We start from the raw sequence: 83,121 nt of genomic DNA, 5'->3' as shown, positions 1-83,121 counted from the left end.
ACTGCCCAAGAATATTTTATATGCAGTTTGATTTGGGGGCTCCATATTCACTTTTATATAAGAATAAAATTGAAGCGATTCGAAGAAAATATCCAAAATCAATTCCTCCAAGTGAAGTAGACGGGAAATTGCAAAATTTCCCATTTAAGGCGGGTCGAACAGCTATTCTAGCCAAAGAAATTATAGTAAAACAGTTTGACAGTACAGCAGTCGATTGGAAAGATAAAAATAATATCGAAATCATTGGAACCATTGGGGCTGACCTAATAGACGATAAAGTCGCAATTATTGATTACCCGCATGGTAAGCTTACAATTTCAAAGCGTATTCCTGAGAAAATAATAGCACACATCTCATTAACCAAATTTATATATTCAAACAGAAGCGTATTATTCCCTGCAAAAGTAATGGGCAAACAAACCATCCTTTATTTTGATACAGGCGCTAGCATGTTTGAATTGCTGACTAACAAAGAAACTTGTAATCAACTCGCCAAACCCAATGCAGAACTTATTCAATATACAGTAAAGTCATGGGATAAATTTATGACAGCCAATACTCTTGCATCCAATGGCACTGTAGAGCTTGCCAACACCACAATCCCCCTGCGTTTCACTACTTTTATGGAAGGAATAAGCGACACTCAAATTGAGCATATGTCAAAAATGGGAATAAGTGGTATGGTTGGAAATAAGCTCTTTCTAAACCATATTTTAGTTATAGATACAAAGAACCAAAAGTTTGGGCTCACTACGCCATTTTAACTATATTATATACTATAACCAGCGGATGAGGTTCTGTATCAATATCAATTGCATCTATAGCGTCTTTTTTGATGCAAGATTTATGATCACAAATTAAATATAGCCCTTAAAATTCCCGTCCTACCTCTGATTTCATAGCGACTGACATAGTACTGGTTTGATGAAAGGTTAAAGACCTCATAATTTTTGTGTATTATTATTTAATCTACCCTGGAATCCATGACATTGAACTCCAGGGCTACAGATTGTAATAACTATATGAAACGCAGTAAGAAAATCTCAATCATCGTTGGTTGTATTGTAATTTTATCCAATGTGCCTCCATTTACCGGACTATTAAAAACATTTGTTGATGAAAGACATTATCGCTACAGTACCTACAATGGAAGCTTCACCTTTTACGAATTCATGAGTCGTAAATTTGAGATGATGAATGATATACATAAAAGCTGTTTATTAAGTCAACCTGATTTAAAGGATAAGCAGATTTATCGTGTATTCACAAAAAATCCGTTGGCCTTTTGGCGCTGGGGATTATATTTTTTTGATGAAAGGTATAAGCTTCCGTATAAAGATTGGGAGGGTATAAAAAAAATAAGAGGAATGGAAAAAGTAAAAGGTATAACCAGTTGTTACACGGAATTCTAAATTCGAAGGATGTTTAATGTTTTTACGAAGCATCCATCGCCTTTTTTACCAGTTCTTTTAAGGCCTCGGGATCATTCGATTTCATTGCTTTATTTCCGAAAGCAACTGCATTGAGTGCATAGTTTTGGCATTAGCACAATTATCCTGATTTTTCTACTCATAAAAATGCCCTCAAAAAGTGTCTGACTTTTTGAGGGCATTGGACTTACTGAAAGTGGCACTTTTTCTATTTGATATACCTGCTTACAATCCGAAGTTATACCCCAGACGGATGCCTACAAACCTGATTGGCTCAGTATCTTCGGAGCCCTCTGAACTTTGGTATCTGACACTAAGTTCAATATCTTTGTATTGGTAACCGGCACTTAATGCCCAACCAAAAGCAGTTTGGTTGGCACTAGCTGAGCTCCCGGAACCTGAAGCTGCAACACGGTTAAAAGAAACCCCTGCCTGAGATTCCACGATCACACCGCTAAGGTTTGCACGATACCCTCCATAAACAGGAATTGCAGAATAGTTCGCTGAAGCACCTGAGGGAACATTTTTCACACCAAACCGATTGTAGCCGGCTTCCACCGTTAAGGACTGAGGGCTCTTGCCGATCCCATACATGCCTTTAACAGCACCGCCAAAGCCAGTTTTTACCACATCGGAGAATTCGCCGGTAGGAATAGCAGCCTGACCTGATACTTGAATGGCATTTTTTCCTTTCTGAGAAAAGGCTGCAAATGGCAGGATAGCAAAGATTGCGAACGTAAAGAAGATTCTTTTCATAAAAATGTATTTCTATTTGTTATTATTCTGTTTGATTATTTTCTGTAAAGCGGACATCTCTTGAGCAGGTATTCCAGCGGGGCATTATATGAACCATCGGTATTGCTTAAGAATGCCTTATGGCTCTGGTTGTAAATACTGGCATTATTATCCATATAAATATGCAAGCTAACTGAAACATCATAGCGTTGAACTGCGTTTGAGTTGGAAGATCCGTAAGTAGAGACACCTTTGATATCTTTATCCCCGTCACGTTTTACTTTTGTGTTAGAAATGTCCGATGAAGAACTGGTCTGATATCCTTTATTTTGCGTGACCGAACCGTCAATTACATACTCGACGCCAAGAATATCACAGATTTCTTTCATGGTGAAATTCATCATTTTTTCTTTAGTAACACCAGCTTTAGCGAGCAGAGAGTTGGTTGTCCTGGAATCAAGCAACGTATATCCCGCTGAATGTTGTGATAGAAAAGAGTAGGTGTCTTCCTGAGCCTTTATACCGATGGCATCTGCTCCAGGCTGGTTATCCATCAGGAAAGTGAAAGGTAAGATCGCAATTTTGTTATGGTGGTCGGCAGGAGAGGCAGACATGCTGACCTTATCATTCTGACGGACCTGTGCAGGCGTGCCGGCTTGACTAAAACTCTCTGTCCTGCCACTGGCATGTACGATTTTTGCAATATCAGATTTTTTAACCGTATACTCTGCGGTCTCGCCCGTATAGATGAAAGTTACTTCACTATCTGTAACTTTCGTAATTCGGCCTTTCATTTCTTCTCCGTTTACTTTTTGAATAAGGTCTTCCTTAGTTTTTGACACCTGCGCAAAGGTGCAAATTGATAACAGGCACATAGCCATAAAAAGGTGAAGTTTTTTCATTTTTAGTAATTGTTGGTTTAAACAAAGATAATTGATCACATATTATTTTTATGTGTCATTTTAAAACTTCTTTAAAATCGAAAATTCAGAAAACATGATATTGCATTGGGAAAATTATGTTTACTGATAACTACCACAAATTCCTTATCATTTACCCCTGGTTTAAACCAAGTAACCACTTTTATTTTTCCTACCCTGATGAAATCAAGTTCAGATTGTATTCATCATTTATACTATGTATTCATCACAAAATTTAACCCTTTCGTCACATTTGTTTTAACAAGGGCGTTTTTTCATATATCCTTGCAAATAAGTCTGACTACTAAAGCACTACACATGATGAAAAAATATCTAACCTCTCTGCTCATTTTATCTATAACAGCTTTAAGTTTCACTTTGAAAAAGGAAAAGACTTGTCAGATCACAGGTACTGTTCTTAATTCGGAAACTAAATCAATTTTACTGGTGAAACCGAACCAGAACATGACCTTTGATAAGATCATTGAAATTCCTGTTGTTAACGGAAAGTTTCATTTTGAAACCAAACTCAAAAATCCTGAAACAGTTAATCTATTTCTTGGAGAAGCGAAAGACAATGGTGGAGGGAGATATATGCGTTTATTCCTGGAGAATGAAAAAATTGTTCTGACAATATATCCGGAAAATGATTTTGATAAAAATATTATACAAGGTGGTAGATTGAATGCTGAGTATTCAAAGTATAACCAAGCTATAGATCTTAAATTTAGAGATCGTTACAAGCTATTAAATGATAGTGTAAAAAAACTTCACGAAAACAAACAGTACAATAGCATTCAAATGAATGAAGTTTTAGCAGAGTTGGACAAATCCAAATCCCAGGATGAAAATATTATCCTCTACAAAAAAATGGATGATCTAAGGAAGAAAGGGTTAGATAAAATGCCCCAGGCAAGGATATTAAGTGATAAACTGGAAACTTTACGAAGGGAAGTAAAGCTATATGAACAAAGCTATATTTTACAAAATCCTACTATAGTTTCGTATGCTATCATTTTAAACAACCTTATCTTCGATAAAGAAAATGTTGATATTGATTTAGCGAGAGATAATTGCAAAAAACTCTCTAAAGCAAATCCCGGCCACCCTTATAATGTCCTTACTTTAGATCTTATCAATGCAATTGACAACATAAAAATTGGAAAGAACTTTAAAGATTTTTCTGCCCCGGATTTAAAGGGAAACATAATAAGGTTATCTGATCAAATAAAAGGTAAGGTAGCTTTATTAGACCTATGGGCTACTTGGTGTGGGCCTTGCATTGCTAGAAGCAAAACTATGCTTTCTGTTTATGACAAATACAAAGACAAAGGCTTTACGATTATAGGGGTTGCCGGTGAATTTAAAAATACAACCAACTTAACTAAGTTTCTGGAAAGGGAAAAATGGCCTTGGCTTAATTTGGTTGAATTGGACAGAAAAAATAACATCTGGCAAAAATATAATATCCAAAATTCTGGTGGCGCGATTTTCCTAATTGATCGAGATGGTAAGATCATCGCAAAAGACCCAAGTGCGGATGAGGTTAAAAACGAATTAGAAAAGCAGCGGAACTAATTGCATCCCGGAATTGCGGTCAAAACATCTAACGAAGCATCCATCGCTTTTTTTACCAGTTCTTTTATGGCTTCGGGATCATCCGATTTCATTGCTTTATTTCCGAAAGTAACTGCATTGAGTGCATAGTTTTTGGCATTAGCACAATCACAATCAGGAGTTATGGCGTATGCAGATGATTGAGTAGCTTTCTTTACACCTGTTTTGATCAGTTTTTTCGCGTCATCTATGGAAGAGGATTTGTAAGCTTTTTTAAAATCCTTATAAGCCATTTCATCATAGGTGACAGCCATTCCACATTTGCCTTGTGCTGGATTTTTATGGTCCATAAATGTTAGCAAAAATGGAGTAGTACACATCACAAAAATTATAGATAGATATTTCATAGTATATAGATTTTAATCTTTTTTATCACGATCGGCAAATCCTAGTTTAATATGTTCAAGCTCCATGCGACCAGGTTCGCGTTCTTTCCATTCTTTAAAGATGCTTATAACCTCATCTAAAGATTTTACGCCATTCACATAATTGGCTTTACCCCAATAGAACCAGGCAATATGGATGTTTTGTGCATATATGCCTGGCTTAATCTGGCTGCCATTTGTTTCTTTACCTTTAATTTTGGTGAAATAATCCAATTTTCCACCCTCTTTAGACTGCTGGATAATTAGCTTGCGTAAGCTTACTGAATCTGACGGCACTGACTTACGCTTAATTGCGTCCGCTAATTTCACTGCCTCGGGTATTGCGGAATGACTTCCATCAGGATTGACCAGGACATTTCCCACAATTACTGAATGTGTCCCATTCGGATTTACGATTACATTTCCAACGATAACTGAATGGCTACCATCTGGATTTACAATTACATTACCAGCGACTACCGAATGACTGCCGTCAGGATTTACAATGACCTGAGCCCTGCCCACATGATGGGCTAGGGAAAGTACCAAAGTAGTACATAAAATTAACTTGATCATACGTTTTATATTTGTGTGTGACATAAAAATAAATAAAAAAAAACGTACATCAAGCCGAAGTCGGTCACAAGTTTGAGACTCTGGATAGAAAATCTATGGTAATGACAAAAAGCACATTGAAGCTTTATTAAATAAAAAATAGGTTTAGCCATTAAAAATTATTTCTTTTGGCAGGCGAATTCTTTTACTGAAATTGATAATGAACAATTGATATGACTACTTATGGTTCATACACCGATAAGGAGCTTATGGTTTTACTTAAAGCGGGTAACAAACTAGGCTTTACTGAGCTTTATGACCGTTATCATGATAGCATTTGCCGCTTTGTTGTTAAATATTTGAAATCTGCTGAGTTAGCCGACGACATCTGTCAGAATGTTTTCCTTAAAATATGGGAGCAAAGGGAGCAATCGACGCAGATCCTCGAATTCGGCGCTTACGCTTTTACAATAGCTAAACGTCAGTCGCTCGACTTTTTAAAACGCGCAGCAGTAGAGCAGACCGCTATGTCAGTAGTTTTAAATGACTACAAACCTCTTCTAAATAGTATTGAAGATAATCATCAAACCAATGAATATATGGCATTCATTGAAAAAGTCCTGTCAGAATTGCCCGAACAAACGCAAAGAGTATTTCATTTATGTAGGCAAGAGAATAAATCATATGATGAGGCCGCCGAAATCCTTGGTATTTCACGACATGCAATAAAAAAACATATGGTTCGTTCGATGAGGGTTTTAAAAGATGCCGCAGAAGGAGAAATGGGGGTTACCCTGAGCGTGCTCCTCGCAGTTATTTCATCAAAACTGTAATTCGTAACTAAAATTTATACTATTGCTGATGAATTTATGCTGCTCATTATGAGTGGCTTGTTGATTTTGTTTGTTTTTTTTAACAAAAGGGGTACCCTAAATCGACTTTCGGTCGACATATGATGTATACGGGATAAAAAGTATGACATCTGAAAAGGAACATAAAGAGAAGTTAGTAGCCAGGTATACCAGTAATCAAGCCTCTGAAAAGGAGTTACAGGCTTTTTTTGGCTTGCTGGGTACCGATGAGTTTGACGGTATTCTTGAGGCTGATATGGATCGTGAAGCGCTTAAAATGCGAGAATTTACACCTCAGAGAAATAAAACCACTTTGTGGCCAAAGATTGCGGGAATTGCTGCGGCAATAATATTGATCGCCTCGGGTATTTGGTTTTTCGGAAATACAGACCTGAGGCCAGTAAACAAAACCGCCATTGTAAATGATATTGCTCCAGGAAAAAATAAGGCAACTTTAAGTTTGGGTAATGGAAGGGATATCCCACTTAGTGAAGATAAAAACGGAGTGGTGATCAACTTATCTTCCGGATTAACTTATGATGACGGAACTAAGCTTGATATTGGTGCAGATAAAGATTTAAAAGTCGGAAATAGAAAACAATTAGGGCTGAGCACCCCAAGAGGAGGGACATATCAGGTTGTATTGCCAGATGGTACAAAAGCCTGGCTGAATGCCGAAAGTACGCTTAAGTTTCCTGAAGATTTTTCAGGCCTGAATCAACGTAGAGTTGAGCTTGTTGGTGAGGCTTATTTTGAGGTATTTTCAGATAAAAAACATCCATTTATCGTTTCATCTGGAGCACAGGAAGTTGAAGTGCTGGGGACTCATTTTAACGTCAACAGCTATCCCTCAGAAGACAAAATCAAAACTACGCTGTTAGAAGGAAGTGTAAAAGTTCATTACGCATCAAAAGCGTATTTGCTTAAGCCAGGGATGCAGGCTGTTGTGGGTAACAGCGTAGATATTTTAAATATTGATACCGATCAGACCATAGCCTGGGTGAAGGGTGATTTTAATTTTAGAGATGAAGACATTCACAGTATCATGCGTAAACTCGAACAATGGTATGATATAGATGTGGTATATGAAGGGAGAGTTAGCAGTATCAATTTTGGTGCTGAAATCTCAAGAAAGAGAACCTTACGCCAGGTTTTAACCATACTTGAAAAAACTGAAAACGTACACTTCAAGATCGAAGGAAGGAGGGTTACAGTTATGCCTTAATTTTACATAAATGTAATCCTGAAATAACCAGGAGTGATTGGCGTCACCCCTGGTTTATGGATCGGATTTTTAACTAGAATACTGAAAGTAATAATCAACTAAATTCCAAACCATTCCCTTCTTTCTGCGTAAAGATAATAAGGGATCAGACTCAAATATATGAATTTTAATGCGCTATTTAAGCGCAAGCAACCTGCTTGTGCCATAAATATTGTGTCGCTAATATTAAGCTTGATGCTCGAGCGAATCAAAGCTCTGGACCAACGGAAAATTATAATGCGGATTAACCTAACCATTATCCTATTAACCACCATGCTACTTCAGGTAAGTGCCGGTGGTTATGCCCAAAAAATTACGCTATCTAAAACAACTGCATCTCTACAGGAGGTGATTCGAGAAATCAGGAAGCAAAGTGGATATGATTTTATATACACCAATCCACAAATCAAACAAGCCAGACCTGTAACCTTAAAAGTTGTAGATGCACAACTTATAGAGGTGCTGAAGATGTGCTTTGAAAATCAGCCTTTTACCTATAGTTTAGAAGATAAGGTTATCATTATTAAAAACAGGGTACAGGAGTCAACTTTTCAGGAAAATATTGTAGTAACCGGAATGGTGATCGATGAAATTGGTAAACCAATACCTGGAGCATCTATAAAAATTAAAGGAGTTGATGCTAAGTCTATCGCGAGTGATAAGGATGGGTTTTTTAAAATAACTGTTCCAAACAAGGCGATATTACTGGTTTCCTATATTGGCTACAAAACCCAGGAGATCACTATCAAACCGGATCAGGGGATGATTACCGTCCGAATGGAAGTTCAGGAAAATAAGATGAATGAAGTAGTGGTAACCGGTATCTTTCAAAAAAATAAGGAGAGTTTTACAGGTTCGTCGTTAACCGTTACCGCTGCAGAATTGAAGCTCTTTGGTAACCGTAATCTACTTGCTTCTTTACATAATATAGATCCTTCTATCAATATTATCGAAAATAACATCTTTGGATCAGATCCTAATAGGTTGCCGGATGTTCAGATCAGAGGGATTTCAAGTCTGCCAAATGTGAACGAATTAAAGGATGATACAAGAGGGAGTTTGAATACCCCACTGATTATTCTTGATGGTTTCGAAACAAGCTTGCAAAAGCTGATCGACATGAATGAAAATGAAGTAGAGTCGATCACGATTTTAAAAGATGCCTCTGCAACAGCTTTATACGGATCAAGAGGAGCCAATGGAATCATCGTGATTACTACAAAGTTGCCAACTATGGGGAAATTAAAGATCTCTTATAGAGGGGACTTAACCGTAGAAATGCCTGATTTAAGTGGTTACAACTTATTAAATTCAAGAGATAAACTCCTGTTGGAGGATAGGGTGGGGCTTTATTCAAGACCTCAGAATGCGGATGCCGATTGGCGTTTACAAAGATATTATAGTTACTTAACCAATGAGGTAAATAGTGGTGTAGATACCTACTGGCTTTCAAAGCCATTGAGGACCGGAGTTGGACAAAGGCAAAATGTGAGATTGGAGGGAGGGGATCAATCATTCAGGTATTCTGCTTCGGTTCAGTATAATGATATACAGGGTGTGATGAAGTCTTCGTCCAGAAAAACAGTGAACTCTACAATCGGACTTTCTTATTTCCTTAAAAATGTGAAGTTTTCTAATAGTTTAATGATTAGTTCGGGCAATAGAACAGAATCGCCATTTGGAGATTTTAGTGTTTATGCAAAAATGAACCCATACTGGAGAACAACAGATGAAAACGGAAACCTGTTAAAACGGTTAGGACAATCAGGAGAGAGTGATTACGTATACAGATGGAGCAAACTTCCTGTAAACCCGCTGTATAACACCACGCTCAACACCTTTGACAAAGGCAATAACCTTGACATCGTAAACAATTTCATGATCGACTGGAGGGTTATACCTGATCTTAATATGAAAGTTCGCCTTGGTTTATCCCGGACCATGGGGGAGAGCGACGTGTTTAAGCCCGCCGGACATACAGATTTTATGGATTATCCTGAGGAGGATATGTTCCGTAAAGGATCTTATGTTTATGGCATAGCCAAAGCTTTTAATATTGAAGGAAGTTATAACCTTGCCTATAACAAATACTTTGGAAAGCATGCCATAGCCTCGGGTATTGATGTGAATATAAGAAATAATTTTTACGAGAACTCAGGATTTAAAGCAGAGGGTTTTTCCAGCGAAATGTTCGATAATATTGCAAATGCTTTGCAGTATGAAAAGAATGGAAGTCCTTCGGGAAGTGAATCAGAAGTCAGATCTATTGGCTTTACTTCTACTTTAAATTATACGTATGACAATAGGTTTTTTGTTGACTTCTCAGGAAGGTTAGACGGATCTTCTCAATTTGGTGCCAATAAGAGATTTGCACCATTCTGGTCAACAGGATTAGGATGGAATATTCACAACGAAAAGTTCTTGCAGAATAACGAATACATCAATCAATTTAAAATCAGAGGTTCTGTTGGTACATCTGGTTCTCAGAAATTTAATGCTTACCAGACTATTCCTACCTACAGGTATTTCTCAAGTGATAAGTATTATTTATGGAATTCAAGTTATCTGATTGCACTTGGAAACAAGGATTTGCAATGGCAGCAGAAACTAGATGTCAATTTCGGTTGGGATTTGAAATTTTTAGACAGAATAACCTTTAGCGGGGATATTTATACAGCTAAAACTACCAGGTTAATTTCTGCATCTTCAATTCCTGCAGCCAACGGATTTACGTCATACATCGAGAATATAGGTTCGTTAAAGAACACAGGATATGAATTGCGCTTATCAGCAAAAATTATTAATAAAAATTCTTTGTACTGGTCAGTAAGTGCCGCAGGAGTACACAATACCAATAAAATTTTAAGCGTATCTCAGGCATTGCTTAATGCACAGGCAATTTTTCAGCAAAGCAACCTGACCAATCCAAATTTTCAATTTGTTCCGGGCTATTCAAGCAATACCATGTGGGCGGTGAAGTCTGCCGGTATCGACCCAAGTAATGGTAAAGAAATTTACATTACTAAAGACGGAAACAGGACCTATGACTGGAATGCTGAAGATATTGTTGCAGCCGGACTTGATGAGCCTAAAGTTATGGGCAATATATCATCAATGGTAAGGTATAAAGATTTAACCCTTAATGTTTCTTTCGGATATCGCTTTGGGGGTGATAGCTACAATAGCACACTGAGTAACAAAGTAGAGGTGAGCAAGGAAGCGATTGGCTGGAATGTTGACTCCCGGGTTTATTTTGATAGATGGAAAAATATAGGAGATCAAAGTGCATTTAAAGGATTGGATGATTTTAGCCCAACCTATAAATCTTCAAGATTTATACAAAAGGAAAATATGTTCAGGTGTCAGAACATCACCTTACAGTACGATTTAAAATCAAGGTATTTGAAGGATAATCTGGGTGTAGGTAACTGTGTGCTCTCTGCCAGTACCTCGGATATTTTCTACCTGTCTACGATTAAGCGCGAACGGGGAACATCTTATCCTTATTCAAGACAATTTAGTTTGAGCTTAAACCTGATTTTTTAACTAAGCATAAATTTTTATGAAGAAAAATATTTCAATTCTATTTGCTGCATGTTCTATTTTAATGCTTGGATCATGTAAAAAGTGGTTATCTATTTCGCCGAAAATAGAGATGTCGACAGATAAAGTATTCAGTTCTGAGCAAACTGTAAAAGATGCACTTTCCGGAGTTTATGTGCTGATGAAAGATCAAAGTGTTTACGGGCAGGATCTTAGCTATAGGTACATAGATAATATGGCCAGTCTGTGGGAAGTGACAAGCGCATCTATGGATGAGTCTTTTAATCTGCATCAGTACAATAAAGTAACGCCACAAGTGGATAACATTTATGGCAAATTGTACAATGCCATTGCCAACCTTAACAATATTATAGAAAATATTGAACTAAATAAATCAGTGTTTAAGAGCAAAGACCTTTATGATATCATAAAAGGGGAAAGTCTGGCCCTGAGAGCATTTTTACATTTTGATTTGATGAGGTTATATGGTCCGGTCCCTTCAAAAGCAGAATCTGGAGGACCTAAATTGGCTTATGTAGAAAATATCTCAAAAGAGATAAATGTGCCAATTTCGTTTGAGGAATATAAAACAAGGATTTTAAGAGATCTCCATGAAGCACAGCTACTCTTAAAAAATGACCCCTTGCTGTTTTATTCTGCCGAAGCATTACGTAGTCCTTCAGAGTTCGCCAAAATTGCAAATATGAATGAGTTTTTTGCCAACAGGACTTCCAGAATGAATTATTATGCTGCAAAATCTATTGAAGCCAGGGTTAATCTTTGGTATGGCGATAAACCTCAAGCGTATGAAGCTGCGATGGAAGTGATCAATGCAAAAAATGCAGATGGTACAAGGAAGTTTGACATCAATAAGACCAGAAATGCATTAATAGGAAAAACAGACAACCTGCTTGTATGCGAGCAGATCTTTGGGCTTTTTGACTACAACCTGCCGAATAAATACACGCTGTCTTTTGCAAACGGACAGTTGTTTAACGGGAAAAACTCCGACAAAATCGTTAAAACGATGTTTGGGAATACTGGAACCGACATCAGGGAGCTTTATCTATGGGAAAAGAGAGATTATATAGGTGGGGTGTCAAAGTTTATTACCAATAAATACAACTCCTCTGCCATGAACCGTCAGATCCCCATCATCAGATTAAGTGAACTGTATTTCATCGCAATAGAAAGTTCAGCTTCTAAATCAACAGTGCAGCCTTTATGGGATGAGTATAGAGCTACAAGGTATATAGCGCCTAAAACACTTCCCGTTGGAGAGGCTCTTTTACGCAGTGAGATTTTGATTGAATTCAGGAAGGAGTTTTATGCAGAAGGACAACTGTTTTATCTGTATAAGCGTTACAATTCCCCTAAGAGTGAAATACTATTTGCGAGTGCATTATTGAGCCCGAATTATGTACTGCCTTTGCCAAAAACAGAGTTGGGCAATTAACTTAAATATGATGAATAGAATTTATATATTATTGCTGGTAGTATGTTTTGCTACTGCCTGTAAAAAAGATAATTACCTTGTTTTTAATGAGGTAGACCGATTGCAGTTCGGGCCTGTTCCAGAGAAAATTTATCTGCCCCAGTCGGCAATGGAGGATACGCTTAAAGCCTATACCTTTTTAACACAGCCAATTTCCAGAGTCAGGGATACGATGTACTTTGATTTATATACTATGGGGAATGTATCAAAGGTAGATAGGTTGTATAAGATTGAACAAGAGTTGGTTAAAGGTGCTGGAAACGCTGAGCCAGGTTTGCATTATGTGCCTTTTAACGACCCTGCGGTAAGGAATTTGTATACCATTCCTGCAAATTCAAACCACGTTAAGGTTCCGGTTATACTATTAAAAGACGCTTCTCTTCAAACGGCTAAATACACGTTGAAGCTGAAGGTTTCCGAGAATGAAAACTTTAAAACGGGAGATGTGAGGAAGACCTGGAGAAAGCTGATTATAGCCGACATCCTGATTAAGCCTGCTGCCTGGAATGATAGGGTGCTTGGTACCTACAGCCAGGTTAAGCACAGGTTTATGATCCAGCAAACGGGATTGGATTGGGATCAGGCCTACATCGTTAGTGTAAATAGCGATGTCACTTTAACCTATTACTGGCAGGCAAAGTTTAGGGAGTTGCTATACAATTATAACAATGACCCTGATAATGAAGATGGACCATTGACTGATGAGTTCGAGAAAGAAGTTACTTTTTAATTTTTGAATGATGAAAACACGAATTTTAATAATATATCTGGTTTCCATAGCACTATTTACATCCTGTAAAAAGGATCTGGGAAATTATGATTACACAGCGTCTGAAGTAATTACTATATCTGGTATCAAAACAAACTATCCGGTCATCCAATCAGTTGATAAATTAAATATCATACCTGAAGTAAGTTCAAATATTGAAGGTGCCGATTTTGAATATGTATATTTTACATATGACCTGAACAAAGGGGGACAGGATGCGGATACGGTGCTGAAAAATTCAAAAGATCTTATTGATTATGTTGTGGGTATTGAGTCGGGGCGGTATGCATTGGTTTTTAGAGCAAGAAACAAAAAGACAAATGTTTCAGGTTATTTTCATTCGGTACTCGACGTGTCGACCCGGTTTAATGATGGATGGTATGTGCTGAAAAGTGAAGGTAATAAATCGGATATGGATTACTTTAACCAGGCTGGAGAGAAGATTGAGGATGTGGTCCTTTCTGTAAACGGCAGACAGCTGGATGGTGATGTGGCACATAGGATAGGGGTGAATGATAATTATGCTGACCCTAATAAGTTTCTTCCTAATTATAACATATTTGAAAAAACACGTGTTTTAATTCCTGTTACCAACAAGGATGCGAAAGCAATTAAACTATCTACGGGTAAAATCTTAAATGATTTTCCTGAAATGTTTTTAGACAAGCCGGTTGCTCCCTATTCGCCAAGTATGTACGTTGCTAACAATTTAGGGCAGTGGATTTTGAATAACGGGAAAGCCAGTTTTATTTATTCCTACAGTTCCTTACTTAGTAAATTCGGGCCTGAGCTGGCGATGACAAACGAGTTCAAGGATTATAGATTATCAAAGTATGTTGTTAGTAATGGAGTGTATGATCCGATCGGATTTGACGAACTGACTTCTTCGTTTGTAGCGATGTCGACAAGTCAGACCTTTTTTATACCTGTTGGCGACCAGAGCGGTACTGAAATCAGCGCAAAAAATAACAATATGAAATTAGTTTTTGCAGGTGCAAAGGCTTTGTATGATGATTTCTTCTATGCAGTTATGCAGGATAAAACGAGTGCCCAGCTAAAGTATATTGCCAATGTTACAGGGGTTAGCGGCAAGTCTTTCAAAATTGCTTTGGATAAATTAGCTACAAATGACCCTGCTTTTAGTGCTGAACTTTTTACGTTAAACCATAGCTTATTGAAGGTAATGTATTTCGTAAGTAACAATAAGGTTTATGCCAGAAGTGTGGCAGGTATACCGGGCAGAAATACAGATCTTCAGATTAGTCTTCCTCAAGGTGAAACCGCAACTTTTATAAAACACATTAAATACAGTAATCAATTTGATTATCTGATTGTTGGGACAACTATCGGAGGTAACTACAAGGTGTACCTGTACCCATTGAACAACCTTGGCGAATTTTCCGGCCAAACGCCTGCAAAGGTGTTTTCAGGGAAGGGCAAAGCAGGAGATATTTCATTTGTTTTTCCTTCAATTTCACAAACTACTTTTCCATTAACTTATTAAAATTAAAAACAAAACAATGAATAAATTACTATCAGTTTTCTTCTTTTGCAGCGTGATCTCACTTTCGGTGTTTGCACAATCAAAAAATAGTGCCATCGCTTATGAAAGCAGCCTGGAGAATGCCATAAAGAAAAATCCAAAGAAAGGGAGCCTAATTTTGCTGAATATTTTTAGCAGTAAATCTGAGAGCTCTAATAAAATGGAAAACCTTACTTTCAGATTAGGACGTGTAGTGGGATTTCTAAATAGCAATTTTATAAATGTAAAATTGGATCTGGCTGATGAGGCCAATGCTGGAATAATCAAGAAATATGCGATTTCAGTTATCCCTACTTATATTATTTTAAATAAAGATGGAAATGAGATAAGTCGTTTGGTGGGCTATGCTGATGCTGACGATTTTATCGAAAAAGCTCGCTTTGCTATGGATCCCCAAAATTCTTTGCAGGTGAAAAAAGAAGCATTTGAAAAAGAACGTTCGTTTAAAAATGCGTGTCATTATATGGAGGTTTTACATAGAGAATTAAGGTATAATGAATTGACGGACTTTGTTGAATCTACTATCTATGCCTTTGCTATAGAGCAAAGATACTCTGAAGAGATGTGGAAGTATTTGAAAATTGCTCTACGCAGAACAAGTTCAAGGGTATTCTCAATGTTACTGTCAGAGAAATACCTGGTTAATCAATATATCGGAAAATCTGTGGTTGATAAAGTGATGATAGAATCCTTGCAAAATTATGCTTTGCAATATATATCCGGAAAATTAAAAGATCATTCAACGATATCTACTGCTTATCTGAGTTATCTGCCAATTATGGACGATAATACTGCAGTGACGCATTATATAAGCGTTGCATGTAAGTTGTTCTCACAAAAGGATATGCAAATGACAGGGGCGAAAACTAATGCTTATAAATCAATTGCTTCGTACCTGAGCCCGGAGAAAATCTGCGCACTAAATCAAGAGGAGAGGGATTTTATGATTGGATTTTTTAAGAGTATAGCAGGCATGCCACAGGAGCATATTTTGAATTTTGAAAAAGGGATTAACAAATATTTTAACAAGTAATAAGATGAGAGGTTTACTGGTATTTTTTTTAACAATTTTTACGTTGAGTGGTTATGCTCAAGGGATAGAATTTCAATCTTTGTCGTACAAAGATGCATTGGAAAAGGCAAAGGCAGAGGATAAAATGATCTTTGTGGATTGTTATACCACCTGGTGCGGCCCCTGTAAATTTATGGCAGCTGAAATTTTTGTAAAAAAGGAAGTAGGCGATTATTTCAATAAGAATTTCATCTCAATCAAGTTTGATATGGAGAGTGATTTTGCCAAAGATTTTAGAGATCAGTTTTATGTGAAGACATTTCCAACCTTTTATTACATTTCAAAAAATGGGGACGTAATTGGGGTTTCAAGAGGAGCAGTTAATGATCCCCAGGCTTGGATTAATGTTGCAAAAGAAAAGGTTTCGAAAGTGAATTCATTGGAGACTTTTAAAAGCGCGTATTTAAAGGGCAGAAAAGAAGCATCCTATAAGAGTTATTTCGAGGCATTAAAAAGAAATAACTATGAAGAAGGTATGTTGGATTTATTTTTAGACAGATTTGATCAGTCACAAAATAAGTTCGATTTTATGGATCAGAATAAAGGCTTGATTTCAAATAGTTTGTCTAAGGGAAACCTGGGTAAATTTTTGCAGCGAGTGAAGAAAAATAAAGATTATTCTGACTCAATGGAATATTTCTTTAAAGACTTTGTTGCCAATTAGTGTAAGCTGATAGCATTACTATTTATATCTAAAATCTACAAGATAAAATGAGAATAACATTAAATAGATTTAGTTTGATCGCTAGTGTTATGGTTCTGTTTTTGTTCAGTTGTAAAAAAAATACAACTGAGCAAAAGCCTGATCCTATAGCCCCTGTCGTACCGGATAAGGTACAGGATGTTGCAAGCTTAGAATTTAAGGAGCTGACTTCAGCTGATTTGGAAAGAAGTCGTTTGCAGTTGAATTGGCTGGCTACTGATTTTTCCGCTACCGGACTGTACATTCCTCCAACCGCAAAGGTTAAAGTGAACGTAGAATTAAAAGCGGGTAGCAGAGCTCCGTTAATGCTGATAGGAACCTATTCGAGATATGGCAAATGGAACAGTGAACCAAAGGCTGTACAACTTAAGTTGGGTCTGAATGAGTTTCAAAACCCCGGCGAAGGTTTGGTCTGGATCAGGTATACAACAGACCAGGTTCCTAACGGGATAGCTAAGGTGTCGTTTAGTGGCGATTTTAAAAAAGTTCCTCACTTTATTGGAGGCAAAACTACTAATGCAGAATGGCAATCTATGCTACTTAAATATACAGAAGCCCCTGATGTTATTCTTGAAGGAGAAAAATGCTATATCGTTGTGAGCAGGAAAAATGCGGTTACTTATAGTGATGATGATCAATCGGCTTTAGTAAAAAAAATTGCTGAGGTGATAACTATTCAGGACGACTATAGTGGTTTAGATGGTTCAACGGCCTTGGATAAACCTAACGTGCATCAAAAATATCTTTTGACAGAGCATGAAGATGCGAGCCTTTATTACTTTGCTTATCATTATCGTACCGCATATATTGGTTATGATGTTCAATACATATTGCGATCAGCAGCGATTAGTGACAGTTGGGGCTTATGGCATGAGCTTGGACACGTACACCAGCACACCTGGACATGGGGGACGATTACGGAGGTGAGTGTAAATATTTACTCTCTAGCGGTACAACGTGTGATGGCACCTAATAAGCATCGTTTGGCTGAGGGCGGTATCTGGGGATATGCGGCAGCTTATTTAGCTAAACCCAATGCTGGTAAAGACTTTAACAATGACACTTCTGTAGGAGTGGAATCCGGATGGGTTCGTCTTTGTATGTTTGAGCAGTTAAGATTGGCATTTGGAGATGATTTTTACCCTAAATTGCTGAAAAAAACAAGAAAAGACAAGCGGGAGTTTGCTAATGATATTCAGAAAATGGATTATTTTATGCTTTCTGCCTGCGAAGTTTCTGGTAAAGATCTGAGTACATTTTTTAGAAAATGGGGCCTGAATACTTCATCGTCTATTTATAGTACGATTGGAGATTTAAAGCTGCCACAGCCTGCTCAGGATATCACTTTATTAAGGGATATTGTCTCTAAATAAAACTTGTAAAAAGAGCTATTCTATGTGAAATCACTTAACATATTTTTGGAAAATTTATCAAGAGGGCTATGGATTATTCTATAGCCCTCTTATGTAGAGTTTGATTCCCTAGTTGTTTATAGTCTATAATAAGACACTAGTTAAGCCCATAAATAAACTGGGTCATTGTTTGAATTAATTGCGGATGCAATGGTAAATCCGGCATGGTATAGGTTGCCATATTCTGTTGTTTATCAATTGGAGCTTTCTTTAGAATATGGCTCATTTCTGGTATTAGTTCCAGCACTGCATTGGGAGCAGCCTTTTTCAGCGCGTGTGCATTGTCTACACTCACCTGAATATCATTTGCACCCTGAATAATTAACACAGGTACATTTAATTTGCTGATCACTTGTTTCGGGTCATATTTCATCCATGAGTACAGATAGGGCTGCACTGCAGAATTAAACAGACTATTAAAACCACCCTCCATTTTTTGTTTGGTGAAATTACCCATCTTTATACTATCAATAATCGAGGTTGCCTTTCTATAATCTGCAGGTGAAACTCCGGCTTTAAGCTGAGTTTTCAAAATTACATCTGCAGATGTACCCGAGCCCGATAAAGATATAAATGCATCGGCTTTTTCACGCTCAGCAGCTAACATTCCTACTAATGAACCCTCGCTATGCCCAGCTACAATAACTTTGGAGAAACGCTTATCGGTTTTCAACATTTTGATGATCGCCCCGGCATCGTCGACCATATCTTCAAAAGTAACATCTGCTAACGCTTTACTGGTTGTACTTTGACCTACCCCGCGTTTATCGTACCTGAGCACGGCAATGTTTTTTAACTTCAGCGAGTCACTTAGTTGTTGGAAATAATTTGATTTGCCGTTTATTAATAACGAATTGCCATCCCTGTCAGTAGGACCAGATCCGGCAATTAACAGTACTACAGGCACAGGTCTTGTTACTTCTGGTACTGATATTGTCCCTTTTAATGTTGCCGTTGCAGTTTTAATCGTAACAGAACCACTCAATTCGCGTTGGTCTGCCATTGTAAAAAAGCCAATAACCTGATTAGTTTTATCAAAGTTAATATGCAAAACCAGCCCCGGTTTTTCGAACATAGCTATATATACATTTATCCCTTGCTGAGTGCCAAAATATTCGCTGTTGCTTAAATTACCATGTGCAGCTTTTAATTGTTGTATTGCTGAACCCAGTGTTGTTAAAGGCAGTTCTGATTTAATCTTATCAGCTAAAAGTATATACAAGCTATCTGCTTTCTCCGCATTAAAATAGCTGATAAATTCTGCGGTACGCTGCTTAATAATGGCATTGTTTTGAGCATATCCTGAAGAACAGATGAATAATGTAATAAATGCAAGCGATAATGATTTCATATAGGATAAGAGTTTTACAAATGAATATAGTGTTGTAGCAATTGATTGAGTAGGATGGAGATAATTTCGGCCAGTATTAAGCCGCCAATAAATCCAGCAACAGCTTTGGTGCCTTTTAAGTTGAAAGAAACAGTAAAAGCATTATACATTAGTGTGATCATCCAGATAAGCGGTAATAGCATTAACAGACCTATCGCTATTACTATTCCATCAATCTCATTATGATTTAAAGTTTGCATGTGGTTTTTGGACAAAAGTGCTATGATAGCAACCAATAACATCGGCGCACGGGCAACAGCTATGGTACCTGCAATATCAATGAATCGGAAATTTGAACGTGATAGGAAAAATGCCAATGCATAAAATACAACTACCGGACTGCCCCAGGCAATTAGTTGTTCCAGAAAATAGATTACTAAAGGTTGAGGAGAACCGAAATGTGCATCGATGGCGCCGTTAAAGTGCATGTTGCCATAATAAGCACATAACAGGGTAACTATCATTATTATTGAGCCTGCTACTAAAGCTTGCGACCCAGCTATGTAGACGAATGGGTTATAAAGCCACTTTTTCATATTTCCTGGTTTTCATTTGAGGTCAACTTTAGAATAATGTCGTCCAGTAAATTCCTTACAGTTGGGTAGCTTAATCCCAACTGTTGGGCCATAATTTTTAAACTGCCGCTGCTTTTTACAAATGAAATTATAAATTTCTGTTCAACAAGGTCAAGCTGAGCTAAACCAGGTAACTGAAACTTTCCTGACACAATCGTTTCACATTCTCCGCAACTCAAACTGGTTACTTGTAATGTCGATGAACAGCTCGGGCAAACAATAGGTAATTTCTTATGTTCTTTCAATTTTATTTATTTTTTGTTTAACAATATTAAGTATTTTTTTAATAAAAATTAAATAATGTTGAAGTTTTATGTTTTTGTCTGTACTTCTTTACTAAGCTTAACCTGTCAATTTAATTTGTTGCTAATCATAAAGTTTTATTGCAGGTAGAAGCTGATCGAATAATATATGAAGCTTTTTTGTAGTTTTGGACCTAACTTATATGAGCCAGAATGTATCCGAAGAAGAAAAGCAACTACTGCTAGATATAGCAGGAGGCGACCGCCATGCGTTTACATTGCTTTTCAAAAAGTACAATCACTACGTATATAGTTCCGGCAGAAGACTGACCCACTCTGATTATTGGGCCGAAGAACTGGTTCAGGATATATTTTTCAAGATCTGGCAAAACCGGGAAAAACTGGGCGGGATAGAAAATTTTAGTGCCTACCTGAACCGCGTGGTAAGAAACCATTCTTTTAACATTCTCCGTCAATTGGCCCAGGATGCAAAATCTATCGATAACATCTCAAGCAAAGAGATTGCGCATACAACTGACGAGATGATCGATCTCAAAGAGGCTTCTGTTATTTTAGACCAGGCGCTTGCGCTGCTTACTCCTCAGCAGCGTATTGCTTACGATTTGTGCCATATTCAAGGATTGAAGTATCAGGAAGCAGCTCTCCAAATGAATATCTCTTATGAAACCGTCCACTCGCATATGAAAGAGGCAATTAAGAAAATCCGCATCCATTTTAAAGCCAGGGGTGTCATGTATACCATTCTATTTGCTATTCTATTCGCTTAGAAAACAACTTTTTCTGTGAAAATTGCTTTTTTTAAAAAAATATCATTTTGGTATCCCCATTTAGTTTGAGTTAGGTGTCAATACTAATAAATGGTTAATACAAAGCGTGCATATGGATCCGAAAGGAAATAATAAATCAACTGAAAGACTAAAGGAGTTAATGGGGCTCTACTTTGAGCAGGATATTGAAGATAAGGAGAAACAGGAACTGTGGGGATACGTTAATGACCCGATGTTCGCGCATGAAGTCAAAAGTCTGATTCCAAATGCAACTGAACATCCGCTGCCTTCATATACACTCAACGAAGTGAAAGAAAATAGAATTCTGGGCTCTATTTTTAGAGATGACAGTGCGGAGGTGGATAAACACCGTATAGGTTGGCGCCAGCTATGCATTGCCGCAAGTATTGTTGTGGTATTGTCCTGTTTAACTTTTGCCCTTTTCAAAAGTCAGTACTCAGGCATCAAGCCTAAAGATTTTGTTGCCCGGGATATTCCGGCCGGCAACCATGGTGCTACTTTAACACTTGCCGATGGGAGAACGATACATCTGACGGAGGTTGGTAATGGTGAGATTGCCAGAGAGGCAGGGGTGAAGATTGAAAAAGGCCGCGATGGGGAAATCGTATATCGTATGGATTCGAAAGCGGAGAAAGGTAACCAGGTTAATACTCTAACAACTTCCAGGGGGCAGACCTATTCTGTTTTACTTCCCGATGGAACCAAAGTTTGGATCAATGCGGCTTCCGAGCTTCGGTATATGGCTAATTTAATAGAAGACGGACGTCGTGTGGTTAATTTAAAGGGCGAAGCGTATTTTGAAGTTTCTAAAGATCAGAGGCACCCGTTTATCGTCAGGTCGCAGGGACAAGAAGTAGAAGTTCTGGGAACGCATTTCAATATCAATGCTTACGAAAATGAACCGTATATCTCGACAACCCTTCTCGAAGGATCTATTCGTTTGCATACTTCGGCCAGGCAGCAAATTCTAAAACCAGGTCAGCAGGCACAGAATACATCCGGGAACCTGCAGATCAGACCAGCTCATCTGGACAATATAACCGACTGGAAAGAAGGAGATTTTTCTTTTAAAAATGTTGATTTTCTGGCCGCGCTCAGGAAAATTGAAAGATGGTATAACGTAGAAATGATATACGATAAATCCCTTCCTAAAGACCTTCAGGCTGGTGGCTGGATTTCGAGAAAGAAAAGCCTTTCATCTGTTCTGGACTTCATCGAATCTGCTAATATGGTCCGGTTTAAAGTAGAAGGTAGAAAGGTGTATGTTGCTCCATATTAATCTCTTATGGTACTATTGCTAAATAATAAAATAATCCTAAACCAATCAATAACTTACCCATAATTAATGAATCATTTTAACAAATTTGAACGGCGAAAACTTCGAAGCAGTTTTCGTCAGGGGACATTACGTACCCGGCTGCTCGGCACACTCTTAATTTTAGGTCTGTTGCAGTTCCATGCGAAGGCCATTGCACAGCGTATCGTCTTAAAAGTGGAAAACGCACCTTTGGTGAACGTCCTCAATGAGATCAGAAAACAAAGTGGCGTAGATGTTTTCTATAACAATAAGACTTTGCAGGATAATTATCGTGTATCGGTTAATCTCCAAAATGTAGAATTAAAGCAGGCTTTGAATACTGTCTTTGATAAATTGCCTTTAAGTTACCGGATCACAAAAGACGGTATTTCCATCGGGAAGAATAACAGGAATGTGCCTGCATTGATCGAGTCGCTGGTACGAGATGTGATGGATGTGGAAGGTAGGGTATTAGGACCGCAGGGACAACCACTGGCAGGGGCAAGTATTACTGTAAAACACCAGGGAAAGTCCGCAATAACCGATATCAAAGGGTATTTTGTGCTTAAAAATGTAAATAGTGGCAGTACAGTTGTAATTAGTTACTTAGGTTATCAGACCAAAGAATTGGAGTGTAAACCTCAGCTGGGTAACATTACACTGGATATAGCTGACAATCCTTTAGATGCTGTACAGATTATCGGATATGGGAAAACGTCGAGAAGGCTCACTACCGGCTCTGTGGCAACTATCCGATCAGAAGACCTCGAAAAACAACCAGTGTCCAATCCCTTGCAAGCGCTTTCAGGACGGATAGCAGGCGTTTACATTAGTGAGGGATCAGGAATAGCAGGAAGTAAGGTTAATGTAGAGATAAGAGGTAAGAATACCATCAATGCGGGACAGAATCCGCTTTATATTGTGGATGGTGTTCCATTTACTTCAACTCCAACTGAACAAACTTCTGGTAATCAGGTAGTCAATGGGATAGTTGGAGGCGGTTTTAGCCCCTTTGACAATATTCCCACAAGTGATATCGAAAGTATCGACATTCTCAAAGATGCTGATGCGACAGCCATATATGGTTCCAGAGCGGCAAACGGCGTGGTAATAATTACCACTAAACGCGGGAAAGCCGGCGCTATGAAAGTGAATGCCCATATTTATTCCGGCGTTAGCCAGATCTCTAACAGGGTAAAAATGTTGGGAACGGATGAGTATTTAGCTATTCGCAGACAGGCTTTTGCCAACGATAAAATTACGCCGACAGCTGCGAATGCTCCGGATTTGCTGAATTTTGGTAATGGTGAAACCGATTTTGTGGATTACATCTATGGTAAGATGTCGGGAATGGTAGATGGAACCGTAAGTGTCTCAGGAGGATCAGAACAGTCGCAATACCTGGTTAGTTTTAACCACAGAGGTCAGAATTCTATATTCCCTTACAGTTTCAAAGACAAGAAAAGCACCATACGTTTTAATATGCAAACGCAGTCTGCTAATGCGCGGTTTTTTGTAAACCTGTCGGGAGGATATACCAAAAATGTAAATAATCTTCCAAGTGCAAATCTGGCTTATTCTTATGCGCTTCCTCCGAACTTACCGCTTCATAAAGATGACGGGACTTTCTATTGGCATAATAACTACTCGAATCCGGCAGCTGCATTATTGGCGCCTATGGAATCTACTACAGATAATGTATTGATGAATAGCAGTTTGAGGTATATCATTATACCTGGTTTTGAGTTTAAAACAGAAATAGGCTTTAATAGAATCAGTAATGAAAACTTCAGGGCGATCACCCGGATCTCCCGGAATCCAAATACTACGGTCAACGGACAACTTTCTTATAATAATAACAACAACCAGAATTTCTCTGTTGAGCCTCAGTTGACTTATAAACGAAACATAGGCCCGGGCCGTTTTGAGGCATTGGTGGGTAGCACTTACCTGAATACACAGTCTGTACAGCCCTTGTTTATGATTGGTTCATTTACCAGTGATGCCTTGTACAAAAACTTGGGTTCTGTTATCAGTCAGTTCTCCGGTAGCGGTAATGTAGAAAGTCGCTATTTATCTGGTTTTACACGTTTGAATTACATATTGAATAGTAAATATATCGTAAATGTAAACGCCAGGCGTGATGGTTCCTCACGATTTGGACCGGGCAATAAATTCGGAAACTTCGGTAGTATCGGCGGTGCCTGGATTTTTGGGGAAGAAAAGTTTATGAAAGACAATTTTTCATGGATTAATTTTGCTAAAATCAGGGGAAGCTACGGAACTGTTGGTAATGATCCTAACCAGGATTATGCTTACCTGGCAACCTATGCCTCCAGCATCTTTACTGGTAACTACAATGGTGTAGCGTCTTTAATCCCGATGACACTTCCCAATAAAGATTATCGATGGGAGGTGACCAGGAAGATGGAATACGCCTTAGATTTAAACTTCCTGCAAGACAGGATCTCGTTTACTGCTGCCTGGTACCGGAATCGTTCAGACAATTTGCTCATTGATATTCCTGTTTCTTCTCAAACTGGTTTTAGCTCTTATTTAGCTAATCTACCGGCTTTAGTGCAGAATAAAGGATGGGAGTTCGGTATCAACACAAAAAACATTGTTAAACCTGACTTTTCATGGAATACCTCGGTTAATTTTACCGTTTCGGAAAATAAATTGCTGAGCTATCCGGATTTATCAAGCTCGGTATTGGCCAATACCTATGTTGTCGGACATTCTTTATCTGTTGCACAAAACTATCATTTTCTGGGTTTTGAAGATGGTATCGCTAAGTTCCGGGACGTAGACGGAAATGGTATTATATCTTCAGGATCGTTTAGCACTACGGGCAAGGGGGATTATATTGTGGCGGGAAATACCGACCCTAAGTTTTACGGAGGCGTTAATAATACCTTCAATTACAAAGGCTTTAGTCTGGATTTTCTGTTCTCCTTTGTTAAGAAAGACGGCTATAACATTTATTACGAAGGAAGTTCTGTTATACCTGGAAATGCGAACAATTTAGTCGCTGATGTGCTGAACAAACCATTTAGGTATACGACATTAAGGGCCGGGACTGCAGCTACTTCATTTAACCAGTATAAAAACTCTGATGCTGTATTTGGCGACGCTTCGTTTATCAGGCTCAAAAATGTAGCGCTGGCTTATCAGTTTGATCCTAAGATGTTAAAGCCATTAGGACTGAAAAATCTGAATGTGTACTTCAGGGGACAGAATTTATGGACAATTACAAATTACTTAGGCTTTGATCCGGAAACACAGGGCTTGTCAGTGCCACCATTAAGTATATACACTCTTGGACTTCAAATAACTTTATAATCGATTTTTTATTATGAAACAATCAATCATATTTACCGCGCTTCTCGCAGCCTCTGTAGTATTTACAGGCTGTGAAAAATGGCTCGACGTGGGGGACCCGAAAAATGCTGTTGAAACTTCTGTGATTTTTCAGGACGAAGCTGGTTTACAGGCCGCTATCGCCGGTATGTACAATTCGGGCAATGCCATAGAGCTGGGAAGGTTGTCTTTATACAACAGTTTGCAGGCAGATGACCTTAGTGCCAATGTCACAGGTTATGATCCGTATAAAAATAACAGCCTGGTTTCTAATGAAGCCACCGTAGGTACAATCTGGTCAAGTTTATACATAGGCATTTATCGTGCGAATGACATCATAGAAGGTGTGCCGAAATCTGCTGGATTGTCTGACGCGATCAAAAACCAATCTATTGGGGAAGCTTTATTTTTAAGAGGCCTGTATTATTTTTATCTGGTTAATCTATATGCTGATGTTCCATTGGTTACGGGTACGGATTTAAAGAAAAACGAGCTTTTGCCGCGTACAGCATCAAGTGTTGTTTACAGTCAGATTATAACCGACCTGGAGAAGGCAGCATCATTGTTGCCTACAGCATATCCGGGTGGTTCAGATCGTGTAAGAGCCAATAAATGGGCGGCGACAGCTTTGCTGGCCAGGGTAAACTTGTATCTGGGCAAATATGCCGAAGCCGAAAGGTTGTCTACAGCTGTTATTGAGCAAACTGGTGTATATATATTATCGGAAGATTTAAATACTGTTTTTGTGAAGAGGGGTACAGATGCCATTTTCGCATTTGATGTGTCCCATGCCGGATATACCACAGTCGGTTTGAATGCGATTCCTGCTGCAGGGAGTGTACCGAGTCTGATCATACATCCTTCATTGTTCAGTTTATTTGCTCCTAATGATGCGAGAAAGGCAAACTGGATCGGTACTTCGGCAGGACAGCCATTTTCCTACAAATACAAAGTCAGGTCTGGAATTGGAAATGAATATGATGTGGCACTGCGCATTTCAGAACAATATCTGATCCGTGCGGAGGCCAGGGTATATTTAAAAGACCTTGACGGTGCAGCTGCGGATGTAAACAAGATCAGAAAGCGTGCAAAGGTTAATGATATTGAAATGAATTCAGAGGAAGAGGCGCTGGTCCTGATAGCAAACGAACGTCGTATGGAGTATTTTTCGGAATGGAGCCACCGATGGTTTGATCTTAAACGAACGAACCTGGTTGGTAAGGTTATAGGTGAATTAAAGCCTCAATTCTGGCAAGATACAGATGCTTTATTCCCGATACCCAGCAGAGAGCGACAAATGAATACCAATCTGACTCAAAATGAAGGTTATGACTAAAAAAGTGCTATACATCGTACTAATGAGCTTTCCCTTACTGGCCAGCGCTCAGTATAAAGCGGTAATCCAGGGAAGAATAGGGAAGGCCTCCGGACAGAAGGTTTTGCTGAGCTATGGCGTTAATGGCCGTATGATCCGGGATTCTACTTACCTGAAACAGGGCCGGTTTGAATTCCAGGTCAATTTTGACGAGCTTGTTCCGGCTACATTAAAATTCGATCAGGGAAAATCCGGTAAAAGCATCATATCCGATGCTAAAGATTGCTTTCTGGAACCAGGATTGCTGAAGCTGGAAAGTAATGATTCCCTGGCAAATGCCAGGATCATAAAAGGTGACATCAATAAAGACTATATTGCTTTCCGGCGTTTTGTTGGTATGGAAGAAGCACAGCAGCTGTTAAAAGCAGTCAGGGCGACTAAGGATGAAGCGCAGCTGAAAATGCTACAGGAGCGGAGAGATGCTGTTCTTGCCCAGATGCAAAATAAATATGAAGGTTATGTTACTGCTCACCCGGGTTCTTATTTCAGCTTATTTGCCTTAAACTTCATGGGAGCAGGTATGATGAATACGGCCAGGATTGAACCCTTGTTTAACAGGTTAACTCCTGCGTTAAAAGAAAGCAAGGAGGGGAAAGAATTTAAACGTCAGATTGAAGCGACAAAAGCAATTAAATTAGGTACGCTCGCGCCAGACTTTGTTCAACCCGATGTGCTGGGGCGGTCAGTACGCCTCTCGGACTTTAGAGGTAAGTATGTCCTGCTGGATTTCTGGGCATCCTGGTGTGGTCCATGTCGCAAGGACAATCCTAATATCGTAAAGGCTTATCAAAAGTACAAGGATAAGGGGTTTACAGTGATAGGTGTTTCTTTAGATCGCAGTAAAGAAGCCTGGTTGCAGGCGATTGAAAGCGATGGGCTTACCTGGACTAATCTATCCGATTTGAACTATTTAAAAAATGAGGCCGCATCGCTTTATGCTGTCAGGGCTGTTCCTCAAAACTACCTTATAGATAAAGATGGTTATATCATCGCAGTTCAACTGCATGGTGAAGATTTAGACAAAAAACTCGCTGAAATTTTAGGTAGTAAGTAGTTGAAAGTAAATGATCGCTGATGCTATCATTTACCGGTTTTTCTAGAAAATTATCAAAAGGGCTATAGCATATTCTGTAGCCCTTTTTTATTCTTAGTGCAGTAACACTTAATTTAGGTATTTTTGAATTTCATTTTAGCCTGCCGTGCTGAATTGAAATAACTATTAACCAATAGACCATTTTGAAAGAAATTGAAACAAGTAGATTGTATTTAAAAGCCACTGATATTGAGGATGCTCCTTTTATATTAGAATTGCTCAATACCCCTAAGTGGATTCGCTTCATAGGGGATAGAAACGTAAAAGATTTGGCAGGTGCAACGGAATATATTAAGAACCGGATGATGCCGCAAATGGAAGAATTGGGCTTTGGTAATTATGTGTTAGTTAGAAAAGAAGATGGAGCTAAGATAGGGAGTTGTGGACTCTATAAAAGAGAGGGCTTAGATGGAGTCGATATTGGTTTTGCCATGCTACCCGATTTTGAGGGTAAAGGCTATTCGGGTGAGGCTGCCATAAAATTGAAGCAACTTGCTAAAACAGAGTTTCACTTAGAAAGACTTAATGGCATAACATCACATGATAATACAGCATCAATAAACCTGTTGAAAAAGTTAGGTTTAAAACTGAAAGGTACCGTTCGATTGCCAAATGATACGGAAGATTTATTACTTTATTCGACGATTTTATAATTTGCCATCTGGTTCATGATCGGTTTTTATTATAGTATTACCCATTAAAATCTAACACTAGCTATTGGCATCAGCAAATTCTAATGTGAAGGTTGTTCCATTGCCGGGTTCACTATTGAAGCTGATTTTGCCTTTTTGCATCTCTGTATACTCTTTGCATAAGATCAGGCCTAGTCCAACACCTTTTTCGTTACTGGTGCCATAGGTTGATGCTGCATTTAGTTTGAAAAGATCTGCCTGCCTTGTGATAGGAATGCCGACTCCATTATCCATGATGTTTAATTTAATATAGCCGAAGTCGATAGCGCTGTATATCTGAATTTCCCCACCCGGCAGGGTAAACTTTATAGCGTTATTTATCAGGTTCCTGATTACCAGTTTAAGCATATCCAGATCGGCAGTGAGCTCAATAGACGGATCGATATTCACGCTGATTGTGATAGTTTTTATAGCTGCAGCTGATTGTTGTACAAGCATACAGGTCGATACTACTTCTGACAAGTTCAGTCTCACCATATTTACATTGGTGCCTCCGTCCATTTGCGATTTTGTCCAGTTCAATAAATTGTGCAGCATCACCTGGGTGTTTTTAGTTTCATTGAGCAGGCTACTTTCCAGAAAACGACGCTCTGCTGGTGAAAAATCATATTCATTAAGCATCTCCAGGAAATTAGCGATAGAATTGAGCGGAGAACGCAGATCATGAGACAATATGGACAACAGTTGGGTTTTGGAATCGTTGGCTTCTTTTAAAGCAAGGGAGGCTGTCAGTGCATTATTCTTTTCCCGCTGATAGCTGTTGATCAGGTAAGAAAGTACCACACCTATACATACGGCAACAAAGATATAGCTGGTTGCTATATCCAGGAACAAATCGCTGCGTTTTGCATAAGTGACACTGACAAAATCACCGTTATAATACTCAGTCAGCAATAACCCAAGAACCATAGCCGCGTTCATCAGCATCCAGAATACATACTGTCGGGTTGGCATTACCGACAAGGTAAAAACCAATGACAGGAGGTAAAGTATTAACGTTGGGCCATGTATGCCTGAATTGATGAAGTAATTAAATGCCATAAAAACACTCGTACCAATGCTAAATGCAATGAAACTTAGATGTAGCCTTCCATAATACCTGGAATTGATGTACATGGCAACTATGACAATCCAGGTAGCCGAAAGCGCGACATTGACCCAGGGTACCATTATGATCATATTAACCAGTAGTGACAAAGGAAGGCCAATCATTGCGATCACACTTACTTCATGAAATATCCTGGCCTGGAGTGGTGTATCAGCGTTGCTGCCTATCAATTTGTCATGTAGACGTTTTATAGATTTGATCATCAAAAGGAATTGAGCATTTAACAAATCGTAAATTTATAAAAAATAGATCTAAAAATCCTGATAGATCTGATAGCTGAATGCCACCTATTACTTACCGCTGTATTTTTTGAATACTTCTTCTTAAGTTCTTTTCAATCCTTTTTTCAGTTTGTTGTTAGTTAACTTTATACTAGTAAGCTATAGGCTCTTGCCTGTTATCCCAAAAGAAAAGAACCACTATTTTAGTTGATTTAACCTCATAAAATATGGACGATCTTTTTTTTATCAAAGCTACTCTAACATCAGGATTGGATTTTGTTTCCTTATACATAAACGGAGAACGTTGTATTAATTCCAGAGTTCTTACTGTATTCGTCTCAAAATCTTGAACAGCTTTATTTCCTAAACGTTCAAGTATTTGAGCCCGAATTGCTTCGAAAGTTTCGACAGCAGTTTCGGAAATGAAAATTGGCCAACTCACTATTTAATAGATAGCTTTTTTTTAAATGCATCAAAAGTGATGTGTCGTCCGGCTTCAATATCCGCTTGTCCTTTCTTAATTCCCTCAACTACATGTTTTGGCAATATAACATTGTCTAAATCATGGGTCTCGTTCTCTAGAACAGTTTCTGCTAATTTGTTGAGGGCTATTAAAGATTCTTTATCAGAGATGGTCATTACCTTATCAATTATAGCGTTTCGCAAGTTATCTATAGTAGACGGCATAATGAGTTGATGTTTCATCAAATTTCGGTATTAAAGTTTAATAATCCTATTGCTTTATAGCTACAAATATAACAATAAAGCTTATAATTAACTATAGATTAATTTATGTAATTATTTGTGGTTTTTTGGAGGTGGTTTCAATATTTTGGGTTTTTTGGTGTAACTGTTTTTTATCTGCTATTGTTCCATTTTCCTTTATTGCTTTTGTAAATACCAAATACCAGAACACCAATATTATGGTCCGGTTTCTTTATCTGCTAATGAAATTAAATTTTGTTTAAGCATAGTAATTTGAGCATTTAAACGTTAATAAAATAAGTTGTTTGATTATTGGTTTGGTGTGTGCAATTTTGCCAGACTTTTTACAATATAGGGTGTAAGAAGTAACGAAACCCATAGAGAGCGATCTGGTTATGCACTTTTCACTTATTTAACGGTCTCGTTTTAGATAAGTACATTTCAATAAATATTATGAGTTTTTCTGTAAGGATTTCGAGATTAGAGGATTATAAAGTACAACGGCAGCAGTTGGGTTTATGGAACCGGTTAGTGTGGCTGGATAATGGGTGCGATGCACTTTTTATACATTCGGAGGTTGATTTTTGGGACAACACTTACAAAAGTGGCGGTTGGTTGCTGGAGTTTAACTCATCTTTTTACCGTGATTACGCGCTGCGTTACCCTGAAGATTTTAATAATAGCTTAATGACCGATAAGTCAAGTTCGCCAATTACTTTGCCGCTGTCGGACATGTTGCACAAAGAAATACATCAACTGGCCGGTTTACTCAAAAATGCTTATGTACTTAATCAACCTGAGCTTTATTTACAGCCTTATGCCGATTTGATTTTACTGAATGTAAATCGATTTTATACTACATCAGTGAAAAAGACAGATTTGTTAACGAGTTCATTGTAATAATAAAATTTACAAGTCTATTTAAAATTATCAATCTGCTTCTGTAAGTTTTTTCTAATTTCTCCTACTTATAAGAGAAAATAGAAAATATGAATAGGTCTATATACTTTCTGGCAGCTGGCATATTGCAAATCTTTACCTTTAATAAAAAATAGGTATGGATGAAGTACAGTTCTTAGCTCTTATTAAGGAACATCAGGGTATTATCCATAAAATATGTCACTTATACCGCGATATCCGGGAAGATCGTGAAGATCTTTTTCAAGAAATTACTTTCCAGCTTTGGAAATCCCATCAAAGCTTTAAGAACGATGCAAAAATAAGCACCTGGATTTATCGCATTGCACTGAATACTGCAATAGCCACTTTCCGTAAAAAGAAACATACTATTGAGTACAGCCCTGTTTTGCCTGATTTTGCAGAGGAACAGGCTGACGAAGCACTTACCTTGCGTCAGGAACAATTATTCAATGCTTTGAAACAACTTGAAGATGGGGATAAGGCGATAATTACATTGTATCTTGAAGATTTAAGTTACCAACAAATAGCTGATATTATCGGGATCAGTGAAAATTATGTTGGTGTTAAACTCAATAGAATAAAAATCAAAATTCAAAACCTTTTAATCTGTTAATTATGGAATTTAATGAATTAAAATCTACCTGGAATGCGTTGAAAACACCAGAAGTTTCAACAACGGAAATTCAAAGTATGCTCTCTGAAAACAGGCATCCTGTTTTAAAAGACATCAGGAAGCAATTGACTATAGAGATCATTGGATGGGGTATTTTTCTGGCATGCTATTATTCTATGTTTGATGGTGATAAAAAGCCGGTATGGATCAATGTGCTACTTTGTCTCTCTATCCTGATACCCATCATTCATAACCTAATGGGGTATCGTTTTGCAAAATATCTTGTGCAGGGAACCAGTATTCAGGAATCGCTAAAAAACTATTTGTCTAAAGTTAAAGTCTACGCTATAGTATCTGTTGTTTCGCGGCAGATTTATTTGTTAGGGCTTCTGTTTTTTTTCACCTACAGCATAAACTTCAATGCAGGTAAGTATACATTGCTGGGTGTTATCGGCTTGGTTTTTCTTATTCAATTCGTGATAATATGTAGAATATGGGTAAAACGTTTAAAAAGCCTTGGGGATTCATTAAAGTCATTTAGCTGATCTATTTTCAGGCTACTGTTCATGTGACTCAAAACGTCCGGTCCCTTCAATAACAGGAATCTTAAAAACTACTATATTGTTTTGTTGGTCATCAGGAATGGCATGTGAAGAGCGTTGAGAACTACTATCAGTTAGGGGCATGATGCGATGGATAATTCCCTGCATCGCTTGTTGACGCTCTTCACCAACAAGTTCCTGGAAAGTTCCCCAAACGATAACACTCTTCCATCTAAAAGTATCCAGAATTTCATCAACCTGGAAGCATACCCGTGGATTATTACGCATCATATCCAGCTTTTTACCCTTACCGGTATGAGCGTAAATGGCATTGTTCCTATAGATATAGTTAACCGGTACAACGTAGGTTTCACCTTCAAAATGACAGCCCAAACGACCAATTACCTGTTGTTCGAGTAAATCTATAATTTCCCTTTTATTTAGATCTCCTAACATATTTTTTGCAGCATATTAAAAATAACAATAAAGTACCTCAGGGTTTAAAATTAAGCTTTAGTACTTCATAAGTTTTACAATTTAGTAAAAAATAAACACACATTAAATTGTTTTTACGCGCCCGGTTTTTTGGGAATTATGAAGATAGACTCTCTATTTTTACAAAAATCGGGATGAGCGCCCTTCCTTTTTCTGACAAGGCGTATTCAACATGCAGAGGTTTCTCTGTTACAACAGTTCGGATTAATAGTTCTGCTTCTTCCAGTTCTTTTAATGCTGTAGAAATGGATTGTTTATTTGAGTTCGGCAATTTGTTTAGCAAACTATTGAAACGCACCGGACCATCAACTGCCAAACGAAATATTTGTGGTTTCCATTTGCCAGATAATAATTTTAACAGCCCTTCAGCAGGACAATCTTCTTTTGGGGTAGTCATGTTTTTTTGACTTATTGTACAGCGATATTCTTGTGGATATCTTTGTCGAAGGTAATGAATAAAGGGATAACCTTAAACCTAAAATATGAAAACAACAGAAAATAAAAACCCACTATTTTGTGATATTGAAACAGGGATGTGCGGAGCCCCGCATGCGACTGGTACCGGAGAAGAAACAAATCTTTCGTCCTCAAAAAAGCCTGTTAAAATAGTTTATTTTACAGATCCTATCTGTTCTTCCTGTTGGGGTATCGAACCTCAATTGAGAAAACTTAAGCTGGAATACGGAGATTATTTCGAGATAGATTATCATATGGGTGGTTTATTGCCATCCTGGAGTGTATATAGCAGTGGCGGTATTAGCAAACCATCAGATGTAGCCCCTCATTGGGAAGAAGCAGGAGCTTACTATGAAATGCCAATCGATGGTGATGTTTGGTTTGAAGATCCTTTTGATTCTTCATATCCACCTTCTATCGCAGTGAAGGCAGCTGAACTTCAAGGTAAAGAAAAAGGAATTTCTTTTATGCGCAGATTAAGGGAAATGCTTTTCCTGAAAAAGAAAAATATTACCAAATGGGAACATTTACTGAAAGCTGCGGGGGAGGTTGGATTAGATACCTTTCAATTTAAAACGGATTATGAAGGAAAAGCAAATGAGTTGTTCCAGGAAGATCTGGATTTGGGCAAGCAGTTAGGTGTGAGAGGTTTCCCAACCTTGTTTTTTACAGATGGAGAACATAACCCGACGTTGGTTTATGGATTCAGACCCTACGAAGATTATGTAAAAGCGATAAAAAATATCTTACCAGATGTCCAAAAAAGGCAATACGACAAATCACCATTAGGCGTGTTTTCTTACTTTAATACTTTGATGACTAAAGAGTTTGCAGTATTGACAGAAATGAACCTTGAAGATGCGGATAAAGTACTTCACGGATTATTAGATGAAGGGAAAATAAGCAGTTTTAGAAGTAAAAATGGAATGCTCTGGGTATTTTAAACTCAGAGCTGATAAGATTTTTGACCAGTCTTCATTTTGTTTAAGAGTTCATCTAATATTTTTTTCGCCTTTGGATTAGCTGAATTCTCATTAAGTAATTGTCCGATTATAGCTATCGCTTTTTTCCTTTTTCCATTTATATAGAGTGATTTTGCATAGATCATTTGATAATATGGTGCCGTATTTTTATAAAACTCAGTATCGGTGGCCGCTATATGCACGGCCATCGCTGTCCATTTCATTGTTTCTTTACGCTCGGTTCTGTTCAACGGAATTTTTAATAGATTTTCTGTCGTCATAACCAAAAAATTGCAAAGCTGTATAGATTGTGTGTGTTTATAACTAATCTCCCTTTTCATTTCGTCATAAAGTACCTGATCACGCTTTAGGAATGTGTCAAGGGGTATACTCAGCAGATAATTATTGATGAAATCCCTGTTCATCTTCTTGAATCCCTCATAATCCTGTGTCTCATATTGAAATCTTAACGCAATTGTCTGCTTGTTGTCAAACATGTTTTTAGAAAAATCGTTCTTAACCGCTATTACTTTACTCAGTGCAACCCGGTCTTTTTCGGCTATGGCTTTTTCCAGCGAGAGCCCAATTGCGTTGTTTTTTATACTATTCAAGGTCTCTCCATGTACTAGATTTTTACTTTTTAGCTCATTAAAAACGACCTCGTTTTCCTCAAGTGTAGTTATTGCAATTCCCAGTCGTAGCTTCCTGTTAAGCCATACACCATTGTCCACCAGTAACTGGATAGTTTCCGGCATTGATTTTTCGCTGCTACTGAGCATATTAATGTAATCTTCAATTAGATCAGTAGTATTCATCTTAAGTCGTGTTAGTCTTGATAAATAATTGAAAATGAATTTCTTGTCCTTTTTATGTGATGGGTATAGTTTTTCTAAGTCAGAAATCGTCGTGGACTGCTGGTATTCTTCAATGGCATTTTTTGCTTGCTGTATAAATTCTAATGCCTGCATAGACCCGTTTGCCCGATAAATCAGCACACCATCGCCATTAATAAACAGGTAATTTGGATAGGATTGAATGGTGTATTTTTTTTTAAAAGCAGGACCTTCTCCTTTTTCTGCATCGATTTTATAATTTATGAAAGACGTGTTGTAAATGTTTCCAACCTCGGCCTGGGGAAAAACTTTGGTATCCATGATTTTGCATGGACCACACCAATCGGTAAATACGTCGACAAATACTAGTTTATTCTCCCTTTTTGCCTGTAAAAGTACGTCAGACCACTTTTGGCTACTAAATTCAATCCCTTTTTGTTGGGCATAACTTGCCTGAACGGTAATCATGATTACCATTAAAAAAAATCTTTTCATGAGTTAAAATTGTATTTAAAGAGATAAAACCAAACAATTTGTATGCATTAATCCATCATCTCATTCGTTATATTTAGTTCTGATGAGTTTTATTTGTGAAAATAACCTGATGATATTTTCCAGTTGGGTTAGAATAAGTATAATGTACAGCAGTTGAAAAATCAAGACAACAGTTTTGATATCTATGCCGATCAAAGTTTCACCCAGTATGGGCAATAAATGAGATACTAATAATCCGAATCCTGTTCCTAGCATAAAGAATAACATGGACATTTTCATGTTGCTGTTAAGGGATGTCCCTTTGCTGGCTTCTTTTTCTATGCGCAGCATTAGGTTATTATCAAAGTCCGGACTTGGAGCCTCAACGAGGCTTCGTTTTATTAGGCTACCAAGTAGCTGATCGGTTAATGGTCTTTTAGTCATTTTTGTTGAATTAGTTGATCATTTTTATGGACTGGTTGATTGCCGTATGCATATTTTTTCGCGCACGGTGCAGCGTGACTTTTACATTGGATTCGCTCCATCCTGTAATTGACGCAATTTCTTTAATGCTTTCTTCCTGGAGATAAAATAACCTCAGAATCAAGCTTTCCCGTACCGGAAGGAGCTTTAAGGCTTCATTAATCAATTGGGTTTGTTCATCTTGCTGTAAAGCCAATATTTCACTTTCATCAGCTATCTGCTCATCATAATTCTGGCGAAAATCTACAATTTCACTTTTCATTTTTTTTAAGCGCATAAATGATTCATTCAGGACTATCCGATAAAACCAACTGCTGAATTTCGACTTAAATTTGAAGCTTTTAATTGCTCTAAAAGCATTAACGAAAGCGTCTTGTACCACTTCTTCAGCAATAAATTCATCTTTAACTACAGAAACGGCCAGTGAAATCGACAATGTTTTATACTGCTCTACGAAGTACCTAAAGGCTTCCGTATCCCCGGCACAAACTTTTTTTACATAAATGTCATCCATTTTGTAAGGCCTAATTCCTACGGCTTTCTATGTAATTGGCAAAGGTCAGCGCTGCACCCCCACATAAAGCAAGTATAGCCATTGGCGTAGCATTAGATCTTCCCAGAGCGCCGAAGTTTGCTAAAATAGCTATGATTACCAGGCCGATACCTAAGCCTAAAACGATCAGTCCGAGTTTTATACTCATTGACTGAGGCTTTCTGTATTTTTTTTCTTCTTCATCAGGATTTAGCCCTTTTTCGATCATCATCAGTCGTTCCTTATGCTTAGCCCGGTGCGAAAAAAACCACGCCAGAAATAAGCAAGTGCAAAATGATAGCCATACCACGAGCCAGATAATTGCGTTTGGTGCTATTGAAAGTTTTTCCATAATTCTCTTGTCTGTTTGCTCATTAGATAAGTTCTTTTTATGAAAGGTTACAAAATCAGAAAATAATCCCAATGGCAATAGACAGCTAACATATATTGATAGCGCTAACGATAATTATGTTTTTTTAAGTGATTCACCTACATTTTCGGCACCTTTCTTGATTTTAACCATTTTGGTGTCCTGACGGTATAGTTTTTCTAATTGGCTGTTCAAGTCTGCTGCACCAAGGTCCAGACTATCTGCACTGATCGCGTCAAGTACAGAGCCCACGTCTACTAGCACCAGTAGTACCTCTTTGTATTTTTCCTGAAGCGCATTTACAATTTTATCCAGTTCTGTTATTTTCTTTTCGATTTCCTTAATGTCAGATCTATTGAACAATGAACCAAGGAATTCGCTCTTCAAATCATGTTTGTCGTTTTTCATTTTGGCGAGTTCCTTTGAGTATATATTCAGTTGATTGTACACTTCCTCATCCCTAACCAAATATTCATCAATCACGCTTTTTACTAAGGCCTTGCGCATTTCAGCACTTCCAACAACAGCAACATTTGCCGACAGAAGTATTTTACGTGATGCTATCGGATCCATAATGGCTTTGTCTTCATGAGCAGGAGCATTCAATTTGCCTTCTTCAAAACCTCCTTCAGGACTCGGGGTTTGCCATTTTTCGCCATCCCAGGTCACATTACCTTTCATTAGGTATTTTCCAATTGTCCATTGTTTAAACTCACGTTCATATAGCACTTTCTGATATACATGTAGTGCTTTTGCTTTGATCTGAATACCCATAGCAGCGGTAATAACCGGGCCGATCTCGTAAGCTATTTTAATCGGATCGTTAGGAACAGTTTCAATACTTGTATTGATAAACTGCAGTCCGCCTTGTATTGAAAAATCATTTATGAATTCGCCTTTTCCCCTCGCAAATAACCCCGCAGAAATTGCCACTACCAGCTGACTGCCGGCTTGTACCCCAGCTGATAGCGTGGCCGAGATACTCCCGTTAAGTGCTGCTCTACCTGCGGCATGCCATGGTGGTAATTCCTTGTTAGGTTTACTTAATTCTCCTTTTAAAAGCGCTTCTATTGAAGCAGCTATATCGATGTCTACGAAAGCCTCAAGACCTGGCATGATAGGGATGGGCAAAGACAAAACAGGAATCTTTGTCTCGTGCTGAAATTGACCATCAAGAGATCCTCTTTTTTCTTTAAAATCCAGCTCTGTTTTTACCCCAAGCATCGACAGCGAAATACTGGCTACACTTGGTTTACCCATCTTAATATAGGGTGCCGTCCCCGTAATGTTGAGGTCGGGCACAGAAAAGGAAGCCTCTGGTGTCACTTTCAGCATATCTAACCATGAGAAATCACCACTGCCGGTACTTTTTTCCAGTAAACCGGCTTCTTTTTCCGGTTCTTCATTCGATTTTTTGTAACTTAATGTAGCTTCATCGGCATGTAATCGACTGGTCTCGGTACTAAACTCTGGTTTCAATATACTGAGACCAAGTTTGCCATATTTCAAAGTAAATGATTCTGCCGATATCTTAAAATCTCCTGTTTTACCAGCTGCTTTATTATACTCCAGAGTCAGCTGCTTGGTGTCAAGAACCAGATCATTTATGCTTAAATGGGGCGTCACTGAAAATGCCATATCCACTGCGCCTCCTTTTGCAACATTTCCACTAAATTTAGGATCATTTAGAAAAAATACACCTTTTATGAGCTCGAATTGTCCCGGGGCTTTAATACCCAGGCTGGCATTACTAAATTTTCCGTCCTGATCAAGCTTCAACCCCATGTCAATATCAAGTTGACGCTCCATTACATTTATTTTCCCTTCAGTGGCTTTAAGTTCGAAACCCTGGTTCTTTCCCCATCCACCCTCGATCGAGCCTATCACAACGGTGTCATTTGCTAGTGAAAGCTTTTTAACGGCCAGGCTAAGGCTCTGCAATCCTTCGTCTGTAATTACAAGGTTACTTACTACCAATGAGCCTATTTTGAAAACATTAGCCAACTCTCCATTAATGGCAAGTTCCGCCTCTGGGACACTAAGATAAATACCTCCGTTCCAGGGGAGGATCACTTCATTTCCTTTCTTAGCCTGCAAATCTCTGTCGAACAGGTGTACGCTAAAATTAAAGGGAACCGATAGCCCTCCTGGACTGGACGTTGGCAAATCCTTACCTTTTTTTCCCTTCTGGACTTTTGGTTTACCCAATTGCATTTTTAAGATTTTCGTATCCATGGTAAAGAGGGTATCCATTCTGGGTTGAATGCTTTCATCAGTTTCTTTACCTGGCTCTGTATTGCCATCAACATCAGAACCTGTGGAGATTGCTGAAGTTGATGGGGTAGCCGTCCATTTGCTATACAGGAATGAAGCAGGACTATTGGTAAGTCCTTTAAACCATTCCATAAGAAGATCCATTGTCGCTATCGGATCCGAAACAAAAATACTATCTATTATCCATTCAGCATTTTCCGGAGAAAGCTTAGGTTCCATCCAGCCCAGAAACTTCCGCATGCCCTTGCCCATGGCAAAAACAATAAGATTTTGAACAGGCTCCGGCAGAAAAGTAAATATCTTATAGAGCGTCTGCAAACCTGTATACACAGGAGATGCATAGGCAAGTATTTGGGTAATGAACTCACCTGATAATTTGGAATAGGCCCAGGAAATCCATCCGTCGGCAGTGGGTTTACCTATAGTGTAATCAAATGACTTAAGAGCTATAACAATGACATCTTCCCATTCAGGTTTTCTTACCTGGCTACGCAATACTTTAAGTAGCATATCAGTACTCATATCTCCGGTTTCTTTACCGGAGATAACTGCCGCAACTAAACCATTTGCTTGCACAACAAGCATTCCGCTATACAATTGTATACTTCCTGCACCGCCGTTAGCACCATGCCATCCGGGAGGAGATAAGCGAACCCTATTATGGCCATCCATTTTTTGCAAAGCATGTTCTCCCATAACATCTGCTTCCTTTTCCAGCTGCACATCATCATTAATTGGGATGCCTTTCATTTGTAGGGTAGGTTGTACTCTTCCTTGTTTCTGCTGTACTACGTGCCAAGCCTCATGAGGAAGATGTTTTTCCTGTCCGGGTGCAAGGTGTATGTCGTTACCCTGAGCGTATGCAAGGGCTTGTAATTGTGCTGGTTTTGCTGAGTTGTAATGAACCTTTACCTGATCCATTGGAATACCCGATAGCTTCTCGATTCCAGATTTTAGATTGTCGGGCAGACCGGTATTGTTAACTTCTTTTATGTTCTCCTTTAGTTGGGCTGTTTTGTTTGATACCTGATGATTTGCCAATGCCTGATAGGCTTTCAATTGCTGTACACGCGGACTAAGGTTTGCGGCTTCTTGTAGTTCTCTTTCCCCAATGGCTTCGGGCCTGTTGTCAACAAACATTGCAGCAGATTTGCTGGCATTACTTTGGGGAACGGTACCGGGCCCTGCATTCGATTTATTTTGTTGGATTTTTTCCGAATGTATACTCATACTGAAGCGACAATTAGGCAACAATTTACAATTAAATATTTAATAAATGCTACACCTGGCCGTTGCTATGTTTCGAGAGGAGGAAATCAATACCTACCGTTTTAATGGCTGCCATTTCAGATAGGTACCAGACCTCCACAGCCATTCTACAGGTCCATAACGGAATTTCTGTAACCAATAGTGACTGAGCTGAATTTGTAAAACTGTATAACATAAGCATACAACTACACTTAAAAATATACCTAGCTCATTATGCAATCCTAAACCATAACCATAGAATATAAATACGCCCAAAACTGATTGTAGTATATAGTTTGTGAGCCCCATTCGTCCATAACTCACTACTTTTTTTAAACTTTTTTGTATGCAGGTACGGCTATACAAGGCTATAATCAGCACAACCCATAAATAAGCAGAAAGCAAATTGATCAGGCTATCCACCGGAATGACCAGCCATGCCGATAAACCTTGTCTTTCGCCCTGGGGAAAAAGAGGCTTAGCAGCATAGAGTAACAGTACCGCTGCCAAAGCAATCCAGGCGCCCTTAAAAAGAAAGGAACGGTATTTATCGATATTTTGAAACACCCGTATACGGCCGGCCAATAAACCCAGGATAAAAAAGCCCATCGTTGTATATCCACGCGCATATTCTCCAAATTGGAAATTGAACTTAAACCTTAACTGTTCCGTAAGGTTGTGATGAAGGTTCACTGAAAATGGTTCATTTAGAAATGTCTCCTGCCACCGGGCTCTTCGTTCAGCGGGCGCTTCTATTTCTTTTTGAACAGTTTCAGGAATAGCAGATTTATATCCAATGTAGGTTAATTGTGCACCACCCAGTACAAAAAAAAGGGCTATGGAAACTAACCATTTGTTAGGTATACGATACATCATAACCAAGGGGAAGCCTAGTACAGCATAAATGATTAGAATGTCATTGCGGAATATGGCACTATGTAATAATCCAATAATAAATAACAATGTTAAACGCCACAGGAAACGTCCTCGAAAATCAATACCCTTTTTAGATGCGCTATCCATCTGAATGAAAAAGCTCAATCCGAACAGGAAAGAAAATATGATGAAGAATTTGCCCATTACCAAATACTGTAATATCCAGTTGGTGATCTCGTCCATCGTACCTATCCAGGGAAATGGAGGCTGTGCATTACCAGGAAATGCTCCGAAATGCTGTAAAGCATGTGTAGCACAGATTCCTATTAAGGTGATACCACGTAAGGCATCAATTACGGTAATTCTGTTATTTGTTGTTTCCTGCTTATTTATTGCCTGCATAAACTGTAATTTTCTAATGTTTTACAATGCAAAAATCAGGGAAATAGCACATGCTTTCTTTGATCGGCGGACTAAAACGAAAATCTAAAGCTTCAACACGAAAGAACGCTTTTAAAACTCATCTGTTCATTCGGATACAAGCCATTCTTTAAAGTCTGCTGCTTTGTTTTTGCTGATGTAAATGCGTTCAGGAACTTCTCTGTCCAGCGTAATAAGTAAGCGGCTATCAAACCATACAGTAATGTTTTTGACCGCATTACGGGCAATGATGTATTGTTTATTGGCACGATAAAAGTTGGATGGATTTAAAGAGGAAAGAATATGGTCTAACGTTTTAGGATAAGGGTATGTATTCCCATTCTTCAGGCCAATTGAGGTGCTTTTTTCTGTCGTATAGAAAAAGGAGACCTCCATGAGATCAACTGGCAGGAGCTTGTCATGGAGCGGAATTAATAGCTTGTTTTTATAACGTGGCGCCGGCGCCAGCTGGTTTACTTTTGATAAATACTCAAGGATATTAGTACTGGATAATTTCTTGAATTTGTTGATTGCACGTTCTAAATCAGTTGGTTTTATTGGTTTGAGTAAATAGTCGATGCTATTTACTTTAAATGCCTCGATCGCATATTCGTCGTATGCCGTTGTAAAAATAATAGGGACTTCAATTTCAATATGCTCAAAAATCAGGAAAGCAGAACCGTCAGACAAATGGATATCCATTAGTATCAGATCGGGAAGGGGATGTTCATTCAGCCAGTTAATGGTTTGGCTCACACTTTCTGTATTTCCTGTTACTGCTATAGCTGGGTCGATTTCGTTTAAAATCTCTACTAAACTTTCGTAAGCAGCGGTTTCATCTTCAACAATTAGTATCTTCATATAGATTGGCCTAGTGGTAAATAAACGTTAAATACACTCCCTTTGTTCTCAATCTTAATTTGTCTGTTCATCAATAAAAGAAACCGACTTTCAAGGTTCTTAAGCCCTGTTCCATTGGTTTCAGAAGGGCTTAGTTTAGGGTAAACAGGATTTGATACTACGAGCTCACTATTTTCATTAGTATAAATATCAATGATCATTTTATGATCACTATCGATCCTGTTATGGACAACTATGTTATCAAGAAGTGGAAGAATGGAAAGCACAGGTATCTTTTGCGATAATATTTTTTTGTCGATATTAATATGATATTCCAGCTTGTTTGCAAAACGGATTTCCATCATGTACCTAAATGCATCAACAAAAGATAATTCTTCTTCCAGGGTTACCAATCCTTTTTTGTCGCTTTGCAGAATGTAGCGAAATACATCAGAAAGCTTGTTGACGTAGGTTAACGTTTCTTCATTATTCTTTTTTCGAATTAATGAGGTCAGGCCATTCAGAGAATTAAAAAAGAAGTGAGGATTGATTTGGTTGGTTAAAGCATCATAGCGGCTTTGCAGGTTTTTAACCCGTAATTCCTCTATTTCCTGTTCTTTTTTACGTTGCTCATTGTACATGGTTACGATATGTCCCATAAGCGTGCTTAAAATGGAAACAACAATGAATTGGAATAGCACTAAACTTCCATAGTGTTTTACTTTCGCATATATCAAAAAGGAGATCCCTCCATAAATAGCATAGGCAACAAGAGAAATAATGGTATTATAAGCGAAACGTTTTTTGAAGACAGGAGTTTTTATGCGTTGTAAGTTGATTTTTATCAATAAAAAAACCAGACCTGCCAGGAACATATACCGTAACATAAAGAAAGCAATATAGTTTGCTTTTTCCGGACCGGCGAGCTTCCCTAAATCGAATGGTAACCAGGTGATATCCGGGTACATCACAAACAGCGCGGCTATCAAGCTTATGAAACGTAATTGGTATGAATTATACTTTTTTAGCAATTTGTTCTTTATTTATTAATCAATAATAATCTGTGTATACCTAAATTAAGCATTCTATTGGTAGAATACTCTTTTATGATACAAACATCAGCATATTAGTTAGTACTTTCTTTAAAGGGGAAGCAAAGCGAAAATCATTGGATTAAAGACGAAAGGAAAAGGGATAAATGATCCGGATTTAGGATATACTGTTGAATTTCTTATTTTTGCCATGAAATACAATCCCCATTTTGAAAACAGATCTTTTTCTTGTTACTCCTCCCTTTACACAACTGAATACCCCGTATCCTGCAACTGCCTATATTAAAGGTTTTTTGAATACTAAAAATATTTCTTCGACTCAGGCTGATTTAGGTATTGAAGTGATTTTGACCTTGTTTTCGAGAAAAGGTTTGGAAGATCTTTTCTCTCATGCGGAAGGATTGACCAATCAGTCAAAAAGCTTAAATGCACAGCGAATTATTGCTTTAAAGGATGAGTATATTAAGACAATTGATGCGGTTGTTGCTTTCTTGCAGGGCAAAAACCCAACTTTAGCTTTGCAAATTTGTCAGGAGGATTTTTTGCCGGAAGCTTCGAGGTTCGCGGAATTGGAAGAGTTGGATTGGGCGTTTGGTGCAATGGGGACGCAGGATAAGGCCAAGCATCTGGCAACACTATATCTTGAGGATATTTCGGATTTTATTATTGAATGTGTTGACCCGAATTTCGGTTTTAGCAGATATGCCGAAAGGTTAGGTAGGAGTGCAAACTCATTTGATGAGCTTTACGGTGTTTTAAATCAGGATTATACCTATATGGATAAACTCCTGATTGAAATTTTAGAAGAGAAAATTACCCTTATTCAGCCTAAACTATTTGTAATTTCTGTTCCTTTTCCAGGAAATTTATATGCTGCTTTCAGATGCGCACAATATGTGAAACGGAACTATCCTGATATTAAAATATCAATGGGCGGTGGTTTTGCTAATACCGAATTACGTTCTGTTTCGGATAAAAGGGTATTTGAGTTTTTCGATTATATCTCTTTAGACGACGGGGAGCTACCTATTGAATTGCTTTACGATTCGATTACTAAAGGCGGTGATTTCAATCTGTATAAAAGAACCTTTTTATTAGAAAATGGGGAGGTTGTTTATAAAAATGATGCTTTAAGAAGTGATTATAAGCAGTTTGATGTGGGAACACCGGACTATACTGACCTGAAACTGGATCAATACATTTCGGTTATTGAAATTGTAAACCCCATGCACCGGATGTGGAGTGACGGCCGTTGGAATAAACTGACCATGGCGCATGGCTGTTACTGGGGGAAATGTACATTTTGTGATATCTCTTTAGATTATATTAAGGTTTATGAACCTGTTGCCGCTAAATTGATAGTAGACCGGATTGAAGAGCTAAGTGAAAAGACGGGGCAGAATGGCTTTCATTTTGTGGACGAAGCTGCACCTCCGGCCTTGATGCGGGAAGTTGCATTGGAGATTTTAAGAAGAAAAATCTCTGTAACCTGGTGGACCAATATTCGGTTCGAGAAAAGCTTTACCAGGGACTTATGCATTTTGCTTAAGGCATCGGGTTGTATCGCCGTTTCTGGCGGTTTAGAAGTAGCATCAGATAGATTATTAAAGCTGATCGACAAAGGCGTAACTGTTGAACAGGTTGCTCAGGTTACCCGAAATTTTACAGAGGCAGGGATATTGGTCCATGCCTATTTAATGTACGGGTATCCAACACAGACCATTCAGGAAACTGTAGATAGTTTGGAAATGGTGAGACAATTGTTTGAAGCAGGTGTTTTACAGTCTGGTTTCTGGCATCAATTTGCAATGACTGCCCATAGTCCGGTTGGCTTGTTTCCGGAAAGGTTTGGCGTGGTTAAAGAAACTGAAGCTATTGGGACTTTTGCAAATAATGATATCAATTACATCGATAAAACGGGAATAGACCATGACAAATTTAGTTTTGGCTTAAAGAAATCACTTTTCAATTTCATGCATGGAATATGCATAGATTATAAATTGCAGGATTGGTTTGATTTTAAGATCCCTAAGGTTACTATTCCCCCGGATTTTATTGAGAAAGCTTTGAGGGACGAAAGTAAGCTTAATACTAAACCAACTGCGAAAGTGGTTTGGTTAGGAGGGAAGCCTGGTATGGAAAGTTTTACAAAATATAAAAAAAACAAGCCTGTAGAAATGACTGTGCTAACTTTTCATCATAAAAAGGAAGTTTTTGATCTTCAGATCGATAAAAATGAAGGCCAATGGTTGGTTTCAATGTTAGAGAAAATTACAGTTTCTAATGCCCAGGTATATACCTTTCAAGAGCTTAAAGCTGATTTTGAAACTAAAATGGAACATTTTGAATTGTTTTGGTATTCAAAACCAATTTATGATTTAAGAGATTTTGGACTATTGGTTTTGTAGATCTGTTTCTTAGTCAAGCTTGTTTTAAGTCAGTTCCTGTAGTTCTTCGGGTCTCACTTTTCGTTGTGGCCGGTATCCGATCAGTGCCAGGTTAATTTCATCCTGCTTATTTGGATTGATCAGTCGGGAACAGTAAGCATCTCCGTTTTCATCGCAAAAGCTGATCACAGTTCGTTCCCTGGGATGATTGATTTCTGGTAAACCTGAGAGTACGTCAGGTAGGGTTTCATAATGAGTGCTAATGTCTTCTTTTGTTGGTAAAACGAATAGGATTTCATCTCTACGGCCATCAAAAAACGTAATGGCACGGTAGGATTGTTCTCCATAATGCATCTTCAGGTTGACTAGGAGCTCGGCTTTATATGGATGTTTCATTTCGGAGTCTGCTTGGTGGGGCTAATATAACAGATTCAAAATGATTTAAATGAAATATCTATTCCGTTATAGTTTATTTAAGGCATTACATACAGTCTTGTTATAGTCTGAGTTAAATCAGAAAAGGAGTTAAACCATGTTTAAACAGGGTCTAAGCTCGGTCTAAACAGGGTGTAAACAGGGTCATTGACCTAGTTTACACCTGGTTAAAACATTTTGATTACAGAGATAATTTATTGTTTAACCTTATCTCTTATAGAACACTAATCGAATGAAGCCCTAAGTCAGTTCTTTATTTAGAAAGCATAGCGAAGTGTAACACCGAAAGTTCTTGGATCGCCAAGTACACCTGCATATAAGCCCGAGTTACCGGCAGCAGCCTGCAATTGTTCATAGTATTTCGTGTTTCCAACATTTCTGCTCCAGGCGAATGCTGAGAATTTTTCTGATTTAAATCCTAATCTTACATTCAGTAAAGTATATCCTTCAACATTTAACACACGTGAAGGTGTTGGATTTGAAGAGTATTCTGAACGATAGCTGGCGTCACCAGCAATAAAATATCTACCATTTTGAGTGCCCAGGTTACCAGCAGTACTTAATTCTGCTCCACCCGAAACATTCCATTTAGATATACCTGGTATTCTACCTCCGGAGGCGTCTTTAAATGCCACCTGGGTAGCAGTACCGTTAATGATTTCAGTATGTCCGGTTTCTTCTAAAGGCAGCGGTGCATTCGTGAATTTTTTATACTTGCCATCAAGGTAAGCAACAGCCGCATTGATCGTTAAGAACCTTTGCAATTGATAGCTTCCATCCACTTCCAATCCTTTTACATTTACTTTTTCTGCATTGGCCAGGTAACCCCTGTTTACACCTAGCTGGGGAGATTGAACATTCGTTTGGTAATCTTTAATATCCGTATTAAAAGCCGTTATGTTTAATAGTGCACCTTTAAATGGTTTTGTTTTTGCACCTAACTCGTAATGTTGAACATATTCCGGTTTTACAACAGCTAATGACAAATCTGCCTGGCCGGTAGAAGTAGTTGGCAGACCACCAACGTTTACACCTACTGGTTTATAGGCGGTAGAAAAGTTTCCGTAAACATTTAACCTGGTCGAAGGCCGGTACGAAAGTGTAAGGTTCCCCGATAAGTTATTGTTGTCTGTACTGGTGTTGAATTGTTGATTGCTATAAACAGCAGCTTTAAGTGCAAGTAGGGCAGGGTCTGAAGTTTGCAGACCTCCATAAGTTACCCTGTCATATTCAACATCTTTTTTATCGTAAGTAAACCTTAAGCCTGGTAAAATATGCAGGTTTTCTAAAAACTCCCAATCTGCTTGTGCAAAAATAGCGGTACTTAATGATTTGATGGTTGAATTGGTTCTGATGCCGAACCCATCCAGTAAGCCCGGCGTTGAGTATAATGCCTGAGCACCAGTATTAGATGTTTGTACAAATCGCCACTGATCTTTACCTACTTCTTCTGTCTGGGCTAATCCCTTTAAATTTTGAGCAAGGGCAAATACACCAATTACACCACTTACTTTCTCGGTAATATTACCGGCATATCTTAACTCTTGTGAGTATTGATCGTGACGAGAGTTACCCTGAGATTTTGTCAATGCAGAGAATTCAGAGAAATCCCTGTCGTTTGTAGGGTCCCAGTTCCAGAATCTCCAGGCCGTTGTTGAAGTAAGTGTACCGTTACCGATCTTGTAATCTACATTAGCGGATATACCACCGATTGATTGGTTCTGTTTCCAGGGAGTATTGGTACTGATCTCTCTTGAAAATGGGTCAATTTTAGGTTGCTGATAGCCTAAGTCGGCAATGATTTTAGCATACTGACGGTATGCGCTTCTCTCTGTTGTGGTAACACCTGCAATTACCAAAGGGTAACCTGCCGGATGCTGGATGCTTACATCGCTACTTAATAATATTTGTAATTTATCGGAGGGGGTGTAGTATAACTGGCCTTTAAACCCAAGGTTGTTTTGGCCACTGTATTTCCGTTCTTCCCTGGTATTTAAAATGGTACCATCCCGTTGAGTACCCGAGATTGATAATTTTGCTGCAAGGTTTTTTGCTACGCCACCAGAAACGGATGTTTTCGCTTGTATAAAATTATAGTTTCCAAAACTCAATTCTACTTTTGCATTAGGGGTTTGGGTCGGTTTTGTCGTGGTGATGTTAAATGCACCAGCAGTAGTATTTTTCCCAAACAAGGTACCTTGGGGGCCACGTAGAATTTCTATTTGTTCTATGTCAAGAAAATCTGTGGAAGTAGCGGCCGGGCGGGCCTGGTAAACTCCGTCTACGTAAAAGCCTACACCCGGATCAATACCATCATTAGTTAGGCCGAATGTCGAACCTAATCCTCTGATATTAAGTGTTGTGTTTCTGGCATTTGAAGCATATAACTGAACCGACGGAACAAGCTCTTTTAAACGGTTGACGTTAAAAGCGCCTGCATTTTCTGCTGCTTGTCCGCCAATAACCGTAATGGCAATAGGCACATCTTGTAGTACCTCTGATCGTCTTCTTGAGGTTACAACAATCTCATCCAATAGTTCGCTTTCTACAAGGATTAGTTCTAAAATGCCATCTTGAATCTTTAAAACCTGAAAATCCTGGGGCTTGTATCCAACGGAACTAATGCGAATGTAAAAAGGAAGATCGTTCTTTGAAGTGATACTGAATTTTCCATTTTCATCTGCAGTGGTAGAGGTGTTTGTCCCTCTTATGATCACACTTGCATGTGGTACTGTCGCGCCATTTGAATTTTTTATTATACCCGTTATTGCATTCTGAGCGAAGGTATAGCTTGCCGAAAGCAAAAATGGCAAGATAAAAAGTAATACTTTTTTCATAATCTGATTTTAATTGTTTGTAGGTTTTATTTAGTGTGGTTTATGCTGATAATAAAATGCAAAGCAATGCCCTCTGGATGTTTTTTTGACATCCCTTATAGTCATATTTAAAAATTTGTGAATGTGATTTACGTGCCCGCCGTAACTAGCGGTTACTTAAGCTAAGTCAACAACAACATAGCAGGAAGTCCAGTCTTTTAGATTGATCTTTATTAATTTCCATATACTTTAAAACTGCTTTCATATTGCTTCATTTTCTGAGCGTTATAGCTAACATAACGGGACAAATATATTAACATTTTCTATTAATACAAATTAAATCTATGGAATTAGTAGATTATAATAAAAATGCTTGAATTCTTTCATATTGAAGATGGATACGTTAATTTTAAAAATAAGAAAGATCAGCATGACAATAGTTTATAAATCGAAAGTTGGGAATGAATTGGTTATTCCTTTAACACTGGTTTTTGTGGTCACTTTATTCATGGCCATTTTTAATGAACCTCATTGGCCGGGATTGGCAATTTTGTTACCTGTTATTCTCTTTATAGTACACATGTTCAGCACAACATATTATACTGTTGATGGCGATGTGCTTAAGGTGAAATGTGGTTTTTTATACAATGCTGAGATTGACATTAAAACAATTAAAAAGATTAGCGAAACAAATAACCCAATAAGTTCGCCTGCGCTATCTTTAGACAGACTGGACATTACCTACAATAAATATGATAATGTAATAATTTCACCAAAAGATAAGGCGGAATTTATAAGCGCGCTGACCGCCTTAAATCCGAATATTGAAGTGAAACTTAAATCTGTAAAATAGGGCAGACCTGATGAAAAAAAATGTATCCTTAGTTTTTTTTATTTTATACGCAACATTTGTGTGGGGACAGTCTGGTACGAAAGGTGGTATACAATTCTTTCAAGGTAGCTGGAAGCAATTGCTGGAAGAGGCCCGGGCAAAAGACAAAATGATATTTATAGATGTTTATACGGATTGGTGTGGTCCTTGTAAATACATGGATAAATCTGTTTTTACCGAACAGCTCGTTGCTGAAAAATATAATGCTCTTTTTCTGAATTATAAAGTAGATGCTGAAAAAGGAGAAGGTATAGATATTGCCAAAAAGTTTGGCGTAAATGCTTATCCGACTTTTCTTTTTCTTAACAGTAGTGGCTATCTTATTCATAAGGTAGTGGGCGAACGAGAAAAGGGACCTTTTATAGCTGTTGCTGAAGCGGCTTTGAAGGCTGGCGTTGATGATAATAACCTTGGTAATTTTGAAATGAAATTTAATGAGGGGGACCGTACCTCATTGTTTTTGAAAGCTTATCTAAATCGTCTTAATGAGGTGAATATGGATAATAGTCTTGTTTTAGATGAGTATTTTAAAACAATACCGAATCAGCTGCTGAAAGAAGACGCTACACTATTGTATTTAGCCCAGCAGGTTGCCGGAGCCCGAACTGCCGCTTTGATGCATCTTATCCATCATTATGATGAAATGAGTATCGATTCAAAAGAAAAGACGTCGAACCTGTTATTCGAAAAACTGGTGAGGAATGCAGGGGGGACCGCGTTGAAAGAAAAAAGACTATTGGAGTATGCTGAATTGGTGGCGTTTGGAAGGCAATTACCTGGATTGAGCGCGAATCAGAAGTCTTTTTTGAACCGTATTGATTTGATATATAGTGGTTTGATCCGGGATTACGAAGGGGTAAAAAAAGCAGGTTATTTAATGGCTGCAGTTCCTTTTTCTATTCCTGATGATACGATTCGTCAGGAAGACAAAAAACGTTATGATAAAATAATGAAGCCATTTCTTAGTGGTGAAATAGATACGACAAAGGTTCCTGGTTTCGAGGAAGAAAAGAAGTATTTTCCAAATCTTTATTCAAGGGAAATTACCGAACAGTTGTATACCGCTGCAGAGGCTTTCACAAAATTACCATCTTCAGAAAAACAAGCTTTGACAGACGCATTAGGGTGGGCAAAGAGATGCGAAAAACTGCAACCTGATGTAAAAGTATTTGTTGATTTAGTGAACAAGTTAAAGGGTTATCTATCCAGATAACCCTTAACTAACCAAATATAAATTAAACGAGCAAAATAATTGACGTCATGAACGGATTCGAACCGCTGTAGGAGGCTTATGAGACCTCAGCCTAGCCACTCAGCCACATGACTGTTTTTTTGTTGTTTTACCAACCCTTTAGACAAATATAAATATATTCTACTAAAATGGTAGTATTTATTTATATTTTTATTTTTTGCTCTTTAGAATCGTGCTGGCGGGCTTTTTGGTAGGGGTAGGAAAAAGGATTGTATTATTCTATGTGGCGTTAGCAGACTGGAGAACGGGATACTAATAAAAATAATTGTATGGTGTTATTCCTATTGCATTAGTCATTTCCGTTATGTGGATAGTTTAATATGTACTTATGATTTTTTCTTTGAAGATTTCCCGGCTTGAGGATTATGACAGACCACGACAACAGGTTGGTTTATGGAACCGCTTAGTTTGGCTTGATCATGGTAATGAAGTTGTTTTTGTGCCCGCAGGAATGGAATTTAATAACGAAGTCTATATCGGTTCTGGCTGGTTACTTGAATTTGACACCTCCTTTTACCATAGTTTTATGACGCGATACCAGGAAGACTATAACAATGCATTATTTGCTGAAAAAGCTTCTTCTATGGTATTTATTCCTGTACCGGATAAGTTGAATATGGAGCTTAATGATCTGGCTTATTTATTAAAAGAAGCTATACAGCTATCTAAGTCTCCGCTCTATTTGCAATCGTACACCGATCTGATTTTATTGAATGTAAACCGATGTTATGTACAATGCGAAAAAGGAATTAGTTTATAGGCCGTTCTACCTTATTTTCATATTCTTTTTTAATTGTTTCTTAAACTTATCTGCACGCCGGTTGTTTTTAAATATATCTGGTTAAGTTCTTGAATTGACGTGATTTAAGGTGGGGAATAATAAATGAAAGGATGAATTGCCATGGAAACATTTTCTGTAAAATTCAGGGCGGGCAGCCTGGACCTGAGTGTTATTGTAACCGAACATGATCACCATCAGAAATTTAAAGTAGAAATGGTTACCAATGAGCCTAAACCTATTTTGTTGATGCGTTCGGTTAAGGGTGAGTGGACTATTGTTGAGCGGGGCCTCCGGAATTTTTCTGAGCATGATTTTGATGCATTGAAGTTGGCAATAGAGGGACAGCTTTGTGAAACATATAGTGTGAAAAATATGTTGGTACTTACAGATTTTTCTGAATCGTCATCAAATGCAGCGAAATATGCTGCTGATTTGGCACATCAGTTAAAAAGTAAGAACCTGATCCTGTATCATTCTTATGAATCAGTTGCGATTCCAGCTACCGCTTTTGCGCCGGTTACGGGGCGATTTACAGAGACACATGAGCAGAGTTTAGAGAAAATTACTAACCTTAAAAATGAAGTAGAGGAATGGGCACCTGAGGAGACCGCGGTAGAAGTCAGAACGGATGAAAGAACATTGATTAGCGCTGTAAATGCACTTACTGCACAACATTATATAGGCTTGGTTGTAGCCGGAATTACTGGTAAAAGTAGCATTGAACGGGTACTTGTAGGTAGTAACACCGTCACTTTAGCTAAAAATTGTCATGCGCCGCTTTTAATAGTGCCACCAGTAGCTGTTTTTCAGCCTATAAGTACTGTTGTATTTGCATGCGACTTAAAACGGGTTGCCGAATCTACGCCAGTGCTGGCCATAAAAACTTTTGTTCATGCACTGGGGGCCAAACTACTTATTTTAAATGTTGACTACGAAGGCGGACATTTTGATCCGGATACCATTAAGGAAATGACCCATTTACATGAACTTTGGGACAATGAAAAGCCCGAGTACCACTACATAGACAGTGAAGATACGGTTGCGGGGATTATGGAGTTTGCCAGACTACAGGATGCTGAGCTGGTTATTATGGTTCCTAAACATTATGGTTTCTTTGAGGGGATTTTTCATCGCAGCCTGACCAAAAAACTAGCCTATCATACGCATCGGCCTTTACTATTGTTTAGAGAAGATACTTAGTATTTGTTTAAATGACGATTTTTTAAGCTTTGAATTCTGGGTATTTTAGATATTGAAAAATAGGAGCGGAAGATCTGGATAAGATTTAAGGTAATTTATCAGCGCCATTTAAGCAAACCATATTTAGTATAGGAATCGTGTAGTTTAATTTCCAGATTTTACTCTTTTACTTTCGTTTTCTGAACCACTGGAGCGTTGACGGGCTGCTTTAATCTCATTGCTTCCGAAACGATAGGTGCAAGTTAAGCGGAATACCCGGCTTTCCCAGCGTTCGTTTACCACATAGTTTTGTGAGGGTAATGTACTGGTGATTTTACTTTTTTGCAGTTTAAAAACATCATTGGCAGCAAACTTAATATTCAATTTGTTATCCATAAATGATTTACTGGCACCCATATCAATGCCATAACGTGGGGCTATCAATAAAGTCCCGTACACTTGTTTAGACTCGTAGTTACCTGACCATTCTATTTTTGTACTCGAATTGAGTGTTATTGTCTGGTTCGTATTCAAGTTAAATGCAAGTCGGCCACTAGCATATGGCGCACCTAGTAAATCAGGAGTTTCGAACCTGTTATAGTACACGGTTAGGTTATTGTTGCTCTTCCACCATTTGGTGATGGCAATAGGATAACTCGTATTCATATTGTACGAATTCTGTTTGGCTAGATTCTGAACAGAAATAAATATGGTTTTTTTAGCTGTATCGGTAAGTAATACTTCGGTCATCACATCATTGGTCTGGCTATATCCAATGGTTACATTTAAGTTCTTTTTAAAGGAATAAGAAAACTCTATAGAATTTGTGTATTGAGGTTTTAAGAAAGGGTTTCCAAACCGATAGGAGTAAAGGTCAAGGTAATAGATGAAAGGATTTAACGAGCCATAATCTGGACGATCAATTCTCCGGCTGTAAGAAAAACCTATTTCATGATCTTTAGATAATTCCTGGTTGATAAACAGACTTGGAAAGAGGTTTATATAACTTCGCTTCACTACTTTTTGTTCGGTAATCGAATTTCCTTTCGAATTGGTCTGTTCTGCTCTTAATCCCAGTTGAATGCTGGTAGTTTTGAATTTTCTTTTTAAGTTGGCATAAGCTGCATTGATGTTTTCGTTATATATGAATTGATTACTGCGACTTAAATCATTTTCCCATTTCTCATTATAGAAGTTCTCGAATATAAAATTGTTATCTGTTTCAACTATGCTGGTTTTTCCTCCAAACTCCAGTTTCGTTTCTTTAGCTAAGGGCAATACATAGTCAACTTTTGCCCCATATATTTTTACAATTGAAGGAGAGGAGTTCCTAAAAATGTAGTCGGGTTTTAAGGGAAGACCGGAAGCATTTTTATAGCTGTTATTAAAGATGTTTTCTTGTACATCATTGTGACGGGAATAGTCCATATCTATACTGATTTCCTGTCCAAGCGTATCTATGACCCCGCGATAGTTCAGGTTGTAAGTAATCCCGTAGTATTTAGAAGAACTGGTGTTTGGCGCAACGACAGAAGAGTCTACCGTTCCAGGCTTGTCGCCGATTAAAGTGAGTACATCTGCATGATTTGGGCCGTTGCCGTGATATCCATTAACAAAAAAGCCTAATGTTTGATTATCGTTTATGAAATAATCAAGGCCGGCTTTATAATTCCGGTTCGTCCGTTTTGAGATATTGTGGCTGGTCTGATCAAAATAAGTCTGATTAGTTGTTGTGCCGTTTACCCTGGAAATATCGGTTTCACTGAAGCGTTTGTTAAAGCCGTAATCTCCATTTCCATAGAAGTTGAACTTTTTATTTCTGTAATTGACGTTCAAACCGCTGTTTATTTTGTGATGTGTTCCATATCCTGCACCTGCGGTTATTGATCCGTTAAGACCGTAATTACGATTTTTCTTTAATTTGATATTGATGATACCTGAATTTCCGGCAGCGTCGTATTTGGCAGAAGGGTTGGTGATGAGTTCAATAGATTGGATAGCCGTTCCTTCTGTAGAACGAAGGACATTCGCCAATTGTTCTGCTGAAAGGTTAGCTGGTTTTCCGTCTAACATTACATTTACCCCTTGTTTTCCTCTTAGGCTTATTTTACCCTCTTTGTCTACAGTAACCCCTGGAGCTTTTTCCAGAATTTCCAAAGCGGTATTTCCAGTTGCCAGAATGCTGTTTTCGATATTGAGTACGGTTTTATCAATCTGGCGCTCAATTAATGGCTTTTGTTTTACAATTTCAACACCTTTTAGCAATTTAACATCATTATGGAGCTGAATCTGGTCAACCAGTACCGGTTTTGAATCAGACGTAATGGAGTAGGGGCCTTTAACGGTTTTTTTATAGCCTAAAACATAAACTGCTACAAGGTATTTACCTATGTTTAATCCTTTAAATGCATATAAGCCATTATCGCTTGTCAAAGTTCCTTTAACAGAAGTAGAGTCTTTTGCATCTAGGAGACTCACTGAAGCATAAGGAAACGCTTTTAATTCTTCATCCAGTACTTTTCCGGATATTTCTCCTATAGTTTGCGCGCTTGCCTGTTTTGAAAAAAGTAATGAAAAACTGCAAAATATAAGGAGTAAGCAGTTAAATAATTTCGTTTTCATAAGGACATATTTTTCCCAATGCGCATTTAGCGCGTTGTTTTGTTAGTCGTAAATTTTCAGATGGTTGTGCTTATTTATTGTAAGACAGTACTTCATTACCAAAGGTTACAGACTTTTTGTAATTTTTTATCTTTTTTATTGTCTATAAATCAGTTGATTAAACGGATGGTTTCAGAATTGTTGAAATTAAGTGTTTTTTTAAGTTTGAAATCCGCATAATATTTATACTTTTGCACTCCTTCAAACAAGGGAATGATTCCGTAGCTCAGCTGGTAGAGCATTACACTTTTAATGTAGTGGTCCTGGGTTCGAATCCCAGCGGGATCACTGAAAAGCCACCATAAGGGTGGCTTTTTGCGTTAGGATTGGATTCGAACAGGAGGGGAGGCCGGGTTCGAACTTTCTCTTGAGCGGGTATGTGTTTGGTTTGGAGCGAGCGAAAAATCCCAGCGGGATCACAGAGAATAGTATTTTAAACGTATAAAAGACTGAAAATCAAATGATTGTGAGTTTTTTGTTTTTGCGACAGACCGCAAAATATTCATCACATATAAAAGGTGAGTGATTCGGTGAGTAATTTGAGGTTTTGTTTTACTCACCGAACGATAGATAATTATCTGTTTTTCAGAGCTTACAAAAGCTGGGCAACTTGGCGGATTTAGACTGCAAGGCTAACTTTGTTAACCTTAAATTAGTTGATTATGAAAACTAATTTCAGCCTGCTATTCTACATGAAGAAACAAAAAAACTGCCTCAGCCCCTGACTACATGAATACCCCTTTCTTTTACGGTCAGGTGACGTGGCTTACCATAAATCGGCATCCGACCTGAGCAACCTGACAAACATTAAAGACATCGCCCCATTAGTAGAGTTTTTGGTAACCGATCGTTGGTGGATTGTAAGTCAGGCTATTTTTGCTAAGGGTGGTTATACAGCAAGGTAATTCCAGCTCATAATTGTAGTATCCTGGGGAAAATCCTAAGTAACGATCCCAGCAGAGATCTATACTCTTGCCGGGATTTTTTTAGTTTTTTTTTGTATGTTAATTCTCACTAGTGAGAATTAATTTTGAATTATTGGGAATTGAATTTACATTTGTGCCATTGAATACAGCAATGTCATTCTCTTATGTTCTGACCCATTTCAATTATCTATCAAAAACAAAAAAAACATGAAGAAATTATTTATCGCATTGGTTTGTACAGTGATCGGATTTAGCGCTTATGCTAATGGTACAAACCCAAAGGAAGCTGCTCCTGCAGTAACAAAAACAGAAGTGCGCACAGTTCCTAACGAAAACAACGGCAAGCCGCTTGAAAACGAAACTGAAAAAGGGACGCTTCGTCGCCGTCAGATGGCTTTTACCTTCTATGATGGCTGCGGTACGCAGATGACTGTCTGGGTATCTGGTGGCAGCTCATCAACCGATGCCGATTTGTACGGAACAGCTTATACATATGCGGAAGGTACACTTACCGGAAGCGGATGTTTCCCAAGATAGGGGATGCTTTCCGGTGTAAAAAACAATCATTTATCTATTAAAATCAGAATTATGAAATATCTATTTATAGCATTAATATGCTCATTTATGGCAGTTGGTGCATATGCCAATGGCCTGACTCCAAAAGAAGGTGCTGCCGTGGTAACAAAAGCAGAGGTGAAAAAGGCTGCAAACCTGAACAAAAGAGATGCAAAAACAGTTGAAACTGAAAAAACAGCCTTCCGCAGGCAAAAAGCTTTTTATTTTTATGACAGCTGCGGGCAGATGTTAACAGTTTGGGTATCTGCGGGAAATTCCGTTTCCGACGCTTCAATGGCACAAACAGCTTATAACTATGCCGGCGGCTATGCCAATGCAGGTGGCGGCTGTTTCTAATTAAGCCTTCGTCAGGACATACAGAGAACAGACTTTCTTTTATTTCAGAATACCCCGGGTATTGCCCGGGGTTTATTTATAAATCGTTAACTAAGATATATGCCTTACTACCTTAAGCTTTTTGTATCTGTATTGCTGTTGTGCAGCTTTTATTCTTTCAGCTACAAAAACAAAAAAACAACCGATGCTTCCTCAGGACTTGCCATCTATCATTTTTTTCACATCCGTGATACCACCAATACAGGCCGAATCTGGGAGGAAGATTTCCAAATGGCGTTCAGCACGCATAGAAGCTTTTATACCAGCTATACCAAACAAATTCAGGATTCCATTCTGAAATCAAAAATTGAAGCCGCCGCCAGCGCTGGCAGCAACCAGGTAAATATGGGCCTTTTCATCCCTTCAACTGCTGAAAATATCATCACATCAGCAAGTGAAAAAACAGTTTATGTAAATAAGGTTTTCAGTGAAAACAATTACCTGATCAAAGAGGTAATGGAGAAAACTAACTGGAAAATTGAAAAAGAGACTAAAACACTACTGGGGTATACTTGCCAGATGGCTACCGGAGTCTGTAAGGGCCGGAAATATACAGCCTGGTTTACAACCGATATACCTGTCAGCTTTGGTCCCTGGAAACTGCAGGGCCTGCCGGGACTGATTATGGAGGCCTATGATGACAACCAGAGGATCAGATTTACGTGTACCAGGCTAATATTGGGCAGCCCACTTCCCGCGAATATTTCCCTGCAATTACCTTCAGATGCCATTGTTACCAGCCATTCAGATTACAACAGGATGGAAAAAGCCTATAAAGAAAGCCTGGGTGTGGGTGGATATACCGGGACTGAAACATCGATAGATAAAGTAACGGTGTTGGGCGAACCTCAGGAAAAGGCCCCTAAAAAGTTTATGGTAAATTATCCGCTGGAATTGGCAAACTAAACCGGTTATCGTTTTGTCCATAAAACGCCTGTTTTTAATTTTTTACCTGCTGTTTTCCGCCTCCCAGTTATCAGCCCAGACCAGTATCAGTGGTCTGGTAAAAGACAGCATCGGAGATCCGGTTGAAGGTGCATCTGTAACCATTGTGGACAAAGACGGTGCTGGCATTGTATTTGAAAAAACCGATCATAAAGGTGTTTTTAAGTGCAGATTTCAAAATACCAGCGCGCAGTTTTCCATTAAAATAACGGCCCTGGGTTATCAGCAATCTATTGTACCGTTTGCCGGAAGCACGGATGAAAGGTATGTAATTATTTTAAAAAAGATAGTTAGGCAATTGCAGGAGGTAGTCATTAAATCCGACAGCAAAATATCGTTGTCAAGCGATACCTTAAAATACAATGTAAAAGCATTTGCCGATAAAAATGATCGTGTTATTGCCGATTTAATCGGTCGGCTGCCCGGTATACAGGTTGATGAAAAAGGTGCCATCAGTTACAATGGAAAGCGCATCAACAATGTGTATATTGATGGGGACAATCTTTTAAGTGGTAGATATAGGCTTGCAACCAATAATGTACCTGTTGGCGCTGTAGCGCAGGTACAGGTAATAGAGCGCGACCAGCCGGTAAAGGCCTTAAATGGTTATGTGGTTGCCAATAATGTTTCATTAAACCTTAAGCTAACTGACAGCGCCCGTACCATGTCTATCAATACAGGGCATATTGGCCTGGGCAATAAAGCTTACCATGCAGAGCTGAACAACCTTATTTTTCAGCAAAAGCTGAAGGGCATTAATAATCTCAAAACAAATAATATTGGTGAGAACCTGGAAATTGAAAATGCCGATATCGGGCTGTCGGGGAATGTTAGTGAAATGAATTTAAGGAGCCCGAGACCTTACCTTTCTATGCAGAACGAAACCCTGCCTGCTATTGCAGAGCAATATTATTTAATGAATAATGACAATGCAGCAAACATCAACACCTTATTCAAATTTAAAACGGACTGGTCGATGCGTTTAAATGTCGCCACACTTCAGCTCAAACGTAAAAACAGGTATTACAACCGGCTGAATTATTTTCTGCCCGGTGCTGATACAATAAGTTATGATGAAGCACAAAACAGCACATTTAAGCTAAACCACTGGCAGGTTCAGGCCCAGGTCGAGAAAAACAGCAATTCAATATATTTAAGGTCGGTTACCAGAATTGATATTCCAAAGTGGGACAGAATTGGGAATACGGCTCAGAACGGACAGGGTTTTAAACAAAATCAGCCTTCCTCTTATTCGTCCCTAAGTAACGAGACTAATCTGATTAAGGCCTTGGGTGTAAGCAATATACTTCAGTACAACTCCCTACTGCAGTATTACAAACTTAATGAAGCTTTGACCATTCTGTCCGGGATACAGGAAAACATTGTTAATGACAGTATAGGGTACCTTAAGTTAGATCAGCATGCGCGTACCCGGAATATCTTTATTAACCAATCGGTAACTTACAAAACAAAATTTGACCAGTTTATCCTTTCTGCTTCCTTCGGTCTCCTCTATGAACGGAATAAGCTAAATTCAGTTCTGTATAAAACAGACAGCAGTATGGTGATAAGTTCTGTAGGGAACCAGTTTAATAATGATGTCGTATTTAGCAATCTTGGTTTTTTCGGTAAGGTCTCTGCTATTTATCTCTTTGAAAAAAGATCGTCGGTTAGCATAGAAGCAAGCCCGACTTACAGCTTTATTCATTATACCGGCCAAAAAAAGGCTGCGTCTGGCAAAAATGCCTGGTTTCTGCCCAATCCAATAGTTGAGTTCCGCAAAAGAACAGGCAATTATGCAGAAACGAATTTCAGGTATTCCAGGCAGACGGAATTTGGTCAGGTCAATGATATTTATCAGGGAACCATGCTGGTGAACTACAGGCAGTTTAACTTTAATGATGCCCCCTTGCCAAAAACAAACATCAATTCAATGGGGCTAAGGTATGCATACAGAAAACCCTTAAAAATGTTTTTTTACAACCTGAATTTCAACTTTGATCAGACAAAACAAAACTTTATCAATACGTATACGCTTGATAGCGGCCTTACAAAATCGGTAGCCATTGATTTTAAGAACAGGACCGACAGGTACGCCCTAAGTGCGAACCTTTCCAAATATCTATTCTTTCTTTCTACCAATGTCTCGGCCTCCGGTAACCTGAGTCTGCAAAAAGGTAATAGTTTTTACAATGGACAGATTTCGCCATACCATTCTTATGTCGTCAGCTTTTCGGGTACGGCCAGAAGAAAAGTATTCAGTAAAGCAACAGTCTCAGTTACTGCAGAGACCGGAAAATTTATAAACGAACAAAAAATATCCGGCAGCGCTGTAACTAAAAATGCTACAGACTTAAAAAAAATAAAAGTTGAGTGGCAGCACAATTTAACAACGCAGTTGTTGTTCGGTGTAAGCTATAAATTCAGTTGGTATAAACAATCTTTACAAAACCCGGTAGCCAATTATTTTATAGACCTTAACCTAAAATATACCCCTGCAAAATGGAAGAGCTATTTTGAGTTAAATGGCATCAATCTGATCAACCAGGCAGTATACAAACAGATCGTTTTCAATTCAAATCAGCTGTCAGTATTCCAGATGCCACTCAGGGCAAGGACGGTTCTTTTAAAATACGCTTTTTCTTTTTGATGGCCGGATAAGTTGAATTTATCGGTAAAAAGTTAGAACTTGCGAGAGCCTCAAAAATGCAAAATGATGTCAAAAAGTAAGAAAACGGAAACCGAAAACCCAAAATCCAGAAAAGTAGCTTCAGGACCGCTCAGGGAGAAGGCCCGCTCCATGAAAAAACTGGTAAACGCCGTAGGGAAAGTATTGCAGAAGCATAGCTATCCGGGACTCACCGCGGTTAACATCGCCAATGAGGCAGGCCTGAACAGGAAATTGATCTATACCTATTTCGGTACGCTCGATAACCTGATAGAAACCTATATCATGGAGAAGGATTTCTGGAAATCAGGGGCAAAGAAAATGCTCAGTAATTTAATGGTAAATCCGGATAGTCTTGGAAAATTAATGGTAAATACAGTATTGCAGGCCCAGTTTGATACCTTGTTGAATGACAAAGCCCAGCAAAAGATACTCCATTGGGGATTGGCAGGGAAGGATAAAATGCTGCGTAAGATGGCGGATCAGCGGGAGGCTACAGGTGATGGTTTGCTTGATATTTTAGACAAGGATTTTGAGCAGTCCGGGGTTGATATCCGGGCTTTTTTAGCATTGCATATTGCGGGTATCTATTACCTGTCTCTGCACGCAAAATCCAATGGTAGTACTTTTTGCGGTATTGACATCAATGATGCCAAAGGAAAAGCACGCATTTCAAAAGCCATTCAGCATAATGTCGAAACAGTTTATAAGGCCGCAGGGATTGACAAATAAGTTTGTCTATAGCTTCTTCAGATTTTTGAACCTTGAACACTATTCTACTTAAAAGAATTTGACTTTTTGATTAAGTTTGTTCATCATTTTCTTATAAAATGATATGTAAATAAACTGAATCTGCATGGTGTCTGGAAAAGAAGAAATTAGTAGTCTAAACGAAGTCAGTTCTCTGTTTGCCGTCAAAAGATTTCCGAAAGGAAGCATTCTCTTGCAGCAATCGGAAAAATGTCAATATTGCTATCAGGTTCGCTCCGGATGCCTGAGAAGCTTTGTGATCGACTCTTCTGCAAAAGAGCATGTCATACAATTTGCTCCAGAGAATTGGTTAATTACTGATATGAATTCTTTTCTCAATGATGTCACCTCTGTTGTGAATATTGACGTAATCGAAGACAGCGAGGTAATTGTGTATGATAAACGCGCGCTCGGCTATCTCGAAAGACTGTCAAAAGAAATTTTGCTTAGCGAAATAACGCGGCTTCATAAAAATGTAATTTCTCATCACAATCGCATTATCTCTTTATTGAGATCAACCGGTGAAGAGCGTTATATGTCCTTTATCGATACCTACCCGTCACTTTACTCTCGTTTACCATTAAAGCAAATTGCATCCTATCTTGGAATAACTCCCGAATATCTAAGCAGAATCAGAAAGAAATTGGTACAAAAGTAATTTCTTAAACTACATCAATTTATATGTGCGTTTGTATTCAGATTATTGCACTAAATCTTAAATACAAAAAGCAATGAGAAAAATAAGCTTAATAGCAATTACCATGGTTGTATTCGCTACTTCTGCATTTGCGCTTGTAAGCGCTTTAAACTGGCAGATAAAGGAAAATGCCTATTCAGTAAAATTTAGCACATCGAGAGCAGAAGGCGTTATAAAAGGACTGGTGGGGAGTATTGAATTTGATGAAAAAAATCTCTCCGTATCTAATTTTGATGTGACTGTTGATGTAACAAGCCTCAATACAGGTAATGGACTTAAGAATAGGCATGCAAAAGGAGAGAAATTTCTGAATGCATCAAAGTATCCGATAATTCACTTTAAATCTTCACAAATTACTCAGAATTCAACAGGTTATATCGCAAAGGGTAAATTGACAATAAAGGATATAAGTCAGGATGTGTCTATTCCTTTTACTTTCAGCAAGACAGGCAATGAAGCTGTTTTCTCGGGAGATTTCGTGATCAATAGAAAAGATTTTAAACTAGATTTCAAGGGTATAGGAGAAGTAATCAGAATAGAACTTTTAATACCTGTAAGTAAGTAAATCATGAATTGGATGCGTTTTTTTATTCACGGAGGAACTGCTAGTTCCCTATCTGTTGCAGCTTGTGTTATTTATAAAGAAATATATACAAAGACTTTCGACATAGATTTTACATCTGTTTTAAATATTAAGGGAATGTTTGGAGCGAGCGTACTTGGCTGTATGCTGATAGCATTGGGATATGCATTGCTGAACAAATGGGGACAACAAAAATGGATAGGGTTCTTCAATATAATAGTAACAGTCTTATCGTTTACCAGTATGATCACTCCACTTGCAGTTACTTTGCCATTGGATATATTAAGTCCGGAATTATTTCCTGGACTTGCTATTCCAATGCATTTTTTCCCAGTTTTAGCTTTTTATACTATTCTACCTTTTTTTGAAAGAAAAAAAGCAACCAGTTGAATCCGGTTTTTGGAAATTATCCAGTAAATAGTCTAAAGATCAGGACTAAAAAAATGCAATGCGGAGATATTCCTTGATCTTTAAAGGCAACGGATAAATTCGATTATTTAAATTTTAGTCATGTTTATCCTCTATTAGCAGTATAGTATGGCTGCGCACCGCAATGCCAGGTTTTAGTTGTTGTGGGCTAAGACAATGACGCAGCCCAGCCATATTCCTTATATTCTGTTTTTGTTATATGTTTCCGTGTTGTTTCCTGTTTAAACCGTTTTTTCATATCTAATAGTTTTTATGGATATTCGTTGTATTATATTAAAGAAATAAAATGTACAAATAGATGAAAAAAATACTGTTTTTAATCCTAATGGTACATCAGGCATGGGCTCAGTCGCCTGCAAATTCATCTTTAAAGACTAAGCAAGTACCAGACAGTCTGTCTATTTATAATAGAATGCTTAATCCGAGCGAGATGACGGAGGATTTAAATTTGTTTCTCGATATACAAAAAAAAGCCAATTCTGGTCTATATCGTTACCGCAGTCAAAAGCAGATCGATAGCATCTACAAATGGGCTTTTAGGCGGGCGTATCAACCTATGTCTAAAATTGACTTTTATAAGATTATTTTGCAATTAATTGATTTTGAGGGTAGCTGCCATAACTACAGTGAGCCAGACGCGGGCCTTGTCGGGTATTTCAATAAACAACGTGGTTTTTTCCCCTTTGCACTTAAGTATATCGAGGGAAATATGATTTTCAATAGTAAAACTGCTAAAATTCCTGTAGGATCACGTGTAATAAGCATCAATAACGTTGCCGATAAAGTCCTGATGCAGTCTTTTTTCAAATATGCTACGGCTGACGGCTTTACTCAAACGCAGAAATTATCTAGCAGCGTAGACAGAAGTTATGGATTGCGTTACCTGTTTGAGTACGGAATCAAAGATAGTTTTACCATACGTTTTTTAGCTCCGGGTGCTACTCAACCACAGACTGTAACGGTACCTGCTGTGTCTCTGGAGGAGAGGAAAGCCAATTTAGTATTGAAACATAGTGCACCTATAGATAGTGTGGTTGATTATATGGTACAGCCCAAGTATAGTTTTAAGATGGTGAATCCCACGACTGGTTTACTAAACCTACGCATATTCTCTATGGCCTCCGGACCAGACGATCCTGCATTTCCGGTATATGTGGCATTTGTAGACAGCGTATTCCGGACGCTCAGCAAAAATAATATATCCAATCTCATCCTTGATATACGAGGTAATCCGGGAGGTAGTGATCCGAATTTTGAGCAACCAATGATGTACTTGACAGATTCAAGCTTTAAGGAAAATACATTGGCTTATACGATATTTGATAATGGTATTCCACACGAAAAATATTTTTGGGGTATTTCTACTGCAGAACGAATGGATTCTGTAGCTAAAGCTGAGGGGAAGCTTATGTTGAAAGATTATTTCCCGACATTGCGAAACGGAAGGAATATGCAGAATGTTAAGTATAACCCGGTGTATTATCCTAAGCAACCTGGTTTCAAAGGACAATTGTATTTACTTATTGATGAAAATGTCGCATCTGCTGCATCACATCTGGCTTCTCTGGTAAAAGCCTATGCACGTAATGTTAAAATTGTTGGAGTCGAAACTGTTGGTGGATATTACGCACACAATGGCCATATGTCACTGATATACGAGTTGCCTCATTCAAGAATCAAAACGAAATTTTCTATTGTTTACGTAGATCAGGATGCCCCGGTAAAGCCGGATCAACCAATAGGGCGAGGCATTATTCCAGATTATACGGTATGGCCAACTTTCAGTGATTTTATGCAAAATAAGGATACTCAGATGGAGTATGTTCTTAAATTGATCGCAGATAAATCTTGACTATCTTTGCGCCATCATGAAAAATGGCATCACCTCAAATCATAAAAAAAATAGTTTTCTCTTTTTAGTTTACTTAGCCGGATTAAGTATCATTGGTTTTCTGGCGACAGATATGTATTTACCCGCATTTGATAAAATGCGCATAGATTTGAATGCCTCCAAAAGTAGTATAAGTGCAACGATGAGTTTGTTTTTAGCAGGCTATGCCATTGCTCAGCTATTATGGGGACCTGTATCGGATAAAATTGGTAGGCCCAAAACAGTCCTTGTAGGATTAAGCATTTTTACGGTTGCCTCATTAGGGATTTATTTTACAGAAAGTGTAGGTGTTTTATTGTTGTTAAGAGTGGTGCAAGCGATAGGTGTTTGTGCAGCTGCTGTATGTTGGCAGGCATTGGTGGTGGAACGCTATCCAAGGGAAGAAACAAACAGGATATTCGCGACCATTATGCCATTAGTGGCATTGTCGCCAGCCTTGGCACCGGTAATGGGCGCTTTCTTACTTAATTATTTTGGGTGGAGGTCTATATTTATAGCATTAGCTTTAATCACTGTTTTACTCATTTTATATACTTTAACCATAAAGGATGATAAAACTAATCATGTCCAAAATGACAAATTAGTCGATGCTACATCTGATAGAACTTATTCATCACTTTTAAAATCAAAAAGATACTTAGGTAACGTATTAATCTATGCGCTTTGCTCAGCGGCCTTTTTTGCCTGGCTTACCGGTTCCCCTTTCTTTTTAAAAGAACTGGGGTATAATGAAAGTGAAATAGGATTTAGTTTTTTTCCGCAAACTATAGCATTTTTGGTAGGTGGATATGGGTATAGAAGTTTGTCAAGTAAAGTAGATGGGAAAAGTTTATTGCCAATTTTGCTTATTGTATACTCGATAAGTACAATTGCACTTTATTTAATTACGATTTCAATTACGCCTACATTAACCATATTATTGATGCCATTTTGCTTAATGGCTTTGGTTAATGGTGCATGTTATCCAATAGTTGTTGCAGAAGCAATGAAGACTTCTCCTCATAACCCCGGAAAGGCCGCTGCCATGCAAAATACGGTTCAGTTGGGGATTTGTTTTTTTGCAAGTGCTATTGTTTCGTTGTTTTCAAAAGATGCTTTGCTTACAACTACGCTTGTAATGACCTGTACTATTCCCTTTGTTTATATAGGATATCGTTTAAGTTTAAAGTAATAAGTTGTTCACGAAATGATTGTTACGATATTACGATAAGCGTAATTCTATGGAACTATAGCATACTGGGTTTTTAGTTAAATGTCGTATATTGAATACCATATGAAAAAGAAGTCTGTTTTAAATTTTGCGATAGGTTTGCTGGAGGTTTTAGGTATTTTGATAATTTATATTGGTGTTTCCGGATCCAAAATCATATGGCCGCCGGTTATTACAGGGGTAGGTTTTTTGGTGATAGGTTGGGTTATTTATTTGTTAAAGGAATAGATTAAACTGCAAAAGCAGTATATTCGCCGAAATATGGGGTACGCAAAAGAAAGAGGGAAGCTTGAGAAGCTTTCCACAAAAGTTACTGGTCTGAAAATTTACGATGATAAAAATCTTGCCATTATTACAGATATCTATGAGCAATATTCGCATACAGTAAGGATATTAAAAAATAAGGCTACTGATATCTTCGGTGGACTTTATGAAAATGACCTGCAGAAGGTAAAAGAATGTAAAAGAACACTTAAAGCGAGTGAGGACGATGACAGTCGCCAGAATAGTTTCATTAAATATAGAGATACACTCGCAGATGCTTTGGAGAGAACAATCCTGGCTACAAAAGAGACTTTATAACTTTTTGTGCTGTGAATGTGCTGATTTATTTAATCTATAAATCAGTGGATTAAGCAAAAACTTTCTGTTAAGTTGAAATTAATCTATTGTTAAGCTATTAAATACGCATAAAATTTATACTTTTGCATTCCTTCAAAAAAGGGAATGATTCCGTAGCTCAGCTGGTAGAGCATTACACTTTTAATGTAGTGGTCCTGGGTTCGAATCCCAGCGGGATCACAGAAAAGCCACCAAAAAGGTGGCTTTTTGCATTTATATTGGATTCGAACAGAAGCGCAGGCCGGGTTCGGACTTTCTCTTGAGCGGGTACGTGTTTGGTTTGGAGCGAGCGAAAAATCCCTGTGGGATCTCATCACCGGAGTAAAATTTCTTTAAAAAATTTTACTCCGGTTTTTTTATGTCTTAACCTGATGTTAGCGTGGAAGATAATGGGGTAGCCTGAATTCTTGTAGGGAAGGAAATTTAAGCATAGATTTTAGATAGCCTGACTAGGCGTATTGATCATTATAAAAGGGTGTGTTTCAGAAAATATGACTCATATTGTTTATACGGGTTGGCAAGAGTTTTGATATGATTTCCAGAGGAGAAGAAGGTGCATCCTTTTGGATTGGAAAGGTTTTTAAAGAAAACAATTAACTAGATGATGATAGAAATACGAAAATGCTTGTCACAGATATTAATATTCTTCTTTCTCTTGTTTACATCTGACTTATGTTCTTTTGCGCAAACTAAAAATGAGGTGGCTGTTGGCTATCCGGAAACTTATGAGAAATTACCAAAACTTTCATTTACGACAAGCAGTTTCCGAGAGTACGATCAATGTACGACGATGGTGTATATGGTAAAACCTAAATTAAGAGCCTCAAAAACACATTATGTTATCCCTACAAAGGGGAAGCAGTTTAACTTCAGAAAATATAAGGATTATGATGGTAGCGATGGTTTTCGCGGATATGAATTTCTAGGTTTCTATCCACAGTTAAAAATGTTTGCAGTTACTGAGAGTTCGACCGCCGAACATTTAGGATTTAGCAGTCTGGTGTTAATTGATAGTTTAACCTCGTACAAATATCATCTTGTATCAATTGGTGATGGGGCAGTAGAGGCCCCAATACCTTCGGTTCAAGGTAAATATTTAGTTTATTTTTATAATTGGCCTTATGAAGACAATAGTTGCTTTATTGGATTGTTAAAAGTTAACCAGCGTTCAAAACCAGATAAAATGCTAGCCGAAAAGGCTAGCTGTGATACAAAAAAATGGGCTGTAGAAAGTATTAAATGGTTGGATGATGAAACTTTTTATGTTAAGGTATTTACCGTAAAGGCACATCAACGACAAGGGAGTAAATTTTATCAATATCTTAAAGGAAAAATAGAATGAGGGGACTGATTATACTATCTGTGTTGTTGTTTTCCGGTTGTGTTTCCTTAAAGCAGACCAAACAGGTTGGCATTAAAAAAGTCAGTAAATTAAGTGCCTTTGATGGTGTTTATGAAAATACTGTAGCGGAAAAAGAGGCTTCTCAATTTTCGACATTTTGGCAACAGTTGAAGCTTAGTGACGATTTGGATTCGCTGAATTTAAATATGGCAAGAATAGAGATTACAGCATTGAGTGAGACCCGGATCAGGGCTATTCTGCTACAGGGAAATGAAAAAAAGAAAGAGTTGATATGGAGTGGTAAATTGAAGAATAATTATTTTGTATCCAGAAACCAGCGTACAATGATACCTATACCACTTATTTACGGTGAGTTTAAAAATAATCAATTTCAATTTGCCTTGACTGAAGACAACAGTTTGCTTGTTGATCGGCTTGAAAACCAATGGGGCTGGGTATTTTTATTTTTAGCGAATAAAGATAGCACCCGAAGTTTTGAATATAAAAAGTTCGATAAATAAAAAATGATGAAAATAAAGGCAAGTCTATCTTTTCTTTTAACTGTTATTGGCCTACAAAACTGTAAAACGCCAAATGATATTTCTTTACCACAAGAGTTTAACCAGTATGTCGCGCTTGACACTAAATTTACTTCTGATAAATATGAATTGGTTTTGTTAGCTGAAAGTGAGAATTATGGTATACCACATCCTATACGCTTATTCTACAGTAGTAAAGATCAGGTTTTGTTAGAAGTCAGTCGTGATGAGTATTCCTCAAAAGAAGGATATCATTATTATAAATTAGATAGAAATGCCAATATTATCGATAGCCTTTATGTACCTCTTGCAGGAGGAGAAAGAACTGCTTTTATAGGGGATTACACGGTGCACATCACCAGTGAGGGCTATAGCGATTATACAACCTGGCCCTTGAATGGAGACAAAAGACCGAAAAAAATAGAAGTTTTGAATGAGGGGTTGACCTGGAATGAACAAAAGATAAATCAGCAAACTGAGGAAATTATCGCTGAGGCCACCTATTATTTTTATGATATCCTGTATCAGCAGGATTCAGAAAATGCAGACTGGTGCATCAAAAGACTTTTCTTTTGTCAGCATGGAAAATGGCAGGTTTTATACAAAAAGCAGCTTAAAACCAGCTTTATGAGTATTGATGAGTCTGAAAGCTATTACCGTTATCGGGAGAATTTCTTTTTAAGTTCAAATGATCGGAAGCCTGATGTGGTAGAAAATTTCAGTTTAAAATATTTTGATAAGCAGCGGAAAATAAAATATGAGCATGCTATTGGTGGAGGCTCCCAAAGCTTTTCTCAAAAAGGGTGGGAAGGTACGGGATACTTCGATGTACCATTGCTTGGTGATACACTTAAAATTAAGAAACAGGATTTGATTGTGGAGCAAGGTAAATCTGGCGATTCAAAAAGCAGATATTACCTCAGTAAGGGAAAGGGACAGTCTGTAGTCCCTTTCAATCTGAATATATTTTCCAGCTCCCGTTTAAATTATGCCCTTTATTCCACTAGTGCTTACCATGTTTATGCCATTAGAAAAAAGGATTTATAGTTCATTCACTCCATTCTCCAGCAAACTTCAAAGTAAAAATGACTGATCCTATCCTGGCGATTTTCTTCAAATTATCAATGAATTATTTGAGTTCAGTGCTAAGGGGGCACAAAATGCGCCTTTTGTGTTTAAAATAGCTTTAAAAAATCTGGTTTTCTTATTGATCCTCATTTTGGTAAATAGCAATTTAATGTACAGCCGTTATTGAAGTTTATTGTTTTTATTGGCGTTAGAAAGAGCGGCTGATTCACATTTTTAAATAGGGGAGTGCCATTACCTAGTACTACCGGATAAGTAACCAATCTAAACTCATCAACAAGATTGAGTTCTACGAATGCTGAGAGGATGTCTGCACCGGCAAACAAGACCAGATCTTTACCTGGTTTGTTCTTAAGCTCATTAATGATTTTTGTTAGATCACCAGCTATTAATTCTGCATTCCAGACGGCTGTTTTTAAGGTTCTCGAAAAAACCAGCTTTTTCTTTCTGTTCATCTTTTCGGCAAATCGGCCTGTGGCTGTTGGCCAGTATTGGATCATTAATTCATAAGATTTCCGACCATATATAAACAATTCTACGTCATCTATGATGTTCTCGAAATAATCCATCAACTGCTCATCGTCAGTAAAGTAATCCAGCTCCTTATTTGGCCCTTCTATAAAACCGTCTACTGAAACCATCATGGATACAATTAATTTTCTCATTTTCTATTATTATAATTTTTAAAACTATTTTTTTATTCAAAATTAGGTACACCCTAATTAAATTATAGGGTGCGTATTCGTAATTATAAGGGGTTGATTGCGAATGCATTTAAAAGTATTTTTGGGTACATGAAGCACATATCTGTTTTGGTTCCGCTTGGCGTTAATATTGGTATTATTGATGGTACTTATGACCTGTTTACACAAGCAAATGATTTTTTGATAAGTCAGGGTAAGCAGCCTTATTTTAATCTGAATCTGGTTGGAATATCTGAAAAGGTAACGGCTAAGAACGGATTGTTTGCAGCTCAACCAAACCAACATATAGAATCGGTAAGGAAAACTGATTTAATTATTATCCCTCCTTGTTTTCAAACTGATCTGCAAACAACCATTGAGGAGAATAGAGAATTTATAACCTGGATATTCAGGCATTACAGTCATGGTTCTGAAGTAGCGAGTTTATGTATTGGCGCTTTTTTGTTGGCAGCAACTGGTTTACTAGATTCGCGAAAGTGCGCAACGAACTGGATGGTAGCAGAAGATTTCGAGAAAATGTTTCCTAAGGTCATGCTGGAAACAGATAAGGTAATTATTGATCAAAATGGGCTTTATTCGAGTGGAGGAGGTTATTCCTATATGAATTTGATATTGTATTTAATTGAAAAATATACCGGTCGTGAAGTAGCTGTACATTGTGCTAAAGTTTTTCAGATCGACATTAATCATAAAAGTCAGTCTCCATTTATTATTTTTAATGGACAAAAACAACATCATGATGAAACTGTTAGACGTATTCAAGGGTACATTGAAGAACATTTTCGGGAAAAAATAGTGGTGGATGAACTGAGTCGGTTGTTTAGCATTGGAAGAAGAGCTTTAGAAATGAGGTTTAAAAAAGCAACTTCCAATACGATAGTAGAATACTTGCAAAGAGTAAAGATAGAAGCCGCGAAAAGGAACTTTGAGCTTAGGACCAAATCGGTAAACGAAATAATGTTTGACGTAGGTTATACTGATCCGAAAGCCTTCCGGTCAATATTTAAAAGGTTTACAGGTGTATCACCAATTGAATATAGAAACAGATACAATGGTTAGCATAGCTTATGGGAATAAATCTGTAGAATTGGAACTTATCACGTAAAAACATGAAAGCAAAGAAAAAATCTTATAATCCTGTAGTATATTTTGAAATCCCTGTCACGGATGTTGACCGGGCAATAACCTTCTATAATTCAGTTTTCGGTTTTGAGTTTGAGAAAGATATAATCGATAATAACGAAATGGCATTATTCCCATTAAAAGATGAGGATTTAGGGATTTCTGGAGCATTGGCAAAAGGTGATATCTATAAACCGACAAAAGACGGAACGTTATTATATTTTAGTACGGATAACATAGAGAAAACAATAGAATTAGCGATTCAGAATGGTGCTGAAGTTTTGTATCCTATAACGTCTAACGGCGAGTGGGGATACGTAGCTGAATTTGAAGATTGCGAAGGAAACAGAATTGCACTACGTCAATTAATAGAATAGTGGACAAATGTAGAATTCTAGCGTTATTTTATTTTGCCCATATAAATGAAATAGCGAAAAATGGATGTAGTGTAGTATATTGAGGAGAATTTCCACTAAGTTGTGAGAATAATTATATTGCGTAGTAATATTTTTTAACGCTTATGAAACCATCTAGAAATGATCCTTTTGATTTAAGTTTGAGTATGAGAGGGCTGGGAGCTGTGGTAACCCGCATGCATTCAGATATTTATGAATACGTTTATCATTTTACCTTTAAGAAATATCTGAAATCCTACATACGGGATTTTAAGGATCCATGGGAACAACCTATAGAACATGATGATTTTTTTAATGAAGTTGATGATCCCGTGGTTAAAAGCTGTTTTGCTGCAATGAGAAGACTCGTTGACTACAAGATTGAACTTAATCTGATATTCGGAATAGACGAAATAGCAGACTTGGAAGATGAATATATTGTTGTAGAGTCTAAGCGCTTCAAATTGTACTTACTGGTTTATAAACGTTCTAAAAGTTATAAGAAACTGAAACTTTATTATGAACGTACTTTAACAGGTTTTATCGAAACTTTATCAATGTACGCTTATGCTTTAACTGCGCAGAGTTATAAAATACCGCTCGTATTGAAGCGTCAGCTTGCACTTCCTGGTGAGGAGAGTTTAAGGTTACTAAATGATGATGATAGTAATGTCGCAATGATTAAGGAGCTCGTTATTGGGCTAAAGAAAGATCTGGAAGATTTTAAAAGTTTAAGCGTTAGTAAGACTGCTAAAAAAACACGTAAATAAAGGCGGAACGATAAGATATCTATATTGTTACAGTTTATCAAACGGTTGTGTAACCAATGTGATACAAAACAGGTTTCTCTTTGATGGCTAAATGGCTAACTTAGAACTATGAAACAGTTATTTTTTATTTGTCTATCTTTTTTTTGTTTAAATGTTAAGGCACAAGACGTCAGTTTGGCCTTACAAAATAAGCCTTTATTAAATGCGAAAATTATCGGTGATGAATGGGCCAAAGTACCTGATGGCTTAAATCTAAGCTTTGCTTCTGCCAATACACGTTTTGCAAGAGAACTACCTCCAAAAATTGCTTTGGAAGCAGGTTGGGAAGCAAAAGCCTGGAAAGGCGAAAAAATACACACGCAACTGCTGGTATGGGCAAACAAAAGTTTGAACAATATCAGTGTAGAACTTTCTGATCTGAAAGATAAACAGGGACATCTTATTAAAAAAGAAAACATTACGACTGGCTTCGTAAAATATGTCATTACCGACGAATTTAGAAACGGCTGTGGTTATCGAAAAGCAGAAGATTTCGATTCTTCCTATGTGGCAGACATTATTGATACAGAGACAAAAGCTGTGTTACTAAATAAAAATAATACACAACCGATTTGGTTGAGTATTAAGGTGCCTGCAAATGCAACGGCTGGAAGTTATAAAGGCACAGTAAAAATAAAAGGTGATAAGGATTATACTTTGCCTATAACAGTGGAGGTTTTAGGCAAAACATTGCCTAACCCTAACAAATGGCAATATGATTTGGATTTATGGCAGCATCCTGTGGCTATATCGCGCGTACACAATGTACCGATGTGGAGTACCGAACATTTTTCGCTGATGAAAAAGTACTATGTTATGTTAGCCAACGCTGGACAGAAAACGATTACAGCAAGTATTGTTAATGAGCCTTGGGGGCATCAAACTTATGACGATTATCCGAGTTTGATAAAATGGACAAAGAAAGCGGATGGAACCTGGAAATATGACTATAGCTTATTTGATAAATATATAGCGTTTGTTATGGATTGTGGCATTACAGAGCGGATCAATTGTTACAGCATGGTGCCCTGGAAAATCGCTTTTACATATTATGATGAAAAATCACAAAAAGAGGCCGTTTTTACCGACGCTATTGGTACGCCATCCTATAACGTTTTCTGGAAAACTATGCTTGTCGATTTTACACGGCATCTAAAACAAAAAGGCTGGTTTGGCAAAACTTATATTGCTATGGACGAAAGACCAATGGAAGCCATGAAAGCAGTTATAAAATTATTGAAAGAGACCGATAAAAATTGGAAAATAGCATTAGCCGGAGAATATCACCCTGAAATAGAACAGGACATTGATGTTTATTGCATTGCCTCTAAATGGGATTTTCCTGCGGCTACTTTGCAAAAACGTCAGCAACAAGGTAAAGGAAGTACCTGGTATACCTGCTGTACAGAGCCTTATCCCAACGGATTTACTTTTTCTTCTCCGGCAGAAGGTGTTTGGATAGGCTGGTACACTGCGGCCAAAAATATGGATGGTTATTTACGATGGGCTTTTAATAGCTGGACAAAAAATCCACTGGAAGACAGTCGTTTTACTGCATGGCCTGCTGGCGATACTTATCAGGTGTATCCGGGTCCACTTAGTTCTGTAAGGTTTGAAAAACTAATTGAAGGAGCTCAGGATTTTGAAAAAATCAGATATTTAAGAGCTGTTTATACAAAAAATAAGCAAACTAAGGAGTTAAATGAGCTGAATAAGGCTTTGGAAGTTTTTGATATAAAATCATTAGCTAATACCACTGCAGATGAGATACTTAAAAAAGTAAAGCCGCTGCTGAATTGATGAATAACTATTAAATATATTATCTTTTTTGATTATATTTAATAGTTGTTTTTTTAATAAACACCAGCGCTGATGATGAAATATATTTTTCTTCTCTGGGTTTTCTTTTTTCTTTTGTCCTGTGGCAACGGTAATTCATCAAAACAAGATGAAACACAGACAGGCAAAAAACAGGTATCTGTTTGTTATAGCCCTGCCACTAACGACAAAGATTGGTATACTTCTGGTCGTAAGGCACCCATATTGAAAGGTCTTAAGGGGATTGATTTTAAAATTTCAACCACAAATAAGGAAGTACAGAAGTATTTTAATCAGGGAATGATGTTGGCCTACGGATTTAACCATGCGGAAGCTGCAAGATCGTTCTATGAAGCTGTAAGGCTGGACTCTGCCTGCGCTATGGCTTACTGGGGATTTGCTTATGTGTTGGGACCTAATTATAACGGGGGGATGGAGGAGGATAATTTTCAACGTGCATATGATGCAGCTCTTAAGGCACAAAAGCTTTCCAATAATTGCACACCTAAAGAAAAGGCATTGATAGAGGCATTGGCTACCCGTTATGCCGCACAGCCACCGACAGACCGTAAGCCACTTGATATAGCCTATTCGGTGGCGATGAAAAAAGTATACATCCAATATTCTTCAGACCCTGATGTAGGAGCGCTGTATGCGGAATCATTAATGAACCTGCATCCCTGGGATTTGTATGAAAAGAAAACAAAAACAGCGAAGCTCTGGACGAGGGAACTCATAGCCGTATTGGAGCACCTCATGAAGATCAATCCACGTCACCCAGGGGCACACCATTTTTATATCCATGCGATGGAGGCTTCTTCTGCTCCTGAAAAAGCATTGGCCAGTGCACGTCTGTTAGACACACTGGTACCCGGTGCCGGCCATCTTGTACATATGCCTTCTCATATTTACATCAATACTGGTGACTATCATTTAGGCTCTTTATCAAATATCAATGCTGTAAAAACAGACAGTATTTATAGTACTGTCTGCCATGCGCAGGGTGTGTATCCATTGGCATATTATCCACACAATTATCATTTTCTGGTGGCTACAGCTACGCTGGAAGGGAATTCTTCTTTGGCATGGCAGGCCGCTCTGCAAGTTCAAAAACATACAGCCAAAGACATTATGCTGCAGCCCGGCTGGGGAACGCTACAGCATTACTATAGCATTCCTTATTATGTGGCGGTAAAACTAGCTATGTGGAACACTATTTTTTCCTTGCCTTTTCCAACTGAAGGATTGGTGTACCCCAGGGCCATCTGGCATTATGCAAGAGGTATGGCTTATCTAAGCAAAGAGGACATAACCAATGCACAAAATGAAATGAATGCACTCTCTGCCCTTAGTGTCGACACTACATTGCAAGACCTAACTGTATGGGATATCAATACAACAGCTGATTTGGTAAAGATTGCATCGAATGTACTACGTGCAGGGTTGGCCGTGAAGCAAAAACAAACAACCCAGGCGATCGCCGCTCTCAAAGAAGCTATCGTTCTTGAAGATAACCTCAATTACAATGAACCGCCCGATTGGTTTTTCTCTGTTCGACACCATTTGGGTGCTGTATTGCTGAATGCAGGCAAATATAGAGAAGCTGAAAAAGTGTATCTTGAGGATTTGAAGACCTGGAAAAAGAACGGTTGGGCACTAACGGGATTATACCAATCTCTGGTGAAGCAAAACAAAATCAAAGAAGCGGAAAAAGTAAAAACTGCTTTGGATAATGCATGGCAATATGCAGATTTTATACTTGCTTCTTCATCTGAAATAATGAAATAGAAAGGGACAAAATGATTATAAAAATTTGTTAGTATAAAATTAATATGTAACTATGTATGTACAAATGTATTTTGAACAAAGCAAAAATGCTTGTTTGCTTTACAATAACCTAATATTTTAAAATTGTATGAATATAAAAAGTTACGCTGGTTTGATTGTATTTTTTTCTATTATGCTCTTTTCCTGTTCCAGGATGGCTGTAAATAGTGGATTTAAGACAAGTAATAATAAGGAGGAAGAGTTATCAAAGTATGTAGATCCGTTAATAGGTACCGCACATAGTCGTTGGTTTCATTTTACCCCAGGAGCCATGCCGTTTGGAATGGCCAAACCTGCGCCTTCAACAAATGGACATTTAGGCAACGCCGGGGGCTGGGAAGCTACGGGATATGATTATCGGGACAATTCAATTGAAGGTTTTCCATGTCTGCATGAATTTCAAATTGGAGGTATCGTATTAATGCCTACTTCAGGGAAACTTAAAACCATCCCAGGACCGGTAAAAGATACAACCGGGCTTGGATATCGTTCAGGTTTTGATCGTTCGGATGAATTAGCTACCGCAGGCTATTATTCTGTATTGTTAAAAGACTATAATATAAAAGCTGAGCTTACCTCAACACCTCGTGTTGCTTTTCAGCGTTACAGTTTTCCTGCAGGCAAAGAAAACCATATTCTATTTGATATTGGTAACCGACAGGGAGAAAGCGGCGCTATTAAAGATGCCTATGTAACTAAAACTATTGATGGTCGAATTGAAGGCTGGGTTATCACTGAGCCTGAATATGTAAAGAAATATGAGCCGGGAGCTATTGTTCCCCTCTATTTCTCGGCGGTACTTGACCAACAGCCTGCTTCATTTGGAACTTTTAAGGGCAATAGCGTACAAGCTGGTAAAACCGAAATTTCGGGTGTTGGTGCTGGTGTGTATCTAACTTTTAAATCAAATGCTGTTGAAACAATTACGGTTAAGGTAGGCTTGTCGTATACTTCGGTAGCCAACGCACGCCTAAATCTGAAAGAAGAAGCTGCAAAGCTTAGTTTTGACCAGGCAAAAGAAAACGCACATAAAGCCTGGGAAGACTATTTAGGACGAATCCGTGTAGAGACGTCAAATAAGGCAGATAAAATAAAATTCTATACAGGCTTATATCATTCTTTATTGGGAAGGGGGCTGGCAAACGACATTAATGGGGAATATCCGCGTCATGATGGTAAGATTGGCCAGATTCCTTTAGAAAACAATAAACCTGTCCATAATATTTACAATACGGATGCTGCATGGGGCGTGCAGTGGAATCTTTCACAATTATGGACGCTTGTTTATCCAGAATACCATTCAGATTACCTCAGTAGTCATTTACAGATGTATAAAGATGGGGGATGGCTTGCGGATGGTATTGCCAATGGTCGCTATGTTTCGGGGGTGGGTACTAATTTATTAACAACATTGTTTGCGGGTGCTTACCAATGCAGTATTCGAGATTTCGACGTAAATACAGCTTATGAAGCTGCGCTTAAAAATGAGTTGGACGGTGAAAATCGTCCTTTAGGAGCCGGTAAGATGAACACCAGATATTTTACGAAATACGGATATATCCCTTCAGATTTAGATGCAGATGGGTTCTCTGCATCGCATACACTTGAGTATTCCTACAGTGCCTGGGCAGTAGCGCAATGGGCAAATCAGTTGAACAAAACTGACGATTACAATAAATTAATGTATCTATCTAAAGGTTGGGAACGTATTTACGATCCAACTACAAATTTTGTACGTCCCCGGAAAGCAAACGGAGAGTTTATCGACAAATTTAACCCTATGCAAGTCTGGCGGGGATTTCAGGAAGGCAATGCCTGGCAATATACTTTTTATGTTCCGCACGATGTAAAAGGATTAGCCGGGAAGTTGGGCACAGAATTATTTAGTCGGCGATTGGACAGTATCTTTACTGTTTCTCAAAAAAAGATCTTCGGCGGAGGAAAAGAAGTGGATGCATTTGCAGGTCTTGAAACACTTTATAATCATGGAAACCAACCTTGTCTACATATTTCATGGTTGTTTAATGATGTTGGCCGTCCTTCATTAACACAGAAATGGGTCCGTGCCATTTTAAACGACTTTTATGGTACCGAAGGTATTCATGGTTATGGCTATGGTCAGGACGAAGACCAGGGACAATTAGGAGCTTGGTATGTAATTAGTTCAATCGGCTTATTTGATGTAAAGGGACTTACAGCTACTGAACCTTCATTTGGAATTGGAAGCTCTATCTTCGATAAGGTGACTGTACAACTAAATAACCAGTATTATAAGGGCAAGGAGTTTGTGATAACAACCAAAAATAATAGTAATGTTAATGCTTATGTACAAAAAATTAAGTTAAATGGTAAGCCGGTTAATGATACACGCATCCTATTCAAATCGGTTAGCAATGGTGGTAAACTAGAGCTTGAAATGGGAAGCGAGCCTAAAGACGCTTACTAAAGTCAATAATATCACCATCGACTTCGGGTATATTGTAAGCTTAAAAAGAAAAAAGGGCTACTATTTCATTAAGATATAGTAGCCCTTAAAGCTAATTTGTTTAATAAACCTTCTACCGGACTTATCTACCAGTCCACCACACTGGAGTAGTATAGTTGTTAGAAGCTTTGACGGCTAGAAAATTCTCTCTGTTGTTTGATTCTTCAGTACTAGGATACACGGTTCTTTCCATTACTAAATAATTGCTTGCACCTTTTTTAACCCTTGCGCCAAGTTCTTTAGTAAGCCTGCGGGTATCAGCCCATAGTTCATACGGTTTTAAGATGTTGAAATGAACGTATTTCTGATCGTAAATCAATCCAAGTTTCTCCGTGTTATTAGCAGCATTGAATTCTGTAATTTTAGCGGCTAAAAACAAATCAATAGTTGTCTGATCTGGTTTAACCGGCATAGATTCCGGAATAAAACCAACATATGATTTATTGGTATTTCCTGCATTTATTTCATAGTAGATGTCTATTGATTCCTGTATTCCGGCTTTGAGCTCATTGGTTACAATAATTCCAAGATCAGGCCAGCGAAGTCCTGCTTCAGCTAAAATAAGGTGCACTTCTGATGAAGTCAGTATAAGTGATGGAATGGCTACATTTCGCTCAAAAGTTGATCTGTTGTATAAAGAAGGGAAAGTTTTAGTCAGATCTGTCTGAGTTATCATCCCTCTAATTGGTGAGATATCATTCGCTTCGGCAGGCATAGGTGTGTAGTTTCCGTCTTTATCAGGCTGAAATAATACCTGGATGCGTGGGTCATCCGGTTGCCCGGCTTTTCTCAACACCTTCATCATATTTTGAGGAAGCCATAGGTAGCCACTTGCCCTGGTTCTTAGTTCTTCGAACGAACGGTTGATTAAAAATTCAAATGCTTTGTCCTGCTGTTTATCTACTAGCGTAATAGAGCCCGTTCTGTCCTTTGCATAAACACCATCCTGTAAAACTTCTTGAATTGTTGTTTTCGCTAAGGTTGCATCTGCGACGGAAATACGCATGGCTAAACGTAATCTTAAGCTATTGATAAACGTACGCCACTTTACAAGATCACCTGCAAACCAAATATCGTTTTTTAGAAATAGCTGTTGGATTGCACTTCCGCCAATTTGATAATTTTTAAGCTTTCCTGAGACGTCTTTTAGCTCTCCTAGTATGGATGTATATATGAACTGCTGTTTGTCAAATTTCGGGAAGAAATTATTATCCTGAGCTTTCATCGCATCTGTATATGGTACATCGTTATAGGCATCTGTAAGCTGATAGAATAGATAATCTTTAATTACCATACCTGTCCAGACAAATACTTCATACTCCTTTTGCTGATCTGCTGGTAATTTGGCAAGTGCATCGCTCATTGCCCGGATTGACCTTAATTTAGCGTAGATATCTCCATAAGGAGCATGTCCCCAGCCAAATGTATTTGCGGCACCGTCATTGACAACGCCACCCGTTCCTAGTGTTCTGTTGAACGCTTCAAAATTGTGGAAGTATTCTCCATAACTGGTTCGGAATATACCAAGTTGCTGTTGAACATTTGAGTAAAATCCCTCGGGTGTAGGAGTTGTAAAGCCATCTGGATTCGCATAATCACCCTCCAGAGTCTTTTTACATGAGGTGAATACGCTGCAGATTATGGCTACCATGATCACAGACCTCCTCACAATGGGTTTAAAATATGTACTTTTCATTAGAATATTTTTTAGTTATTATGACAAATCATAATTGTTTATTTTAGATCTTAGAATGAGGCTCTAACACTAGCGCCAAAACTTCTTACTGCCGGCCACGCATTATTTTCATAAAATGCATTAGTACCATTCAGCGCTTCTGCATCAACATTTGGCATGGTCTTATACAAATAGGCCACGTTATTCACATAAAGGGAGACGTTTAGTTTTTGTATTTTCATCCTTTGGGTGATTTTGTTTGGTAAAGTATAACCGACGGTTATATTTCTTAGCTTGATATAGTTGTTTTTATAAACAATATCAGGTTGTATATCCATGAAACTTCTCCAATAGTATGAGTATTTATCTTCAGCAGTAATGATTACATCATTGGGTGATCCGTCTGCTTTAACACCATCCAGAATTACACCATTGTGCATAATGAAAGGGTACTGGGAATCAGCAGGAAGCGGAGCGCTATGGCTGGGCAAAGAAACAAATCTTCCGTCATTTCTAACATAAAAAGGAAGCCCCCCATGGGCTTCATCTCTTCCTTCCAGGGTATTTTTAGCAGAACCATTACCTACCATATACATATTGGTTTGAGAAACCATTTTACTTCCAAATGAGTAATCTAGGTTGAAGTCGAGCGATATACCTTTATAGTTAAAGGTATTGGTTAATCCCCCAACTGCAGTTGGTATTACTGTACC

General features: G+C 38.1%; 73 protein-coding genes and 3 tRNA genes (1 of these 76 cut by a window edge). 50 read left to right on the top strand and 26 right to left on the bottom strand.

Annotation, left to right across the window (positions count from 1 at the left end; genetic code table 11):
- Together R2Q84_RS24430 and R2Q84_RS24425 are read left to right on the top strand one after the other, a co-directional pair.
- Positions 1–764 (top strand): hypothetical protein (locus R2Q84_RS24430; protein ID WP_316819228.1); only part of this gene is annotated, 764 nt, incomplete at its 5' end.
- Positions 765–1,022: 258 nt separating this feature from the next.
- Positions 1,023–1,412: a hypothetical protein gene (locus R2Q84_RS24425; protein WP_316819227.1), complete on the top strand. Its 390-nt coding sequence runs from the start codon at positions 1,023–1,025 to the stop codon at positions 1,410–1,412.
- Between the two features lie 243 nt (positions 1,413–1,655).
- Here R2Q84_RS24425 and R2Q84_RS24420 read toward each other — a convergent pair whose 3' ends face one another.
- Complete coding sequence (locus tag R2Q84_RS24420) at positions 1,656–2,186, bottom strand: outer membrane beta-barrel protein (RefSeq protein ID WP_316819226.1); 531 nt, start codon at positions 2,184–2,186, stop codon at positions 1,656–1,658.
- Positions 2,187–2,221: 35 nt separating this feature from the next.
- On the bottom strand, positions 2,222–3,067 hold the full coding sequence (locus tag R2Q84_RS24415; RefSeq protein ID WP_316819225.1) for a hypothetical protein: 846 nt from the start codon (positions 3,065–3,067) through the stop codon (positions 2,222–2,224).
- A gap of 336 nt (positions 3,068–3,403) precedes the next feature.
- On the opposite strand from R2Q84_RS24415, the gene R2Q84_RS24410 reads away from it, so the two are divergent.
- Entirely contained in the window at positions 3,404–4,663 is a 1,260-nt protein-coding gene (locus R2Q84_RS24410; RefSeq protein WP_316819224.1) for a TlpA disulfide reductase family protein, read from the top strand.
- Here R2Q84_RS24410 and R2Q84_RS24405 read toward each other — a convergent pair.
- A complete protein-coding gene (locus R2Q84_RS24405) occupies positions 4,660–5,049 on the bottom strand; it encodes a hypothetical protein (protein WP_316819223.1) in 390 nt (129 codons plus the stop codon). The genes R2Q84_RS24410 and R2Q84_RS24405 overlap by 4 nt on opposite strands.
- Positions 5,050–5,061: 12 nt before the next feature.
- On the bottom strand, positions 5,062–5,643 hold the full coding sequence (locus R2Q84_RS24400; protein WP_316819222.1) for a hypothetical protein: 582 nt from the start codon (positions 5,641–5,643) through the stop codon (positions 5,062–5,064).
- Between the two features lie 212 nt (positions 5,644–5,855).
- Between R2Q84_RS24400 and R2Q84_RS24395 the strand changes: the two genes are divergently transcribed.
- From R2Q84_RS24395 to R2Q84_RS24355, 9 genes are all read left to right on the top strand, one after another.
- The gene (locus R2Q84_RS24395) at positions 5,856–6,455 is read left to right on the top strand and encodes an RNA polymerase sigma factor (RefSeq protein ID WP_316819221.1); all 600 of its coding nucleotides are present in this window, start codon (positions 5,856–5,858) and stop codon (positions 6,453–6,455) included.
- Positions 6,456–6,597: 142 nt separating this feature from the next.
- Positions 6,598–7,698 carry a FecR family protein gene (locus R2Q84_RS24390; protein WP_316819220.1) on the top strand — a complete coding sequence of 367 codons (1,101 nt, stop codon included), beginning with the start codon at positions 6,598–6,600 and terminating at the stop codon, positions 7,696–7,698.
- Positions 7,699–7,974: 276 nt separating this feature from the next.
- The gene (locus R2Q84_RS24385) at positions 7,975–11,283 is read left to right on the top strand and encodes a SusC/RagA family TonB-linked outer membrane protein (RefSeq protein WP_316819219.1); all 3,309 of its coding nucleotides are present in this window, start codon (positions 7,975–7,977) and stop codon (positions 11,281–11,283) included.
- 16 nt (positions 11,284–11,299) lie between these two features.
- On the top strand, positions 11,300–12,736 hold the full coding sequence (locus R2Q84_RS24380; RefSeq protein WP_316819218.1) for a RagB/SusD family nutrient uptake outer membrane protein: 1,437 nt from the start codon (positions 11,300–11,302) through the stop codon (positions 12,734–12,736).
- 7 nt (positions 12,737–12,743) lie between these two features.
- Positions 12,744–13,505, top strand: a complete 762-nt coding sequence (locus R2Q84_RS24375) for a DUF4843 domain-containing protein (protein WP_316819217.1) — start codon at positions 12,744–12,746, stop codon at positions 13,503–13,505.
- Between the two features lie 7 nt (positions 13,506–13,512).
- On the top strand, positions 13,513–15,048 hold the full coding sequence (locus R2Q84_RS24370; protein ID WP_316819216.1) for a PKD-like family lipoprotein: 1,536 nt from the start codon (positions 13,513–13,515) through the stop codon (positions 15,046–15,048).
- A 16-nt stretch (positions 15,049–15,064) separates the two neighbouring features.
- Entirely contained in the window at positions 15,065–16,120 is a 1,056-nt protein-coding gene (locus R2Q84_RS24365; RefSeq protein ID WP_316819215.1) for a hypothetical protein, read from the top strand.
- Positions 16,121–16,124: 4 nt separating this feature from the next.
- The gene (locus R2Q84_RS24360; protein WP_316819214.1) at positions 16,125–16,823 is read left to right on the top strand and encodes a thioredoxin family protein; all 699 of its coding nucleotides are present in this window, start codon (positions 16,125–16,127) and stop codon (positions 16,821–16,823) included.
- Positions 16,824–16,870: 47 nt separating this feature from the next.
- Positions 16,871–18,235 carry a M60 family metallopeptidase gene (locus tag R2Q84_RS24355; protein WP_316819213.1) on the top strand — a complete coding sequence of 455 codons (1,365 nt, stop codon included), beginning with the start codon at positions 16,871–16,873 and terminating at the stop codon, positions 18,233–18,235.
- Between the two features lie 136 nt (positions 18,236–18,371).
- On the opposite strand, the gene R2Q84_RS24350 is transcribed toward R2Q84_RS24355, so the two are convergent.
- From R2Q84_RS24350 to R2Q84_RS24340, 3 genes are read right to left on the bottom strand one after another with little or no spacing between them, the layout of a single operon-like run.
- Entirely contained in the window at positions 18,372–19,625 is a 1,254-nt protein-coding gene (locus tag R2Q84_RS24350) for an alpha/beta fold hydrolase (RefSeq protein WP_316819212.1), read from the bottom strand.
- 14 nt (positions 19,626–19,639) lie between these two features.
- A complete protein-coding gene (locus R2Q84_RS24345; protein ID WP_316819211.1) occupies positions 19,640–20,200 on the bottom strand; it encodes a hypothetical protein in 561 nt (186 codons plus the stop codon).
- Positions 20,197–20,484, bottom strand: coding sequence for a DUF2089 family protein (locus R2Q84_RS24340; RefSeq protein ID WP_316819210.1), 288 nt, complete (start codon positions 20,482–20,484; stop codon positions 20,197–20,199). Before R2Q84_RS24340 ends, R2Q84_RS24345 begins: the two co-directional genes overlap by 4 nt.
- A 200-nt stretch (positions 20,485–20,684) precedes the next feature.
- Between R2Q84_RS24340 and R2Q84_RS24335 the strand changes: the two genes are divergently transcribed.
- The 6 genes from R2Q84_RS24335 to R2Q84_RS24310 all read left to right on the top strand — a co-directional run bounded on the left by R2Q84_RS24335 (position 20,685) and on the right by R2Q84_RS24310 (position 29,068).
- Positions 20,685–21,269, top strand: a complete 585-nt coding sequence (locus R2Q84_RS24335; protein WP_316819209.1) for an RNA polymerase sigma factor — start codon at positions 20,685–20,687, stop codon at positions 21,267–21,269.
- 112 nt (positions 21,270–21,381) lie between these two features.
- A complete protein-coding gene (locus tag R2Q84_RS24330; protein ID WP_316819208.1) occupies positions 21,382–22,569 on the top strand; it encodes a FecR family protein in 1,188 nt (395 codons plus the stop codon).
- A 66-nt stretch (positions 22,570–22,635) separates the two neighbouring features.
- Positions 22,636–25,929 carry a SusC/RagA family TonB-linked outer membrane protein gene (locus R2Q84_RS24325; protein WP_316819207.1) on the top strand — a complete coding sequence of 1,098 codons (3,294 nt, stop codon included), beginning with the start codon at positions 22,636–22,638 and terminating at the stop codon, positions 25,927–25,929.
- A 13-nt stretch (positions 25,930–25,942) separates the two neighbouring features.
- The gene (locus tag R2Q84_RS24320; protein WP_316819206.1) at positions 25,943–27,283 is read left to right on the top strand and encodes a RagB/SusD family nutrient uptake outer membrane protein; all 1,341 of its coding nucleotides are present in this window, start codon (positions 25,943–25,945) and stop codon (positions 27,281–27,283) included.
- Positions 27,276–28,376 (top strand): TlpA disulfide reductase family protein, encoded by a 1,101-nt coding sequence (locus tag R2Q84_RS24315; protein WP_316819205.1) that lies wholly within the window; start codon positions 27,276–27,278, stop codon positions 28,374–28,376. The genes R2Q84_RS24320 and R2Q84_RS24315 overlap by 8 nt, the downstream gene beginning before the upstream one ends.
- Positions 28,377–28,558: 182 nt before the next feature.
- Positions 28,559–29,068 carry a GNAT family N-acetyltransferase gene (locus R2Q84_RS24310; RefSeq protein WP_316819204.1) on the top strand — a complete coding sequence of 170 codons (510 nt, stop codon included), beginning with the start codon at positions 28,559–28,561 and terminating at the stop codon, positions 29,066–29,068.
- A 57-nt stretch (positions 29,069–29,125) separates the two neighbouring features.
- Here the strand turns inward: R2Q84_RS24310 and R2Q84_RS24305 are convergent, their stop codons facing one another.
- Complete coding sequence (locus R2Q84_RS24305) at positions 29,126–30,418, bottom strand: HAMP domain-containing sensor histidine kinase (protein WP_316819203.1); 1,293 nt, start codon at positions 30,416–30,418, stop codon at positions 29,126–29,128.
- Between the two features lie 459 nt (positions 30,419–30,877).
- On the bottom strand, positions 30,878–31,141 hold the full coding sequence (locus R2Q84_RS24300) for a hypothetical protein (protein ID WP_316819202.1): 264 nt from the start codon (positions 31,139–31,141) through the stop codon (positions 30,878–30,880).
- A 453-nt stretch (positions 31,142–31,594) separates the two neighbouring features.
- Between R2Q84_RS24300 and R2Q84_RS24295 the strand changes: the two genes are divergently transcribed.
- The 3 genes from R2Q84_RS24295 to R2Q84_RS24285 all read left to right on the top strand — a co-directional run bounded on the left by R2Q84_RS24295 (position 31,595) and on the right by R2Q84_RS24285 (position 33,220).
- The gene (locus R2Q84_RS24295; protein WP_316819201.1) at positions 31,595–32,041 is read left to right on the top strand and encodes a hypothetical protein; all 447 of its coding nucleotides are present in this window, start codon (positions 31,595–31,597) and stop codon (positions 32,039–32,041) included.
- Between the two features lie 157 nt (positions 32,042–32,198).
- Positions 32,199–32,675 carry a sigma-70 family RNA polymerase sigma factor gene (locus R2Q84_RS24290; protein WP_316819200.1) on the top strand — a complete coding sequence of 159 codons (477 nt, stop codon included), beginning with the start codon at positions 32,199–32,201 and terminating at the stop codon, positions 32,673–32,675.
- Positions 32,676–32,677: 2 nt separating this feature from the next.
- Entirely contained in the window at positions 32,678–33,220 is a 543-nt protein-coding gene (locus R2Q84_RS24285; protein ID WP_316819199.1) for a hypothetical protein, read from the top strand.
- 12 nt (positions 33,221–33,232) lie between these two features.
- Here the strand turns inward: R2Q84_RS24285 and R2Q84_RS24280 are convergent, their stop codons facing one another.
- Both R2Q84_RS24280 and R2Q84_RS24275 read right to left on the bottom strand, forming a co-directional pair.
- Positions 33,233–33,673 carry a pyridoxamine 5'-phosphate oxidase family protein gene (locus R2Q84_RS24280; RefSeq protein WP_316819198.1) on the bottom strand — a complete coding sequence of 147 codons (441 nt, stop codon included), beginning with the start codon at positions 33,671–33,673 and terminating at the stop codon, positions 33,233–33,235.
- 136 nt (positions 33,674–33,809) lie between these two features.
- Positions 33,810–34,109, bottom strand: a complete 300-nt coding sequence (locus R2Q84_RS24275) for a helix-turn-helix domain-containing protein (RefSeq protein ID WP_316819197.1) — start codon at positions 34,107–34,109, stop codon at positions 33,810–33,812.
- Positions 34,110–34,194: 85 nt separating this feature from the next.
- Here R2Q84_RS24275 and R2Q84_RS24270 point away from each other — a divergent pair, with 85 nt between their 5' ends.
- Positions 34,195–35,112, top strand: coding sequence for a ClpXP adapter SpxH family protein (locus tag R2Q84_RS24270; protein WP_316819196.1), 918 nt, complete (start codon positions 34,195–34,197; stop codon positions 35,110–35,112).
- Between the two features lie 2 nt (positions 35,113–35,114).
- Here R2Q84_RS24270 and R2Q84_RS24265 read toward each other — a convergent pair whose 3' ends face one another.
- The 8 genes from R2Q84_RS24265 to R2Q84_RS24230 all read right to left on the bottom strand — a co-directional run bounded on the left by R2Q84_RS24265 (position 35,115) and on the right by R2Q84_RS24230 (position 44,448).
- Positions 35,115–36,458, bottom strand: a complete 1,344-nt coding sequence (locus tag R2Q84_RS24265) for a thioredoxin family protein (RefSeq protein ID WP_316819195.1) — start codon at positions 36,456–36,458, stop codon at positions 35,115–35,117.
- A 60-nt stretch (positions 36,459–36,518) separates the two neighbouring features.
- Positions 36,519–36,881: a hypothetical protein gene (locus tag R2Q84_RS24260; protein WP_316819194.1), complete on the bottom strand. Its 363-nt coding sequence runs from the start codon at positions 36,879–36,881 to the stop codon at positions 36,519–36,521.
- A 10-nt stretch (positions 36,882–36,891) separates the two neighbouring features.
- A complete protein-coding gene (locus R2Q84_RS24255) occupies positions 36,892–37,434 on the bottom strand; it encodes a sigma-70 family RNA polymerase sigma factor (protein ID WP_316819193.1) in 543 nt (180 codons plus the stop codon).
- Between the two features lie 10 nt (positions 37,435–37,444).
- Positions 37,445–37,804, bottom strand: coding sequence for a DUF6249 domain-containing protein (locus tag R2Q84_RS24250; RefSeq protein ID WP_316819192.1), 360 nt, complete (start codon positions 37,802–37,804; stop codon positions 37,445–37,447).
- A 114-nt stretch (positions 37,805–37,918) separates the two neighbouring features.
- A complete protein-coding gene (locus R2Q84_RS24245) occupies positions 37,919–41,326 on the bottom strand; it encodes a DUF4157 domain-containing protein (protein ID WP_316819191.1) in 3,408 nt (1,135 codons plus the stop codon).
- A 93-nt stretch (positions 41,327–41,419) separates the two neighbouring features.
- Positions 41,420–42,622: a DUF418 domain-containing protein gene (locus tag R2Q84_RS24240; protein WP_316819190.1), complete on the bottom strand. Its 1,203-nt coding sequence runs from the start codon at positions 42,620–42,622 to the stop codon at positions 41,420–41,422.
- 126 nt (positions 42,623–42,748) lie between these two features.
- Positions 42,749–43,501, bottom strand: coding sequence for a LytTR family DNA-binding domain-containing protein (locus R2Q84_RS24235; protein WP_316819189.1), 753 nt, complete (start codon positions 43,499–43,501; stop codon positions 42,749–42,751).
- On the bottom strand, positions 43,498–44,448 hold the full coding sequence (locus tag R2Q84_RS24230; protein ID WP_316819232.1) for a sensor histidine kinase: 951 nt from the start codon (positions 44,446–44,448) through the stop codon (positions 43,498–43,500). The genes R2Q84_RS24235 and R2Q84_RS24230 overlap by 4 nt, the downstream gene beginning before the upstream one ends.
- 293 nt (positions 44,449–44,741) lie before the next feature.
- Here R2Q84_RS24230 and R2Q84_RS24225 point away from each other — a divergent pair, with 293 nt between their 5' ends.
- Positions 44,742–46,940 (top strand): radical SAM protein, encoded by a 2,199-nt coding sequence (locus R2Q84_RS24225; protein WP_316819188.1) that lies wholly within the window; start codon positions 44,742–44,744, stop codon positions 46,938–46,940.
- A gap of 24 nt (positions 46,941–46,964) precedes the next feature.
- On the opposite strand, the gene R2Q84_RS24220 is transcribed toward R2Q84_RS24225, so the two are convergent.
- Together R2Q84_RS24220 and R2Q84_RS24215 are read right to left on the bottom strand one after the other, a co-directional pair.
- Entirely contained in the window at positions 46,965–47,315 is a 351-nt protein-coding gene (locus tag R2Q84_RS24220) for a hypothetical protein (RefSeq protein WP_316819187.1), read from the bottom strand.
- A gap of 296 nt (positions 47,316–47,611) precedes the next feature.
- Positions 47,612–50,191, bottom strand: coding sequence for a TonB-dependent receptor (locus tag R2Q84_RS24215; RefSeq protein WP_316819186.1), 2,580 nt, complete (start codon positions 50,189–50,191; stop codon positions 47,612–47,614).
- 409 nt (positions 50,192–50,600) lie between these two features.
- Here R2Q84_RS24215 and R2Q84_RS24210 point away from each other — a divergent pair, with 409 nt between their 5' ends.
- Both R2Q84_RS24210 and R2Q84_RS24205 read left to right on the top strand, forming a co-directional pair.
- On the top strand, positions 50,601–51,023 hold the full coding sequence (locus R2Q84_RS24210; protein ID WP_316819185.1) for a PH domain-containing protein: 423 nt from the start codon (positions 50,601–50,603) through the stop codon (positions 51,021–51,023).
- A 10-nt stretch (positions 51,024–51,033) separates the two neighbouring features.
- The gene (locus R2Q84_RS24205; RefSeq protein WP_316819184.1) at positions 51,034–52,275 is read left to right on the top strand and encodes a thioredoxin family protein; all 1,242 of its coding nucleotides are present in this window, start codon (positions 51,034–51,036) and stop codon (positions 52,273–52,275) included.
- A 42-nt stretch (positions 52,276–52,317) separates the two neighbouring features.
- Here the strand turns inward: R2Q84_RS24205 and R2Q84_RS24200 are convergent.
- Positions 52,318–52,388: transfer RNA gene (locus R2Q84_RS24200), tRNA-Met, on the bottom strand.
- 254 nt (positions 52,389–52,642) lie between these two features.
- Here R2Q84_RS24200 and R2Q84_RS24195 point away from each other — a divergent pair.
- Positions 52,643–53,074: a hypothetical protein gene (locus tag R2Q84_RS24195; protein WP_316819183.1), complete on the top strand. Its 432-nt coding sequence runs from the start codon at positions 52,643–52,645 to the stop codon at positions 53,072–53,074.
- 141 nt (positions 53,075–53,215) lie between these two features.
- Positions 53,216–54,295, top strand: coding sequence for a universal stress protein (locus R2Q84_RS24190; RefSeq protein WP_316819182.1), 1,080 nt, complete (start codon positions 53,216–53,218; stop codon positions 54,293–54,295).
- A 144-nt stretch (positions 54,296–54,439) separates the two neighbouring features.
- On the opposite strand, the gene R2Q84_RS24185 is transcribed toward R2Q84_RS24190, so the two are convergent.
- Entirely contained in the window at positions 54,440–56,896 is a 2,457-nt protein-coding gene (locus tag R2Q84_RS24185; protein ID WP_316819181.1) for an outer membrane beta-barrel family protein, read from the bottom strand.
- Positions 56,897–57,150: 254 nt separating this feature from the next.
- Between R2Q84_RS24185 and R2Q84_RS24180 the strand changes: the two genes are divergently transcribed.
- From R2Q84_RS24180 to R2Q84_RS24100, 17 genes are all read left to right on the top strand, one after another.
- Positions 57,151–57,223: transfer RNA gene (locus R2Q84_RS24180), tRNA-Lys, on the top strand.
- Between the two features lie 473 nt (positions 57,224–57,696).
- Positions 57,697–57,840, top strand: coding sequence for a hypothetical protein (locus tag R2Q84_RS24175; RefSeq protein WP_316819180.1), 144 nt, complete (start codon positions 57,697–57,699; stop codon positions 57,838–57,840).
- 228 nt (positions 57,841–58,068) lie between these two features.
- Positions 58,069–58,398, top strand: a complete 330-nt coding sequence (locus R2Q84_RS24170) for a hypothetical protein (protein WP_316819179.1) — start codon at positions 58,069–58,071, stop codon at positions 58,396–58,398.
- A gap of 51 nt (positions 58,399–58,449) precedes the next feature.
- Positions 58,450–58,773 (top strand): hypothetical protein, encoded by a 324-nt coding sequence (locus R2Q84_RS24165; RefSeq protein ID WP_316819178.1) that lies wholly within the window; start codon positions 58,450–58,452, stop codon positions 58,771–58,773.
- A gap of 99 nt (positions 58,774–58,872) precedes the next feature.
- Positions 58,873–59,718, top strand: a complete 846-nt coding sequence (locus R2Q84_RS24160; RefSeq protein ID WP_316819177.1) for a GLPGLI family protein — start codon at positions 58,873–58,875, stop codon at positions 59,716–59,718.
- Between the two features lie 13 nt (positions 59,719–59,731).
- On the top strand, positions 59,732–62,407 hold the full coding sequence (locus tag R2Q84_RS24155; protein WP_316819176.1) for a carboxypeptidase-like regulatory domain-containing protein: 2,676 nt from the start codon (positions 59,732–59,734) through the stop codon (positions 62,405–62,407).
- Between the two features lie 63 nt (positions 62,408–62,470).
- The gene (locus R2Q84_RS24150) at positions 62,471–63,157 is read left to right on the top strand and encodes a TetR/AcrR family transcriptional regulator (protein ID WP_316819175.1); all 687 of its coding nucleotides are present in this window, start codon (positions 62,471–62,473) and stop codon (positions 63,155–63,157) included.
- 124 nt (positions 63,158–63,281) lie between these two features.
- Positions 63,282–63,833, top strand: coding sequence for a Crp/Fnr family transcriptional regulator (locus tag R2Q84_RS24145; protein ID WP_316819174.1), 552 nt, complete (start codon positions 63,282–63,284; stop codon positions 63,831–63,833).
- A gap of 73 nt (positions 63,834–63,906) precedes the next feature.
- Positions 63,907–64,437: a YceI family protein gene (locus tag R2Q84_RS24140; RefSeq protein ID WP_316819173.1), complete on the top strand. Its 531-nt coding sequence runs from the start codon at positions 63,907–63,909 to the stop codon at positions 64,435–64,437.
- A gap of 12 nt (positions 64,438–64,449) precedes the next feature.
- On the top strand, positions 64,450–64,845 hold the full coding sequence (locus R2Q84_RS24135) for a hypothetical protein (protein WP_316819172.1): 396 nt from the start codon (positions 64,450–64,452) through the stop codon (positions 64,843–64,845).
- Between the two features lie 337 nt (positions 64,846–65,182).
- A complete protein-coding gene (locus R2Q84_RS24130) occupies positions 65,183–66,736 on the top strand; it encodes a S41 family peptidase (RefSeq protein ID WP_316819171.1) in 1,554 nt (517 codons plus the stop codon).
- A 16-nt stretch (positions 66,737–66,752) separates the two neighbouring features.
- A complete protein-coding gene (gene punC, locus R2Q84_RS24125; RefSeq protein ID WP_316819170.1) occupies positions 66,753–67,946 on the top strand; it encodes a purine nucleoside transporter PunC in 1,194 nt (397 codons plus the stop codon).
- 300 nt (positions 67,947–68,246) lie between these two features.
- A complete protein-coding gene (locus tag R2Q84_RS24120) occupies positions 68,247–68,567 on the top strand; it encodes a hypothetical protein (protein WP_316819169.1) in 321 nt (106 codons plus the stop codon).
- Between the two features lie 146 nt (positions 68,568–68,713).
- Positions 68,714–68,786: transfer RNA gene (locus tag R2Q84_RS24115), tRNA-Lys, on the top strand.
- A gap of 421 nt (positions 68,787–69,207) precedes the next feature.
- On the top strand, positions 69,208–69,948 hold the full coding sequence (locus R2Q84_RS24110; protein ID WP_316819168.1) for a hypothetical protein: 741 nt from the start codon (positions 69,208–69,210) through the stop codon (positions 69,946–69,948).
- Positions 69,945–70,469 (top strand): hypothetical protein, encoded by a 525-nt coding sequence (locus R2Q84_RS24105; protein ID WP_316819167.1) that lies wholly within the window; start codon positions 69,945–69,947, stop codon positions 70,467–70,469. Before R2Q84_RS24110 ends, R2Q84_RS24105 begins: the two co-directional genes overlap by 4 nt.
- Positions 70,470–70,472: 3 nt before the next feature.
- Positions 70,473–71,534: a hypothetical protein gene (locus R2Q84_RS24100; protein ID WP_316819166.1), complete on the top strand. Its 1,062-nt coding sequence runs from the start codon at positions 70,473–70,475 to the stop codon at positions 71,532–71,534.
- Between the two features lie 167 nt (positions 71,535–71,701).
- Here R2Q84_RS24100 and R2Q84_RS24095 read toward each other — a convergent pair whose 3' ends face one another.
- Positions 71,702–72,238, bottom strand: a complete 537-nt coding sequence (locus tag R2Q84_RS24095) for a dihydrofolate reductase family protein (RefSeq protein WP_316819165.1) — start codon at positions 72,236–72,238, stop codon at positions 71,702–71,704.
- A gap of 129 nt (positions 72,239–72,367) precedes the next feature.
- On the opposite strand from R2Q84_RS24095, the gene R2Q84_RS24090 reads away from it, so the two are divergent.
- From R2Q84_RS24090 to R2Q84_RS24065, 6 genes are all read left to right on the top strand, one after another.
- The gene (locus tag R2Q84_RS24090; protein ID WP_316819164.1) at positions 72,368–73,336 is read left to right on the top strand and encodes a GlxA family transcriptional regulator; all 969 of its coding nucleotides are present in this window, start codon (positions 72,368–72,370) and stop codon (positions 73,334–73,336) included.
- Positions 73,337–73,386: 50 nt separating this feature from the next.
- Positions 73,387–73,776, top strand: coding sequence for a VOC family protein (locus R2Q84_RS24085; protein ID WP_316819163.1), 390 nt, complete (start codon positions 73,387–73,389; stop codon positions 73,774–73,776).
- A 143-nt stretch (positions 73,777–73,919) separates the two neighbouring features.
- Positions 73,920–74,564 (top strand): hypothetical protein, encoded by a 645-nt coding sequence (locus tag R2Q84_RS24080; RefSeq protein WP_316819162.1) that lies wholly within the window; start codon positions 73,920–73,922, stop codon positions 74,562–74,564.
- 108 nt (positions 74,565–74,672) lie between these two features.
- Entirely contained in the window at positions 74,673–76,403 is a 1,731-nt protein-coding gene (locus tag R2Q84_RS24075; RefSeq protein ID WP_316819161.1) for a DUF4091 domain-containing protein, read from the top strand.
- Positions 76,404–76,475: 72 nt separating this feature from the next.
- A complete protein-coding gene (locus R2Q84_RS24070) occupies positions 76,476–78,209 on the top strand; it encodes a hypothetical protein (RefSeq protein ID WP_316819160.1) in 1,734 nt (577 codons plus the stop codon).
- A gap of 127 nt (positions 78,210–78,336) precedes the next feature.
- The gene (locus R2Q84_RS24065) at positions 78,337–80,694 is read left to right on the top strand and encodes a GH92 family glycosyl hydrolase (protein ID WP_316819159.1); all 2,358 of its coding nucleotides are present in this window, start codon (positions 78,337–78,339) and stop codon (positions 80,692–80,694) included.
- Between the two features lie 121 nt (positions 80,695–80,815).
- Here the strand turns inward: R2Q84_RS24065 and R2Q84_RS24060 are convergent, their stop codons facing one another.
- A complete protein-coding gene (locus R2Q84_RS24060; protein WP_316819158.1) occupies positions 80,816–82,429 on the bottom strand; it encodes a SusD/RagB family nutrient-binding outer membrane lipoprotein in 1,614 nt (537 codons plus the stop codon).
- Positions 82,430–82,479: 50 nt separating this feature from the next.
- A protein-coding gene (locus R2Q84_RS24055) for a SusC/RagA family TonB-linked outer membrane protein (protein WP_316819157.1) crosses the window boundary here: on the bottom strand, positions 82,480–83,121 show its end. It continues 2,625 nt past the right edge of the window; the window shows 642 of its 3,267 coding nt (coding positions 2,626–3,267); its start codon lies off the right edge, out of view; its stop codon occupies positions 82,480–82,482.

This window comes from Pedobacter nyackensis (assembly GCF_032678475.1).
Taxonomy (GTDB): Bacteria; Bacteroidota; Bacteroidia; order Sphingobacteriales; family Sphingobacteriaceae; genus Pedobacter; species Pedobacter nyackensis_A.
This window is presented reverse-complemented; position numbering and strand designations above follow the sequence as displayed.

What these genes read in the sequence shown, in the direction of transcription:
- R2Q84_RS24080 (WP_316819162.1), top strand. Translation starts at nt 73,920, where the DNA reads ATGAAACCATCTAGAAATGATCCTTTTGATTTAAGTTTGAGTATGAGA.
- punC (WP_316819170.1), top strand. Translation starts at nt 66,753, where the DNA reads ATGAAAAATGGCATCACCTCAAATCATAAAAAAAATAGTTTTCTCTTT.
- R2Q84_RS24185 (WP_316819181.1), bottom strand. Translation starts at nt 56,896, where the DNA reads ATGAAAACGAAATTATTTAACTGCTTACTCCTTATATTTTGCAGTTTT.
- R2Q84_RS24160 (WP_316819177.1), top strand. Translation starts at nt 58,873, where the DNA reads ATGCCTTACTACCTTAAGCTTTTTGTATCTGTATTGCTGTTGTGCAGC.
- R2Q84_RS24140 (WP_316819173.1), top strand. Translation starts at nt 63,907, where the DNA reads ATGAGAAAAATAAGCTTAATAGCAATTACCATGGTTGTATTCGCTACT.
- R2Q84_RS24135 (WP_316819172.1), top strand. Translation starts at nt 64,450, where the DNA reads ATGCGTTTTTTTATTCACGGAGGAACTGCTAGTTCCCTATCTGTTGCA.
- R2Q84_RS24220 (WP_316819187.1), bottom strand. Translation starts at nt 47,315, where the DNA reads ATGAAACATCCATATAAAGCCGAGCTCCTAGTCAACCTGAAGATGCAT.
- R2Q84_RS24210 (WP_316819185.1), top strand. Translation starts at nt 50,601, where the DNA reads ATGACAATAGTTTATAAATCGAAAGTTGGGAATGAATTGGTTATTCCT.
- R2Q84_RS24385 (WP_316819219.1), top strand. Translation starts at nt 7,975, where the DNA reads ATGCGGATTAACCTAACCATTATCCTATTAACCACCATGCTACTTCAG.
- R2Q84_RS24070 (WP_316819160.1), top strand. Translation starts at nt 76,476, where the DNA reads ATGATGAAATATATTTTTCTTCTCTGGGTTTTCTTTTTTCTTTTGTCC.
- R2Q84_RS24365 (WP_316819215.1), top strand. Translation starts at nt 15,065, where the DNA reads ATGAATAAATTACTATCAGTTTTCTTCTTTTGCAGCGTGATCTCACTT.
- R2Q84_RS24250 (WP_316819192.1), bottom strand. Translation starts at nt 37,804, where the DNA reads ATGGAAAAACTTTCAATAGCACCAAACGCAATTATCTGGCTCGTGGTA.
- R2Q84_RS24415 (WP_316819225.1), bottom strand. Translation starts at nt 3,067, where the DNA reads ATGAAAAAACTTCACCTTTTTATGGCTATGTGCCTGTTATCAATTTGC.
- R2Q84_RS24395 (WP_316819221.1), top strand. Translation starts at nt 5,856, where the DNA reads ATGACTACTTATGGTTCATACACCGATAAGGAGCTTATGGTTTTACTT.
- R2Q84_RS24195 (WP_316819183.1), top strand. Translation starts at nt 52,643, where the DNA reads ATGATTTTTTCTTTGAAGATTTCCCGGCTTGAGGATTATGACAGACCA.
- R2Q84_RS24235 (WP_316819189.1), bottom strand. Translation starts at nt 43,501, where the DNA reads ATGAAGATACTAATTGTTGAAGATGAAACCGCTGCTTACGAAAGTTTA.
- R2Q84_RS24105 (WP_316819167.1), top strand. Translation starts at nt 69,945, where the DNA reads ATGAGGGGACTGATTATACTATCTGTGTTGTTGTTTTCCGGTTGTGTT.
- R2Q84_RS24100 (WP_316819166.1), top strand. Translation starts at nt 70,473, where the DNA reads ATGATGAAAATAAAGGCAAGTCTATCTTTTCTTTTAACTGTTATTGGC.
- R2Q84_RS24355 (WP_316819213.1), top strand. Translation starts at nt 16,871, where the DNA reads ATGAGAATAACATTAAATAGATTTAGTTTGATCGCTAGTGTTATGGTT.
- R2Q84_RS24295 (WP_316819201.1), top strand. Translation starts at nt 31,595, where the DNA reads ATGAGTTTTTCTGTAAGGATTTCGAGATTAGAGGATTATAAAGTACAA.
- R2Q84_RS24330 (WP_316819208.1), top strand. Translation starts at nt 21,382, where the DNA reads ATGGATCCGAAAGGAAATAATAAATCAACTGAAAGACTAAAGGAGTTA.
- R2Q84_RS24285 (WP_316819199.1), top strand. Translation starts at nt 32,678, where the DNA reads ATGGAATTTAATGAATTAAAATCTACCTGGAATGCGTTGAAAACACCA.
- R2Q84_RS24145 (WP_316819174.1), top strand. Translation starts at nt 63,282, where the DNA reads ATGGTGTCTGGAAAAGAAGAAATTAGTAGTCTAAACGAAGTCAGTTCT.
- R2Q84_RS24265 (WP_316819195.1), bottom strand. Translation starts at nt 36,458, where the DNA reads ATGAAAAGATTTTTTTTAATGGTAATCATGATTACCGTTCAGGCAAGT.
- R2Q84_RS24260 (WP_316819194.1), bottom strand. Translation starts at nt 36,881, where the DNA reads ATGACTAAAAGACCATTAACCGATCAGCTACTTGGTAGCCTAATAAAA.
- R2Q84_RS24110 (WP_316819168.1), top strand. Translation starts at nt 69,208, where the DNA reads ATGATGATAGAAATACGAAAATGCTTGTCACAGATATTAATATTCTTC.
- R2Q84_RS24380 (WP_316819218.1), top strand. Translation starts at nt 11,300, where the DNA reads ATGAAGAAAAATATTTCAATTCTATTTGCTGCATGTTCTATTTTAATG.
- R2Q84_RS24075 (WP_316819161.1), top strand. Translation starts at nt 74,673, where the DNA reads ATGAAACAGTTATTTTTTATTTGTCTATCTTTTTTTTGTTTAAATGTT.
- R2Q84_RS24120 (WP_316819169.1), top strand. Translation starts at nt 68,247, where the DNA reads ATGGGGTACGCAAAAGAAAGAGGGAAGCTTGAGAAGCTTTCCACAAAA.
- R2Q84_RS24190 (WP_316819182.1), top strand. Translation starts at nt 53,216, where the DNA reads ATGGAAACATTTTCTGTAAAATTCAGGGCGGGCAGCCTGGACCTGAGT.
- R2Q84_RS24335 (WP_316819209.1), top strand. Translation starts at nt 20,685, where the DNA reads ATGAGCCAGAATGTATCCGAAGAAGAAAAGCAACTACTGCTAGATATA.
- R2Q84_RS24130 (WP_316819171.1), top strand. Translation starts at nt 65,183, where the DNA reads ATGAAAAAAATACTGTTTTTAATCCTAATGGTACATCAGGCATGGGCT.
- R2Q84_RS24390 (WP_316819220.1), top strand. Translation starts at nt 6,598, where the DNA reads ATGACATCTGAAAAGGAACATAAAGAGAAGTTAGTAGCCAGGTATACC.
- R2Q84_RS24245 (WP_316819191.1), bottom strand. Translation starts at nt 41,326, where the DNA reads ATGAGTATACATTCGGAAAAAATCCAACAAAATAAATCGAATGCAGGG.
- R2Q84_RS24065 (WP_316819159.1), top strand. Translation starts at nt 78,337, where the DNA reads ATGAATATAAAAAGTTACGCTGGTTTGATTGTATTTTTTTCTATTATG.
- R2Q84_RS24425 (WP_316819227.1), top strand. Translation starts at nt 1,023, where the DNA reads ATGAAACGCAGTAAGAAAATCTCAATCATCGTTGGTTGTATTGTAATT.
- R2Q84_RS24320 (WP_316819206.1), top strand. Translation starts at nt 25,943, where the DNA reads ATGAAACAATCAATCATATTTACCGCGCTTCTCGCAGCCTCTGTAGTA.
- R2Q84_RS24095 (WP_316819165.1), bottom strand. Translation starts at nt 72,238, where the DNA reads ATGAGAAAATTAATTGTATCCATGATGGTTTCAGTAGACGGTTTTATA.
- R2Q84_RS24315 (WP_316819205.1), top strand. Translation starts at nt 27,276, where the DNA reads ATGACTAAAAAAGTGCTATACATCGTACTAATGAGCTTTCCCTTACTG.
- R2Q84_RS24300 (WP_316819202.1), bottom strand. Translation starts at nt 31,141, where the DNA reads ATGAAACATCAACTCATTATGCCGTCTACTATAGATAACTTGCGAAAC.
- R2Q84_RS24370 (WP_316819216.1), top strand. Translation starts at nt 13,513, where the DNA reads ATGATGAAAACACGAATTTTAATAATATATCTGGTTTCCATAGCACTA.
- R2Q84_RS24400 (WP_316819222.1), bottom strand. Translation starts at nt 5,643, where the DNA reads ATGATCAAGTTAATTTTATGTACTACTTTGGTACTTTCCCTAGCCCAT.
- R2Q84_RS24325 (WP_316819207.1), top strand. Translation starts at nt 22,636, where the DNA reads ATGAATCATTTTAACAAATTTGAACGGCGAAAACTTCGAAGCAGTTTT.
- R2Q84_RS24350 (WP_316819212.1), bottom strand. Translation starts at nt 19,625, where the DNA reads ATGAAATCATTATCGCTTGCATTTATTACATTATTCATCTGTTCTTCA.
- R2Q84_RS24305 (WP_316819203.1), bottom strand. Translation starts at nt 30,418, where the DNA reads ATGATCAAATCTATAAAACGTCTACATGACAAATTGATAGGCAGCAAC.
- R2Q84_RS24150 (WP_316819175.1), top strand. Translation starts at nt 62,471, where the DNA reads ATGATGTCAAAAAGTAAGAAAACGGAAACCGAAAACCCAAAATCCAGA.
- R2Q84_RS24165 (WP_316819178.1), top strand. Translation starts at nt 58,450, where the DNA reads ATGAAATATCTATTTATAGCATTAATATGCTCATTTATGGCAGTTGGT.
- R2Q84_RS24360 (WP_316819214.1), top strand. Translation starts at nt 16,125, where the DNA reads ATGAGAGGTTTACTGGTATTTTTTTTAACAATTTTTACGTTGAGTGGT.
- R2Q84_RS24060 (WP_316819158.1), bottom strand. Translation starts at nt 82,429, where the DNA reads ATGAAAAGTACATATTTTAAACCCATTGTGAGGAGGTCTGTGATCATG.
- R2Q84_RS24230 (WP_316819232.1), bottom strand. Translation starts at nt 44,448, where the DNA reads ATGTACCCGGATATCACCTGGTTACCATTCGATTTAGGGAAGCTCGCC.
- R2Q84_RS24275 (WP_316819197.1), bottom strand. Translation starts at nt 34,109, where the DNA reads ATGACTACCCCAAAAGAAGATTGTCCTGCTGAAGGGCTGTTAAAATTA.
- R2Q84_RS24405 (WP_316819223.1), bottom strand. Translation starts at nt 5,049, where the DNA reads ATGAAATATCTATCTATAATTTTTGTGATGTGTACTACTCCATTTTTG.
- R2Q84_RS24410 (WP_316819224.1), top strand. Translation starts at nt 3,404, where the DNA reads ATGATGAAAAAATATCTAACCTCTCTGCTCATTTTATCTATAACAGCT.
- R2Q84_RS24205 (WP_316819184.1), top strand. Translation starts at nt 51,034, where the DNA reads ATGAAAAAAAATGTATCCTTAGTTTTTTTTATTTTATACGCAACATTT.
- R2Q84_RS24280 (WP_316819198.1), bottom strand. Translation starts at nt 33,673, where the DNA reads ATGTTAGGAGATCTAAATAAAAGGGAAATTATAGATTTACTCGAACAA.
- R2Q84_RS24240 (WP_316819190.1), bottom strand. Translation starts at nt 42,622, where the DNA reads ATGCAGGCAATAAATAAGCAGGAAACAACAAATAACAGAATTACCGTA.
- R2Q84_RS24215 (WP_316819186.1), bottom strand. Translation starts at nt 50,191, where the DNA reads ATGAAAAAAGTATTACTTTTTATCTTGCCATTTTTGCTTTCGGCAAGC.
- R2Q84_RS24170 (WP_316819179.1), top strand. Translation starts at nt 58,069, where the DNA reads ATGAAGAAATTATTTATCGCATTGGTTTGTACAGTGATCGGATTTAGC.
- R2Q84_RS24090 (WP_316819164.1), top strand. Translation starts at nt 72,368, where the DNA reads ATGAAGCACATATCTGTTTTGGTTCCGCTTGGCGTTAATATTGGTATT.
- R2Q84_RS24375 (WP_316819217.1), top strand. Translation starts at nt 12,744, where the DNA reads ATGATGAATAGAATTTATATATTATTGCTGGTAGTATGTTTTGCTACT.
- R2Q84_RS24085 (WP_316819163.1), top strand. Translation starts at nt 73,387, where the DNA reads ATGAAAGCAAAGAAAAAATCTTATAATCCTGTAGTATATTTTGAAATC.
- R2Q84_RS24345 (WP_316819211.1), bottom strand. Translation starts at nt 20,200, where the DNA reads ATGAAAAAGTGGCTTTATAACCCATTCGTCTACATAGCTGGGTCGCAA.
- R2Q84_RS24255 (WP_316819193.1), bottom strand. Translation starts at nt 37,434, where the DNA reads ATGGATGACATTTATGTAAAAAAAGTTTGTGCCGGGGATACGGAAGCC.
- R2Q84_RS24290 (WP_316819200.1), top strand. Translation starts at nt 32,199, where the DNA reads ATGGATGAAGTACAGTTCTTAGCTCTTATTAAGGAACATCAGGGTATT.
- R2Q84_RS24270 (WP_316819196.1), top strand. Translation starts at nt 34,195, where the DNA reads ATGAAAACAACAGAAAATAAAAACCCACTATTTTGTGATATTGAAACA.
- R2Q84_RS24420 (WP_316819226.1), bottom strand. Translation starts at nt 2,186, where the DNA reads ATGAAAAGAATCTTCTTTACGTTCGCAATCTTTGCTATCCTGCCATTT.